This is a genomic window from Streptomyces sp. NC-S4 (assembly GCF_054353315.1).
Window position 1 is genome coordinate 3,952,418 of record NZ_CM135937.1, and the last position, 107,515, is coordinate 4,059,932.

Annotated in this window: 117 protein-coding genes, 1 tRNA gene, 1 pseudogene and 1 riboswitch (2 of these 120 cut by a window edge); of the genes and pseudogenes, 56 read left to right on the forward strand and 63 right to left on the reverse strand. The window is 71.7% G+C overall.

Features of this window, described 5'->3' with window-relative positions:
* Window positions 1–179, reverse strand: the start of a protein-coding gene (locus tag ACXNSR_RS17345) for a helix-turn-helix domain-containing protein (RefSeq protein ID WP_458642906.1). 724 nt of this gene lie to the left of the window's left edge; only the first 179 of its 903 coding nucleotides appear in the window; it begins with the start codon at window positions 177–179; the stop codon falls past the left edge of the window.
* Between the two features lie 565 nt (window positions 180–744).
* On the opposite strand from ACXNSR_RS17345, the gene ACXNSR_RS17350 reads away from it, so the two are divergent.
* A complete protein-coding gene (locus ACXNSR_RS17350; protein WP_458642907.1) occupies window positions 745–1,968 on the forward strand; it encodes a serine hydrolase domain-containing protein in 1,224 nt (407 codons plus the stop codon).
* On the opposite strand, the gene ACXNSR_RS17355 is transcribed toward ACXNSR_RS17350, so the two are convergent.
* Window positions 1,965–2,234 carry a DUF4031 domain-containing protein gene (locus tag ACXNSR_RS17355; RefSeq protein ID WP_458642908.1) on the reverse strand — a complete coding sequence of 90 codons (270 nt, stop codon included), beginning with the start codon at window positions 2,232–2,234 and terminating at the stop codon, window positions 1,965–1,967. The genes ACXNSR_RS17350 and ACXNSR_RS17355 overlap by 4 nt on opposite strands.
* Window positions 2,235–2,241: 7 nt before the next feature.
* The gene (locus tag ACXNSR_RS17360) at window positions 2,242–2,616 is read right to left on the reverse strand and encodes a hypothetical protein (RefSeq protein WP_397736934.1); all 375 of its coding nucleotides are present in this window, start codon (window positions 2,614–2,616) and stop codon (window positions 2,242–2,244) included.
* Between the two features lie 226 nt (window positions 2,617–2,842).
* Here ACXNSR_RS17360 and ACXNSR_RS17365 point away from each other — a divergent pair, with 226 nt between their 5' ends.
* The 3 genes from ACXNSR_RS17365 (at window position 2,843) to ACXNSR_RS17375 (ending at window position 6,260) form a co-directional block, all read left to right on the forward strand.
* On the forward strand, window positions 2,843–3,697 hold the full coding sequence (locus ACXNSR_RS17365) for a MurR/RpiR family transcriptional regulator (RefSeq protein ID WP_458642909.1): 855 nt from the start codon (window positions 2,843–2,845) through the stop codon (window positions 3,695–3,697).
* An 83-nt stretch (window positions 3,698–3,780) separates the two neighbouring features.
* Window positions 3,781–4,716, forward strand: a complete 936-nt coding sequence (murQ, locus tag ACXNSR_RS17370) for an N-acetylmuramic acid 6-phosphate etherase (RefSeq protein WP_458642910.1) — start codon at window positions 3,781–3,783, stop codon at window positions 4,714–4,716.
* Window positions 4,717–4,739: 23 nt separating this feature from the next.
* The gene (locus ACXNSR_RS17375; RefSeq protein ID WP_458642911.1) at window positions 4,740–6,260 is read left to right on the forward strand and encodes a PTS transporter subunit EIIC; all 1,521 of its coding nucleotides are present in this window, start codon (window positions 4,740–4,742) and stop codon (window positions 6,258–6,260) included.
* A 50-nt stretch (window positions 6,261–6,310) separates the two neighbouring features.
* On the opposite strand, the gene ACXNSR_RS17380 is transcribed toward ACXNSR_RS17375, so the two are convergent.
* Together ACXNSR_RS17380 and ACXNSR_RS17385 are read right to left on the reverse strand one after the other, a co-directional pair.
* Complete coding sequence (locus ACXNSR_RS17380) at window positions 6,311–7,810, reverse strand: CATRA conflict system CASPASE/TPR repeat-associated protein (protein WP_458642912.1); 1,500 nt, start codon at window positions 7,808–7,810, stop codon at window positions 6,311–6,313.
* The gene (locus ACXNSR_RS17385; protein ID WP_458642913.1) at window positions 7,807–8,130 is read right to left on the reverse strand and encodes a hypothetical protein; all 324 of its coding nucleotides are present in this window, start codon (window positions 8,128–8,130) and stop codon (window positions 7,807–7,809) included. The genes ACXNSR_RS17380 and ACXNSR_RS17385 overlap by 4 nt, the downstream gene beginning before the upstream one ends.
* Before the next feature lie 191 nt (window positions 8,131–8,321).
* Between ACXNSR_RS17385 and ACXNSR_RS17390 the strand changes: the two genes are divergently transcribed.
* The 3 genes from ACXNSR_RS17390 to ACXNSR_RS17400 all read left to right on the forward strand — a co-directional run bounded on the left by ACXNSR_RS17390 (window position 8,322) and on the right by ACXNSR_RS17400 (window position 12,502).
* Complete coding sequence (locus ACXNSR_RS17390) at window positions 8,322–11,348, forward strand: CHAT domain-containing protein (RefSeq protein WP_458642914.1); 3,027 nt, start codon at window positions 8,322–8,324, stop codon at window positions 11,346–11,348.
* A gap of 152 nt (window positions 11,349–11,500) precedes the next feature.
* Complete coding sequence (locus ACXNSR_RS17395; protein WP_458642915.1) at window positions 11,501–11,887, forward strand: hypothetical protein; 387 nt, start codon at window positions 11,501–11,503, stop codon at window positions 11,885–11,887.
* Between the two features lie 24 nt (window positions 11,888–11,911).
* Window positions 11,912–12,502, forward strand: coding sequence for a GNAT family N-acetyltransferase (locus ACXNSR_RS17400; RefSeq protein WP_458642916.1), 591 nt, complete (start codon window positions 11,912–11,914; stop codon window positions 12,500–12,502).
* 7 nt (window positions 12,503–12,509) lie between these two features.
* On the opposite strand, the gene ACXNSR_RS17405 is transcribed toward ACXNSR_RS17400, so the two are convergent.
* Complete coding sequence (locus tag ACXNSR_RS17405) at window positions 12,510–13,946, reverse strand: hypothetical protein (protein WP_458642917.1); 1,437 nt, start codon at window positions 13,944–13,946, stop codon at window positions 12,510–12,512.
* A 151-nt stretch (window positions 13,947–14,097) separates the two neighbouring features.
* Here ACXNSR_RS17405 and ACXNSR_RS17410 point away from each other — a divergent pair, with 151 nt between their 5' ends.
* Window positions 14,098–14,301, forward strand: a complete 204-nt coding sequence (locus ACXNSR_RS17410; protein ID WP_458642918.1) for a hypothetical protein — start codon at window positions 14,098–14,100, stop codon at window positions 14,299–14,301.
* A gap of 3 nt (window positions 14,302–14,304) precedes the next feature.
* Here the strand turns inward: ACXNSR_RS17410 and ACXNSR_RS17415 are convergent, their stop codons facing one another.
* Both ACXNSR_RS17415 and ACXNSR_RS17420 read right to left on the reverse strand, forming a co-directional pair.
* Window positions 14,305–14,949, reverse strand: coding sequence for a hypothetical protein (locus ACXNSR_RS17415; protein ID WP_458642919.1), 645 nt, complete (start codon window positions 14,947–14,949; stop codon window positions 14,305–14,307).
* Window positions 14,946–15,167 carry a hypothetical protein gene (locus ACXNSR_RS17420; RefSeq protein WP_458642920.1) on the reverse strand — a complete coding sequence of 74 codons (222 nt, stop codon included), beginning with the start codon at window positions 15,165–15,167 and terminating at the stop codon, window positions 14,946–14,948. Before ACXNSR_RS17420 ends, ACXNSR_RS17415 begins: the two co-directional genes overlap by 4 nt.
* Before the next feature lie 116 nt (window positions 15,168–15,283).
* Between ACXNSR_RS17420 and ACXNSR_RS17425 the strand changes: the two genes are divergently transcribed.
* Both ACXNSR_RS17425 and ACXNSR_RS17430 read left to right on the forward strand, forming a co-directional pair.
* Window positions 15,284–16,120 (forward strand): helix-turn-helix domain-containing protein, encoded by an 837-nt coding sequence (locus ACXNSR_RS17425; RefSeq protein ID WP_458642921.1) that lies wholly within the window; start codon window positions 15,284–15,286, stop codon window positions 16,118–16,120.
* Complete coding sequence (locus tag ACXNSR_RS17430) at window positions 16,104–16,301, forward strand: DUF397 domain-containing protein (RefSeq protein ID WP_458642922.1); 198 nt, start codon at window positions 16,104–16,106, stop codon at window positions 16,299–16,301. Before ACXNSR_RS17425 ends, ACXNSR_RS17430 begins: the two co-directional genes overlap by 17 nt.
* 4 nt (window positions 16,302–16,305) lie before the next feature.
* Here ACXNSR_RS17430 and ACXNSR_RS17435 read toward each other — a convergent pair whose 3' ends face one another.
* Entirely contained in the window at window positions 16,306–17,487 is a 1,182-nt protein-coding gene (locus tag ACXNSR_RS17435; RefSeq protein ID WP_458642923.1) for a S8 family peptidase, read from the reverse strand.
* Window positions 17,488–17,793: 306 nt separating this feature from the next.
* On the opposite strand from ACXNSR_RS17435, the gene ACXNSR_RS17440 reads away from it, so the two are divergent.
* A complete protein-coding gene (locus ACXNSR_RS17440) occupies window positions 17,794–18,192 on the forward strand; it encodes a hypothetical protein (RefSeq protein ID WP_458642924.1) in 399 nt (132 codons plus the stop codon).
* On the opposite strand, the gene ACXNSR_RS17445 is transcribed toward ACXNSR_RS17440, so the two are convergent.
* Window positions 18,173–19,366: a S8 family peptidase gene (locus ACXNSR_RS17445; RefSeq protein ID WP_458642925.1), complete on the reverse strand. Its 1,194-nt coding sequence runs from the start codon at window positions 19,364–19,366 to the stop codon at window positions 18,173–18,175. The genes ACXNSR_RS17440 and ACXNSR_RS17445 overlap by 20 nt on opposite strands.
* A gap of 371 nt (window positions 19,367–19,737) precedes the next feature.
* Between ACXNSR_RS17445 and ACXNSR_RS17450 the strand changes: the two genes are divergently transcribed.
* Window positions 19,738–20,124, forward strand: coding sequence for a protease inhibitor I9 family protein (locus tag ACXNSR_RS17450; RefSeq protein WP_458642926.1), 387 nt, complete (start codon window positions 19,738–19,740; stop codon window positions 20,122–20,124).
* Window positions 20,125–20,143: 19 nt separating this feature from the next.
* On the opposite strand, the gene ACXNSR_RS17455 is transcribed toward ACXNSR_RS17450, so the two are convergent.
* From ACXNSR_RS17455 to ACXNSR_RS17465, 3 genes are all read right to left on the reverse strand, one after another.
* Window positions 20,144–21,568 (reverse strand): outer membrane protein assembly factor BamB family protein, encoded by a 1,425-nt coding sequence (locus ACXNSR_RS17455; RefSeq protein ID WP_458642927.1) that lies wholly within the window; start codon window positions 21,566–21,568, stop codon window positions 20,144–20,146.
* 44 nt (window positions 21,569–21,612) lie between these two features.
* Window positions 21,613–22,353: an SDR family oxidoreductase gene (locus ACXNSR_RS17460; protein WP_458642928.1), complete on the reverse strand. Its 741-nt coding sequence runs from the start codon at window positions 22,351–22,353 to the stop codon at window positions 21,613–21,615.
* 77 nt (window positions 22,354–22,430) lie between these two features.
* Window positions 22,431–23,030, reverse strand: a complete 600-nt coding sequence (locus ACXNSR_RS17465; RefSeq protein ID WP_458642929.1) for a phosphoribosylanthranilate isomerase — start codon at window positions 23,028–23,030, stop codon at window positions 22,431–22,433.
* A gap of 247 nt (window positions 23,031–23,277) precedes the next feature.
* On the opposite strand from ACXNSR_RS17465, the gene ACXNSR_RS17470 reads away from it, so the two are divergent.
* Window positions 23,278–23,613, forward strand: coding sequence for a helix-turn-helix domain-containing protein (locus ACXNSR_RS17470; RefSeq protein WP_458642930.1), 336 nt, complete (start codon window positions 23,278–23,280; stop codon window positions 23,611–23,613).
* Window positions 23,614–23,708: 95 nt separating this feature from the next.
* Here the strand turns inward: ACXNSR_RS17470 and groL are convergent, their stop codons facing one another.
* The 4 genes from groL to thrC form a co-directional block, all read right to left on the reverse strand.
* Complete coding sequence (groL, locus tag ACXNSR_RS17475) at window positions 23,709–25,331, reverse strand: chaperonin GroEL (RefSeq protein ID WP_458642931.1); 1,623 nt, start codon at window positions 25,329–25,331, stop codon at window positions 23,709–23,711.
* 378 nt (window positions 25,332–25,709) lie between these two features.
* Entirely contained in the window at window positions 25,710–25,916 is a 207-nt protein-coding gene (locus tag ACXNSR_RS17480) for a cold-shock protein (protein WP_030009783.1), read from the reverse strand.
* 386 nt (window positions 25,917–26,302) lie between these two features.
* Entirely contained in the window at window positions 26,303–26,581 is a 279-nt protein-coding gene (locus ACXNSR_RS17485; protein ID WP_458642932.1) for a MoaD/ThiS family protein, read from the reverse strand.
* A gap of 36 nt (window positions 26,582–26,617) precedes the next feature.
* Entirely contained in the window at window positions 26,618–27,892 is a 1,275-nt protein-coding gene (thrC, locus tag ACXNSR_RS17490) for a threonine synthase (protein ID WP_458642933.1), read from the reverse strand.
* A 17-nt stretch (window positions 27,893–27,909) separates the two neighbouring features.
* A riboswitch (SAM riboswitch) is annotated at window positions 27,910–28,067 on the reverse strand.
* Window positions 28,068–28,252: 185 nt separating this feature from the next.
* Here thrC and ACXNSR_RS17495 point away from each other — a divergent pair.
* Both ACXNSR_RS17495 and ACXNSR_RS17500 read left to right on the forward strand, forming a co-directional pair.
* Window positions 28,253–29,203, forward strand: coding sequence for a glucosyl-3-phosphoglycerate synthase (locus tag ACXNSR_RS17495; RefSeq protein ID WP_458643331.1), 951 nt, complete (start codon window positions 28,253–28,255; stop codon window positions 29,201–29,203).
* A 46-nt stretch (window positions 29,204–29,249) separates the two neighbouring features.
* The gene (locus tag ACXNSR_RS17500) at window positions 29,250–30,680 is read left to right on the forward strand and encodes an alpha,alpha-trehalose-phosphate synthase (UDP-forming) (protein WP_458642934.1); all 1,431 of its coding nucleotides are present in this window, start codon (window positions 29,250–29,252) and stop codon (window positions 30,678–30,680) included.
* 134 nt (window positions 30,681–30,814) lie between these two features.
* Here ACXNSR_RS17500 and otsB read toward each other — a convergent pair whose 3' ends face one another.
* Genes otsB through ACXNSR_RS17515 form a run of 3 tightly spaced genes read right to left on the reverse strand, consistent with a single transcriptional unit; the run spans window position 30,815 to window position 33,285 of the window.
* Entirely contained in the window at window positions 30,815–31,663 is an 849-nt protein-coding gene (gene otsB, locus ACXNSR_RS17505) for a trehalose-phosphatase (protein WP_458642935.1), read from the reverse strand.
* A 39-nt stretch (window positions 31,664–31,702) separates the two neighbouring features.
* Window positions 31,703–31,939, reverse strand: a complete 237-nt coding sequence (locus ACXNSR_RS17510; RefSeq protein WP_030031449.1) for a DUF3263 domain-containing protein — start codon at window positions 31,937–31,939, stop codon at window positions 31,703–31,705.
* A gap of 47 nt (window positions 31,940–31,986) precedes the next feature.
* The gene (locus tag ACXNSR_RS17515) at window positions 31,987–33,285 is read right to left on the reverse strand and encodes an extracellular solute-binding protein (protein ID WP_458642936.1); all 1,299 of its coding nucleotides are present in this window, start codon (window positions 33,283–33,285) and stop codon (window positions 31,987–31,989) included.
* 176 nt (window positions 33,286–33,461) lie between these two features.
* Here ACXNSR_RS17515 and ACXNSR_RS17520 point away from each other — a divergent pair, with 176 nt between their 5' ends.
* The 4 genes from ACXNSR_RS17520 (at window position 33,462) to ACXNSR_RS17535 (ending at window position 37,204) form a co-directional block, all read left to right on the forward strand.
* Window positions 33,462–34,394, forward strand: coding sequence for an ROK family protein (locus tag ACXNSR_RS17520; protein ID WP_458643332.1), 933 nt, complete (start codon window positions 33,462–33,464; stop codon window positions 34,392–34,394).
* A complete protein-coding gene (nagA, locus tag ACXNSR_RS17525) occupies window positions 34,394–35,545 on the forward strand; it encodes an N-acetylglucosamine-6-phosphate deacetylase (protein WP_458642937.1) in 1,152 nt (383 codons plus the stop codon). The genes ACXNSR_RS17520 and nagA overlap by 1 nt, the downstream gene beginning before the upstream one ends.
* Window positions 35,546–35,657: 112 nt before the next feature.
* Window positions 35,658–36,578 (forward strand): 1-phosphofructokinase family hexose kinase, encoded by a 921-nt coding sequence (locus ACXNSR_RS17530; protein WP_458642938.1) that lies wholly within the window; start codon window positions 35,658–35,660, stop codon window positions 36,576–36,578.
* 161 nt (window positions 36,579–36,739) lie between these two features.
* On the forward strand, window positions 36,740–37,204 hold the full coding sequence (locus ACXNSR_RS17535) for a hypothetical protein (RefSeq protein ID WP_458642939.1): 465 nt from the start codon (window positions 36,740–36,742) through the stop codon (window positions 37,202–37,204).
* Window positions 37,205–37,305: 101 nt separating this feature from the next.
* Here the strand turns inward: ACXNSR_RS17535 and ACXNSR_RS17540 are convergent, their stop codons facing one another.
* Window positions 37,306–38,331, reverse strand: coding sequence for a CBM35 domain-containing protein (locus ACXNSR_RS17540; protein ID WP_458642940.1), 1,026 nt, complete (start codon window positions 38,329–38,331; stop codon window positions 37,306–37,308).
* A gap of 68 nt (window positions 38,332–38,399) precedes the next feature.
* Window positions 38,400–40,121, reverse strand: a complete 1,722-nt coding sequence (gene cdgB, locus ACXNSR_RS17545; protein ID WP_458642941.1) for a diguanylate cyclase CdgB — start codon at window positions 40,119–40,121, stop codon at window positions 38,400–38,402.
* Between the two features lie 302 nt (window positions 40,122–40,423).
* On the opposite strand from cdgB, the gene ACXNSR_RS17550 reads away from it, so the two are divergent.
* Window positions 40,424–40,993: a flavin reductase family protein gene (locus ACXNSR_RS17550; RefSeq protein ID WP_301369948.1), complete on the forward strand. Its 570-nt coding sequence runs from the start codon at window positions 40,424–40,426 to the stop codon at window positions 40,991–40,993.
* 17 nt (window positions 40,994–41,010) lie between these two features.
* On the opposite strand, the gene arfB is transcribed toward ACXNSR_RS17550, so the two are convergent.
* Window positions 41,011–41,436, reverse strand: a complete 426-nt coding sequence (arfB, locus tag ACXNSR_RS17555) for an alternative ribosome rescue aminoacyl-tRNA hydrolase ArfB (RefSeq protein ID WP_458642942.1) — start codon at window positions 41,434–41,436, stop codon at window positions 41,011–41,013.
* Window positions 41,437–41,700: 264 nt separating this feature from the next.
* On the opposite strand from arfB, the gene ACXNSR_RS17560 reads away from it, so the two are divergent.
* Both ACXNSR_RS17560 and ACXNSR_RS17565 read left to right on the forward strand, forming a co-directional pair.
* On the forward strand, window positions 41,701–42,276 hold the full coding sequence (locus ACXNSR_RS17560; RefSeq protein ID WP_458642943.1) for a TerD family protein: 576 nt from the start codon (window positions 41,701–41,703) through the stop codon (window positions 42,274–42,276).
* Between the two features lie 89 nt (window positions 42,277–42,365).
* Window positions 42,366–42,884, forward strand: a complete 519-nt coding sequence (locus ACXNSR_RS17565) for a GNAT family N-acetyltransferase (RefSeq protein WP_458642944.1) — start codon at window positions 42,366–42,368, stop codon at window positions 42,882–42,884.
* 12 nt (window positions 42,885–42,896) lie between these two features.
* On the opposite strand, the gene ACXNSR_RS17570 is transcribed toward ACXNSR_RS17565, so the two are convergent.
* Both ACXNSR_RS17570 and ACXNSR_RS17575 read right to left on the reverse strand, forming a co-directional pair.
* Window positions 42,897–44,321, reverse strand: coding sequence for a M1 family metallopeptidase (locus ACXNSR_RS17570; RefSeq protein ID WP_458642945.1), 1,425 nt, complete (start codon window positions 44,319–44,321; stop codon window positions 42,897–42,899).
* A 32-nt stretch (window positions 44,322–44,353) separates the two neighbouring features.
* Window positions 44,354–44,893 carry a GlcG/HbpS family heme-binding protein gene (locus ACXNSR_RS17575; protein WP_458642946.1) on the reverse strand — a complete coding sequence of 180 codons (540 nt, stop codon included), beginning with the start codon at window positions 44,891–44,893 and terminating at the stop codon, window positions 44,354–44,356.
* A gap of 302 nt (window positions 44,894–45,195) precedes the next feature.
* On the opposite strand from ACXNSR_RS17575, the gene ACXNSR_RS17580 reads away from it, so the two are divergent.
* The 3 genes from ACXNSR_RS17580 to ACXNSR_RS17590 are packed head-to-tail and all read left to right on the forward strand — an operon-like array spanning window position 45,196 to window position 47,521.
* Window positions 45,196–46,356 carry a sensor histidine kinase gene (locus ACXNSR_RS17580; RefSeq protein WP_458642947.1) on the forward strand — a complete coding sequence of 387 codons (1,161 nt, stop codon included), beginning with the start codon at window positions 45,196–45,198 and terminating at the stop codon, window positions 46,354–46,356.
* The gene (locus ACXNSR_RS17585) at window positions 46,353–46,973 is read left to right on the forward strand and encodes a response regulator (RefSeq protein ID WP_030009243.1); all 621 of its coding nucleotides are present in this window, start codon (window positions 46,353–46,355) and stop codon (window positions 46,971–46,973) included. Before ACXNSR_RS17580 ends, ACXNSR_RS17585 begins: the two co-directional genes overlap by 4 nt.
* A 44-nt stretch (window positions 46,974–47,017) precedes the next feature.
* Complete coding sequence (locus ACXNSR_RS17590) at window positions 47,018–47,521, forward strand: hypothetical protein (RefSeq protein ID WP_030009244.1); 504 nt, start codon at window positions 47,018–47,020, stop codon at window positions 47,519–47,521.
* Between the two features lie 34 nt (window positions 47,522–47,555).
* Here ACXNSR_RS17590 and ACXNSR_RS17595 read toward each other — a convergent pair whose 3' ends face one another.
* Both ACXNSR_RS17595 and ACXNSR_RS17600 read right to left on the reverse strand, forming a co-directional pair.
* Window positions 47,556–48,623: a glycoside hydrolase family 26 protein gene (locus tag ACXNSR_RS17595; RefSeq protein WP_458642948.1), complete on the reverse strand. Its 1,068-nt coding sequence runs from the start codon at window positions 48,621–48,623 to the stop codon at window positions 47,556–47,558.
* A gap of 196 nt (window positions 48,624–48,819) precedes the next feature.
* On the reverse strand, window positions 48,820–49,494 hold the full coding sequence (locus tag ACXNSR_RS17600) for a pentapeptide repeat-containing protein (protein ID WP_458642949.1): 675 nt from the start codon (window positions 49,492–49,494) through the stop codon (window positions 48,820–48,822).
* Between the two features lie 95 nt (window positions 49,495–49,589).
* Between ACXNSR_RS17600 and ACXNSR_RS17605 the strand changes: the two genes are divergently transcribed.
* A complete protein-coding gene (locus ACXNSR_RS17605; RefSeq protein ID WP_458643333.1) occupies window positions 49,590–50,582 on the forward strand; it encodes a zinc-binding dehydrogenase in 993 nt (330 codons plus the stop codon).
* Between the two features lie 4 nt (window positions 50,583–50,586).
* On the opposite strand, the gene ACXNSR_RS17610 is transcribed toward ACXNSR_RS17605, so the two are convergent.
* A complete protein-coding gene (locus ACXNSR_RS17610) occupies window positions 50,587–51,477 on the reverse strand; it encodes an aminoglycoside phosphotransferase family protein (RefSeq protein ID WP_458642950.1) in 891 nt (296 codons plus the stop codon).
* Between the two features lie 578 nt (window positions 51,478–52,055).
* Here ACXNSR_RS17610 and ACXNSR_RS17615 point away from each other — a divergent pair.
* From ACXNSR_RS17615 to ACXNSR_RS17625, 3 genes are all read left to right on the forward strand, one after another.
* Window positions 52,056–53,441 (forward strand): NAD(P)/FAD-dependent oxidoreductase, encoded by a 1,386-nt coding sequence (locus ACXNSR_RS17615; RefSeq protein WP_458642951.1) that lies wholly within the window; start codon window positions 52,056–52,058, stop codon window positions 53,439–53,441.
* Window positions 53,442–53,948: 507 nt separating this feature from the next.
* Window positions 53,949–54,782, forward strand: a complete 834-nt coding sequence (locus ACXNSR_RS17620; protein ID WP_458642952.1) for a hypothetical protein — start codon at window positions 53,949–53,951, stop codon at window positions 54,780–54,782.
* An 18-nt stretch (window positions 54,783–54,800) separates the two neighbouring features.
* Window positions 54,801–55,985: a helix-turn-helix domain-containing protein gene (locus ACXNSR_RS17625; RefSeq protein ID WP_458642953.1), complete on the forward strand. Its 1,185-nt coding sequence runs from the start codon at window positions 54,801–54,803 to the stop codon at window positions 55,983–55,985.
* An 88-nt stretch (window positions 55,986–56,073) separates the two neighbouring features.
* On the opposite strand, the gene ACXNSR_RS17630 is transcribed toward ACXNSR_RS17625, so the two are convergent.
* A complete protein-coding gene (locus tag ACXNSR_RS17630; protein ID WP_458642954.1) occupies window positions 56,074–56,643 on the reverse strand; it encodes an AAA family ATPase in 570 nt (189 codons plus the stop codon).
* Window positions 56,640–57,398: a GntR family transcriptional regulator gene (locus tag ACXNSR_RS17635; RefSeq protein ID WP_458642955.1), complete on the reverse strand. Its 759-nt coding sequence runs from the start codon at window positions 57,396–57,398 to the stop codon at window positions 56,640–56,642. The genes ACXNSR_RS17630 and ACXNSR_RS17635 overlap by 4 nt, the downstream gene beginning before the upstream one ends.
* A gap of 468 nt (window positions 57,399–57,866) precedes the next feature.
* Between ACXNSR_RS17635 and ACXNSR_RS17640 the strand changes: the two genes are divergently transcribed.
* The 13 genes from ACXNSR_RS17640 to ACXNSR_RS17700 all read left to right on the forward strand — a co-directional run bounded on the left by ACXNSR_RS17640 (window position 57,867) and on the right by ACXNSR_RS17700 (window position 68,445).
* Complete coding sequence (locus ACXNSR_RS17640) at window positions 57,867–58,139, forward strand: DUF6284 family protein (RefSeq protein WP_458642956.1); 273 nt, start codon at window positions 57,867–57,869, stop codon at window positions 58,137–58,139.
* Window positions 58,136–58,480 (forward strand): hypothetical protein, encoded by a 345-nt coding sequence (locus ACXNSR_RS17645; RefSeq protein WP_458642957.1) that lies wholly within the window; start codon window positions 58,136–58,138, stop codon window positions 58,478–58,480. The genes ACXNSR_RS17640 and ACXNSR_RS17645 overlap by 4 nt, the downstream gene beginning before the upstream one ends.
* A complete protein-coding gene (locus ACXNSR_RS17650) occupies window positions 58,477–59,472 on the forward strand; it encodes a DUF2637 domain-containing protein (RefSeq protein WP_458642958.1) in 996 nt (331 codons plus the stop codon). The genes ACXNSR_RS17645 and ACXNSR_RS17650 overlap by 4 nt, the downstream gene beginning before the upstream one ends.
* The gene (locus ACXNSR_RS17655; protein WP_458642959.1) at window positions 59,469–59,822 is read left to right on the forward strand and encodes an RRQRL motif-containing zinc-binding protein; all 354 of its coding nucleotides are present in this window, start codon (window positions 59,469–59,471) and stop codon (window positions 59,820–59,822) included. The genes ACXNSR_RS17650 and ACXNSR_RS17655 overlap by 4 nt, the downstream gene beginning before the upstream one ends.
* 12 nt (window positions 59,823–59,834) lie before the next feature.
* Window positions 59,835–60,356 carry a hypothetical protein gene (locus tag ACXNSR_RS17660; protein ID WP_458642960.1) on the forward strand — a complete coding sequence of 174 codons (522 nt, stop codon included), beginning with the start codon at window positions 59,835–59,837 and terminating at the stop codon, window positions 60,354–60,356.
* The gene (gene traA, locus ACXNSR_RS17665) at window positions 60,356–60,994 is read left to right on the forward strand and encodes a plasmid transfer protein TraA (protein ID WP_458642961.1); all 639 of its coding nucleotides are present in this window, start codon (window positions 60,356–60,358) and stop codon (window positions 60,992–60,994) included. The genes ACXNSR_RS17660 and traA overlap by 1 nt, the downstream gene beginning before the upstream one ends.
* 29 nt (window positions 60,995–61,023) lie before the next feature.
* Window positions 61,024–63,093 carry a plasmid transfer protein TraB gene (gene traB / locus ACXNSR_RS17670; protein ID WP_458642962.1) on the forward strand — a complete coding sequence of 690 codons (2,070 nt, stop codon included), beginning with the start codon at window positions 61,024–61,026 and terminating at the stop codon, window positions 63,091–63,093.
* A gap of 199 nt (window positions 63,094–63,292) precedes the next feature.
* Entirely contained in the window at window positions 63,293–63,781 is a 489-nt protein-coding gene (locus tag ACXNSR_RS17675; RefSeq protein ID WP_458642963.1) for a hypothetical protein, read from the forward strand.
* A 14-nt stretch (window positions 63,782–63,795) separates the two neighbouring features.
* Window positions 63,796–63,945, forward strand: coding sequence for a hypothetical protein (locus ACXNSR_RS17680; protein ID WP_458642964.1), 150 nt, complete (start codon window positions 63,796–63,798; stop codon window positions 63,943–63,945).
* A gap of 95 nt (window positions 63,946–64,040) precedes the next feature.
* Window positions 64,041–64,973, forward strand: coding sequence for a bifunctional DNA primase/polymerase (locus tag ACXNSR_RS17685; protein ID WP_458642965.1), 933 nt, complete (start codon window positions 64,041–64,043; stop codon window positions 64,971–64,973).
* 349 nt (window positions 64,974–65,322) lie between these two features.
* Window positions 65,323–66,573 carry a DUF3631 domain-containing protein gene (locus ACXNSR_RS17690; protein WP_458642966.1) on the forward strand — a complete coding sequence of 417 codons (1,251 nt, stop codon included), beginning with the start codon at window positions 65,323–65,325 and terminating at the stop codon, window positions 66,571–66,573.
* Between the two features lie 174 nt (window positions 66,574–66,747).
* Entirely contained in the window at window positions 66,748–66,948 is a 201-nt protein-coding gene (locus ACXNSR_RS17695) for a helix-turn-helix domain-containing protein (protein ID WP_458642967.1), read from the forward strand.
* A gap of 75 nt (window positions 66,949–67,023) precedes the next feature.
* Window positions 67,024–68,445, forward strand: a complete 1,422-nt coding sequence (locus ACXNSR_RS17700; RefSeq protein WP_458642968.1) for a tyrosine-type recombinase/integrase — start codon at window positions 67,024–67,026, stop codon at window positions 68,443–68,445.
* 44 nt (window positions 68,446–68,489) lie between these two features.
* On the opposite strand, the gene ACXNSR_RS17705 is transcribed toward ACXNSR_RS17700, so the two are convergent.
* Both ACXNSR_RS17705 and ACXNSR_RS17710 read right to left on the reverse strand, forming a co-directional pair.
* A tRNA-Thr gene (locus tag ACXNSR_RS17705) sits at window positions 68,490–68,567 on the reverse strand.
* A 113-nt stretch (window positions 68,568–68,680) separates the two neighbouring features.
* A complete protein-coding gene (locus tag ACXNSR_RS17710) occupies window positions 68,681–69,361 on the reverse strand; it encodes a hypothetical protein (RefSeq protein ID WP_458642969.1) in 681 nt (226 codons plus the stop codon).
* 184 nt (window positions 69,362–69,545) lie between these two features.
* Between ACXNSR_RS17710 and ACXNSR_RS17715 the strand changes: the two genes are divergently transcribed.
* The 3 genes from ACXNSR_RS17715 (at window position 69,546) to ACXNSR_RS17725 (ending at window position 72,056) form a co-directional block, all read left to right on the forward strand.
* Entirely contained in the window at window positions 69,546–70,634 is a 1,089-nt protein-coding gene (locus ACXNSR_RS17715; RefSeq protein WP_458642970.1) for an ABC transporter ATP-binding protein, read from the forward strand.
* Between the two features lie 212 nt (window positions 70,635–70,846).
* Window positions 70,847–71,260, forward strand: coding sequence for a hypothetical protein (locus tag ACXNSR_RS17720; protein ID WP_458642971.1), 414 nt, complete (start codon window positions 70,847–70,849; stop codon window positions 71,258–71,260).
* A gap of 28 nt (window positions 71,261–71,288) precedes the next feature.
* Window positions 71,289–72,056 (forward strand): nucleotidyltransferase family protein, encoded by a 768-nt coding sequence (locus ACXNSR_RS17725; protein ID WP_458642972.1) that lies wholly within the window; start codon window positions 71,289–71,291, stop codon window positions 72,054–72,056.
* A 131-nt stretch (window positions 72,057–72,187) separates the two neighbouring features.
* On the opposite strand, the gene ACXNSR_RS17730 is transcribed toward ACXNSR_RS17725, so the two are convergent.
* From ACXNSR_RS17730 to ACXNSR_RS17755, 6 genes are all read right to left on the reverse strand, one after another.
* Window positions 72,188–73,732 carry a DoxX family membrane protein gene (locus tag ACXNSR_RS17730; RefSeq protein ID WP_458642973.1) on the reverse strand — a complete coding sequence of 515 codons (1,545 nt, stop codon included), beginning with the start codon at window positions 73,730–73,732 and terminating at the stop codon, window positions 72,188–72,190.
* A 133-nt stretch (window positions 73,733–73,865) separates the two neighbouring features.
* Window positions 73,866–74,837, reverse strand: coding sequence for a 23S rRNA (guanosine(2251)-2'-O)-methyltransferase RlmB (gene rlmB, locus ACXNSR_RS17735; RefSeq protein WP_458642974.1), 972 nt, complete (start codon window positions 74,835–74,837; stop codon window positions 73,866–73,868).
* 95 nt (window positions 74,838–74,932) lie between these two features.
* Window positions 74,933–76,339, reverse strand: a complete 1,407-nt coding sequence (gene cysS, locus ACXNSR_RS17740) for a cysteine--tRNA ligase (RefSeq protein ID WP_458642975.1) — start codon at window positions 76,337–76,339, stop codon at window positions 74,933–74,935.
* A gap of 94 nt (window positions 76,340–76,433) precedes the next feature.
* Window positions 76,434–76,976 (reverse strand): 2-C-methyl-D-erythritol 2,4-cyclodiphosphate synthase, encoded by a 543-nt coding sequence (gene ispF / locus ACXNSR_RS17745; RefSeq protein ID WP_458642976.1) that lies wholly within the window; start codon window positions 76,974–76,976, stop codon window positions 76,434–76,436.
* A complete protein-coding gene (gene ispD / locus ACXNSR_RS17750) occupies window positions 76,963–77,709 on the reverse strand; it encodes a 2-C-methyl-D-erythritol 4-phosphate cytidylyltransferase (protein ID WP_458642977.1) in 747 nt (248 codons plus the stop codon). The genes ispF and ispD overlap by 14 nt, the downstream gene beginning before the upstream one ends.
* 290 nt (window positions 77,710–77,999) lie before the next feature.
* Entirely contained in the window at window positions 78,000–78,482 is a 483-nt protein-coding gene (locus ACXNSR_RS17755; RefSeq protein WP_003953493.1) for a CarD family transcriptional regulator, read from the reverse strand.
* 588 nt (window positions 78,483–79,070) lie between these two features.
* On the opposite strand from ACXNSR_RS17755, the gene ACXNSR_RS17760 reads away from it, so the two are divergent.
* Window positions 79,071–79,763, forward strand: coding sequence for a DUF461 domain-containing protein (locus ACXNSR_RS17760; RefSeq protein ID WP_458642978.1), 693 nt, complete (start codon window positions 79,071–79,073; stop codon window positions 79,761–79,763).
* A 275-nt stretch (window positions 79,764–80,038) separates the two neighbouring features.
* On the opposite strand, the gene ACXNSR_RS17765 is transcribed toward ACXNSR_RS17760, so the two are convergent.
* Window positions 80,039–80,719 (reverse strand): response regulator transcription factor, encoded by a 681-nt coding sequence (locus ACXNSR_RS17765; protein WP_030009598.1) that lies wholly within the window; start codon window positions 80,717–80,719, stop codon window positions 80,039–80,041.
* Between the two features lie 41 nt (window positions 80,720–80,760).
* Window positions 80,761–81,960 carry a sensor histidine kinase gene (locus ACXNSR_RS17770; protein WP_189734913.1) on the reverse strand — a complete coding sequence of 400 codons (1,200 nt, stop codon included), beginning with the start codon at window positions 81,958–81,960 and terminating at the stop codon, window positions 80,761–80,763.
* Between the two features lie 217 nt (window positions 81,961–82,177).
* Here ACXNSR_RS17770 and phoU point away from each other — a divergent pair, with 217 nt between their 5' ends.
* Both phoU and ACXNSR_RS17780 read left to right on the forward strand, forming a co-directional pair.
* A complete protein-coding gene (gene phoU, locus ACXNSR_RS17775) occupies window positions 82,178–82,855 on the forward strand; it encodes a phosphate signaling complex protein PhoU (protein ID WP_030009600.1) in 678 nt (225 codons plus the stop codon).
* 179 nt (window positions 82,856–83,034) lie between these two features.
* Window positions 83,035–83,184: a hypothetical protein gene (locus ACXNSR_RS17780; RefSeq protein WP_189734911.1), complete on the forward strand. Its 150-nt coding sequence runs from the start codon at window positions 83,035–83,037 to the stop codon at window positions 83,182–83,184.
* 81 nt (window positions 83,185–83,265) lie between these two features.
* On the opposite strand, the gene ACXNSR_RS17785 is transcribed toward ACXNSR_RS17780, so the two are convergent.
* The gene (locus tag ACXNSR_RS17785) at window positions 83,266–83,823 is read right to left on the reverse strand and encodes a TetR/AcrR family transcriptional regulator (protein ID WP_458642979.1); all 558 of its coding nucleotides are present in this window, start codon (window positions 83,821–83,823) and stop codon (window positions 83,266–83,268) included.
* Window positions 83,824–83,920: 97 nt separating this feature from the next.
* Between ACXNSR_RS17785 and ACXNSR_RS17790 the strand changes: the two genes are divergently transcribed.
* Together ACXNSR_RS17790 and ACXNSR_RS17795 are read left to right on the forward strand one after the other, a co-directional pair.
* Window positions 83,921–84,514 (forward strand): DUF2867 domain-containing protein, encoded by a 594-nt coding sequence (locus ACXNSR_RS17790; RefSeq protein WP_458642980.1) that lies wholly within the window; start codon window positions 83,921–83,923, stop codon window positions 84,512–84,514.
* Window positions 84,515–84,686: 172 nt separating this feature from the next.
* The gene (locus ACXNSR_RS17795) at window positions 84,687–84,827 is read left to right on the forward strand and encodes a hypothetical protein (protein WP_458642981.1); all 141 of its coding nucleotides are present in this window, start codon (window positions 84,687–84,689) and stop codon (window positions 84,825–84,827) included.
* Between the two features lie 91 nt (window positions 84,828–84,918).
* On the opposite strand, the gene ACXNSR_RS17800 is transcribed toward ACXNSR_RS17795, so the two are convergent.
* Complete coding sequence (locus tag ACXNSR_RS17800) at window positions 84,919–85,680, reverse strand: phosphoglyceromutase (protein WP_327384598.1); 762 nt, start codon at window positions 85,678–85,680, stop codon at window positions 84,919–84,921.
* Between the two features lie 153 nt (window positions 85,681–85,833).
* Between ACXNSR_RS17800 and ACXNSR_RS17805 the strand changes: the two genes are divergently transcribed.
* Window positions 85,834–87,159 (forward strand): MDR family MFS transporter, encoded by a 1,326-nt coding sequence (locus ACXNSR_RS17805; RefSeq protein ID WP_458642982.1) that lies wholly within the window; start codon window positions 85,834–85,836, stop codon window positions 87,157–87,159.
* Between the two features lie 218 nt (window positions 87,160–87,377).
* Here ACXNSR_RS17805 and ACXNSR_RS17810 read toward each other — a convergent pair whose 3' ends face one another.
* The 3 genes from ACXNSR_RS17810 to mshA all read right to left on the reverse strand — a co-directional run bounded on the left by ACXNSR_RS17810 (window position 87,378) and on the right by mshA (window position 90,175).
* Window positions 87,378–88,214, reverse strand: coding sequence for a DUF4396 domain-containing protein (locus tag ACXNSR_RS17810; protein WP_458642983.1), 837 nt, complete (start codon window positions 88,212–88,214; stop codon window positions 87,378–87,380).
* A 73-nt stretch (window positions 88,215–88,287) separates the two neighbouring features.
* On the reverse strand, window positions 88,288–88,812 hold the full coding sequence (locus tag ACXNSR_RS17815; RefSeq protein ID WP_458642984.1) for a type III secretion system chaperone family protein: 525 nt from the start codon (window positions 88,810–88,812) through the stop codon (window positions 88,288–88,290).
* Window positions 88,805–90,175, reverse strand: coding sequence for a D-inositol-3-phosphate glycosyltransferase (gene mshA, locus ACXNSR_RS17820; RefSeq protein WP_458642985.1), 1,371 nt, complete (start codon window positions 90,173–90,175; stop codon window positions 88,805–88,807). Before mshA ends, ACXNSR_RS17815 begins: the two co-directional genes overlap by 8 nt.
* Window positions 90,176–90,405: 230 nt before the next feature.
* Between mshA and ACXNSR_RS17825 the strand changes: the two genes are divergently transcribed.
* The 3 genes from ACXNSR_RS17825 (at window position 90,406) to ACXNSR_RS17835 (ending at window position 94,339) form a co-directional block, all read left to right on the forward strand.
* Complete coding sequence (locus ACXNSR_RS17825; protein WP_189734895.1) at window positions 90,406–91,227, forward strand: class I SAM-dependent methyltransferase; 822 nt, start codon at window positions 90,406–90,408, stop codon at window positions 91,225–91,227.
* Between the two features lie 262 nt (window positions 91,228–91,489).
* On the forward strand, window positions 91,490–92,539 hold the full coding sequence (locus ACXNSR_RS17830) for a C40 family peptidase (protein WP_458642986.1): 1,050 nt from the start codon (window positions 91,490–91,492) through the stop codon (window positions 92,537–92,539).
* Between the two features lie 465 nt (window positions 92,540–93,004).
* Window positions 93,005–94,339 carry a PP2C family protein-serine/threonine phosphatase gene (locus tag ACXNSR_RS17835; protein ID WP_458642987.1) on the forward strand — a complete coding sequence of 445 codons (1,335 nt, stop codon included), beginning with the start codon at window positions 93,005–93,007 and terminating at the stop codon, window positions 94,337–94,339.
* 43 nt (window positions 94,340–94,382) lie between these two features.
* Here the strand turns inward: ACXNSR_RS17835 and ACXNSR_RS17840 are convergent, their stop codons facing one another.
* The 3 genes from ACXNSR_RS17840 to ACXNSR_RS17850 form a co-directional block, all read right to left on the reverse strand.
* Complete coding sequence (locus ACXNSR_RS17840; protein WP_189734889.1) at window positions 94,383–94,721, reverse strand: DUF2516 family protein; 339 nt, start codon at window positions 94,719–94,721, stop codon at window positions 94,383–94,385.
* Window positions 94,722–94,862: 141 nt separating this feature from the next.
* Window positions 94,863–95,402: a hypothetical protein gene (locus tag ACXNSR_RS17845; protein WP_458642988.1), complete on the reverse strand. Its 540-nt coding sequence runs from the start codon at window positions 95,400–95,402 to the stop codon at window positions 94,863–94,865.
* A 23-nt stretch (window positions 95,403–95,425) separates the two neighbouring features.
* Window positions 95,426–95,809, reverse strand: coding sequence for a helix-turn-helix domain-containing protein (locus ACXNSR_RS17850; RefSeq protein WP_037717984.1), 384 nt, complete (start codon window positions 95,807–95,809; stop codon window positions 95,426–95,428).
* Window positions 95,810–95,886: 77 nt separating this feature from the next.
* Here ACXNSR_RS17850 and ACXNSR_RS17855 point away from each other — a divergent pair.
* Window positions 95,887–96,360 (forward strand): annotated as a pseudogene (locus ACXNSR_RS17855) (NUDIX domain-containing protein); the annotation flags it as partial.
* On the opposite strand, the gene ACXNSR_RS17860 reads toward ACXNSR_RS17855, so the two are convergent.
* The 4 genes from ACXNSR_RS17860 to ACXNSR_RS17875 form a co-directional block, all read right to left on the reverse strand.
* Window positions 96,354–96,950 carry a hypothetical protein gene (locus tag ACXNSR_RS17860; protein ID WP_458642989.1) on the reverse strand — a complete coding sequence of 199 codons (597 nt, stop codon included), beginning with the start codon at window positions 96,948–96,950 and terminating at the stop codon, window positions 96,354–96,356. The pseudogene ACXNSR_RS17855 and the gene ACXNSR_RS17860 sit on opposite strands and share 7 nt — an antisense overlap.
* A gap of 26 nt (window positions 96,951–96,976) precedes the next feature.
* Window positions 96,977–97,738: a putative protein N(5)-glutamine methyltransferase gene (locus ACXNSR_RS17865; protein WP_458642990.1), complete on the reverse strand. Its 762-nt coding sequence runs from the start codon at window positions 97,736–97,738 to the stop codon at window positions 96,977–96,979.
* Window positions 97,739–97,803: 65 nt separating this feature from the next.
* On the reverse strand, window positions 97,804–99,048 hold the full coding sequence (locus ACXNSR_RS17870; protein WP_458642991.1) for a GNAT family N-acetyltransferase: 1,245 nt from the start codon (window positions 99,046–99,048) through the stop codon (window positions 97,804–97,806).
* A 58-nt stretch (window positions 99,049–99,106) separates the two neighbouring features.
* Window positions 99,107–99,682: an RsiG family protein gene (locus ACXNSR_RS17875; RefSeq protein ID WP_458642992.1), complete on the reverse strand. Its 576-nt coding sequence runs from the start codon at window positions 99,680–99,682 to the stop codon at window positions 99,107–99,109.
* Between the two features lie 135 nt (window positions 99,683–99,817).
* Between ACXNSR_RS17875 and dtd the strand changes: the two genes are divergently transcribed.
* Window positions 99,818–100,243: a D-aminoacyl-tRNA deacylase gene (dtd, locus tag ACXNSR_RS17880; protein ID WP_030011201.1), complete on the forward strand. Its 426-nt coding sequence runs from the start codon at window positions 99,818–99,820 to the stop codon at window positions 100,241–100,243.
* Window positions 100,244–100,258: 15 nt separating this feature from the next.
* Here dtd and ygfZ read toward each other — a convergent pair whose 3' ends face one another.
* The 11 genes from ygfZ to ACXNSR_RS17935 all read right to left on the reverse strand — a co-directional run.
* Entirely contained in the window at window positions 100,259–101,233 is a 975-nt protein-coding gene (gene ygfZ / locus ACXNSR_RS17885) for a CAF17-like 4Fe-4S cluster assembly/insertion protein YgfZ (RefSeq protein WP_458642993.1), read from the reverse strand.
* Window positions 101,234–101,254: 21 nt separating this feature from the next.
* Window positions 101,255–101,710, reverse strand: coding sequence for a Fur family transcriptional regulator (locus tag ACXNSR_RS17890; protein ID WP_458642994.1), 456 nt, complete (start codon window positions 101,708–101,710; stop codon window positions 101,255–101,257).
* Window positions 101,711–101,803: 93 nt separating this feature from the next.
* Window positions 101,804–102,376, reverse strand: a complete 573-nt coding sequence (locus ACXNSR_RS17895) for a heme-binding beta-barrel domain-containing protein (protein WP_030011198.1) — start codon at window positions 102,374–102,376, stop codon at window positions 101,804–101,806.
* A 281-nt stretch (window positions 102,377–102,657) separates the two neighbouring features.
* On the reverse strand, window positions 102,658–103,611 hold the full coding sequence (locus tag ACXNSR_RS17900; RefSeq protein ID WP_458642995.1) for a hypothetical protein: 954 nt from the start codon (window positions 103,609–103,611) through the stop codon (window positions 102,658–102,660).
* Window positions 103,608–104,462 carry a hypothetical protein gene (locus ACXNSR_RS17905; RefSeq protein WP_458642996.1) on the reverse strand — a complete coding sequence of 285 codons (855 nt, stop codon included), beginning with the start codon at window positions 104,460–104,462 and terminating at the stop codon, window positions 103,608–103,610. Before ACXNSR_RS17905 ends, ACXNSR_RS17900 begins: the two co-directional genes overlap by 4 nt.
* Window positions 104,459–105,250 (reverse strand): hypothetical protein, encoded by a 792-nt coding sequence (locus tag ACXNSR_RS17910; RefSeq protein WP_458642997.1) that lies wholly within the window; start codon window positions 105,248–105,250, stop codon window positions 104,459–104,461. Before ACXNSR_RS17910 ends, ACXNSR_RS17905 begins: the two co-directional genes overlap by 4 nt.
* 112 nt (window positions 105,251–105,362) lie before the next feature.
* Window positions 105,363–105,626 carry a DUF3099 domain-containing protein gene (locus tag ACXNSR_RS17915; RefSeq protein WP_030011782.1) on the reverse strand — a complete coding sequence of 88 codons (264 nt, stop codon included), beginning with the start codon at window positions 105,624–105,626 and terminating at the stop codon, window positions 105,363–105,365.
* Window positions 105,627–105,761: 135 nt separating this feature from the next.
* A complete protein-coding gene (locus tag ACXNSR_RS17920; RefSeq protein ID WP_030011783.1) occupies window positions 105,762–106,052 on the reverse strand; it encodes a DUF1416 domain-containing protein in 291 nt (96 codons plus the stop codon).
* Window positions 106,053–106,114: 62 nt separating this feature from the next.
* On the reverse strand, window positions 106,115–106,960 hold the full coding sequence (locus tag ACXNSR_RS17925; protein WP_189734873.1) for a sulfurtransferase: 846 nt from the start codon (window positions 106,958–106,960) through the stop codon (window positions 106,115–106,117).
* Window positions 106,961–107,136: 176 nt separating this feature from the next.
* Window positions 107,137–107,226, reverse strand: a complete 90-nt coding sequence (locus tag ACXNSR_RS17930) for an Ms5788A family Cys-rich leader peptide (RefSeq protein WP_350875872.1) — start codon at window positions 107,224–107,226, stop codon at window positions 107,137–107,139.
* 155 nt (window positions 107,227–107,381) lie between these two features.
* On the reverse strand, window positions 107,382–107,515 hold the 3' portion of the coding sequence (locus ACXNSR_RS17935; RefSeq protein WP_458642998.1) for an LmeA family phospholipid-binding protein. The gene runs 583 nt beyond the window's last position; only the last 134 of its 717 coding nucleotides appear in the window; its start codon lies off the right edge, out of view — the gene reads right to left on this strand; it ends in the stop codon at window positions 107,382–107,384.

Sequence of the window (107,515 nt, forward strand, 5' to 3'; positions counted from 1 at the left end):
GACAGCTCGGCGTGCTGGGCGAGGTGGTTGCCGATCACCGTGAAGCGGGCGGTGTGGCGGGTGTTGTCGTGGATGACGCCGCCGGACCGGGTGCGGGCACGGGTTCGCCGGGAGGGGTGGTTTTCCCCGTCGTTGCGGGACTGGGCGTGCGGGCGCGCGCTACTGTTCTGGGTATCCATCAGGAAGGCGTCTACTTCCTCGGTGGTCAGGCCCCCGCACTGGGATTGCAGTCCCGGCGGGGGCCGACGTATGTCAGCGGTGATGTGGTGCGTCGCGCTGAGCGTAGATCAGGCAACCCTCCCCGAAGCCAGCCAAGTTGGCATTTTTCACCCAGGCGAGTGAGCGTGCCTCCATGGGCGGGAGGGGGTGGGGTTGGGTGTGGTGCTTTCTCTCCCGTGTTTTGGATCCTGGGATCGTCCCTGCCACCGGAGTCCCACCGGGCGGACGCCGGTGCCCGAGCGATTTCCGCAGGTCGGGCGGTGCGGCCCGATGGCCGCGGCCGGTACGGGCAGCAGGACTGCCGGGCCCGGCCCGGCCCCAGCGGCCCCGCCCTCCCGGTGGGCGGCGACTACGGCCCCCCGCCGGTCGACGTCCGGGTCCAGCTCCCCGCCCGGCCGGCGAGCGGCCGGCCCCCGGCACCGGTCCCCGGCCCGGTCGCCGCCCCGGACCCGGGTTCCTACGATGGGAAAGTCCGCTCGGGGAGCAGCTGACCGCTCGGGGACGTGCCGTCAGAGGTGATCCTCCATGGGCCGGTACCGCACGCCCACCGTCTTGGCCGCCGCCTCCCTGCTGCTCACCGCGCTCTGCGCGGGCCAGGCCCCGGCGGCCGCCCCGCCCGGCCGGGTCGACATCGACCCGGTGACCGCCGAGCAGCTCGACGACGCGATCACCGCGGCCGTGCGCAAGGCCGGCATCCCCGGGGTGGGCGTCGGCGTGTGGATCGACGGCGAAGACCCCTACGTGCGCGCCTTCGGCACCTCCGACAAGGCCACCGGTGCCCCCATCAAAACCGACATGCACACCCGCATCGGCAGCGTCACCAAGACCTTCACCGTCACCGCGGTCCTCCGGCTCGTCGACGAGGGGAAGGTACGGCTCGACGCGCCGATCTCGACGTACCTCGACGGCGTGCCCGGCGGCGACAGGATCACCGTCCGGCAGCTCGCCGACATGCGCAGCGGCCTCTACAACTACACCGAGGACCCGCGCCTGCTGGCCGCCTACAAGGCCGACCCGCACCGCGCCTGGACCCCGCAGGAGCTGCTGGACACCGCCTTCCGGCATCCCGCGAACTTCCCGCCGGGCACGCGCTGGGAGTACTCCAACACCAACACCGTCGTGCTCGGCCTGCTCGTCGAGAAGGCCGGCGGGCAGCCCCTGCACACCTACCTGCAGCAGCACGTCCTCGAACCGGCCGGCCTGGACGCGACCTCGCTGCCGACCGGCGCGGAGATCGCCTCCCCGTACGTGCACGGCTACACGGACTTCACCCCGAACGGCGCCACCGTGGACGCCTCCACCTGGAACCCGTCCTGGGCCTGGGCGGCCGGCGCGATGATCTCCACCATGGACGACCTGCACTCCTGGGTCCCGACCCTGGTCACCGGCAAACTTCCCGACGGCGACCGCCTGCTGGAGCCCGCCACCCAGGCCCAGCGGGTGCGCATGCTGCCCACCGGACACCCCGACATCGGCTACGGGCTCGGCATCGCCGAGCTCGACGGCTGGATCGGCCACAACGGCGAGCTGCCCGGCTACGAGACGATCGCCGTCCGGCTCCCGCAGGCCCGCGCCACCATGGTGATCGTGGTGAACACCGACGTCGACGGGAAGTTCAGCAACCTGAGCTCCCTCATCGCCAACACGGTCACGAAGATCGTGACCCCGGACCACGTCTGGGAGCTCCCGCCGGCGGCCCAGCCCAACACCGTCCCGGAGCCGACCCCGGCCCCGACGCCGAGCTCCTAGAGCGCCGGCCGGCCCTTCGGGCGGCGCAGGCCGGCCTCGGTGAGGCGGCGCACGAGTTCCTTGCTGCCGATCTCCACCGCGCCGGCGCCGACCGCGTCCGCGTACCGGTACGAGGGCACGTCGTAGTGGTCCCGCTCGAAGGCGCGCGGCGGGCAGCCGATGGCCGCCGCGAAGGCGTGCAGCTCCTCGTACGAAACGTCGCTGACCAGGTGCGACCACATGCGGCCGTGACCCGGCCAGGTCGGCGGGTCGATGTAGACGGTCACGTGCGGCTCACCGGCGGCCGAGGACCGGGCCCAGGCCGCCGATCGCGGCCACCTTCACACCCGCCTCCGAGCACACCCAGTGCGGGTCGGGTCCCAGCTCCGGCTCCACGTCCAGCGCGTGCGGGTCCCCGTGGTTGCAGACCGGGCACAGCGGCCATCGTCCGTACTTCTCCAGCAGCGCGTCCTTCACGTCCTGGGCGACGAGTCCGGCGAGGTAGTCGACACCCTCCGGCCACTGCTCCACCCACCACCGGCGGTGCGTGACCGAGTCCTCGACGAGGGAGACGACATCGGCATCGGCGACCTCGCCGGCGGCGAGGTCGGCGAGAACGAGGGCGCGGGCGACGTGCAGCGCCTGCTCCAGGGGGGTCGCGTGGTCCATGCGCCCATTGTGGACCCGCGAGGGCCCGGCGATGAAGGCCCTCTTTCCGCAGGCCCAATGGCGTATTGACCGGACCTTGCCCTGAAAATAAATTTCAGGAGTGAGACAGAACGCGAAGGAAACCGCCAGCCGACCGTCCGCACCCGCCGCAGGTCCCGGCGAAAGCCCCGCCCCGGCTCCCCCGCCCCACGCCCTCCGGGCCAGGATCCGCAGCCTCGGCCCCTCCATGACCCGCTCCGTGCAGGCCGTCGCCGACGCCGTCGCCGCCGACCCCGCCGCCTGCTCCCGGCTCACCGTCTCCGCCCTAGCCGAACGCACCGGCACCAGCGAGGCCACCGTCGTCCGCACCGCCCGCCTCCTGGGCTACCCCGGCTACCGCGACCTGCGCCTCGCGCTCGCCGCGCTCGCCGCCCAGCAGGAGTCCGGCGCCGCCCCCGCCGTCACCGTCGACATAGCCGTCGACGACCCGCTCGCGGACGTCGTCGCCAAGCTGGCCCACGAGGAGGCGCAGACCCTCACCGACACCGCCGCCGCCCTCGACCTCACCCAGCTCGCCGCCGCCGTCACCGCGCTCGCCACCGCCCGCCGCATCGACATCTACGGCATCGGCGCCTCCGCCCTCGTCGGCCAGGACCTCGCCCAGAAGCTGCTGCGCATCGGCCTCCTCGCCCACGCCCACAGCGACCCCCACCTGGCCGTCACGGGCGCCGTCCAGCTCCGCCCCGGCGACGTCGCCGTCGCGATCACCCACTCCGGCACCACCGGCGACGTGATCGAACCGCTGCGCGTCGCCTTCGAGCGCGGAGCCACCACCCTCGCCCTCACCGGCCGCCCCAACAGCCCCGTCACCCACTGCGCCGACCTCGTCCTGGCCACCTCCGCCGCCCGCGAGACCCAGCTGCGCCCGGCCGCCATGTCCAGCCGGACCAGTCAGCTGCTCGTCGTCGACTGCCTCTTCGTCGGCGTCGCCCAGCAGACCTACGAGACCGCCGCCCCCGCCCTCGCCGCCTCCTACGAAGCCCTCACCCACCGCCACGACGGCAAACCCGGCGCCGCCCGGTCCAGCCCCTCCGGCGATTGAGGAGCGGGGCCGGGGCGGAGCCCCGATCTTACGCCTCAGCCCGCGCACCACCCGCCACCCCACCGTCCACCGGAGAGCGCCCGATGACCGCGTACCGAGAACTCCGCGCACAGCTCGACACCCTCACCACCGAGGCCTTCCGCCCGGACCTCGCCGAGATCGACCGGCTGTCCACCCTCGACATCGCCCGGACCATGAACGCCGAGGACGCCACCGTCCCGGCCGCCGTCGCCGCCCAGCTCCCGCGGATCGCCGCCGCCGTCGACGCCATCGCCGATCGGATGGCCCGGGGCGGGCGGCTGGTCTACGCGGGTGCCGGCACCGCCGGCCGGATGGGCGTCCTGGACGCCAGCGAGTGCCCGCCCACCTTCAACACCGACCCGGCCGACGTCGTCGGCCTGATCGCGGGCGGCCCGTCCGCCATGGTCAAGGCCGTCGAAGGCGCCGAGGACTCGAAGGAACTGGCCGCCGAGGACCTCGCCGCTCTGGGGATCGGGCCGCTCGACACGGTCGTCGGCATCTCCGCCTCCGGCCGCACCCCGTACGCGATCGGCGCCGTCGAGTCCGCCCGTACCCGCGGCGCACTCACCGTCGGGCTGTCCTGCAACGCCGGATCCGCCCTCGCCGCCGCCGCCGACCACGGCATCGAGGTCGTCGTCGGACCCGAACTCCTCACCGGATCCACCCGTCTGAAGGCCGGCACCGCGCAGAAGCTCGTCCTCAACCTCATCTCGACCATCACGATGATCCGTCTCGGCAAGACGTACGGGAACCTGATGGTCGACATGCGCTCGACGAACGAGAAGCTGCGCGCCCGCGCCCGCCGCATCGTGGCGCTGGCCACCGGCGCGCCCGACGCGGAGATCGAGGCCGCCCTGACCGCCACCGGCGGCGAGGTGAAGAACGCCGTACTCGTCGTCCTCGGCGGGGTCGACGGCCCGACGGCCGCCGAGCTGCTCGCCGCCTCGCAGGGCCATCTGCGCGCCGCCCTCGAACTCGCCCCCGCCCACACCCGCTGACCCCCGAGCCAAGGCGATCCCACATGTCCACCGACAAGAACCGCGCCACCGCTGCCGCGATCCTTCCGCTGGTCGGCGGCCCGGACAACATCACCTCGATCGCGCACTGCATGACCCGCCTGCGCATCTCGCTGCGCGACCGCTCGCTGGTCCAGGACGAGGCCCTGCGGGCCCTGCCCGCGGTGCTCGGCGTGGTCGAGGACGACACCTACCAGATCGTGCTGGGCCCGGGCGCCGTCGCCCGCGTGACGCCCGAGTTCGAGGCGCTCGTGGAAGAGGCCCGCTCGGCAGCCCCCGCCCCGGCCGCCCCGGCCGCCGCACCCACGACTCCCGCCCGCCCGGTCTCCGCGGACGACCTCGCCGCACAGGGCGCCGCACTGAAGGCGGCTCAGAAGGCCCGCAACGCCACCCCCTTCAAGCTCTTCCTGCGCCGGATCGCGAACATCTTCGTCCCGCTGATCCCGGCACTGATCGGCTGCGGCGTCATTGCCGGCCTCAACGGCCTGCTGACGAACCTCGGCTGGGTGCCCGCCGTCGTACCCGCCCTCGCCGCGATCGCCTCCGGCTTCATGTCCCTGATCGCGGTCTTCGTCGGCCACAACACGGCCAAGGAGTTCGGCGGTACGCCGATCCTCGGCGGCGCGGTCGCCGCGATCATCGTCTTCCCCGGCGTCGCGAAGATCGACGCCTTCGGCCTGGAGCTGAGGCCCGGCCAGGGCGGCGTCCTCGGCGCGCTCGCCGCCGCCCTCCTCGCCGTGTACGTGGAGAAGTGGTGCCGCCGGTGGGTACCGCAGACCCTGGACGTCCTCGTCACCCCCACCCTCACCGTGCTGATCTCGGGTCTCGTGACCATCTTCGGCCTGATGTACCTCGCCGGTGAGGCCTCCGCCGCCATCGGCACCTTCGCCAACCGGCTCCTGGACACGGGCGGCGCCTTCGCGGGCCTGGTCCTGGGCGGCCTCTTCCTCCCCCTCGTGATGCTCGGCCTGCACCAGGCCCTGATCCCCATCCACACCACCCTCATCGAGCAGGACGGCTACACCGTCCTGCTGCCCATCCTCGCCATGGCGGGCGCGGGCCAGGTCGGCGCGGCCATCGCCGTCTACTACCGCCTCCCGCGCAACGGCTCGCTCCGCGCCACCATCAGGTCCGCACTCCCGGCCGGCTTCCTGGGCGTCGGCGAACCGCTGATCTACGGCGTCTCCCTGCCGCTCGGCCGCCCCTTCGTCACCGCCTGCATCGGCGGCGCGGCCGGCGGCGCCTTCGTCGGCCTCTTCCACCAACTGGGCGTCGCCTTCGGCTCCACCGCCATCGGCCCCTCGGGCTGGGCCCTCTTCCCGCTGCTCGACGGCCGCGCCGGCGCGGGCATCACCCTCGCGATCTACGCGGGCGGCCTGCTCGTCGGCTACCTCGTGGGCTTCACCGCCACCTACTTCTTCGGCTTCACCCGCCAGATGCTGACCGACCTCGACACCGGCCCGGACCAGGCCCCGGACACCGCGACGGCCACCGGCACACCCCCGAAGGAACGGATCCCCGCCTAGGACGTCTCGACCGTGGTCGCCCCCCTCCGGTCCCGGCCCGGTCCCGCGCGTCAGGTGCGGCGGCGGAAGGCCGCCGCGCGGACGGCCGCCGTGACCGCGGCGAGGACCGCTGCGATCACCTGGGTGGGGAGGGGCCGGTCGAGCCACCAGGCCGCCGACGACGCCAGCAGCCAGCCCGCGCACGCCCCGGACACCGCGAAGAGCAGCAGGTCGAAGCCCCGCCCGAACGACCTCAGCAACAGGGCCTCCTGGCGCGGCTGGGCGAGCCACGGCAGGATCAGTGCCAGCGACGCGAGGAAGGCGATCAGGCCCGGCTGCACCGGCTTCGGCATGGGGACCTTGTAGCCCAGGCTCTGGATCGCGGCGAGGGCCAGCAGCAGGGAACCCAGGACCGAGGTCTGACTGAGCGTCAACCTGTCGCGCCGCGCCTGCACCAGCCGATCCGCCGCCGCCGACCCGCGCCGCGCCACGTCCTCGGCACGCCGGTCGGCCAGTGCCAGCGACTCGGAGACGGTTCGGATCTGGGCTCGTGCCCACCGCACCAGCCTCAGCTCCGGTGCCACGAGCCCGGAGTTCTCCTCACCCAGCAGATGCAGGGTCTCCTCGGCCCCCGAGAGGTCCAGCTCACGTCGGTGCAGGCGCCGGGTCGTGGTCGCCGCCTCTTCGCGTACCGCCTCCAGCGCGCCGAGTGCGCCCTCCAGGTCCAGCAGCCGGGCCCCCGGGGCGCCCCCCGCCGCCACGGTCCCGGTCGCCCCCACCTCCTCGGCCGCCCGGCCCACCCGCTCCGCGAGTTCCCACAGCGCGGGTCCCTCGGCGCGCAGTTCCGCGCACTGGTGCCGGATCCGCGCGGCCACCAGCAGGTGAACCGTCGCCGGGGGCGCGCCGGCCCGGGTGCCCTGCCAGGACCACCTGCTCAGTTCGTCCGCGTCCTCCTCGGCGGACACCGTCAGCAGCCGGCGGTGTTCGTCCGTCCAGCCGGAGGGGACCGGCAGCTCCCACACCCGGACCCCTCCCACGGCGACGGCCGGTCCCTCCGGCCCGGGGGCCGGCACCGCCGGGGCCAGTCGGCCGGCGAGCACCTCCGGGGCGAGCGCGGCCACCGTGGCCGGCAGTTCCGCGAGCAACTGCTCGGCACTGCCCAACAGACCCGGTACCGCCGGCCCGGGGCGCCCCGCGGCGCCCCACCAGCGGGCGGCGAGCCCCGCCCAGTCGTGGCGGTCGTCGTTGGGCGCGAGCAGCACCGAGACGACGACCATGTCATGGACGGCGGAAACCACGAGCATCTCGTACGCCCCGCCCCCCGACCGCTGCACCGCCGCCAGCACCCGCGGCCGTGGCTCCACCCGGCCGGATCCGCCCCGATCCTGCGGGGGAAGCCGGTCGGGCCAGGCGCCCACCGCGTCCACCATTCCCAGCGACCGGGCCGCCTCCCACCATCTCCTCAGCATGACCCCGGCCGGGGTGCCCGCGGCCAGGGCCGCGTCGGTCAGGAACAGCCGGGCCACGAGCGCCTGCCGCAGCGGCACCGGATACGGGCCGGGACCGCTCACGGCGTCGCGGGCGGGTTCGGCGGCGGGGGAGGGCTGGCCACCGCTTCGTCCAGCCGGGCCAGCACGATCAGCACCTCCTCCTTGCCCACGGACTCCGACTCGGGAGGCATCTCACCCTTCGCAAGGACCGGTCCGGCCAGGGCGACCCGGCGCTGGGCCTTGGTGAAGGCCTCGGAATCCCCGGCCCACCAGGCGTCCTCCATGTCCCGCAGTGCGTCCCGTAGGCGAGCGAGATCGGGGACGCCGTCCAGATTCCACTTGGTCCTGATCCTGTCCAACAGCTGCGAGGCCTGGCCCCATTGCTCGGTCGATATGGTCACTCATCCTCCAACGTGCGTGTACTGGACGTAGATTCGGCATATTCACGGAAGCTCACGGATACGTTCACCCAGGCAACGCGGGGATGCCTACCCGGGCACCGTCCGGGCAACCCCGCGCAGCTCCGGCGCGCACATCCGGCGTGCTCGACCAGCGGCACGGCGACACACCGGCGGGGGCCTTCATGTCACAGGTGGACGTTTTACTGGACCGCGCCCGGGCGCTCTACACGCTGTACGTGCGCGACGGGGCCCCCGAGACGTTCCGGCAGGCGCGGTTCGCCGCCTTCGCCGCCGAGGGAGCCACCCGGTTCAGCGGCGTCCCCTCACAGCTCGCCGAGGCCCAGTGGCTGTACGGGCACGTCTGCCTGATCGGCGCCCAACGCGGCCACGCGGGCGCGGACGCCCTGGCCAAGGCCGAGCAGCGGCTCCGCGAGGTCGTCGAGGGGGCCGCCACCCCGGCGCCCCTGCGATCGACCGGGGTGGACGCGCTCGCGAGCGTGCTGCTCGACCGCCACAAGGAAACGGGGGACGTCGCGTACCTGCGCGACATGCGGGCGATGATCACCCGTGCGCTGGGCACCCTGCCGGAGGGAGCGGATGCCGACCGCTTCATGTTCCAGGTCCACCTCGGCGTCGCCGAAACCGCCCTGGCCTGGAGCACGGACGACGCCGCGCTCGCCGTCGGCGCCGCACGGCGGCTGCACGAGGCCCTGGCCCTGGCGCCCGTGGGATCCGCGGAGTTCACGGCGATCGCCGCCCAGGCCGCGAACGCGGCGAGCGTCGCCGCGCAGCTGCGGGGGCTGGCTCCCGGTGAGCGGGAAGCCATCGACACGCTCGTCTCGGAGGCCCGCACGGCGGTGGCGGCCGCGGAGCGGCTCGACCCCGGCGACACCCTTGACGTCCTCGCGCCGGGAGCCCCCTACCTCCACCTCTCCAATGCGCTCTGCCTGCGCTTCGACGCCCACCGGGACCGCGAGGACCTGGCCGAGGCGGAACTCCAGGTCGATCGCGCCCTGACCCTGGTGCCGGAGGGCAACACCGCGCGGCCGTTGTACCTGATGGCCCGGGGCAGTGTGGCCGTACGCCGCTACCTCAGCGTCGACGGACAGGCCGAGGACCGGTGGGAGACTGGAGCGCACCTCGACCGGGCCGCCGCCGACCTCCTGGAAGCGGAACGACTGCTGCCTGCTTCCGCCCCCGACCGTCCGCAGTACCTCGGGAACCTCGTCCGCGTGCTCCAGCTGCGCTACCAGCACGACCTGCTGCGCACGGACGACCTGCGCGAGGCGATCCGCTGGGCGGAAGAGGCGGTGGCAAAGTCCGGGGGGACGGCCACCGCCGCGGTCCCCCTGCTGAACCTCTGCGTCGTCCGCGTGCTGGCCTACCAGCAGTCCTTCCACCCGTTCACCAGGGCCGTGAGCCCCTCGCAGACCGCGCTCGCCGACGCCGAGGGGAGCATTGCGCGCGCCCTGCGCGAGCTGCCCGCCAGTCATCCGGCCGTTGCCAACGCCCACATGATCCGCGGCCAGTTGTTCGAGGAGGTGTTCCGGCGCACGTCGTGCGAGGCCGATCTCGACACCGCGCTGGACGCGTACGCCGTCGCCGCCCGGCACCCCGGAGGCTCGCTGCTGATCCGGGGCACTGCGGCGGAGTCGGGTGGCCTCCTGGCCCACCGCCACGGTCGCAGTGGGACGGCGACCGTCCTGCTTTCTCTGGCGGTGGAGCTGTTGGAGGCCATGACCGAGCCGACGCTGCTCGGCTGGCACAGCCGGGCCGACCACGTCGAGCAGTTCGGCGGCCTGGCCGGCCAGGCATGTGCCGCGTACCTCCAGGCCGGGCGGCCCGAGGAGGCCCTCGCCGTCCTCGACCGGGGCCGGAACCTGTTGCTCGCCCCGGTGTGGGGTCTCGCCTCACGCGCAGCGGCGCTTCCCGAGAAGGACCTACGGCTGTACCGGGAGGCCGTGTGGTCCTCCTTCCGCGCCGATCAGGCGGCCGAGGCCGAGCAGGTGACCCTCGCTCCCCGGCCGCTGGATCCACCACCGTCCCCCGGACCGTCTCGCGTACGGCCCGCCGACCCGGCCGCCACCGGCTCCGGGGCGTACACGGACGCCCGGGAGCACCGGCGGGCGGCGGGCCGGATCCTGGCCGCGCACGGATCCCGGCTCGCACCCGCGGACGTGGACGTCAAGGCCCTGTCGTCCCAGCTCGGCGACAGCGCCGTCGTCGCCCTCAACGTCACCACGCTGCGCGCCGACGCGCTGATCGTCACCTCGGGGGGTGTCGAGGCCCTGTCCCTGCCGCGGCTGATGCCCGAAGACGTCGAGACGTACGCCGCACGCCTGCAAGTGGCGACCGACGCCCGCGACGAGGAGTCACTGGACGAACTGGACGAGATCACCCGTTGGCTCTGGGACGACCTCGCCGCGCCCGTGCTGGAACGACTGGCTCCACTGGGGCCAGCCCGTGTGCGGTGGGTGCCCTCCGGGCCGCTGTGCCTGCTGCCGCTGCACGCCGCCGGACATCACGGGGCGGCCCCGGGCGCGGGTACGACGCCCGACACGGTCCTGGACCGGGTCGTCTCCTCGTACTCGGCGACCCTGCGCACGCTGGCCCGGGACCTGGCCCGGCCCACCGAACCGGTGGGGCCCGCCCTGCTCGTGGCTCCGGGCAGCTCGGGCGAGATGGGACCGGTGTCCGTCCCGGCACCTCTGTTCGACGGGCCGCAGGCACTGCGCCTGCCCGAGACGGAAGCCGTGGCCGACGCGGTGCTGGCGGCGCTGCCGGGCCGGGCAGTGGTGCACTTCGCCTGCCACGGCACGAGCGACGCCTCGAATCCGGTGACGAGCGCGTTGCACCTCGCCGGGGGCGACTGGCTGCCGTTCGTCTCGGTGGCGCGCACCGACCTCAGCTCGGCGCGGCTGGCGTTCCTCGCCGCCTGCGAGAGCGCATTGTCCGGGGACCGGTTCGCCGACGAGGCCCTCAACATGGCCTCCGCCTTCCAACTCGCCGGGTTCCCGCACGTCATCGGGACCCTGTGGAAGGTGTACGGGGACGCCACGGACTCCGTCGCCCGTACCGTGTACGCGGAGATCGCCGGCGGCGCCTCCCCCGCGCTCGCCCTCCACCGCGCGGTACTCGAACTGCGCGCCGCGCAAGCGGACTCGGGTGCGGACCTCGGTCCACTCGCCTGGGGCCCCTTCCTCCACCTCGGCGTCTGACAGGCTGAAGGGACGCACTGGCATGCGAGCCGACACCCACGTGCCCGCGCAGTTCCGCCGCTGGACGGCGACCGCGGGCGCAATCACCCTGGCCCTGGTCCTCTTCGCGGGCCCGCAGGACGGCGGGGCCGACCGCCCCGCATGCTGTGCGGATGCTGCTCCCCGCCGAAGCCGTCGCCGCCACGACCCGCATCGACGTCGTACGCATCACCGCCGGTCCCGAGCGGCACGGCGACCCGATGACCGGGCCCGTCGTGGGCCACTGGGAGGGTCCCGCCGTCACTGAGGCGCTCGCGGCCGTACGGAAGATCCCCGCCGCCGACCTCACACTGTGCGGGTTCGCCCCCGGCTGGGGCCTCCGCGCGTACGCCGACCCGGCCGGGCCGCCCCTGTACGAAGCGGCGTTCTGCTACGGCTGCGACACGGCCTGGCTCTGGGGCCCCCGGGTCCCGGAGCCGCTGCACCGCCAGACCTTCGCCTCGGACTCCCCCTACGCGCTGTTCCTGCGCATGCGCATGCGCGCCGCGGGCCCGGCGTGATGCGGGCACGGGCATGATGCGGGGATGATCGACTCCATACCTCCCGTGGTCCCCGCCGGCCGTATGCGCGCCCTCCCGCAGCCCGATTTCGAGCTGCCGGGCGGCATGCTGCTGCGCCCCTGGGCGGCCCATGACGTCCCCGCCCTCGTCGAGTCCTGCCTCGACCCGGACATCCGGCACTGGAACCGGCCCGCCCTCCTCACCCCCGCCGAGGCCGAGGAGCGGATCGCCCGCTGGCACGCCCGCTGGCAGGACGAGGAGGCCGCGATCTGGGCCGTCGCCCCTGCTGGTGGAGCCCCGGCCGTCGGGCTCATCGGCATCGGCGACCTCGACCTCGCGGGCGGCAGCGGCGAGATCCTCTACTGGCTGCTGCCCGCCGGGCGCGGCCGCGGGGTCATGGTGGCGGCCACGGACCGCGTCACCCGCTGGGCGTTCGAGGACCTCGGCCTCCACCGCATCCGGATCACCCACTCCGTGGCGAACCCGGCCTCCTGCGCCATCGCGACGAGGGCCGGCTACCCCCTGGAGGGCACCATGCGCGGCGCCCTCCTGCACGCGGACGGCTGGCACGACGAGCACTTGCACGCCCGCCTGCGCACCGACGCCCCGGCGTGAGCACGGGTTACATCGCCGGGGGCTGGGGCTTGGGCGGGGTCGGCGTCGGCGTCGGGGTCTCGGTCTTTCCGGTGGCGCCGGCCTTTTCCAGCAGCTCCGGGTAGGGCGTCTGCGCCATGGAGCCCCGGACCTGCGAGAGGCCATAGCGTTCGATGGCCCGCTGGTCCAGCGGCGGTTTCTGGGGATCGAACCGGAAACGCTTGTCGGGCGGGGAGACGTCCACGATGACCGTGGGCGCCTTTCCGCCCAGCCGCCATACCGTCACGCACTGCGGGCCGCGGGTCACGTTCAGGATTTCACTGCTGTTCGTGATCCCCGTCCGGAACTTGTACTGGGGATTGGGCGGGTCCCCGTCCTTCAAGGAGTCCTTGAGCGTCTTCCCCGTCAATCTGGTGTTCTCGTAGTTCCCGGTCATCTTCATTCTGTCTTTCCTGATCACGTACACCTCGCTCTGAGCGGTGATCGCCTCGTACTTGCGGGGTTCGGGATCCTTCACCTCGATGACCGCGTCCTGCGCGACCTCTTCCCCCGGGTTCAGCACATGACCGTCCGGCGCGACGAACTCTCCGTCGTAGATCAGTTCGGATCGTGAAGTCTTGTCGACGGGCGTGCTCTTCGCGGGCTCACCGCGGATCCAGTAGGTGCTGCCCAGGACGTAGACGGGCACCTGACCGGCGTTCCGTACGTACAGATGGACCGTCACGTACATCTTTGCCGCCCCCTTGTCCACGTTCGGTTCCTTGAACTCGGCCCCGGTCTGGATCAACGGCGTCGTCACGTAGGGGACGTAGACCTGCGCGTACGCCAGGTTGGCGCCCGCCAGGAGGGTGGAGATGATCACCCCGATCGCGATGTTCTTGGGGATGCGGAGCCCCTTCCACGCCCGGCTCTTGAACAGTTCGATCAGGACGACCGACGCCCAGACGACGAGGGCTATCCCGATGACGGTGTAGGTGGTGAAACGTTCACCGATCTGCAGGAGGAGGACGGAGATGCCGCAGAAGAGGGCGATCACCACCCCGAACAGAACCGCCACTCCCGAATAGCGCCACCGCCGCGTTTCCCAGAAGTCGACGGCGGCCGCGGCGGCGATCAGCTCCATCACGGCCACCACCAGAATGGTGAGTCCCGCGATGCGTCCGCCGTAGGTCAGGGCATTACCGCTGTCCGCTGTGCCGATCCGGAAGAGCGGATACGAGGTCGCGAGGAGGCCCACGACCACGAAGAACCCGGTGGTTCGCCGCAGCCCCGCCCGGTCCGGCCAGACGGTGGCGTCCCCGCCGAGCCACTGGATGGGATGTCCGTCCTCCACGCCTTCACGGCTCAGGAGCCTCTTGAGCTCATTGTCGGACCAGACCCCGCCCACCGACCTGCCGTCGATCAGAACTTCCCGCAAGCCGAGGTCATCCGGCGCTCCCACGGTCACTTCACGTGCGTTCGCCATAACTCCAGCCTGCGCCGTGACCGCACGCCGCGCTTCTCGTGCGCCCCTTTGTGCGCCCCCCAATGCGCCCCCCATGGGCGTGCAAGTGCCACACCACGGAGGGAGGGTGGTGGTGGACGTACCGGTGTCACTCGATCCCGGAGGAACTCTCATGCGCACCCGAATCCTCACGTTCGCCGCCACCCTCGTACTGGTCGCTCTCGGCGCCGCGGTCCCCGTCGCACAGGCCGCCGCACCGGCCATCCCCGGTCCGACGTGCACGGCCGCCGGCGGGGCGGTGGAGTACGACTCCAACACCGGCCAGTGGACCTGCAAGGGCGGCGAACACGACGGCGAACTCATCACCGAGAGCTGAGACTCAGCAGGCCGCGGTGCGCAGGAACCGCACCAGGTCCTCGATCTCGTAGCCGAGCTTCGGCCCGCGTTCGGCGGCCATCAGCAGCAGCTGGCCCACGATCTCCGCGCCCCAGCCGTCCGTACCGTCCTGCGACCACTCCCACAGCTTCTCGATGCCGAGGTCGGACATGAGCAGCCCGTGCTCCGTCCGGACCTCCCGGCAGGTCTCGGCGACGGCATCCAGCAGCCGCGCGCCGGGCCGCTCGCAGCGCAGCCCGAAGTACCCGCCGAAGTACTCGACCACGCACCCCTTCGGCGGCCGCGCCTCGATGCGCTCGTAGCTCGGCGCCTCCGCCACCGGGCAGTGGATCAGGGTGAACCGATGCCACCCCGGCGGCGGAGGCGGCTTGGGGCGCCACGCGGTCAGCCCGAAGGCCTCCTGCACCAGCGCCGTCGCCTCGTCCGCCGTGGCGGCCGCCCGCGCCTCCCGCCGCTCACCGTCGTCCCCGACGGCCGTCCAGAGCGTGCCGTCCTCGTCGTTCTGCACCCGCACGGACAGTCCCATGCCTCCCCGCCTCCACGCGCCGCCGACCAGGGCCGTCTCCAGCCCCCGCAGCTTCCAGCCGAGTTCGAAGGCGAAGTTCACCGCCTCCACGGACTCGCTCACGCGCCCGCCGCCCGCTCGTGCAGGACGGCGGCCAGCCGGAGCGCGGTGTCCAGGTTGCAGCGGCCGAGGTCGACCAGCGGCAGGCCGTACGTACCGGCGGCGGAGACCCGGTCCACGTCCAGCGAGGGGAACAGCACCCCGACCCCGGCGAGCGAATCCCGCAGCTGCTGGACGGCCTCCTCGGCCGCCCGCACGCGCTCCTGTGGGGAGAGCACCATGACATGTCACCTTTCTACTCTGAGTATCCAACTTCTTCACACAGAGTGGCGACGCGCTCACTAGCCTTTCAAGTGAGGGCCCCTCAACAACCGGACATGTTGCTCAGGGAGTTGCCATGCCACGAAAGAACCTCGACCCCTCCTCCTCACCCCGCGCCCTCCTGGGTGCGGAGCTGCGCGTGGCGCGCGAACGCGCGGGCATGAGCCAGGCCGAACTCGGCGAACGGCTCTTCGTCAGCGGGTCGTTCATCGGCCAGCTCGAGTCGGGCACGCGCCGCATGCACCTGGAGTTCGCCCGCCAGATCGACGAGATCCTCGGCACCGACGGCTTCTTCGTCCGCAACTGCGAGGCGCTGGCCAAGTCGAAGTACCCGAACCATTTCGCGGAGGCTGCAGAGGCAGAAGCGGAAGCGAAGACCATCCGGGAGTACGCGCCCCTGGCACTGCCCGGGATGCTCCAGACCAAGGCCTACGCCCGAGCCGTCTTCATCGCCTATCAGCCGACAGCCACTGAGGAGGTCATCTCCGAACTGGTCCAGAACCGGCTGGACCGCGCCGGTGTCCTCAGCGATCCAACAACCCCGCTGTTCTGGTGCGTACTCGACGAATCGGCCCTTCGGCGAGTCGTCGGCAGCCGTGCGGTGATGGCTGAAGTCCTGCGCCACATCGCGGCCCTGATCCGCTCACGCCGGATCTTCGTACAGGTAATGCCGTTCAGCGCCGGAGCCCATTCGTCCATGGGCGGCACCCTGAAGCTGATGACCTTCGAGAACGCTGCTCCGCTCGCGTATGTCCAGGGCAACGCCATAGGCGTACTTCTGGACGATCCGGCAACCGTGGCACGCCATTCGTTGACCTACGATCTCCTCACAGCCAGTGCGCTGTCACCCAACGCATCGCTGGCTTTGATCGAGTCCGTGGCGGAGGATTACGAACATGACCAGCACGCCTGAGTACGACCTGTCGGCAACCACGTGGCACAAGTCCAGCTACAGCGACGGCACTGGCGGCGACTGCCTCGAAGTGGCCGACGGCCACCCCGACCTCGTCCCCGTGAGGGACTCAAAGCAGCCCGAAGGCCCGCACGTGGTGTTCCACGCGCAGGCCTGGGCCCGGTTCGTCGGGTCGCTCTGAGGGATCAGAGACCGTCGGTGAACAGCAGCTTGTTCGGGCTGTCCGCGCTGAGGTTCTGGACGATGTCCTTCGTGGACACCTCGTCCAGGAAGTCCGTCACCTCCGCCGGCAGCGCGTTCGGGTGCTCCGACTTGTAGAGCGCGGCCACACCGGTGACGTGCGGCGCGGCCATGGACGTACCGTCCAGGGCCACGCTGCCGCCGCCCAGACGCGCCGAGATGATGTCCTTGCCGGGGGCGTAAATGTCCAGGCAGGTGCCCCAGTTCGAGAAGTCGGTCTCCTCGTCGAAGCGGTTCGTCGCGCCAACCGTGACGACACGCTCGGCGGACGCGGGCGAGACCCGGCAGGCGTCGATGTTGTCGTTGCCCGCCGCGATGACCGGCAGCACGCCCCGGTCGGACACGGCGGTCGCGGCCGCGTTGACCGCTGCGAGCCGGCCGCCGCCCAGCGAGGCGTTCAGGACGGCCGGCTGCCGGATGTTGTTGGCCACCCAGTCGAAGCCCGCGATGATGCCCGCCCAGGAACCCCGGTTGTCACAGCCGAGGACCCGGACGCTGACCAGGGTCACCTTGCGCGCCACGCCGAAGGTCGTCCCGCCGACCGTGCCCGCGACGTGCGTGCCGTGGCCGTTGCAGTCCCCGCCGTTGAGGCCGCCCCCGATCGCGTCGAAGCCCGGCTGTGCACGGCCTTCGAAGTCGGGGTGCCGGTAGTCGATGCCGCTGTCGACGATGTACGCCGTCACGCCCTGCCCGCTGCGGTTGGCGCTGAAGTTGCCGTCCAGCGGCAGGAACCGCTGGTCGATGCGGTCCAGGCCCCAGGAGTTGGACGGCGACTTGGTCCCGACCCCCTTCACGGGGGTCGGCGGCACGGTCACCGTCGCGTCCTGCGTCACGGACGTCACACCGGCCGCACCGCGGACGGACTTCAGCTGCTCCGCCGTGAGGGCCGCCGCGAAGCCGTTGATCGTCTTGGTGTAGGTGAACTTCGCCGTCAGGCCCAGTCGCTTCGCGAACGCCGCCGGGGCGACCTTCTTGTCGAGGGTGACGATGTAGCTGCCCGGGATGGCGTTCGCGGACGTGAGGAGCGGCGCCGGGGTCGGCTCCGGGGCCGCGGCGGAGGCCGTACCGGCGGCGACGGGGGTGACGGTGAGCAGAACGGCAGTGGCCAGACGTGCGAGCAGACGCATGGAAGGAGCTCCCCTGACGGGCTTGGAAGGTCGGCGTGGAGGAACCGCCCCCGCGATCCGGTGTCCTCCGCGGGTGCGGCCCCCCTTTGCATCGGGCAGCGCCTCGGCGCGGCTTGAACCGGCGCCGCCACCTGGCCGATCGTCCGCCCGCCGCCTCGACGTGCCGTCCCGCGCCCGCTGCAGAAAGGGTTCGCCGCTTGTGTCGCCCAGGCTCCGGCCGACTGCGCCCCGCCACCGGAAACCCGTACGGGATTCACCCGTATGTCCGGCCCCCACATAGGGTCACCGTGCGGGGAGACTGGGGTCATGCAGCTCCCCGCCGAAGTCGTCACCGGTACCGCGCTCATCGAGGTGGTACGGATATCCGCCCTCCCGGCCGAGGAGGGCGCCCCGTACCCGGGCAGGCCGGTCGCCCACTGGTCGGGGGACGAGGTGGCCGAAGCCCTGGGGCTCATCGCCGCCCTGCCGGGCAGCGGACAGCACCGTTGCGGCTTCGCGCCCGGATGGAGCGTGCGCGCCTACGACGACTGCCTCGAACCGGTCCTGATGGAGGCCGCGTTCTGCTTCGGCTGCCACGAGGTGCGCCTGCACGGACCGGCCGTTCCGCCCGCCCTCGCCAAGCAGTTCTTCGACGCGGACGCCCCGCAGGCCGCGGCCCTCCTCGCCCGCTTCCGCGCGGCCGGGGTCACAGACCGCCGAGGTTGAGCAGCTGGTTCGGGGTGCCCGCGCTGACGCCGGTCAGGACGTCCTTCGTGGAGCGGTCCTGGAGGAACGCGACGACGGCCTCCGGACCCGCCGTCGGGTTCTTGGCCTTGTAGAGGGCCGCGACACCGGTCACGTGCGGGGCGGCCATCGAGGTGCCGCTCAGGGAGACGCTGCCGCCGCCGAGCTGGGCGGAGACGATGGCCTCGCCCGGGGCGTAGAGGGAGACGCACTCGCCGTGGTTGGAGAAGTAGGTCTCCTCGTCGTACTGGTTGGCCGCCGCCACCGTGAACGCCTTCGGCGCGGAGGCCGGGGAGACCAGGCAGGCGTCCTTGGCGGAGTTGCCCGCCGCGATGACCGGCAGCACTCCGGCGTCGGTGACCGCGTTCGCGGCGTTGTTCAGCGCCTCCGACCTGTCCCCGCCCAGGGAGGCGTTCAGGACCGCCGGCTGCTTGGCGTTCTTGGCCACCCAGTCCAGGCCCGCGATGATCCCGGAGAAGGTGCCCGTGCCGTCGCAGCCGAGGACACGGACGCTGACCAGGTTCGCCTTGCGCGCCACTCCGTACGTCTGGCCCGCGACCGTGCCCGCGACGTGCGTGCCGTGGCCGTTGCAGTCCTGGCCGTCGCGGCCGTCGTCGACGGCGTCGAAGCCGAAGGCGGCGCGGGTGGCGTCCGGCCCGCCGAACTCGGTGTGCTGGTAGTCGATGCCGGTGTCCATGATGTAGGCGGTCACACCGGCGCCGCTGCCCGCGACGGTGAAGTTGTTGTCGAGCGGCAGCTTCTCCTGGTCGATCCGGTCCAGGCCCCACGAGTTCGACGGGGCGCGGGAGCCGGGCGCGGTGCTCCGCCGCGGGACGGACCGGACCTTCGCGTCCTCCTCCACCGACTTCACCCCCGGACTGCTGCGTACGGCCGTCAGCTGGAGCGGGGTCAGCGGGACGGCGAAGCCGTTCAGCGCGGAGGTGTAGACGAACGAGGGCTCCAGGCCCAGTTTCTGCGCGGCCCCGACGGCGTCCACCCCCTTCTCCAGCGTCACGATGTACTTGCCGGGCACCGGGTCGGCAGCGGTCTTCAGCGGTGCCGGGGTCGGTTCCGGGGCCGCGGCGGAGGCCGTACCGGCGGCGACCGGGGGGACGGTGAGGAGGACGGCGGCGGCCAGGCGGGCGAGCAGGCGCATGGAAGGAGCTCCCTGACGGGGTCGGCGGGAAGGCATGGGGGGAGCCGCCCCCACGGCACCGGGTGCTCCTGCGGGGGCGGCCCCTCTCAGCTCCATCGCTGCCACCTCCGTGCGGCTCGTACCACCGGCTCACCTGGTTGACCGTCCGGCATCCGCGCCGACGCGCCCGGGCGCGCGCACCGCGCGGAAGGGGCTGTCCCGCCGTGCCGCACCGGTCGTGCCCCTACCGGACGGCCGGTGGCCCGCCCCGCAGGATCACCCGTACGGCCCGCCCCCACATCAGGGGGCGCACGGCCGGTGCGCCGCCGCGTGCTCCCGCCACACCCGGGGGCGTCTTTGACCGGCCCCGCCGCCCGTGATGGCCTCGGGGCATGCGCATCCGCCTGAGCCGAGCCCTGCCCCTGGCCGCGGCCGTCGCCGTGCTGGCCGCCCTGGCCGCCGTCGCCGCCCGGCCCGCCGCCGCGGCCACCGCCGCCGACGCGCCGGAACCCGTACCGCACACGGCCCCGGCCGACCACGCCCCGTACATCGTCACCGTGCGGGGGGACGTCGACCCGGCAGAGGTGGCCGAGCGGGTCGGCGCCACCCCGGTGCACATCTACCGCACCGTCCTGCACGGCTTCTCCGCCCGGCTGAGCCCCGAGCAGGCCGAGGCCCTCCGGGAGATGCCGGACGTCGAGTCCGTCGAGGAGGACAGCCGGGCCAGTGGCGACGACTCCTTCGGCCACGGCGGGGGGTGGGGGTTCCCGGGCGTGTGACGTGCGGCCGCGCCGACCGTCACCAGCCGAAGACCGGAGCGGTGTCGAAGACCGGCGGCAGCAGGCCCTTGCGGTCCAGATTGACGAAGGCGTACGAGCCGGGCGGGCCGGGGTAGAACGCGAACCGCTCGCCCAGCGGCAGGTCGCGCAGGACCGTCGGCCGCGCCCGGCGCACGCCGTCGGCCAGACCGCGGTGGGTGAGGTACGTCCACCAGGGGCCGGAGGTCACCACGCCGACCCGGCCCCGGCCGGTCGGGGCCAGCCCGCGGACCTCCTCGCCGTCGGCGCCCGCGTGCCACAGGCGCCGGCCGTCGGTGAGGGAGTAGGCGGACACGCCGGTGCGCTCGCCCTGCTTCACCGCGGTGACCAGCGTGTCCCCGGTCAGCACCGGGGGCGGCTCGGACAGCAGGTCCCCGTCCGGACCCGAGGCGGGTACGGAGCCGCGCACGCGGCCCGTGTCGTCGAGCAGGAGCACCGCGTCGATGCCCCTTTCCGCGGTCTCCGTGACGCGCAGGACCGGCGGGACGGCGGACAGCACCCGCACCTCGCGCAGCCGGCTCGCCGTCGGCAGCGCGGTCTGCCAGGCGCGGGTTCCCGTACGGGCGTCGACGGCCGTGATCCGGGCGCTGTCGCCGCACTCCTCCACGTACAGGGCGTGCCGCTCCGAACCGTCGACCGCCTTCACCGTGCAGTCCGCCGGGACCGGAACCCGCCAGAGCTCCTGGCCGCCGCGCAGGTCGAGGCCGGTCACCGTGTCCCGGTCCGCCACGACGGCGCTCGTCCCCGCCGCGGCCACCAGGGCCCGGCCGGTGTCCCGGGTCCACCGGACCCGGCCCTCGGCCAGGTCCACGGCGACGACCTGCGAGCCGCACGCCCCCACGCTCTCCCCGTACGCGAGGAGGCCGGTGCCCGACGGGCTCGTCCGGCTGAGCGCGCACAGCGGCGTGCGCTCCGGGGCGGGCAGCCGCCAGCCCCTGCGGCCCTCCCCGTCGTAGGCGACGAGGCCGTCGGTGCGGGCCCGTACGAGCATTCCGGGCGCGGGCGCCCAGACGCCGACCGGGGCCGCCGCCGGATGCACCGGCGCCTGCCACCCGGACAGGTCCAGCTGCGGGCCGCGGATCTGCTCGAAGCCCAGCCAGCCGGGCGCCAGCGCGGCCGTCGCCACGCAGGCGGCGATCACCCGGACGCGCACCGGGGCGCGGCCGTGGCCGCGCCTCCCCGGTATGCGCCACAGCAGCCACGCGGCGGCGGCGCACAGCGGGGCGAGGAGCGCGAGGGCGGTCGTGCCGCGCGGGCAGCTGTCGATCCCGCAGATGCGGCCGGGCCCGCTGGTGAGCACCAGCTTCACCAGGAGGACCAGGTACAGGGCCGCCACCGCCGCGAACGCGGCGGCGGCGGCCCGCGCGACGTGTCCCATGAGCCGTACGGGCCGCGGTCGTTCCATGTCCATGATCCCCCTCGGCCGCAGCCTAACCGGGGGCCTTCGGCTCAGAGCGCGGAGCCTCCGGTGGCGTCGACCACGCGCCCGGTCACCCAGCGCGCGGCGTCGGAGGCGAGGAAGCCGACGACGTCCGCGATGTCGTCGGGGCGGCCGACCCGGCCGAGCGCGGAGAGGGAGGCGGCGTGCGCCTCGGCCTCGGCGTTGCCGCGCAGCCAGCCGGCGTTGACGTCGGTGTCGACGATGCCGGGGGCGACCGAGTTCACGGTGATCCCGCGCGCGCCGAGGGCCTTGGCGAGGTTCAAGGTCAGGGTGTCGAGCGCCCCCTTGGTGGCCCCGTAGGCGAGGATCTCGGGCATCGCGATGCGGGCGGCGCCGCTGGAGATGTTGACGATGCGGCCTCCGTCGCGCAGCCGCCCGAGGGCCTCCTGGACGACGAAGAACGGTGCCCGGACGTTCACCGCGAAGACCCGGTCGAAGTCCTCCTCGGTGATCTCGCCCAGCGGAATGGGCAGTCCGATGCCCGCGTTGTTGACGATGATGTCGACCCCGCCCAGCCCCAGTTCGTCGTACGCCGCCCAGAGCGCGGCGGCGGAGCCGGAGCTGCCGAGCTCGGCCCGGAGGGCGAAGGCCCGGCCGCCGTCCTTCGCGATCCGCTCGACGGTCTCGCGGGCGGCCTCCGCGTCGCTCGCGTACGTGAGCACGACCGTGACGCCGTCGGCGGCGAGCCGCTCGGCGATGGCCCGCCCGATGCCCCTGCTGCCGCCCGTGACCAGCGCGTTCTTGCTCATGACGAATCCCCCTAATTTCCTTAACGATCACTACAGAATGAACGTAGCACGACTTCCGTAACGGTCGCTACAAAAAACTAGGCGCGGGCCGCCGCGATGAAGGCCCGGATCAGCGCGGGGTCCTTCACGCCGCGCTCCCGCTCCACCCCGCTGGACACGTCCACGCCCCACGCCCCGGTGGCCGCGAGCGCCTCCCGCACGTTGCCCGGGTTCAGCCCGCCGGCGAGCAGCCAGCGCCCCTCGGGCGCGGTGAAGTCCGCCGCGCCCCAGTTCCACGGCTTGCCGGAACCCGGGTCGGGCGCGTCCAGCAGCAGCAGGTCCTCGCCGTACTCACCACAGCGCTCCACACGCTCGGCGGTGGCCCGCAGCAGGGTCCGGCCCTCGGCGCGCAGCGCCGCGAAGTCCCCGGGCCCCTCCTCGCCGTGCAGCTGCACGCCCCGCACACCGCTCTCCTCGGCGAACCGGCGCACCTCCGCCACGGCCTGACCCCGGAACACCCCGACGGTGAGCACGCCCTCCGGCACCCGAGCGGCGAGCTCCCGCGCGGTGGCGGCGTCCACGGTCCGCGGACTCCCGGGCGCGAAGACGAACCCGACGGCGTCCGCCCCGGCGGCCACGGCCACGTCGACGTCCTGCGCGGTCCTGAGCCCGCAGATCTTGACGAAGAGATCGCTCATGCGACCAGTCAACCAAACCCGCCGCACCCACGGGTGGCACGTCCCACAAGCCGGGCACGGCCGCCCCGCCGTCGCCAGCCTGGGACGAGGCACGCACCCACGGCACAACAGCCGCCCGGCTCCTGAACACCGTCGAGGAGATGGACACGCCGAAAGGCTTCAAGGCCGGTCTCCGCGAGCCGCTGCACGTCCCGGAGCCGTTCGGCTTCGACGTCGACGCCACCGGCCCGGACGGAAGGAGCCCGTCGTGAACCACACCCGCTGGAAGCTGACCCGTGAGAAGACAGCCGCACAGGGGTATGCCGAGTCGGCCGAGGTGCGGGCGGAACGAGCCGAGATCCGGCTGGCCATGGCCTTCGCCAAGGCCGTCTACGAGCGGCGCAAGGCGCTGGGTCTGTCCCAGGCCCAGTTGGCCGAGCGGGCCGGGCTCACGCAGGCGAAGGCCTCCCGGGTGGAAGGCGCCGACGCGGTGCCCACGCTGCCACTGCTGCGCCGCCTCGCACACGCCTTGGACGCGGGTCTGACCATCGCCCTCGACGAGGACCGCGAAGAGGTCACCTTCACCGCTCACCCCGCCGCCTGAGGGCTCGGCCGGGAAACGCCCGAGGGCGGCACCCCCGTGGGGGTGCCGCCCTCGTTCGAGAACAGCCGATCAACCGTGGCCGGAGCCGGGGTCGATCAGAAGTCCATGTCACCGCCCGGCATGCCGCCGCCCGCGGGGGCACCGGCCTTCTCGGGCTTGTCGGCGATGACGGCCTCGGTCGTCAGGAACAGCGCGGCGATCGACGCGGCGTTCTGCAGCGCGGAGCGCGTGACCTTCGCCGGGTCGATGATGCCCTCGGCGATCATGTCGACGTACTCGCCGGACGCGGCGTTCAGGCCGTGACCGATCGGCAGGTTGCGCACCTTCTCGACGACGACGCCACCCTCGAGACCACCGTTGACGGCGATCTGCTTGAGCGGGGCCTCCAGGGCGAGCTTCACGGCGTTGGCGCCGGTCGCCTCGTCACCCTCGAGCTCCAGCTTCTCGAAGACCGCGGAGGCCTGCAGCAGGGCCACGCCACCACCGGCGACGATGCCCTCCTCGACGGCCGCCTTCGCGTTGCGAACGGCGTCCTCGATGCGGTGCTTGCGCTCCTTGAGCTCGACCTCGGTCGCGGCACCGGCCTTGATGACGGCCACGCCGCCGGCCAGCTTCGCGAGGCGCTCCTGGAGCTTCTCGCGGTCGTAGTCCGAGTCGGAGTTCTCGATCTCGGCACGGATCTGGTTCACGCGACCGGCGACCTGGTCGCTGTCACCGGCACCGTCGACGATGGTGGTCTCGTCCTTGGTGATGACGACCTTGCGGGCGCGGCCGAGCAGGTCGAGACCGGCGTTCTCCAGCTTGAGGCCGACCTCCTCGGAGATGACCGTGCCGCCCGTGAGGATGGCGATGTCACCGAGCATGGCCTTGCGGCGGTCACCGAAGCCCGGGGCCTTGACGGCGACGGACTTGAAGGTGCCACGGATCTTGTTGACGACCAGGGTGGAGAGCGCCTCGCCCTCGACGTCCTCGGCGATGATCAGCAGCGGCTTGCCGGACTGCATGACCTTCTCCAGGAGCGGCAGCAGGTCCTTGACCGAGCCGATCTTGGAGTTGACGATCAGGATGTACGGGTCGTCGAGAGCCGACTCCATACGCTCCATGTCGGTGGCGAAGTACGCCGAGATGTAGCCCTTGTCGAAGCGCATGCCCTCGGTGAGCTCCAGCTCCAGACCGAAGGTCTGGGACTCCTCGACGGTGATGACGCCTTCCTTGCCGACCTTGTCCATGGCCTCGGCGATGAGCTCGCCGATCTGGGTGTCGGCGGCGGAGATGGAGGCCGTGGAAGCGATCTGCTCCTTGGTCTCGACATCCTTCGCCTGGGCGAGCAGGGCGGCGGAGACGGCCTCGACGGCCTTCTCGATACCGCGCTTGAGGGCCATCGGGTTGGCACCGGCGGCCACGTTGCGCAGACCCTCGCGGACGAGCGCCTGGGCCAGGACGGTGGCGGTGGTCGTACCGTCGCCGGCGACGTCGTCCGTCTTCTTGGCGACTTCCTTGACCAGCTCGGCGCCGATCTTCTCGTACGGGTCCTCGAGCTCGATCTCCTTGGCGATGGAGACACCATCGTTGGTGATCGTGGGGGCGCCCCACTTCTTCTCAAGGACGACGTTGCGACCCTTGGGGCCAAGGGTGACCTTGACGGCGTCGGCGAGCTGGTTCATCCCACGCTCGAGGCCGCGGCGGGCCTCCTCGTCGAACGCAATGATCTTGGCCATCTGAAGTGGTCCTCCCGGACAGCGGTGGATTGCTCCTGGACCGCGCCCGCGCCCGCGACGGACGGCCTGCGTGCCCGGCGGTTCCTTCCCGCCGGACCCTGCGGGCCTCACCGACCCGGTCCTCGTTCAGTAGCACTCTCAACCGGAGAGTGCTAACGCCAATGATTAGCACTCGACCCCCGAGAGTGCAAGCGGCTTCGAAGAAGCCCCAAAGAGGGGTGGCGGTCGGGTGACGGGTGGGCGCAAGCGGCTTGAGGTGTTGCCCTGCTACTACCGGGCACACCACGAGGGGCCCCATCCCGTGTCCAGGATGTGGGCCCCTCGTGGTGTTCCAGGTCTTCGCTGAAGACTGTGCGTCGGTGGTCGATCGCTCCAGGACTAGCCGAGTGCGAGCTTGACCATGTCCGCCTGCGGACCCTTCTGGCCCTGCGAGATCTCGAACTCGACCCGCTGACCCTCTTCAAGGGTGCGGTACCCGTCCATCTGGATGGCGCTGTAGTGGACGAACACATCCGCACCACCGTCGACCGCGATGAAGCCGTAGCCCTTCTCCGCGTTGAACCACTTGACGGTGCCCTGAGCCATGCCTAACTCCCCTATTACTGGCCCTTGCGCAGGAACGCACTTCACGATCCCGGGTCAGAACTTGCGTCGGAACGCGTCGACCGAGGCTGAATGTATCTGCGCGGATGCGGTCTGCAACAGGTCATTCCGATGAGAATTCTGGACACCGAGAAACGTTGAAATAGAGTGAAAAGTTGCCATACTCCAGGGCAACTCGGGCCTGACATATCTCGCCAAAGCCCCATACCGCACCCGCACATTGGCCCGATGTCGACCCTCAGGCGGCCCGTTCATATGCGGCGGGCAAAAACAGCGGAGGGGACTTCCCCAACCCTACCGTGCCCAATCAAGCAGAATTGCCCCCTCCGCTTTTGCGGAGGGGGCAATTTCGGTTTAGGTCCGGATGCTCAGCAACCGCCGGCGACGGCCGGGATGATCGAGACGCCGGCGCCGTCCGGCGTCGCCGCCTGCAGCCCGCCCTCGAAACGCACGTCGTCGTCGTTCACGTAGACGTTCACGAAGCGGCGCAGCTTGCCCTGGTCGTCCAGGACGCGCGCGGCGATGCCCGGGTGGTTCTGCTCCAGGGACGCGATGACCTCGGCGAGGGTCGCGCCTTCGGCCGGGACCTCGGCGACGCCGCCGGTGTAGGTGCGCAGGATGGTGGGGATGCGGACGTTGACGCTCATGGCGCTACTGCCTTTCCGGGTGCAGGAGGAAGAGGATCAGGCGAGGCCGGCGGCGCGGAACGCGTCCAGGCTCGGACGGATGGTGGCGGTCTGCCCGCTGTCCGCGGCCACCGCCTCCAGGGTCTTGAGGCCGTCACCGGTGTTGAGGACGACGGTGGTCAGCGTCGGGTCGAGCTGCCCGCCCTCGATGAGCTTCTTCGTCACGCCGACGGTCACGCCGCCCGCGGTCTCGGCGAAGATGCCCTCGGTCTGCGCGAGGATCTTGATGGCCTCGACGACCTGCTCGTCGGTGACGTCCTCGACGAAGCCGCCGGTGCGGCGGGCGATGTCCAGGACGTACGGGCCGTCCGCCGGGTTGCCGATGGCGAGGGACTTGGCGATGGTGTTCGGCTTCTGCGGGCGGACCACGTCGTGCCCGGCCTTGAAGGCGGTGGACACCGGGGAGCAGCCCTCGGCCTGGGCGCCGAAGATCTTGTACGGCTTGTCCTCGACGAGGCCGAGCTTGATGAGCTCCTGCAGACCCTTGTCGATCTTCGTCAGCTGCGAGCCGGACGCGATCGGGATCACGATCTGGTCGGGCAGCTGCCAGCCGAGCTGCTCGCAGATCTCGTAGGCGAGCGTCTTGGAGCCCTCGCCGTAGTAAGGACGCAGGTTCACGTTGACGAAGCCCCAGCCCTCGCCCAGCGGGTCGCCGATGAGCTCGGAACAGAAGCGGTTGACGTCGTCGTAGTTGCCCTCGATGCCGACCAGGTCGCCGCCGTACACACCGGCCATGACGACCTTGCCCTGCTCCAGGTCGTGCGGGATGAACACGCAGGAGCGGAAGCCGGCCCGGGCGGCCGCGGCGCCGACGGCGCCGGCCAGGTTGCCGGTCGAGGAGCAGGACAGGGTGGTGAAGCCGAAGGCGCGGGCGGCCTCGACGGCGATGGCCACGACGCGGTCCTTGAAGGAGTGCGTCGGGTTGCCGGAGTCGTCCTTGACGTAGAGCTTGCCGGTGATGCCCAGTTCCTTGGCCAGGTTGGCCGCGTCCACGAGCTTGGTGAAGCCGGGGTTCAGGCTGGGCTTGGACGCCACGTCGGCGGGGACGGGCAGCAGCGGCGCGTAGCGCCAGATGTTGTTGGGGCCGGCCTCGATCGCGGCGCGCAGGGCCTCGGGGTCGCCGGTCGGCAGGTCGTAGGCGACTTCCAGCGGTCCGAAGCACTCGGCGCACGCGAAGATGGGGCCGAGCTCGAAGCGGGTACCGCACTCGCGACAGGAAAGGCCGTTGGCAGGTCCGAGATCAACAGAGGTGGCGACAGTCTGTGCAGCCATGATGGCGAGGCCCTTTCTCCTCATCTTCCCCATGGCGCACTTCGCCATGAGACGGAATTGGCACCTTCCCTAGCCGGGGACCTCGCTGACGAGCGCTGACGCGCGATCGCGAGAACCGACTGGAGGGTTGCCGGGGCTTCAACGGGCCGTGTCCCTCTGCCCCTCTGGATGAGCGGTATGGCACCGGCACACGCGCTCTGTGGCGCGCCGGTGCGTTTGTGCGCGGGGACCCCCGGCATGCGGTGGTCCTTCGCGTTGTTCAAGACTGTAACCGAAGGCCCGCGCGGTTGAGACAGGCGTCCGAACCGCGAGATGGATCACATAAGGGCGAATATCGCCGACACGCAGGGAGTGCTGAGGGTGCTGGAAGAGGTGGAGCGATGGCTGGCCGACCGCTCCTGGTCCGCCGCCGACCGACCGCTCGACCAGCTGCTCGACCGGAAACGGGCGGCCGGGACCACGGTCAGCGTGGTGCTGCCCGCACTGGACGAGGAGGCGACGGTCGGCGCGATCGTCGAAGTCATCCGGCGTGAGCTGATCGAGGGACTGCCGGTCCCCCTGGTGGACGAGCTGGTCGTCATCGACTCGGGCTCCGCCGACCGGACCGCGGAAACCGCGGCGAAGGCCGGGGCCCGGGTGGTGCACCGCGACGAGATCCTGCCCCGCGTCCCGGCACTGCCCGGCAAGGGCGAGGTGCTGTGGCGCTCGCTGCTGGCCACCGACGGGGACATCGTCTGCTTCGTCGACGCCGACCTGCGGGACTTCTCCGCCGCCTTCGTCTCCGGCATCGTCGGACCGCTGCTGACCGACCCCGACGTGCAGTTCGTCAAGGCCATGTACGACCGGCCGCTGGGGGACGCCCCGGGCCAGGGCGGCCGGGTCACCGAGCTGGTCGCCCGCCCGCTCCTCAACCTCCACTGGCCGCAGCTGGCCGGCTTCGTGCAGCCGCTGGGCGGCGAGTACGCCGTACGCCGCTCCCTGCTGGAGCGGCTGCCGTTCCCCGTCGGCTACGGCGTCGAGCTGGGCCTGCTGGTCGACGCGCTGCACACGGTCGGGCTGGACGCACTGGCACAGGTGGACGTGGGCGTACGGGTCCACCGCCACCAGGACGGGCAGGCGCTGGGCCGGATGGCCGCGGCGATCTACCGCACCGCGCAGGTACGGCTGTCGCGCGGGCACCTCGTACGGCCCGAGCTCACGCAGTTCGAGCGCGGGCCGGAGGGTTTCCGGCCCCGGACGTACCCGGTGGACACCGAGGAGCGGCCGCCGATGGCGGGCATCGAGGAGTACGCGCTGCGTCGCGTGGCGTGAGCGAACGTACGGTTTGAGCGGGTGCGGGCCGGGCTAGGTTGGCGGCATGGCTTCCCAGGTGCTCGTCGCCGCGAACCGCGGCCCCCTCTCCTACGCCGTCGCCGAGGACGGGACGCTCAGCGCCCGGCGCGGCGGGGGCGGTCTCGTCTCCGGACTCTCCACGGCCCTCGCCGAGCAGCCGGAGGCGCTGTGGATCTGCGCGGCGCTGTCGGACGCGGACCGGGAGGCGGTCCGCCGGGGCGTGTCCGAGCCGGGCGTCCGGATGCTGGATATCGATCCCACGATGTATGACGACGCGTACAACGGAATCGCCAATTCTGTGCTGTGGTTCACACATCACCACCTGTACGACATCCCGCGCGAACCGGTCTTCGACACCGGTTTCCGCCGGCGGTGGGAGTCGTACGAGCGCTACAACCAGGCCTTCGCCGAGGCCCTGGCCGAGGAGGCCGGACAGGGCGCGCGGGTGCTGGTCCAGGACTACCACCTGGCCCTGGTGCCCGGACTGCTGCGGACGCTCCGTCCCGACCTGCGGATCGCGCACTTCACGCACACCCCGTGGGCCGCGCCCGGCTATCTCGCCATGCTGCCCGACACGGTCCGCGAGACCCTGCTGTGGGGCATGCTCGGCGCGGACGTGCTCGGCTTCCACACCGAGGCCTGGGCGGCCGAGTTCCTCGGATCGGCGCGGCTCGACGACGCGTGGGGGCGCTCCGAGGTGCGCGACGGCGCGGTGGTGGAGCACCGGCGGTACACGGTGTGGCCGACCCGCACCACGCACGTGCGCGCGTACCCGCTGGGCGTGGACGGGGACGAACTGCGGGCGCTGGCGCACCGGCCGGAGGTGAACGCCAAGCTGGCGGAGCTGCGGGCGGAGGTCGACGGCCTGCGCACGATCGTCCGTGTGGACCGCACGGAGCTGTCGAAGAACATCCTGCGCGGCCTGTGGGCCTACCGGGAGCTGCTGACCACGCGCCCGCAGTGGCGTGGCCGGGTGGTCCACCTGGCGTCGGCGTACCCGTCGCGGCAGGACCTGACGGGGTACCGGGACTACACGCAGTCGGTGAAGGACCTGGCGGCGGAGATCAACGCGGAGTTCGGCACGGAGGACTGGCAGCCGGTGCTGGTGTCGGTGAAGGACGACTTCGAGCGCTCGCTGGCGGCGTACCGGCTGGCGGACGTGGCGCTGGTGAACCCGGTGCGGGACGGGATGAACCTCGTGGCGAAGGAGATCCCGGTGGTGTCGGAGGCGGGGTGCGTGCTGGTGCTGTCCACCGGGGCGGGGGCGTACGAGGAGCTCCGCCAGGACGCGCTGACGGTGAACCCGTACGACGTGACGCAGACGGCGGACGCGCTGCACGCGGCGCTGGCCATGCCGGCCGCCGAGCGCACGGAGCGCACCAAACGCCTCGCCGCTGCCGCGACGACCCTCCCCCCGACGGCCTGGTTCGAGGCCCAGCTCGCGGCCCTGGCCTGACCTCGTCCGCCTGCGGCACCGCTGCTGGGGCTCTGCCCCAGACCCCGCTCCTCAATCGCCGGAGGGGCTGGAAAATCCAGCCCCGCCGGCGATCGAGGCGCGGGGGTTCGGGGCAGAGCCCCAGCAGTCGGCGGTCAGGTGCGGATGGCCTCGGCCAGGGCGGCCAGGAAGGCGGCGACCGGGCCCGGGCCCGGGAGGACCAGGTCGGCCCGGGCGGCCAGCTCCGGCACCTCCGCGGAGCCGCTGCACACCAGCAGCCCCGGCAGGCCGTCGGCCCGGCCCTTCTCGACCGCCGAGAACGCCGCCAGGTCGCCCAGGTCGTCGCCCGCGTACAGCACCGCCTCCGCGTCCCGCTCCGCCAGGAACTCGGTCAGGGCGACGCCCTTGTCCATGCCGGGCGGCCTCAGCTCCAGCACCGCCCGCCCCGGCTCGACCATCAGCCCGTGCCGAGCCGCCAGCTCCGCCAGCGGCTCCCGCAGTGCCGCGAACGCCGCCGCCGGGTCCTCCGCCCGGCGGGTGTGCACGGCCAGGGCCCGGCCCTTCTCCTCGATCCAGGTACCGCGCCAGGCCCCGATGGAGTCCAGGAACCCCGGCAGCTCCGCCCGGACCGCCGCCACGCCGGGGTGCTCGGCGGGCGCGTGGACGATGCCGGTGACGGCGTCCCACCGTTCGGCTCCGTAGTGGCCGAGGACGACCATGTGCTGGAGGCCCGGGACTCCGGCGAAGCCTCCGTATCGGACGGCGACACCGGCCGGCCGGCCGGTGATCACCGCCACCGAGTCGACCTCGGGTGCGAGTGCGGACAGGGCCGGGACGGCTCCGGGGTGGGCTCGGGCCTGGTCCGGGTCCGGGACGATGTCGGCGAGGGTGCCGTCGAAGTCCAGGGCGACCACGGACCGGCGGGGTACGCGGAGCAGGGCTTCGAGTCCCTCGCGTCCGGCTGCGGTGACGGGCATCGGCAGGTCGTGCGGATGACTCCCCATACGCACGACCCTAACGGCCGGGCGGTGCCACGGCTACGGCTATCGCCGGGCTCGCTGGGCCTCGCGGATCCTGCGCAGCCGGTTGACCGTGCCCGGGGCGTGGGCCAGGGCCCGCGGGTCGTCCATCAGTGCGTTGAGCAACTGGTAGTAGCGGACGGGGGTCATCCCCAGCCCTTCCCGGATGGCCCGTTCCTTGGCTCCGGGCCCGGGCCAGGTGCGTCCCTCGTACGCGAGCACCGCGGCCTCCGTGGCCGTCAGCTGCCCCTCGTCCGTCATACCGCCAGATTAACGCCGCGCTCTGACACCTGGCCCGCCGCCACCGGTCAGCGCGGGTCCGACGCCCGGGCGGCCGTGGCGATCTGCTCCAGCACCTTCGCGGGCTGTCCGCCCGGCTGGACGGTCTTGCCGATGTTCTGCTTGATGTCCTCGCTGACGCCCGCCCAGGACTTCTTGCCGACCGGGTACAGCCGGGAGTTCGGCAGGGCCGTCAGGAAGGGCTTCAGCTGCGCGGCCGAGCCGCCCGTGGCGGCCTGCTTGGCCTGGTAGCCGCTGGTGGTGGCGGGCAGCAGGTCGTACTTCTCGGTGAAGGCCGTCACGTTCTTCGGCTGGTACAGGAAGTCCAGGAACTTGCCGGACTCCTGGCGGTGGCCGTTCTTGAAGGCCATGATCCAGTCCGCGACGCCCATCGCGGGCTGGTCACTGCCGTCGGAGGTGGGCAGCGGCACCATGCCGAACTTCACGCCCTTGGCGGCGGCCTGCTTGAGCAGGGTCGGGTGCCCGTTGAGCATGCCGACCTCGCCCTTGGTGAAGCCGTCGAAGGCGGCCTGGCGGTCCAGCTTGCCGGGCTCCACGGGGCCGGTCAGCCCCTGGCCGACCATCTTGTCCCGCAGGAACTCCAGCGCCTTGACGTTGGGGGCGGAGTCGATCGCGTAGGACTCCTCGTTGTCGGTGTAGCCGCCACCGCCCGCGAGCATCCACATCATCGTCTCGGCCTGTGCCTCCTCGCGGCCCAGCGGGACCGCGAAGGGAGTGGGCACGTTCGCGGCCTTGAGCTTCTTGGCGGCGGCTTCGAGGTCCGCCCAGTTCTTCGGCTGCCAGCCCTTGGCGTCCTTGCCGATCACACCGGCGTCCGCGAGGAGCTTCTCGTTGTAGAAGAGCAGCCGGGTGCTGGAGACGAAGGGCATGCCGTACTGGACCTGCTTGACCTTGCCGGCGTCGGCGAGCGGGCCGAGGAAGTCGGCCTCGGTCTTCACGGAGAGCAGCTCTTCCGCCGAGTACAGCTTGCCGGCGGCCGCGTAGTCGGAGTAGGCGCCGATCTGGGCTATGTCGGGGGCCTTGCCGGCCTTGACCATCTCGGCGACCTTGGCGTCGACCTCGGACCAGGAGTAGACGCTGACCTCGACCTTGGTGCCCGGGTTGGCCTTCTCGAAGCCCGTGGCGAGGTCCTTCCAGTACGCCTCGGAGGAGTTCTGCGGATTGTCCCCGTAATCGGCCGCCACGACCCGCAGGGTCACCTCGTTGTCTCCGGTGAGCCCGTCGAGGGCTCCGCAGCCCGTCAGCGTCACGGCAGTCAGGCACAGCACGGCGCCGGACGCGGCCAGGCTCAGGTAACGGCCCTTCACAGTTCTCCATCCACCCCTTCTTGTACGTACGATCCACGTAAGGTCTACACCACTTTGGCGGCTCGTCCACATCGGGCTCCCGACCTGTGCCCCGAATTTGTATGGCCGCTCAACAATCTCCCCCATTGGACTAGACCTTTCCCCGCCGAGCACGCGAGACTGTCTCTGTGAAACCCGTGAAACACGTCATCGCCCTCGATGTGGGCGGCACCGGGATGAAGGCCGCCCTCGTCGCCGACGACGGCACCCTGCTCCATGAAGCACGCCGGGCCACCGGCCGCGAGCGGGGCCCCGACGCCGTCGTCGAGACGATCCAGGAGTTCGCCGCCGAGCTGCTCGACACCGGCCGGGAACGCTTCGGACGGCCCGCCTCGGCGGCCGGCGTCGCCGTCCCGGGCATCGTCGACGCCGAGCACGGGATCGCCGTCTACGCGGCGAACCTGGGCTGGCGCGACGTACCGATGCGCGCCCTGCTCAGCAGCCGCCTCGGCGGCATCCCCGTGGCCCTCGGCCACGACGTGCGCACGGGTGGACTCGCCGAGGGGCGCATCGGCGCCGGCCGGGGCGCCGACCGCTTCCTCTTCGTCCCGCTCGGCACCGGCATCGCCGGAGCCATCGGCATCGCCGGCCGCATCGAGGCCGGCGCCCACGGCTACGCGGGCGAGATCGGGCACATCGTGGTGCGCCCGGGCGGCCCCGCCTGCGGCTGCGGCCAGCACGGCTGCCTGGAGACCCTCGCCTCCGCCGCGGCCGTCAGCCGCGCCTGGGCGGCCGCCTCCGGCGACCCGGAGGCCGACGCCGCGGACTGCGCCGAGGCCGTCGCGTCCGGGGACGCACGCGCCCGGGAGGTCTGGCTGGCCGCCGTCGGCGCCCTCGCCGACGGACTGGTCACCGCCATCACCCTGCTGGACCCGCGCACGCTGATCATCGGCGGCGGGCTGGCGGAGGCCGGGGAGACCTTGTTCACCCCACTACGGACGGCCGTGGAGGAGCGCGTGACGTTCCAGCGGCTCCCCCACATCGTTCCGGCTGCCCTCGGGGACACCGCCGGATGCCTGGGCGCAGGGCTGCTCGCCTGGGACCTACTCGCCACGGAGGTACCTGCCTGATGTCCGGAAGCGCGCACAGCACTGTTCTTTCGGGCGCCAGGGTGGTGCTGCCCACCGGAACGGTGGCGAACGGCAGGGTCATCGTCGACGGCGACCGCATCGCCGGCAGCGCCCACGAGGGTGCCCGGAACGTCGACCTGAGCGGGCACTGGATCGTCCCCGGCTTCGTCGACATCCACAACCACGGCGGCGGCGGCGCCTCGTTCACCTCCGGCACCGCCGAGGACGTCCTCAAGGGCGTGCGCACCCACCGCGAGCACGGCACCACCACCCTCGTCGCCTCCACCGTCACCGGGGACCTCGACGAACTGGCCCGCCGCGCCGGGCTGCTCGCCGAGCTGACCCAAGCGGGCGAGATCGCCGGCATCCACTTCGAGGGGCCGTTCATCAACCCCTGCCGCAAGGGCGCCCACAAGGAGGACCTGCTCCGCGACCCCGACCCGGCCGAGGTCCGCAAGCTGATCGACGCCGCGCACGGCGCCGCCCGCATGTTCACCCTCGCCACCGAGCTGCCGGGCGGCCTGGACTCCGTACGGCTGCTCGCCGAACACGGGGTCGTCGCGGCGATCGGCCACACGGACGCCACGTACGAGCAGACGCGCGCCGCCATCGACGCGGGCGCGACCGTGGCCACCCACCTCTTCAACGCGATGCCGCCCCTCGCCCACCGCGAACCCGGCCCGATCGCCGCCCTGCTGGAGGACGAGCGGATCACCGTCGAGCTCATCAACGACGGCACCCACCTGCACCCGGCGGCCCTGGAACTGGCCTTCCACCACGCGGGCGCCCACCGCGTCGCGCTGATCACCGACGCGATGGACGCGGCCGGCTTCGGCGACGGGACCTACCACCTCGGCCCGCTGGAGGTCGAGGTCAAGCACGGCGTGGCACGGCTGGTGGAGGGCGGCTCCATCGCCGGCTCGACACTGACCCTGGACACCGCCTTCAAGCGCTCGGTGACCCTCGACAAGCTGCCGGTGGAGTCCGTGGTCCAGGCGATCTCCGCCAACCCGGCCAAACTGATCGGCCTGTACGACGAGATCGGCTCGCTGGAGCCCGGCAAGTACGCGGACCTCGTCGTGCTGGACGCCGCGTTCGACATCAAGGGAGTCATGCGCCGCGGCGAATGGATCGTCAGCCCGGCCTCCTGACCGCCGATCTGACGGCCGGGCGGCCGCACGGAGGGAAAACGGTCGGCCCCGGGACTGGGCCGACCGCCCTGTGTTTGGCATGATCCCGGCAGCATCAGACCCGGGAGTGCCGATGATCCTTACCGTGACGCTCAACACCGCGCTCGACGTCACGTACCGAGTGCCGCGGCTGCTCCCGCACGCCGCGCACCGGGTCTCCACCGTCACCGAACGCCCCGGCGGCAAGGGGATCAACGTCGCGCACGTCCTGGCCGCCCTCGGCCACGAGGTGACCGCGACGGGCTTCGCCGGCGGGCCCGTCGGCTCCGTCGTACGGGGGCTGCTGGCGCGCTCGCCCGGCGTGGTCGACGCCCTGGTGCCCTGCGCGGGCAACACCCGCCGCACGGTCGCCGTCGCCGACGCGGCCTCCGGCGACACCACGCAGTTCAACGAGCCGGGCCCGCAGATCACCGCCGGCGAGTGGTCGCGGTTCCTGGCCCGCTACGAGGACCTCGTACGCGGCGCCCGCGCCGTGGCCCTGTGCGGCAGCCTCCCGCCGGGCGTGCCGGTGGGCGCCTACGCGCTGCTCGTCCGGTCGGCCCGCGCGGCCGGGGTGCCCGTGCTGCTCGACACCAGCGGCGAGGCCCTGCGCCGAGGGGTGGCCGCCCGCCCGGAGATCATCAAGCCGAACGCCGCCGAACTGGCCGAGCTCACCGGATCCCGCGACCCGGTCCCCGCCACCCGCGACGCCCGCCGCCGGGGCGCCCGCGCGGTGGTCACCTCCCTCGGCCCGGCGGGCCTGCTGGCCGCCACCGCCGAGGGCTGCTGGCAGGCCGCCCCGCCGCGCCGGCTGTCCGGCAACCCGACCGGAGCCGGCGACTCCGCGGTCGCCGGGCTGCTGTCCGCGCTGGCGGAGGGCCTGGACTGGCCGGAACGCCTCACCCGTGCGGTCGCCCTCTCGGCGGCCACCGTCCTCGCCCCGGCGGCGGGGGAGTTCGACCCCGGCGTCTACGAGGAGTTGCGGCAGGGCGTGAGCGTCACCGCCGGCGGCTGACGATCCAGCAGTTTTTGCTGACCCTTCCTCAAAATGTCGCGCACGCAACACCTTTGAGAGCACGTTCATGGCGAGCGACCCGTTTTCGGCCAACTAGGATCACGATTCCGTCGATCATGATCACGGACGCTTTTGATCCACGAAAACGCAAGGTAAAGCACATGAACCGACTTTCCCGCAGGGCGCTCGCCATCATCACCGGAGTCGTGGCCATCGCCGGCCTCGCCGCGGTCCCCGCACAGGCCCAGACGATCAACAGCGGCTCCTGCGGCGCCGGGTACCGCCAGCAGGACGCCTACCCGCTCGGCGACAACGAGGGAGCCTCCGGAGCCGGCGTCGTCTTCCTGTACTACAACAGCTCCAACGGCACGAACTGCGCGATCGTGCGCCGCGACTCCCGGTTCAAGGTCACCGACGGCATGGGCGTCTCGCTGAAGGACTCCGCCGGCAACAGCGTCGCCGACGGGCAGCGCTCCTACACCCAGTTCGCGGGCCCCGTCTACCTCAAGGCGCCGGGCCGGTGCGTCCAGGTCTGGGGCATGGTCACGGGCATCTGGCTGAGGGAGAACTCCAGCTACCTGGAGAAGGAGCACGACGGTGGCAGCGGCTGGGTCCACTGCGGCTAGAAGTCCGGTGAACGCGCGAGTCCGGCTCCCCCGCGCATGCGGTGGAGCCGGACTCGTTCAGGGCGTCGGTGGAGCGACGGACCGGGCGAAACCCCTGGGGATCAGAAGTTCTCCAGCCACAGCTGGTCGATGTTGACGTTGCAGCTGTTGCCGGTCTCGCACGACAGCTTGATCGTGTTGGCGCCCTTCTCGAGGTTCACCTGGCCCCAGGTCGTCTGCCAGCCCTTCTCCCAGTCGCCCTTGGGCGACTTGGCGAAGTTGCGCATGCTGATCGGCGCCTCGTTGGCCTTGCCGTTGACGGTCAGCGTGCCGTTGGCGTCCTCACCCGGAATGCCGAACCGGACGTAGAACTTGTACTTCCCGGCCTTCGGAACGTCCAGCGTCCAGGTCACCGCCGCACCGACCCGGTTGAATCCACCGACGTACTGGCCACCCGTGCTCTTCGCCCCCGGCACCGTGGACTCCAGGCCCGCACCGCCCGTGATGGACATGCCCGCACCGGCCGCCTCGCCCTTCGGCAGCGGGGCCTGCGAGGCCTTCGTGCTGCTGGGGGCCGGGCTGGCCGGGTTCTGGGGGGCCGCCGACTGCTGGCCGGCGCTCGCGGTGGGCTCCTGCTGGTCCTTGTCCTTGCCCTTGTCGCCGAACTGCAGCGCCGCGACGATGCCGACCACGACCACGGCGACCACCGCGACGGCCGCGATCAGCAGACCGCGGCGGCTGGAGCCACCGCCGGCGCCACGACCGCCGCCGTGACCGCCTCCGTGACCGCCCGGCTGCGGGACCGTCTGCGTCTGCTGCGCCGGAACGCCGTAGCCGCCCGCCTGGAGGGCTTCCGGGGACTGGTACTGGGCCTGGTAACCCGGGCCCTGCTGCTGCGGGACGGGTCCGCGCTGGCCGCCGTTCCTGCGGTCGCCGACCGTACGCACCTGGTGGTGCGAGGTGCGGGGGACGCCGGGCTGGGGACCGTGGTGACCGCCGGCCGACGCTCCGGGATAGCCGTATCCACCGCCCGACGTGGGCGGGGTGGCTCCGGCCGCCTGGCCATCCTCGTAGAGGTAGCCGAACGGATCGTCGTCCTCGGGCTTGTTCGCCCCACCGTGCGGGCCGTTGTTCGCGGGCGTCGTCATCGCAGGTCACTCCTTTCGACCCCCGGGAGCCTACCCCGAACACGTGCACCCACGAGCGGCAGACCGCCTCAGCCGGCCCTGCGATGAGCCTTCGACCGGGACCTTTTCTCGATGTACATCCGCTGGTCGGCGGAGCGCAGCACCTCGTCGGCGGACATCCCGCAGCTGGCCCAGCCGATGCCGAAACTGGCTCCCACGCGCACCGCGCGGCCGTCCACCCGGATCGGCGGGATGATGGCGTTGCGCAGCCGGACCGCGAGATCGGCGGCGTCGGCGGCGCCCAGGCCGTCGGCCAGGACGACGAATTCATCACCACCCAGCCGGGCGACGGTGTCACCGTCCCTGACACCGGTCGTCAGCCGCCGCGCCACCTCGATCAGGACCGCGTCGCCCGTGTGGTGCCCGAACCGGTCGTTGATCGACTTGAAGCCGTCCAGATCGCAGAAGAGGACGGCGAGCCCCTTCGTCCCGTCGTCGATGTCGGTCGCGGGCGCCACCGTGTGCACGTGGTGGTCGTACGGACCGTCCGACGGGCCGGGCGGCGCCCCGGGGAAATCGAAGGGGTCGGCCCCGGTGAACCGGTCGGGGCCGTCGGCGTGAAACCCGTGCTCACCGGCACCACCCGCCTCCGCTCCCACCGGGTGCCCGTCGTATCCGTCGCGCCCCTCGAAGGCCGCGTCCAGGGCCTCGATCGCGCTGGCCCGTACGGACTGTGGCCTGCGGCACAGCCGGGCGCCGAGCCGGGCCCGCAGCTCGGCGCTGTTGGGCAGGCCGGTCAGCGAGTCGTGGCTGGCGCGGTGGGCGAGCTGGAGCTCGTGCCGCTTGCGCTCCTCGATGTCCTCGACGTGAGTGAGCAGGAAGCGGGGTCCGTCGGCGGCGTCGGCGACGACGGAGTTGCGCAGCGAGACCCATACGTACGTGCCGTCGCGGCGGCCCAGGCGCAGCTCGGCGCGGCCGCCCTCGGCGGAGGTGCGCAGCAGGGTGCCGATGTCCTCGGGGTGGACCAGGTCGGAGAAGGAGTAGCGGCGCAGGACGGAGGCGGGCCGGCCGAGCAGCCGGCACAGCGCGTCGTTGGTCCGCAGCAGCCGGCCGTGCTGGTCGCCGCCCATCTCGGCGATCGCCATGCCGCTGGGCGCGTACTCGAAGGCCTGGCGGAACGACTCCTCACTGGCCCGCAGCGCCTGCTGCTCGCGCTCCAGCCGCACCAGGGCGCGCTGCATGTTCGCCCGGAGCCGGGCGTTGCTGATCGCAATCGCCGCCTGGAAGGCGTACATCTGGAGCGCCTCGCGGCCCCAGGCGCCGGGCCGTCGGCCGTTGCGCGGTCTGTCCACCGAAATGACACCCAGAAGTTCCCCGCCGGACGCGTACATGGGTGCGTAGAGCCGGTCCTCGGGGTGCCACTCGTCCTCGAACCGCGGATCGGGGCCGTCGGTGTGCCACTGGGGGACGTCGTCCTCCATGAGGACCCAGCCCTCGGTGTGCGGGATGAACCGGAGCCCGTCCCAGTTCTCACCCATCGTCAAGCGGCGTTCCCAGGAGGCGCGGGAGCCGACGCGACCGGTGATGAGGGCCTCCGCGGCAGGATCTCCGGCGAAGGCGGCGACGACGAGATCACCGTCCGGGCGAACGAGGTTGACACAGGCGAGTTCGTAGCCGAGCCCCACGACGATGCCGTCCACGACGGTCTGCAGAGTGTCCGCCAGGCTCCGGGCCGTATTGAGCTCGGCCACCACCCGGTGCAGCTGCCGCAGGGTCGCAAGACGGACGTACGGCTCCGACTCGGTCTCCATTGCTCGCTCTCCCCGAGACCTCGACAGCAACTCCAGGTTTGTCATCGGCGTTTCGTTGCGGTGTCCCGTCCACTGAATCACAGTGAGCTGTGCGGCAGGTACACAGGGTCAACAAATCTTGCCCTCTGTGACTCAAGTCACATCAGGTGAATATCGGTGCGCAGCGGGCCCGCGCACGACTGGGAGCGCTCCCTCACATTCCGGAGAGCAAACGATACGCCCGGGCCTAGGCCAAGGGGCGGGGGCGCGACTCGGACCAGGGCCCGATGTGCGGCGCGGAAGGGCGAGATTAGCGTTTCGGCGTGCTGAAGACGACCCCCGTACCCGCCCCGTCCCACGGAACCCCCCATGCTGAGGGAGTGAGCAATGACGAGTTCCGGGCCGCGATGTCCCGGCTGGCGGCGGGCGTGTGCCTGATCACCGCGCACGAACCCCCGCTGACGGCGGACGGCCCGCGCGGCGAGGACGTCGGCATGACGGCCACCGCGTTCATGTCCGTGTCCCTGGACCCGCCGCTGGTCCTGGTGAGCCTGCGCGAGGGCTCCCGGATGGACGACCTCCTGGCGGAACAGCCCCTGTGGGCGGTGTCGGTCCTCGCCGACCACCAGCTCCAGGTGGCGGGCCGCTTCGCGATGAAGGGCCGCATCAGCGACCGGCTGCTCTTCGCCGACCTGCCGTACGTACGCGGCGAGGCCTCCGGCGCACCCCTGCTGAGCGGCGCCCTGGCCACCCTGGAATGCCGTACGGAGAACCGCGTCGAGGCGGGCGACCACACCCTGGTCGTCGGCCGGGTCCTCACCGCCGGCCTGCCCTCCCCCGACGGGCAGCCGCTGACGTACTTCCGCGGCCGCTACCGGCACCTGGGGTCGTAAGACGGGCACGGGCGGGGCTACCAGTCCCGGCCCGTGCGGCCGCGCTTGGTCTCGGCCCGTGCCTTCTTCTCGCGCAGCCGGCGCTCGTTGATCCCGCGCGGGATCTTCGTCGGCCGGCGCTGCTTCGGCGGCGGCGCCGTCGCCTCGGCCAGCAGCGAGGCCAGCCGGACCAGCGCCATCTCCCGGTTGCGCAGCTGCGAGCGGTGCTCGGAGGCCCGTACGGTCACCACCCCGTCCACCAGCTTCGCCGCCAGCCGCTCCAGCGCCCGCGCCTTCCACACCTCGGGCAGCGCCTTGGTGGCCGCCAGGTCGAACAGCAGCTCCACGCGCGAGTCCGAGGTGTTCACGTGCTGACCGCCCGGCCCCGAGGAACGCGAGAACCGCCAGGCGAGCTCCCCCTCGGGAAGCACGACGGAACCGCGGATGACATAAGGACCAGACATGCCCCTATGATCCGCCCCCGGCACGGCCGCCGTCACCCGTATTTACCGCCCTCCTCCGCCCTGCCTGCGCCCTGCCTGCGCCCTCCTCCGCCCTGCCTGCGCCCTGCCTGCGCCCTCCTGCGCCCTCTCCGCGATCGGCTCCCGAAGATCCGCCGTCACGGACAATTCACGACGGGAACCCGACCGGCCTCTCGTCGCGTTATAGGGGGCAGCGGTAGTTTGACCGCCTGTACGTGCATGTTGGATGAGGAAAGGGACATTCCCATGGCTGTCAGCCTGTCCAAGGGCGGCAACGTCTCGCTCTCGAAGGAGGCCCCGGGCCTCGCCGCCGTCACGGTCGGCCTCGGCTGGGACGTCCGTACGACGACCGGTGTCGACTTCGACCTCGACGCCTCGGCCATCGCCGTGAACGCGATGGGCAAGGTCGTCTCCGACGGCCACTTCGTCTTCTTCAACAACAAGTCCACCCCGGACCAGACCATCGTCCACACCGGCGACAACCGCACCGGCGAGGGCGCGGGCGACGACGAGGCCATCAACGTCAACCTCGCCGGCCTCCCGGCCGACGTGGACAAGATCGTCTTCCCGGTCTCCATCTACGACGCCGAGGCCCGCAGCCAGAACTTCGGCCAGGTCCGCAACGCGTACATCCGCGTCGTGAACCAGGCCGGCGGCGCCGAGATCGCCCGCTACGACCTCTCCGAGGACGCGGCGACCGAGACCGCCATGGTCTTCGGCGAGCTCTACCGCAACGGCGCCGAGTGGAAGTTCCGCGCCGTCGGCCAGGGTTACGCCTCCGGCCTCACCGGCATCGCGCAGGACTTCGGCGTCAACGTCTAGGACCGCCCCGTCCGGCAGCCGCCGGACACCGGCACCGGCGAAACCCCCTCCCAGCCGTCCGGGGAGGGGGCTTCGCTACCGTTCGACGGGTGATCCTGCAACCGCTCGTCCCCGTCGACGGCGCCCTTCCCGGCCCGGTGCTCACCGAGATCGCCGCCCTCTACTCGACGAACCACGCGTTCTTCGAACTCAGCGGAGACTTCCCCGACCCGGACCGCATCACGGTCGAACAGGTCGCCGCCGCGCTCGCCGCCGAACTCGCCCACGACAGCGCCGAGGTGCTCCTCGCCCGCTCCGCCGGACGCCTCGTCGGGCTGGCCGCCACCCTCGCGCAGGCCCCCGCCGCCGACGACCCCGACCCGTGGATCGGCCTGCTCCTCATCGACGCCACCGCACACCGCGAGGGATACGGCCGCGCCGTGGCCACCCTGGTCGAGGACCGCTTCCGCGCCGCCGGACGCACGGGCGTACGGATCGCCGTACTGGACAACAACCCCGGGGCCCTCGCCTTCTGGCAGTCCCAGGGGTACGTCACCCTGCGCAAGGCCAAGGACCGCGAGCTGGGCCGCGACTGCACCGTGCTGCGCAAGCCGCTCGAAACCCCGTAGCGGACCGGGCCGCTACCTGGGCCCTTGCTTCGGCCGGTCCTTCCCGTACAGCCACACGTCCCAGACCTTCTTCAGGTCCCGCCCCGTCCTCTCCTCGGCGTAGGCGGTGAAATCGGCCGTGCTCGCGTTCCCGTGGCGGTGGTCGGCGGCCCAACCGCGCACCAGGGCGAAGAACTTCTCGTCGCCCACCTCCTGCCGGATCCGGTGCAGCACCATCGCACCGCGGTAGTACACGGGGGCCGCCGTGATCTCCTCGGGCCCGGGCGGAGAGGCCGGCGGGAAGGCGTACCAGTCGACACCGGCGTCCCTGTCCACGTCCGTGTCCCCGGACAGGAACGCCTCGAAGTGCTGCTGCGCCGACGGCCCGCCGTGGTCCTCGGCCCACAGCCACTCGGCATAGGTCGCGAAACCCTCGTTGAGCCAGATGTCCTTCCAGGACTTCGGCGACACCGAATTGCCGAACCACTGGTGCGCGAGCTCGTGCACGACGAGCTCCGCGTCCTTCGGCGCACCGGAGTAGACGGGCCGGCCCTGGGTCTCCAGCGCGTAGGTGAGGGTCCCGGCGGGCACCACGATCGCACCCGCCGTCGCGAAGGGATACGGACCGAACCGGCCGGCGCTCCAGTCCACCATCTCCGGCAGCCGCGCGAGCGGACCGGTGTCCGCCGCCTCCTCCCCGGGCGCCACGACGCTGTAGAGGCCGGTCCCCGTGGGCGTCCGCCCGGTCGTCACCCGGTACCGCCCGACGGCGGCGGTCGCCAGATAGCTCGCCATCGGCTCCGGACTGTGCCACGCGAACACGGTCCGCCCGTCCGCGTCCTCGGTACGGGAGCGCAACTCGCCGTTCGACACCGCCTCGTAGCCCCGCGGAACGGTGATGGTGATGTCGTAGGCGGCCTTGTCCGCGGGGTGGTGGTTGCCGGGGAACCAGGTCATCGAACCGACCGGCTCGCCGACGGCGACCGCGCCGTCGTCCGTGGCGATCCAGCCCTCCTTGGCGCCGTCCGGATCCGTGAGGGCCTTCGGCTTCCCGCTGTAGTCGACCCGCGTACGGAAGACCTCGCCCTTCTCCAGGTCCTCGGCGGGGCGCACGGTCAGCTCGGTACCGGTCCGGTTGTACCGGGCCCCCGCGCCCTGGACGGTCACGCCCTCGACCTGCAGACCGCTGAAATCCAGATTGAAGGAGCTGAGGGCCTGCTCGGCGCGGGCCGTGATCACGGCCGTGCCGCGCAGCTGCCCGTCGGCGGGGTCGTAGTCCAGGTCCAGCGCGTAGTGGTCGACCTGGTAGCCGCCGTTACCGGCCCGGGGGAAATACGGATCGCGCAGCCCCGACGCACCCGGCCGCCCCTGCACCGTCTCCCCCGTACACCCCGTGGTGAGGGCGAGCAGGGCGGCGACGGCAGGGGCGGCGAGGCGGGAGAGAGCACGGAGTTCCACGTACTCGATCCTAGGCGGGCGGGCTCCGCGGGCTACTTGCCGAGAGCGTCCACGCCCGCCTTGGCGAACTTCTCGTCCAGGTCACCGCTCGGGGCGCCGGCCACACCGACACCGGCGACGGGCGCGCCGTTGGCCTGGACCGGGGTGCCGCCACCGAGGAAGAGGGTGCCCGGGATGTCCTTCAGGTTCGGGGTCTGGGCGAGGCGGCCCACGAGCACCGAGGTCGGGGCGTTCCAGGACACCGCGGTGAAGGCCTTGCGCTGCGCCGACTCGTAGGACTGCGGGCCCGCGCCGTCGCCACGCAGGGTGACGATGGTGTTGCCGTTGCGGTCGACGACCGCGACCGTCACCTTCTGGTTCTCGGACTCGGCGGCCTTCAGCGCGGCCTGGGCGGCGCGGGTCGCGGCGTCGACGGTGAGGTGCGTCGTCGTGGTGAAGTTCTTGTCGGAGGGCCCGTCCTTCTTCGAGGAGACCGAGGCGGGGGTCGCGCTGGCGCTCACGGCACCGAAGGCTCCGGCGCCCAGGGCGATGGCGAGGGCGGTACCGGTGAGAACGCGGGTGCGGGTGTTCATCTCTGCTCCTGAGAACGGTGGCACGGTGGCACGGGATCGGCATCGGGTCGCTCCGGGCCGGTCGGACCGGCTCCTTCACTGCTCCAAGCCTCGGCCCGCAGACCCCCGCACCCCGTCCCCGTACCGGCTCGCCCCACCCACCGCACCGGATGACCCCGGGGTCATCCGATCGGCCGATGCGGCCCGCCTCCGGCAAGGAAAGACTCAGCCCCGCCGGCGTTTGAGGCTCGGGGTGCGGGGCGGAGCCCCGGAGCGGCGCCGCAGCCGACAATGGACGCATGCCCCCGACCTAGGAGCACCCCGTGCACCCCGCCGGCAAGCCGGACACCCGAACACTCGCCACGGTCGCCCACACCGCGTTCTTCCTCCTCCTCGGCGCCTCCCTGGTCCGCTTCCTCCTCCGCCACCCCGGCGAACCCCGCACCCCGTGGATCCTCGCCCTCAGCATCACCCTGGCCCTGCTCTACGTACTCGGCCCCGCCCTCGGCGCCGCCCCCACCGCCCGACGGCTGCTGTGGCTCGGCCTGGTCGTCACCACGTGGATGGTCCTGGTCGTCCTCGCGCCGAGCTTCGCCTGGTGCGCCGTGCCGCTGTTCTTCACCGCCCTGCGCACCCTCCCGCCCCGCGCCGCCATCGTCCTCGTGGCCCTCCTCACCGGCTTCGTGGTGATCGCCCAGCTCCAGCTGGCCAAGTCCTTCGACCCCAACCTCCTCCTGGCCCCGCCCGCCGTCGCCGCCCTCGCCACCGCCGTCTTCGTCCACATGGAACGCCAGGCCCAGGCCCAGCGCACCCTGATCGACGACCTGATCCGCACCCGCCGCGAGCTGGCCGCCACCGAACGCCGCGAAGGCACCCTCGCCGAACGGCAACGGCTGTCCATGGAGATCCACGACACCCTCGCCCAGAACCTCTCCAGCCAGCAGATGCTGCTCCAGGCCGCCGACCGCACCTGGGACACCGACCCGGCCACCGCCCGCGCGCACGTCCGTACCGCCACCGGCATCGCCGCACACGGCCTCGCCGAAGCCCGCAGGCTCGTCCACGACCTGGCCCCGCCCGAGCTCGCCGACGGCGCCGGCCTCACCGAAGCCCTGCGCTCCCTCGACGCCGGCCCGGACATCGAGGTCCGCTTCCACCTCGAAGGCACCCCGGCCCCGCTCCCCGACCGCGTCCAGTCCGCCCTCCTGCGCATAGCCCAGGGCGCGCTCGCCAACGTCCGCGAGCACTCCGGTGCCCGTACGGCCGCCCTCACCCTGAGCTTCCTGGGCGACCAGGTCGTCCTGGACGTCGCCGACGACGGCCAGGGCTTCACCGACCCCCGCACCGACGCCGACGGGCGCGGCCACGGCCTTCCCGCCATGCGGGCCCGCGTCCGCCAGCTCGGCGGCACCCTGACGATCGAATCCACGCCGGGCGAGGGCACCGTCCTCTCCGCTGCCATCCCCCTGGAGCCGGCCCCATGACCACGATCCTCCTCTGCGACGACCACGTGGTGGTCCGCGCCGGACTCCTGGCCCTGCTCGGAAGCGAGCCCGACATCGAGGTCCTCGGCGAGGCGGGCAGCGGCGAGGAGGCCGTCGCCCTCGCCGCGAAGCTCCACCCCGACGTGGTCCTCATGGACCTCCAGCTGGGCGAGGGCATCGACGGCGTCGAGGCCACCCGCCGCATCACGGCCCTCCCCCGGCCCCCGCACGTCCTGGTCCTCACCACCTACGACACCGACGCGGACATCACCCGTGCGATCGGCGCCGGCGCCACCGGCTACCTCCTCAAGGCCGAACGCCCGGAAGAACTCTTCGCCGCCATCCACTCCGCCGCCCAGGGCCGCACCACCCTGTCCGCGCCGGTGGCCAGCCGGGTCATGGCCCACATGCGCGGCACCCGCCCCACCCTGACCGACCGCGAACTCGACATCCTCGGCCAGCTGGCCCGGGGCCTGGGCAACCGCGACATCGCCCGCGCCCTGTTCATCAGCGAGGCCACCGTCAAGACCCACCTGGGCCGCATCTACGACAAACTCGGCGTCGACACCCGCGCCGGCGCGGTCTCCGTGGCCAAGGAACAGCGGCTCCTGCCCTGACACCGGAGGTGACCGCCCCCGGCACCCGTGACACCATCGGCTACGTGCTCGACATCGGCTACTCCCTCTCCCGGCGCTTCCCGGACCCCCCGCAGACCGACTACCGCTCCGCGGACGTCCACGCCCTGCGGCACGACCTGTTCTGCGGGGACGTCTACCTCGCCGACACCAACGCGGACCGGGAAGTGTCCACAGCCTGGGGATGGGTGCCCGTACTGGACTTCGCCTGGGCGCTGTGCGACATCGTCGAACAGCTCGACAAGGACCCCCGCGGCAACCGCTCCGCCAACCGGCAGTTCGCCGAACTCGACTTCACCGAGTCCACGGACCGCATGCTCTTCGAGCGCCGCTTCGGCTGGGTCGACGTCGAGGCCGACTGGATGCCCGCCGAGGAAGCCCCGCTGACCTTCAGCCACCGCCTGCTGCGCCGCGAGGCCCGCGACTTCCTGCACGACCTCATCGCGGACCTGATCGACATGCACGACGGCCTCGCCGACAACCCGGCCATCTGGACCCTCCAGGCCCGCTTCCCCCGCGTCCCGGCGTAGACCGCCCCCGCGGGCGGCCCGCTCACTGGGACGGTCAGCGCCGCGCCGAGCCAGTCGGCGGCCCTATCGGCCCCGTCGGCCCCGTCGGCCCCGTCGGCCCGGCGGACAGGAACTCCCGGAACACCTGGGTGGAGCGCGGGTTCTGCCCGCACTGCCACACGCCGTGCGGGCAGTAGTCGGTGATGCTGTGGTAGAGCGGCTCGTGCGCGACGAACCAGGCCAGCATGCCCCGCATGTACGCGGGATTGTCGCCGTGCCGGAACAGCCCCCATTCCGGGTACGAGATCCGCTTGCCGTGCGCCTTCGCGAAATCGACCTGCTGCTGGAGCCCGTACGGCTGGGTGACCTGCTCCTCGAAGGTCCGGCCGGGCTCCTGGTCGTAGGAATCCATACCGATGACGTCGACCACGTCGTCACCGGGATAGCAGCTGGTCCAGGCGATCGCGTCACCCCCGCGGTTGGGGGCGTAGTCGAAGCGGAACCGCTGCCCCTCCACCGACCGCATGGCGGCCACGATCCGCCGCCAGTACGTTTTCCAGTTCTCCGGGTCGGGACGGCACCGGTGGGTGTAGTTGAAGCCGTTCATCTCCCAGCCGAGCACGATCACCGTGTCCGGCACCCCCAGGTCGACCAGACGCCTCGCCAGCCGCTGGAAGTGGTGGTCGTTCGCCCCCTGGGCACCGGAGCGGATCAGCTCCGCGACCCGGTCGTCGGCAACACCGGCCTCGTTGCGCTCCTGCATGGGCACGTTCAGCACGAACAGCCGATCGGCCTTCTCCTTGCGCCACCGCGCCCAGGTGTCCAGCGAATTCGGTGCCCCCTCGATGTTGAACCAGGTGTCGCCGGGCAGATACGTATGCCCCGCGCGCAGCTCGGCACCGCCGAGCCAGCGCGAGAGTTCCGCCATCCGCTCGACGCCGAGCGAGTCATAGTGGAGATAGGCGCCCACGGCGACCCCGGTGGCCTGGGCGCCCTCCGTCCGCGCGCTGCCCCCGGCCCCCTGCCGCGGCGGCGGGCTCCCGAAGAAGCCGCCCACGACGAGCAGGCCGACGGCGGCCGTACTGGCACAGGCACCTGCTATCCAGCGGCTCCGACGGGACATGCCACCTCCACGGACCTCGCGCACCGATGTGTCTGCCTGCGACGTTAGGCAGCTGCCCGACACACCGCCCGTCCAGGCATCCGAACGCTCGCCCATTCGCCGCAACCACCGCCCGGCACACGACTCCAGCCCCGCCGGCGTTCGAGGCGCGGGGCAGCGCCCCGGCAACGGCGCCGCACCCGACCCACGGGCCCGCCTACGGAACCACCCGCACCCCCAGCTGGGAAGCGAGCGCCGGGGCCAGGTCGAACAGCTGCGCCGGGCTGATCACCGCCCCGGCCAGCGCCTCCACCCCCCGCGCGATCTCCAGCACGGACGCCTCCCGCAGATCCACGTCCGTCATCCGCACCCCGCTGAAATCCACCCCCCGCAGCGCGCAGTCCCGGAACTCCACCCTCTCCAGCACCGCCCCCGCGAAGTCCGGCTCCACCAGCACGCACCCCTCGAAGACCACGTCCGTCAGGCGCGCCTTCCGCAGGTTCAGATAGTCGATCTTTCCCCCGCGGACCACCACCCGCTCCAGCACCGCACCGTGCAACTGCACCCCGCCCAGGCGTGCGTCCACCACCTCCACGTCCCGCAGCGAGGCCCCCGACAGGTCCGTCCCCACTCCCCGGACCCCCTCCAGCAACGAATCCAGGACCCGCGCCTTCGCCAGCCCCGCCTCGTCCAGCGCACACCGCCGCACCGCGCAGTCCATGAACCGGGACCCGATCCCCTCCTGCCCCGCCAGGTCGAGATCCGCGAACTCCAGCCCGTCGTAGTCCCCGTCCGGCTCCAGCCCGCCCCCCTCCCACACCGTCAGCTCCGGCAGCCTCAGCTCCGGCCGCCGCGCCGCCCTGACCGTCTGCTGCTGCCCTTTGCGTGCCATGCCCCCATCGTGGACCACCCCACTGACAACAACCGCCAACAGCCGCCCTTGACCTCAACTCCACTTGAGGTAGCACCCTGATCGCCATGACCACCATGCGAGCCATCCGCCTCCACGCCTTCGGCCCCGCCGAGAACCTCTCCTACGAGCACACCGACACCCCCGTCCCCGCCCGCGGCCAGGTCCGCATCGCCGTCGCCGCCGCCGGCGTCCACCTCCTCGACACCAGCCTCCGCCAAGGCATCCAGGGCCCGCCCGCCCCGCTCCCCGAGCTCCCCACCGTCCCCGGCCGCGAGGTCGCCGGCACCGTCGACGCCCTCGGCCCCGGCACCGACCCCGCCTGGCTCGGCCGCACCGTCGTCGTCCACCTCGGCTTCGCCCCCGGCGGCTACGCCCAGTACGCCGTCGCCGACGCCGACCGCCTGCACCCCGTACCGCCCGGCCTCGACCCCGCCGAAGCCGTCGCCATGATCGGCACCGGCCGCACCACCCTCGGGATCCTGCAGTTCGCCGACCTCGGCCCGGACTCGGTCGCCCTGATCCCCGCCGCCGCCGGCGGCATCGGCACCCTCCTCGTCCAGTACGCGGTCAACGCCGGCGCCACCGTCATCGCCCTCGCCGGCGGCCCCGCCAAAACCGCCCGGGCCGCGGCGAACGGCGCCCACCTCGCCCTCGACTACACCGACCCCACCTGGCCCGACGCCGTACGCGCCCACCACCCCGGCGGCGCCACCGTCCTCTTCGACTCCGTCGGCGGCGAAACCGCCCGCACCGCCCTCGGCCTCCTCGCCCCCGGCGCCCGGCACCTCGTCTTCGGCTGGTCCGGCGGCCCCCTCCACCTCACCGACGCCGAACGCGCCGACCTCGACGCCCGCGCCATCACCACCCGGAGCGTCCTCGGCCCCGTCATGCTCCAGCAGGTCGGCGCCCCCGACCCCCTGCGCGTCCTGGAAACCCGCGCCCTCGCCGAAGCCGCCGCGGGCCGCCTGCGCCCCGCCCTGACCCGCTACCCGCTCGCCGAGGCCGCAGCCGCCCACCACGACCTCGAAACCCGCGCCACCACCGGCAAGGTCGTCCTGGAACCCTGACCCGTCACCTCCCCAGAAGCACCTCCGCCACCGTCAACTGATCTTCGTCCAGCCGCACTTCCCCGTCCTCGACGTCCCACAGGCAGTTCTGGAGCACCCGCCCCAGCGTCCAGGCCCGCGCCCGCTCCCGGTCCAGCCCCGCCACCTCCGCCAACAGGTCGAACCGCCACCGCACGTCCCCGGCCCGGAAGTTGTTGATGATCGCCGGCATCAGATCGAAACCCGGATCGCCCGCCAAGGGCTTCGGGTCGATCGCCAGCCACGGCTCCCGGCCACCCGCCAGCACGTTCTCGTAGTGCAGGTCCCAGTGCAGCAGCCGGTCCCCCGGCTCCCCCACGACCTCCGCCACCGCCGCCGCGCAGTCCTTCAGCACCCGCCTGTCCCGCGCCTCCGCCAACTGCCCCAGCGCCCGCGGCACCTCCTCCAGCATCCCGGCGGCCATCCCACCGAGCCCGCGCATCCCCGCCGGTGCCGGCACCGCCGTCAGCCGCGCCACCAACTCCCCGACCACCACCACCGCCCGCCGCGCGTCCTCACGCGCCAGCGCCGCCAGATCCCGCCCCTCGTCCAGCCGCTCCAGCAACAGGGTCCCGGTATCCACGTCGTGCTCCAGCAGCCGTACGCAGCCCTGCCCGTCCCACGCGCGCAGCGCGACCGGCTCCCCCACGCTCTCCTCGTCCACCGCCACCAGCTTCAGCACGGCCCCACTCCCGTCGGCCCGCTCCACCGGCAGCACCAGCGCCGTCACCCCGTGCATCACCGGCCCGGTCCGCCGCAGCCCCCACTCCTCCAGAAACCGCGCTGCCCGCCCGGGCAACGCGGCAATGAACTCCCGCCCGGCGTCCCCGTTGAACCCGACCTGCGCCTCGATCAACCCATCCGGAATCTCCACCATCTTCGGACCGTATCCCCGCGGGGTGCCTTGCGGGGTGCCCTGCGGGCGGCTCGGCGGTTGGGAGTGCGGGCGGCCCCCGCGGGGGCTGCGCCTCAAACGCCGGCGGGGCTTGAAGGGGTGGGGCGGGGCCCCGCACGAGGATCTCCTCGGCTCGGCGCCCGCGGCCCTGTCTCGGCCAGACGGCCATGGTCGCGCCTCGTCCTGCGGGGACCCTCCTGCGTGTCCCCGCCCCACGGCAGAGCTTCGACAGCGACGGCCCACCGCCTTCCCCGTGGGCATGCGGCTGAGGGGTGGGGGGACGGGGCGGGGTGTCCCCGCAGGACGAGCGCGCACCACCGAGCACAGCCGGGACATGCCGAACCGTGCGAGCCGAGGAGACACCCCGCCCCGGCACCCCGCCCCGACACCCGCCGACAAGCCCGCCACAACCAGCCCCGCCGGCGATTGAGGCGCGGGGTCCGGGGCAGAGCCCCGGCACACGGCCCGCGGGGCAACCCGCAGACCGCCGCCCCCACACCCCCCAACCACGACACCGCGTCCCTGGACACCCCTCCGGAACGAGGTGTACCAACTCCCCCATGACGATCAACGGCGGCATTTCCTTCTGGTACGCGTCCGAGCGGAACGGCACCCCGCCCACCCCACCCCGCGCCCCCCTCACCACCGACACCACGGCCGACGTCGTCATCGTCGGCGGCGGCTACACCGGCCTGTGGACCGCCTACTACCTCAAGCGCGCCGCCCCCGACCTCCGCATCACCGTCCTGGAACAGAAGTTCTGCGGCTACGGCGCCTCCGGCCGCAACGGCGGCTGGCTCTACAACGGCATCGCCGGCCGCGACCGCTACGCCGCCCTGCACGGCCGCCCGGCCGCCCGCCGCCTCCAGCAGGCCATGAACGAGACCGTCACCGAGGTCATCGACGTCGCCGCCAAGGAGGGCATCGACGCCGACATCCACCGCGGCGGCGTCCTCGAAGTCGCCCGCACCCCCGCCCAACTCAGCCGCCTGAAGGCCTTCCACGCCCACGAGGTCGCCTTCGGCGAGACCGACCGCGAACTCCACGACGCCACCGCCACCCGCGCCCGCATCGACATCGCCGACGCCGTCGGCTCCAGCTGGAGCCCCCACGGCGCCCGCATCCACCCCCTGAAGCTGGTCAAGGGCCTGGCCGCCGCCGTCGAAGCCCTCGGGGTGGTCATCCACGAGTCCACACCCGTCACCGAGATCGCCCCGCGCCGGGCCGTCACCCCGTACGGCACGGTCCGCGCCCCCTACGTTCTGCGCTGCACCGAGGGGTTCACCGCCGCCCTCAAGGGCCAGAAGCGCTCATGGCTCCCCATGAACTCCTCGATGATCGTGACGGCCCCTCTCCCCGCCGAGACCTGGTCCCGACTGGGCTGGTCGGACAGCACGCTCCTCGGCGACATGGCCCACGCCTACATGTACGCCCAGCGCACCGCCGACGACCGCATCGCGATCGGCGGCCGCGGGGTGCCGTACCGCTTCGGCTCCCGCACCGACAACGACGGCCGCACCCAGCCGGCCACCGTCTCCGCCCTGACCACCCTCCTGACCTCCTTCTTCCCGGAGCTCGCGGGTACGGAGATCACCCATGCCTGGTCGGGCGTGCTCGGCGTGCCCCGCGACTGGTGCGCCACCGTCACCCTGGACCGCACCTCGGGCCTGGGCTGGGCGGGCGGCTACGTGGGCTCGGGCGTCGCCACCGCCAACCTCGCGGCCCGCACCCTGCGCGATCTGGTCCTCGGCGAATCCACCGAGCTGACCACCCTGCCCTGGGTGGACCACCGCGTCCGCCGCTGGGAGCCGGAACCCTTCCGCTGGCTCGGCGTCCAGGCCCTCTACGCCGCCTACCGCGAGGCGGACCGCCACGAGACCGCCACCCACCGCCCGACGACGACCCCCCTGGCCCGCCTGGCCGACCGCATCTCGGGCCGCCACTGACCGCGGCCCGACGGGAACGCGAGAACCCCGGCTCGGGGATCCGAGCCGGGGTTCCGGTGGGGCCCCCTGTCGGATTCGAACCGACGACCTACGCATTACAAGTTGTCCGATCACGATCCACGGCCGCCCGTAGTCGATCGGGCGACGCCTTCCGTCGCTGCTCAGCCCAACTCTCATACGGGTGCGGACACTGGCGCACGACCGCAGATTCTGGCTCAACTGAGCCCGGAAACGAGACCCTCGCGCCCCGAGAGGCAGCCCTCGATTCCCTCCGCAAGTCCAGGCCCGATGGCTTGGAGAAGCTCTGCTCCGGCCGCTGCCGGACGGTGCAGCCAACCTGCCGCAGAGCCTCGACGCCTCGGCCGGAGACAAGTACTGGCGGAGCGCACGGTGGGACGTTAGGTTGAGCTTCAATCGCTCACATGTTCGGTTCACTGTAGAGCGCCATCACCGATCCCTGGTTTATTTTCACGCGCATGTTACTGATATGGGGTAGAGTCATGAGGCATGAGCGAACAGCAGGATGCGCTTGATGACCTTGAGTCCAATGGTGTTCTTGCGGCCCTTTCATGGGCTGACAGGTCTGCCTACCGGCGCACCATGGACGACTTCGACCCCGACACGGGTCACGATCAGGGCTGGGTTGGCTCTACCGCTCACCGGCTCTTGGTTGACCGACTGCACCGCGTTTTCGCCACAGGCAAGCACGGTGTGGACTCACCTGAATCCGCCTTCGCCGGCCTGGACCTGCTTGCCGCTGGGCTGGCCCCCGGCGAGCATCGCAAAATGCCACTCATCACCCCAGGTGTGGTGGTGTGGTCCCCCCTCAACCAGTCTCCGGGCTGGCGGTGCGGGGATTGGCGCTTTCTACTCACGTCGTTCGTCTACGGCGAAAGCAACCGCATCCCTTGGCCACAGAAGAGCCCCACCAAACAGCGCGCAGCGTCGCAAGGGCGGCCGCGCGGATGGCTGGACCCCAACCCCACCCTCTTCGACGAGGAGCCCGAGTCCGTTGCTGCCGCTGTCGCCGCAATGAGGGAACAGAACGCGGAACTCAACGCGACAACGCTCATCGTCGCCCACAGCATTGAGCGGGAGCTCGACATTCGGGAACTCTACTTGGGGCGCTCCCGGCTCAATCGGGGCGGTGGAGATGCCTGGTACTGGAAGCATGATCTACTTGCTGCCGACCCGGGAACCCCCACTGCCGAACCGACTCCCATGTCTCCCAGCCCGCTCCCTGGCGTCTCCGACGTTCAGGATGCACCCGTTCGCCTTCGCCGCCAGCCGTCGGAAGGGAACGGCGAGCACCGTCAGGCGCAGGGAGAGATCAACAAGTAATGAAACGAGTGGATGGTCATGAATTCCGCACGCCGCACAGAGGTGCAGGTTGGTGACGCCTCTCGCCTATTCGACGGCCGACGGTTGACGCTTGCGAGGCAACTAATCGGCCTGAGGAAGAACGCTCTTGCGGTAAAGATCGACAAGAGCCCAACCGCTGTCGCGGCGTATGAAAACAACATGAAACGCCCTGCTCCCGCTACAGTCGCGCAGCTCTGCCTGACACTTGGAGTGGATCCCGGCTTCTTCCTTCCTGGCCCTAACCAGTCAACATCCAGCGACTCTGTTCCCCATTTTCGGTCGCTGCGTTCGACGACACAATTGGCGCGTGATCAAGCATTCGCCTACGGCGTGATTTCCGGGGATGTGGGGGCAGCCCTCGAACGGCACGTCGAGTTCCCTGAGCCAGACCTTCCGCAGCTAAGCGTCGACGTGGAAGATGAGACCAGCGACCTTCCGGAGGAGGCGGCCCGCCTCCTCCGGAAGCACTGGAACATCGGCTCAGGGCCGGTAGGCCACCTAGTTCGTTTGGCAGAGAACCATGGCGTCGTGGTCGTTTTCAGCCCTGCGCAGACTGCCGCCGTGGACGCGTATTCCTTCAATGACGGATACAGGCCCACGGTAGTACTGAACCCGACCAAAGAGGATTATTATCGCCAGCGCTTCGACGTGGCTCACGAAATTGGGCATCTCGTGATGCATGTAGATGCCGAGCCAGGAAGCAAGGTGGTTGAAAATCAGGCCCACCGCTTTGCAGCCGAACTCCTCCTCCCGGAAGAAGAACTGCGTGACCTCCTCCCAAATAAGGCAGATTGGAGAATTCTCGCCAAGCTCAAGGAGAGCTACGGCGTAAGCCTTCAAGCGCTGCTGTACCGATCAAGGGCTCTCGGCGTCATGAGTGACGTGACCTACCGAAATGCGGTCGCCTACTTGTCTTCCAAGGGTTGGCGTCGCCGAGAACCAGGAGAAATGCCTGCCGTTGAACAACCATCCCTCTACCCGAAGGCCGTAGAGATCCTTTCGAGCGTGGGGATGGACGAACTATCCTTGGCGAAGGAGTCGCGGGTGACTCCCGGAATTTTCCGAACGGTCACAGCCAGGTCTCCCGTGCGTGAGGATCTGTTCCTAGAGGTGCGAGAAATCGATACCCAAGAAGGAGTTATTCCTCTATTTCGGAACAAGACTGGCGAGCCCGGGACTTAAGCCCCGGGCTTGACCAATTGCCAGAGGTTCATAAGCAAGTCCAGGTCGGAAGAGTCCCCGACCTGGACTTGCGCCTTGCACATCAGCCTCAGCGAAAGCCGTGCAGAGCGCCGATCACGGTTGCGGGATCGCCGTCATACCGCACGTGCGGCTCGTTGACCTCAGGAGGGAAAAACCGGGTGCGGTAGCGCTGGAGGTCGCTCTCGGAGAAGTAGATCGCATTCGGATCGTTCGCGTGGAACTCGTTGCGCCTGCTGATCCGGGTCCACAACTCGGCATGCCCCACCGCGAGATAGACGAGGAGAGGGGTTGCCCCCGCGTCGATGGCGATCGAGCGCCACTTCGCTCGCTCCTCCGGCGTCCAGAAGCCGTGATCGACCACCACGTCGTGACCGGCTTTCAGGTGCTCCCTCAGCTCGACGGCCACGTCTTCGAGGACGGGGCGCTCGAGGGTCGGAAAGACGCCTCGCGGAAAGTCCACCCCGTAGACGCCGTGCCGGCGGAACATCTCCTCGTCCGGGCACAGGCGCACAAAGCCGCGGTCGGTGAGGGCCCGGGACAGGGTGGTCTTGCCGGAGCCGGGGAGCCCCACCATGAGGACGCAGATCGGCGGATGGGGCAGCGCGAGGCTCTCCTGCGTCTCGTCCGCGCCACTCATGCAACGACCTCGGATTCCGTCCGCCATGTCCGGCCGGGGCCACCGAGGTCTACGCCGTACTCCACGACGTTGCCCTCGCTATCGACGAACTTCGCGGTCATGACGACCACAGGGTCCGAAGGCGTGTCGTCGGGATCCAGCTCCAGGAGTTCCGCGAATTCAGGGGTCAGGCGGGAAGCGGAGGCCGTGTCGATGCGGTGGCTGATCGGGTGTCCGGTCGCCTCCGAGATGAGCTGCAGCGAGGTGCCCCCGGTCAGCCGCTCGCTCATCGCCAGCTGCGGGATCAGCTGGGCATAGCGAGCGGGAATCCACGACGTGCTGTGCGCGACGATGCCGTGCCGGTCCCGGTAGACGCGGCTACGGCGGACCACTTCGGAGCCGGGCTGAACATCCAGAGCCTGCGCCACATCCGCGGGCGCCGGCACCACACCAGCCTGGTGCGAGTCGGAGCGCTCTCCGTCTCCCCAGCTGGATCCTGTACGGCGTCCACGATCCTGTCGCTGAGAACCAGAGGACATGGGGGAAGGCGGGTCCAAGACCTCGGTGCCGATGCCGTGGATACCCCGAATGAGTCCGTCATTGCGGAGCTTGCGCAGCGCCTTCTCGACTGTGGCCGTGCTGACCCGCCACTCCTCCGAGAGGTTCTTGATGCTCGGCATGAGGGTCCCCGGCTGCAGCTCACCGGACGCGATCAGCTCGGCGTAGTGGGCAGCAATCCTCGCGTAAGGCGCCCGATTGTCGGCCTGACCTGCCATGTCGTTCGCTCCTCGTCGTGACATCCCTGAGGTTCCCTAGCTTACTGCTTGACACCGCAGGGAACCCTAGGGAACCTTAGGGGCGTACTCACCCGACGGTCTGACCGGCCAGGGAGTGCGGGACCTCGGCGTGCCTGTGTCAAGGCCGGCCGAGGTCAAGGGGCCCGGGACAGAGCGGGCCGAGGGTCCCGGGTCCCTGGTCAACCGGAGGGCAAGACCGAAAGGTCACCGTCTCGCACGCCTGCAACGGGAGCGCGCTCCCGAAGGCGAGACGCCTGAATCACCAACTTCCGCAGTCACACGGCTGCGGCTGGTTGCCTCCTCCGCCTGTCCCCCGCTTCGGCGGTGTACGGGCGGGGTTGAGGGGAGCCGGAGTTCTTCCTGCTTCACCCGCATTGCAGTGCAGCCCCCGGCGTTGCCGCGCCGGGGGCTGCTGAGTCCCGTTCCTCTGTAGAAGGAGCAAGACCCGTGAAGTCCATCGCTGCACTTCAGGACCTCGTTACCCCATGGTCCGACGGTCTGGAGCCGTCGGACTCGGAGCTGGACGCGATCGCGTGGGAGATGCCGCTGATCCTGGCGGAGGTCGACCTGCTCGACGCGGAGATCGCCGTGCTGGACCGGGCGCCGTCCGAGCTGGACGAGCAGCGGATCCGCCGGGCCCGCCGGCGGATGCTCGCCGTCCGCCGGGACCTGACCAACCAGGCCGCCGCCGCAGCGGGCATGCCGGGCGGTGCCGCATGACCACACCGGCGATGCCCCTCTCGGCCATGGCCGCGCCGCTGATGGCGCTGCGCATCTTCGAGGACCGCTACCGGCACCTTCCGGCACCATGCGTGTCGATCTCGACGGTTTACCCGAACGTGCTGGAGCTCGCCTTCCACGACGACCTCGACGGGTTCGAGACGTGGTGTGCGGCTCTGGGGATCCCGTCCCGGAACGTGTCGCACGGTGTTCAGTCCGGTGGCCTCACCCGCGTCCTGAAGGCCGAGACCAGCTACTCCGGCGGAATCGTGAAGCTGACCGGCTACGCCACGGTCTCCATCGCCGACGGGGAGCGTTCACGGGTGGAGGGCGTGTCGTGAACCGTGTTCAGATCCGTTCATCCGAGCGGGCTCTCTCGGTCGGGACGTGGCTGATCGTGGGCGGCTCGATGCTCTACTCCGTCCTCACGGTCACACCGCTCATGGCCGCGCACACGCCGGCCGCATGGCGGTGGACGGCCCCGATCCTGCCGCTCGTCGTGGATGCGGCGGTGGTGATCGTGGTCCGCCTGGACTCCGTTCTGGCCCGTCTGGGCGGGCACGGCGGGGCCTGGCCGGTGGCGCTGCGGTGGATGACCGGCACCATGACCCTCGCCCTCAACGTAGGCGTATCCGCGCTGGCTGGGGACCTGGTCGGGGTCGCCGTGCACTCGGTCGCCCCGCTCCTCCTGATCGTCACCGCGGAGGCAGGGCTCGCCTACCGACGGGCCCTGACCGCCGCCGTCCTGGCCGTGGAAGCCCACAAGCGGGCCGAGCAGGACGCCCGGGAACGGGCAGCGGCGGAGCGGGAGGAGAACCGGCTCCGGGCCGCTCGTGAACAGCGCGAGCACGAGGTGGCCATCGCCCGTGAACAGCGTGAACATGAGGCCCGTCTGGCGCGTGAGGAAGCGGACCGGCAGGACCGGGTCCGGCGCGAGGAAGCAGAGCGGGCCGAGGCTGTCGAGCGGGCCGAGCGGGACGCTCGTGAACGCACTGAACGCGAGCGTGAACAGGCCGAGGCCGAGCGTGAACGCCTGGAGCGTCAGGCCGTCCAGCAGCGCGAACTGGAGGCCAAGGAGCGGGCCGAGCGTGAGCGCCGTGAACGGGTCCGTGAACAGGAGCGGCTGGAGCGTGAACGCGCCGCCCTCCTCGCAGCTGGCCCACCTGCGGCCAAGTTGCCGGAGGGGCAGGCCCGCGCCACCGTGGCCGCCGCGTTCGCGGCCGGGGTCCCGGTCCGCGTGGCCGCGGAACTGTCCGGCTGGTCCGTCGGCTGGGCCTCCGCCCGCTACCAGGAACACCGCGACGCCGCCGCTACTCCGGCCCTCGGCCGATGAGCACCCTGCCCGTATACCGGTGGCGTCTCGCTCCCGACGGGCTGGCCACCCGCCGACAGCTCCGCTCCCTGGGGCTGCGGCCGGGCGGCCAGGACGTCGCTGCCCAGCTGGAGCGGCCCCGTCGGCGGCGGGGCCCGCTGGTCGCCTACCTCTACCGGATCGACCTCGCCAAGCCCGTCCGGCCGATGACCCCGAACCGGTGGGCGGCCCTCGCCAAGGCCGGCGCGGCCCGTCGGCGGTGCCCGGTCTGCCTCGATCACCTCCCGTATGTGATCCCGGCCTCGCTCGGCATGTGCGTGGCCTGCCACGACTTCCCTGAACAGCGCGCCGCCCGGACCCTCTCGGCCTGAAGGAGTTCTGCTGTGTCTCGCCGTACCCGCACACACACCGCGAAGGGCGACGCGCCCACCGTCCGCATTCCCCGTCAGCGCGGCCGCCGTCAGGGGCCGCAGGTGATCGTGGTCGTCTCCGAGGAGCCGACCCTGACCCAGCGGGCCACCGCGGCGGCGGGCCGGTGGGTGTGGAAGCACCGCCGCACCTGGGCCCCGACCGGCCTCGCACTCCTGCTGCTGCCCGTCACGGGCATCGTTCACCTGATCACGCCGTGGGCCGCGCTCGTCGCGGCCCCGGCCGCAGCCGTCCCGCTGATCGTCCTGGGCTGGAAGGCCAAGGGCCGCCCCGTCGGGACGCCCGCCGCTCGTGCCCGCCGGATTGCTCTGGCGGTCCTCGCGCTGGCCTCGCTGGCCTGGTTCGCCCTGGCCTTGTGGTTCGGGCCGGCCGAGCCGGTCCTGATGGGCCTGTGGTCGCTGATCACCCTCGACGCGCAGATCACGTGGCTGTTCGCCCGCCTGCGCACCACCCTCACTGCTAAGGGGACCCGCTGATGTCCAACAACACCTGGATGCCCAACAACGGCACCCCCGGCCCCCGCCGTCCCCAGAACGGCAGCGGCCAGCAGCAGGGCGGATGGCAGCAGGGGCCGTGGCAGCAGCCCGGCCCGGCCAGCGCTCCCGGCGGTCAGGGCGGTTCGAGCCGGTCGCGGACGACGAACCGCAGCAAGTCGCGTGAGTACCACTTCCACATCAGCGACCCCGGCGTCCAGAGCGGCGGGGGCTACGGTCCGCGCAACGGCCGCGGCCAGCAGGGCGGACAGGGGCAGGGTCAGCGGGGCGGGCGGATGTACTCGCCTTTGGGTGACCCGGAGTTCTTCTCCAACGTGGACATCCGCAACTACTGCGAGGGCGGCCGCGGGCTGTTCCTGCAGATGTCGTTCGAGCTGGCCAACGCCGCCGAAGTGCTCAACGCCGTCCTGAAAGAGATCCCCGACCCCGAGGGCCGCCCCTTCGGCTCCCGGGCCCGGGCGCGGAGGGTGTCGCGGCGGATGAAGAAGGCCGCCGAAGACGCCCTCGGCACCGCAAAGAACCTTGCCGCCACCTATGCCGCGTTCCAGCGGGAGTTCGACCCCCAGCTGGCCCAGAACCGCCGGCCCCGCCAGGGCCGCCGTTTCGACTTCAACGGATAGCCGACACCGACCTGTAGGGAGGTCAGAACATGCCCCGAACCACCACGACCGACGACATGCGGCAGGAGTACGACCCCCATGGCGAGGGCGGCGGGATCGGCGAGTACCTGCTCCACCGCGCCAAGCCCCACCTGCCGCCGTGGCTCGCCGGGGCCGGTACGGGCCTGGCCTCCCTGCCCGCCCACTACTTCTGGTCCGGCGAGCCCGGCGTCACCGCCGGCCTCACCCTCGCCTCCGTCGCCCTCACCGGCCTGACCTGGTGGGCGGGCAAGTCGACCACCCAGCAGCGGCGCCTGCACTCCGCCGTCACCGTCGCCGCCGCATCCACCTGGTTCACCGCGGCGGCGATCGCAGGGCCCGGGGCGGGGCCGCTGGGGGAGCTGTACTTCATCGGCGCCCCCGCCCTCGCCCTGTCGTGGAACATCCGCCAGATCCTCCGCAAGAACGTCGAAGGCACCACTACCGGCGCGGACGGAGGCTTCCTGGAGAAGGTCGGCCTGGCCAAGACCCAGGTCCTCCGCACGGAGGTCGGCCCGAACAAGGCCTCCTTCGACCTCCAGCTTCCCCGCGGCGAGCTCACCCCAGACGACGTCTCCAGGAACATCACCCGCATCGCGGGCGCCCTAGACGTGCCGAAGACGGCGATCCGGATCCAGGAGAACCCCGACTCGGCGTCCAGGGTGATGCTGACCGTGGTCCCGCTGGACCTGCTGAAGAACACCGTCCCCTGCCCCGGCCCCTCCCACCCGGGCGGCTCCATCGCCGACCCGGTCCACGTCGGGATCTACGAGGACGGCACTCCGGCCGTCATCTACTTCCCCGGCGACCCCGAAGCAGCCCGCAACGCAGCGCACTTCCTGGTCATGGGGATGCCCGGCTCCGGCAAGTCCGAGGGCGGCCTCACCGCCCTCGCCGAAGTCGTCACCCGGCACGACGTAACCGTATGGGCGTCCGACCCCGCGAAGGCAGAGCAAACGCTCGGCCCGCTCCTGCCTGCGATCGACTGGGCCGCCCTCGACATGCCCTCCACCAAATCCATGATCAAAGCCCTCACCGCCGTCATCCCCGCGAGGACGGCATGGCTGGCGAAGTACGGCTACAAGCAGTGGGTCCCCGCCTGCGCCAAGACCCAGGCCGACGGCTCCCCCGGCATGCCCTACCTCCTGGCCTGGTTCGAAGAAGCCGCGAAGACGATCCGTGAGACCGACGACGACGTGTTCACCGGTATCGCCCAGGAAGCCCGCTCTGCCGGCATCTCCCTCGTCATCTCCATGCAACGCGCCTCCGGCAACCAGGTCTCCACCGACACCCGAGCCGCGTTCGGATCCTCCTGGGTCCACGGAGTCCGCAGCGAGGGCGACGCCCGCTTCGCCCTCGACGACGAGATCCTCGACGCGGGCGCGGCACCGCACGTGTGGAAGGACAAGAAGCCCGGCTACTCCTACCTCGTCGCCAACGGCGTCCCCGACGACCGATGGGCCACCCCCATGCGGGACTACCTCTCCAGCGTCGACTACCTCAACTGGGTCGTCCTCACCTTCCACGGCACCCGCGCCGCCATCGACCCCGTCACCGCCGGAGCGGCCGCCCGCTCCGCCGACCGGGCCTTCACCGGCCGCACCCGCTACCCGATGCCCGGCACCACCGACCAGCCGGAGACCACCATGCCCAACGGCTACAGCCCCGACGAGGACGAGGAGAACGGCTACTACCCCGGCGAGGACGACTACGACCAGCGGCCGCCGGGCGGGTTCGGCGAGGAGGACGACTACGAGGAGGGGGAGTTCATCGACGCGGAGCAGGAACTCCCCGAAGTCGAGCAGGTCGTCGAGTTCGCGGCCCGGCCGCCGGCCGACGAACCGCGTCCGAAGATCAGCACTGCAGAGGCCCGCGCGGCGATGGAGGAAGTCCTCGAAGAGTTCGAGGACGAGGGCCGGGACGTGGTCGGCCCGGCGGACTTCATGGCCTACTGCGACCGCTACGGCCGCGGCCGTTCCTGGGTCTCCGGACAGGTCGCCCAGTTCGTCATGGCCGGCCGCCTCGCCGAGACCAGCGAGGTCGGCCGCTACCGGATCGTCCCGTACCAGCAGGCGGCCTGACGCGTCAGACGCGTCTGACACCCCTGCCAGGCCAGCAGCCCCAATACACAGGTCATACGTGCGCGCGAGGGGTGTCAGACGGGTGTCTGACGCGTCAGACACCCCCACCAGACACCCGCCCTGACGCCCCAGACACCCCGCTCAGACGGGGCCCCAGCTGCCCCGGCTCGGGCCCTGCCGGTCTTCCCTGGAGTCCGCCATGCCCTACGAATCCGCCCAGCAGGCCGTCCCGGCGCCGCTCCGGTACAGGGACGCGATCCTCTACCCGCCGGCCGTCCCCGAACCGCGGATGCTGCCCGCCGAGATACCGCCCGGCGTCCAATACGTCACCCTCCCCAACGGCACCCGCACCCTCGCCTACACGCACCCGGACGTGGCCACGGTGTTACCGCCGGCCGTGCAACCTGTCCCCGCGTGGGCCAAGACCACAGCCCTCCTCGCCCCGACCGTCGGTGGAGGCATCGGGGCGGCAGGAATCGGAATCTCCTACGCCGCCCCCGGACTCCTCGCCATGGCCGAAGCCCTCTGGGCCCTCGTCGCCCTCATCGCCGCCGGCACCGCCCTCCCCCTGATCCTCCGCACCGGCCGCAGCCGCGCGCACCGCGGCGGGCCGGTGCAGCACGTCACCCAGCACGTCACCGCCACCGGCCTCTTCGGTCGTGCCACCGGAACCATCAACCACCGCTAACCAAGGAGCACCACATGGAAGACGACTCCGCCTTCGAGGTGGTCACCGTCGAACTCGACTGGGGCGACCTGGACGAGCCCTACCGGCGGGACATCACCCGCCGACAACTCGGCCAGCTCCTCCTGAACTTCGACGACATGGCCGACACCACGGCCACCCAGTAGCCCCCCGCACACAGCGAAGGCGGCCCCCTCTCACGCCAATGAAGCGGGGCCGCCCTCATCCACAACCCATCAACAGACCTGTGGAGGTCACCAGCATGACCCAACTCACCGACATTCGGCGAGACCACAACGGCGACCGGAGGTTACTCCTGGACGCCGCCCTGGCGATGGCCGGCCGAGGCTGGCCGGTCTTCCCGCTCCGGCCCGGCTCGAAGGCCCCGGCCCTGCACCGCCAGGACCGCTGCCCCCTCACCGGTGTCTGCGGCGGTGGGCATGTGAAGTGGGAGCAGCGCGCCACTACCGACCGGGCCGTCATCGTCCGGTGCTGGAGTCACAAGCCGTACAACATCGGATTGGCCACCGGCCCCGCCGGGCTGATCGTGGTCGACCTCGATATGCCCAAGCCAGACAGCAGTCAGGACGCGCCTGGCGGCACGGACAACCTGTTGGCGCTCTGCGAGCGCGCCGGGCAGACCGTCCCGGCGACCGGTACCGTGCGGACTCCCTCCGGCGGGACGCATCTGTACTTCACCGCCCCCGACGGTGTTCGGCTCGGGAACACTGCGGGCAAGCTCGCCCCGCTCGTCGACACCCGGGCCCACGGCGGATACGTCGTTGCCCCCGGCAGCACCACAACGGCCGGTGTCTACCAGGTCACGGACCCGTCCCCCGTCGTCGAACTCCCCACCTGGCTCCTAACCCTCCTCCAGCCCCCGGCTCCGCGCCCGCTGCCCCTGCGAATGCCGGGAGCGGTCCACGGCGGCGGCAGTGCGGCCCGGGCCGCACTCGACGCCGAGTGTGACGCCGTCCGGCAGGCGCCCGCGAAGCAGGCGAACAACACACTCAACCGCAGCGCCTTCAAGGTGGGGCGCTTCGTGGCATGGGGCGACCTCCCCCGCGAGGAGGTCGAGGAGGCCTTCCAAGCGGCGGGGGAGACCCGCGGACTCACCGTGGGCGAGTGCCGCGCCACGATCCGCTCCGCCCTCGACAGCTCCGCCCGCACGGTCCGCGCCCGGGAGACAGCATGAGCGCCCACCCCCATCCCCCCTTGGAAGGCCCCACCCCCAGCCCTACCGGACTCAGCCCCGCCGAACCGGCCCCCGCCCCCGACGGCAGTGGTGCGCCGAGGGTCGTCGCCGAAGGCGTCCCTTCATCTGTTCGCCCTGACCCGCACGCCGACGACGGACGCCGGCCGATGGCCTGGCTCCACATCAATGCCCCCGGACGCGGCGTCACCCCGTCAGTCCGGTCGTGGTGCCAGTGCGGCCGAGACATCTTCGCCGCAGGGCAGCGCCGTGCGCTCGCTCTGATCGACGACCACACCGAGCACCGCACTCTCTGCCCGCTGCTCGTATCCCAGGAAGGGAAGGCCGCCTGATGAGCGACCACAAGCCCCAGGCCGCACCCATCGACGGGGCCACCCTGCTCGACGAGGTGGAGGCCTTCCACCGGCGCTTCAATGTCTTCCCCCGGGAGGCGGCCTACGTCGCAGTCGCTCTGTGGGACGCGCACGCCCATCTGATCGATGCGTTCGACGGGACCGCCCGTATCGCGTTCCTGTCACCGGAGCCGGGGTCGGGAAAGTCCCGGGCGCTGGAGATCATCGAGACGCTGACCCCGCGCGCCGCGACCACGGTCAACGCGTCCCCGAACGCGCTTTTCCGGCTGGTCGACGCTCCCGAAGGGCCTCCGACGCTGCTCTTCGACGAGATCGACACCGTGTTCGGCCCCAAGGCCGGGGACAACGAAGCCGTGCGCGGGTTCCTGAACTCCGGCTACCGCCGCGGTGGGAACTCCCTGCGCTGCGTCGGCGAGGGCGCCAACCAGACCGCGGGCTGGTTCTCCTCATTCTGCGCGGTCGCCATGGCCGGCCTCGGCTCCCTGCCCGACACGATCCTCACCCGCTCCGTCATCATCCGCATGCGCAAGCGCGCCCCGAACGAGACCTGCGAGCCCTACCGCCGCCGCACCCACGAGAAGCAGGGCCACGCCCTGCGCGACCGCCTCGCCCGGTGGGCCGACACCGTCCGCGACCAGGTCTCCGACGCCTGGCCCGAGATGCCCGACGGCGTCACCGACCGACCCGCCGACGTGTGGGAGCCCCTCCTCGCCGTCGCGGACGCCGCCGGCGGGGCCTGGCCCGAGCGGGCCCGCGCCGCCTGCGTGGAACTGATCAACGCCGCGCACGACAGCGAGGAGGCATCCCTGGGGATCCGGCTGCTGACCGACCTGAGGGACAAGGTGTTCTGCGGAGCCGACCGCATGCCCACCGCCGTGATCCTCGAATGCCTCCTCGCCCTGGACGACTCCCCGTGGGCCGACCTCGACGACAGGCCGATCACCTCCCGGACCCTGGCCAAGATGCTCGGCCAGTACGTCACCCCGGCGAACAAGCCCATCAAGCCCCGCACCTTCCGCCTGCCCTCCGGAACGCCCAAGGGCTACTTCGCCGAAGACCTCTCCGACGCCTGGACCCGCTACTGCCCCTCGCCCCCGCTCAGGTCCGCAACATCCAAAACATCCGCAACATCACAGGTCACAGGGGGTGAATCCGTTGCGGATACCCCCACCGACATCCGCAACACGCCCCCGGAAACCGCCACACTCCCGCTCCACATCGCCGGCTGACCAGCACAGCCCTCCGGGCGCCGCCGCACCAACGTGTGGCGGCGCCCATCCGCAACAAATCCGCGATCCGCAACAAACCCAAGCCTCTGACCAGGCATGTTGCGGTGTTGCGGCTGTTGCGGATCCCCAGAGGCCGGGAACGGCCCGCACTCGATCACCAAGGAGATATGAGCAGTGACCACCGCCGCACAGTCCTCCTCCCCCGTCCTCTGCACCGTGAAGGACGCCGTCGTACTGCTCCGGCTCGGCCGCTCCACCATCTACGAGCTGATGGCCTCCGGCGAGCTGCCCTTCATCAAGCTCGGCCGGGCACGTCGCATCAAGCGGGCCGACATCGACACGTTCGTCGCCCAGCTCCCGCCGCAGTCCATCTGATCTCAGCCCCGTCCACAGGCGGCCCCGGGAGCTTCCCGGGGCCGCCTTCCGCATGCAGGGAACATCGAGGAGCCCATGAGCACCCGTAAGCCGAACATGGAGTCGTCCATCTACCTGGGCAGCGACGGGTGGTGGCACGGCCGCGTCACCATGGGCGTGAAGCCCGACGGCGGACCCGACCGCCGGCACCGCCGGGCCAGGACCGAGGCCGGCGTCACGAAGAAGGTCCGCGAGCTGGAGAAGCTGCGCGACGAGGGCCGGGCGACGAAGGCCGGGCGGAAGCCGACCGTCGCGGAGTGGATGGACACCTACCTGTCGACCATCGCGAGCCTGAAGCTGAAGCCGCGGTCCCTGGACGACTACTGGTCCAAGACCCGCAACGACATCGTTCCGGGCATCGGCAAGCACCGGCTCGACAAGCTCGCCCCCGAGCACCTGGAGGTGATGTACGCGGGCATGCTGGAGGAGGGGCACGCCGCCTCGCACGTGCTGAAGGTGCACCGGATCCTCTCCCGGGCGCTGAAGATCGCCCACCGCCGCAGGCTCATCAACGAGAACGTCGCCACCCTCGTGGACCCCCCGTCCGTGGACGAGACGGAGGCGAACCCGTTCTCGCGGGACGAATCGAGGGCCTTCCTGGCCGCCGCCGCGCAGCGCCCGACGTTCATGCGGTGGGCGATCGGGGTCGGCATGGGCTTCCGGCAGGGCGAGGCCCTGGGCCTGCGCTGGTCGTACGTTGACACGGAGCACGGGCTGTTCCATCCCGCCTGGCAGCTCCAGCGGCTCACCTGGAAGCACGGGTGCCGGGACGCTCGCACCTGCGGAGCCCGGCTCCATCGGTTCGAGCCGTGCCCGCCCGAGTGCCCGACGCACAAGAACTACGTCCGCGGCTGTCCGGCGCCGTGCCCGAAGACCTGCCGCCGACACGCGAGCGCCTGCCCCGAGCGAAAGGGCGGAGGCCTGGCCTTCACCCGGCCCAAAACGAAGAAGAGCCAGAACCCCGTGCCGATCCCGCCACCATTCCTCCCCTATCTCCTGGAGCACAGGGAGAGGCAGGAAGAGCAGCGGCGGCGGGCCGGGGAACTGTGGGAGGAGTGCGACGCCGTATTTACCCGCGAGGACGGCCGGCCTTTGGATCCCCGGGCCGACTGGGCGGAATTCAAGGAGCTGCTCGCCGAGGCCGGGATCAGCGACCGGCGCCAGCACGATGGGAGCCGTCACACGGCGGGGACGATCCTGAACGAGCTGGGGGTGGACATGCCCACCATCATGGAGATCCTCCGGCACACCCAGATCAGTCAGACGCGCCGGTACGTGAAGGGGCGCTCCGAGCTGTCCCGCGAGGCGATGCGGCGGATGGGCGAGGCCTTCATGCCGGGCCCCGCGCCCGGCCGCGCGGCGACTCCCGAACCTGGCCCCGGACCCCTGTCTGAGACCAGAACTGAGACAGAGAGCACCCGCGCGGCACGGGCCCGGCGCCGCCGCAAGATTCGCTGAAACGAGAGATCCCAGCTCAGAACAGATCTGGGCTGGGATCTCGGTGGGGCCCCCTGTCGGATTCGAACCGACGACCTACGCATTACAAGTGCGTTGCTCTGGCCGGACTGAGCTAAGGAGGCACGGCATGCCCGCCGTGTACTGCGTGCGAAGCCGCCATCACTCTACACAGCACGCGATTCCCCGGGCCATCGCATTGAACCCGCCCGAGTGGATACCGACACGCGCGTTCCGCTCAGCCCCGGGCCGGGTATCCGGCCGCCTCCGCGGTCTCCACCACGGCGGACGGTTCCGCCTCCGGGTTCAGTGTCTTGACCAGCGCGTCCGTGAGGGGGCGCAGGGCGAACACGTGGCGGACCGCCTCGAGGTCGACGTCCCGCTGGTAGTAGCCCTCGGCGAAGTCCACGTACGCCTCGGGGGTTCCGGCCGCCAGGACCCGGAAGAGGAAGCCCGTGCCGTCGCCGTCGCCCTCGGGGATCTCCACCGGCCCGGCCCGCCACGCGGTGTCGGAGGTCTCCCGCCAGAACACCACGGTGGCCACCGGCACGTCGTCGTCGCAGAAGGCCGGCTCCGCGAGCAGCGGCCGGAAGACCTCCGGCAGGGTGTCCACGAGGCCGGGCCACAGGGCCATGTCGTCGTTCGTGTAGGGACTCATCCAGGACTCGTGGTCGAAGCCCAGGCCGAAGACCCCGTCGGGCGTGAAGAGGATCGTGTACTCGTCGCCGGCGCCGTTGGTCATCAGCGCGGCCTCGACGCCCGGACCCCATGCGGGGTCGTAGTCGAAGTAGCTGCCGCCCCGGCGGCCCATCACGGCGTCCAGGGCCGCCAGCGCCCTGCAGCGGTCGCGCAGGACCGGGACGCCGGGGAGGACCCGGATCAGTTCGTGCACGTCGCACGGACGGGGTGTCGCGTTCATGGACGTCATCCAAGCAGGAGGGTCCGACAGATCGCACAGACTTCGATGTCACGTCCGTGCGCTGCTGACAGGAGCCGTCCGGGCGGGTAGCGTCGGGCGGAAGTCCACTTCGGTGGACTAGACCCATTCTTCCTTCCACTCGGATCGTCCGGCACGTTCCTGCCGGTAGAAGGGATTCATCACCATGGCTTCTGTCACTTTCGACAAGGCGACCCGGCTGTACCCCGGCGGCGACAAGCCCGCCGTCGACCAGCTCGAGCTGGAGATCCAGGACGGCGAGTTCCTCGTCCTCGTCGGCCCGTCCGGCTGCGGCAAGTCCACCTCGCTGCGCATGCTGGCCGGCCTGGAGGACGTCAACGGCGGCGCCATCCGCATCGGTGACCGCGACGTCACGCACCTGCCGCCCAAGGACCGGGACATCGCGATGGTGTTCCAGAACTACGCGCTCTACCCGCACATGACCGTCGCCGACAACATGGGCTTCGCGCTCAAGATCGCCGGTGAGGACAAGGCCACCATCCGCAAGAAGGTGGAGGACGCGGCGAAGATGCTCGACCTCACCCAGTACCTCGACCGGAAGCCGAAGGCGCTCTCCGGCGGTCAGCGCCAGCGCGTCGCCATGGGCCGCGCCATCGTGCGCAAGCCGCAGGTGTTCCTCATGGACGAGCCCCTGTCGAACCTCGACGCCAAGCTCCGCGTCTCGACGCGCACGCAGATCGCCGCCCTCCAGCGCGACCTCGGCATCACCACGGTCTACGTCACCCACGACCAGGTCGAGGCCATGACGATGGGCGACCGCGTGGCCGTCCTGAAGGACGGGCTGCTGCAGCAGGTCGACACCCCGCGCAACATGTACGACCGCCCCGCGAACCTCTTCGTCGCCGGCTTCATCGGCTCGCCGGCCATGAACCTCGTCGAGGTCCCGATCACCGACGGCGGCGTGAAGTTCGGCGACAGCGTCGTCCCGGTGTCCCGCGAGGCGCTGTCCGCGGCGGCCGACGCGGGTGACCGCACCGTCACGGTCGGCGTCCGCCCGGAGCACTTCGACCTCGCCGAGACCGGCGGTCTGACCATGGTCGTGAACGTCGTCGAGGAACTCGGCGCCGACGGCTACGTCTACGGCTCCACCACCTCCGCCGGGGGCTCCCAGGACCTCGTGGTCCGCGTGGGCGGCCGCCAGGTCCCGGAGAAGGGCTCCAGCCTGCACGTGGTGCCGCGCGCGGACGAGATCCACGTCTTCTCGACCTCCTCCGGCGAGCGGCTGTCCGCCTAGAAGTTCCGGCAGGTTCCGCAGTCGTTGGAGGGGCGTCCCGTCAAGGGGCGCCCCTTCGGCGTCCGTTGCCCCGCGCCGGGCTCGCGAAACTCCGGCAGACCGGGCCATTCGGCCCCAACCGTCAACCCGTAATTCGAAAAACCACGTCGAACCATCCCCCGACAGGGTGACTAAATGTCTCCAAATCTTCACCGAGCGCTACTCTCGCCCTCGTGACCCACTCTGCCCGCCGTATCGGCCGTTCCCTCGCCCTGGTCCTGCCCGTCGTCCTGGTCCTGTCCGGGACCCTCGCGGTCACCATGGTCCCGTGGGCGGACACTTCGTCCTCCCAGGTCCTGACCGCCTCCGCCGAGGACGTCTCCGTCCCCGCGAAGCCGCGTGCCGCGCACGAGGTGTTGCGCGACCAGCTCGTCGGCGAGCTGCAGCAGGGCGGGCGGCCGGACGACGTCCTGACCCACCTCCAGCAGGAGGTGGACCGGCGGCCGTCGCTCGCCGAGCACTGCGTGGGGATCGCGCGGGCCGTGGGCCGGGCCGCCGTGGACGCGTACGGCCCGACGAAGGCCCAGTCGTTCGCCCGGCCCGTCTGCGACACCTCGTACGCCTCCGGCGTCGCTTCCATGGGCTGACGCACGCCACCTCCCTACGCTGGCCGTCATGACCGACGACCGCCGATCCGCTCCGCCCGCTCCCTCCGCAGCCGCGTTCCCCGCCGCCCCCACCCAGGCCGTCGTCCTGGCGGGCGGCCAGGGTTCGCGGCTGCGTCCGTACACGGACGACCGTCCGAAGCCGATGGTCGAGATCCCGGGGACGGGGGTGCCGATCATCGGGCACCAACTGGCCTGGCTGGCCTCCGAGGGGGTCACGGACGCCGTGGTCTCCTGCGGGCACCTGGCCGGGGTGCTCCAGGAGTGGCTCGCCGGGGCCCGGTTGCCGCTGCGCGTGACCACGGTGGTCGAGGAGGAGCCGCTGGGGCGCGGCGGCGGTCTCAAGTACGCCGCCCGGCATCTCCCGCATCCCGACGGGGCCTGGTACGCGACCAACGGCGACATCTGGACCCGGTTCTCGCTCCGGGAGATGGCCGCCTTCCACGCGGAGCGGGACGCGGTGGCCACGCTCGCGCTGGCGCGGCCGCGGATCCCGTGGGGGGTCGTGGAGACCAACGAGTTCGGGCAGGTGCTGGACTTCATCGAGGCCCCGCCCTCGCCCTATCCGGTCAACGCCGGCGTGTACGTCTTCAGTGCCGAATTCGCCGCGCTGCTCCCGGACTTGGGGGATCACGAGCGTACGACGTTCCCGCGCCTGGCCCGTGAGCGGCGCCTCGCGGGCTTCCCGCTGCCGCAGGGGGCCTACTGGCGGGCGATCGACACCGCGAAGGACCTCACCGAGGCCGCGCGGGAGTTGGCGGCGCAGAAGGCCGTCTGAGCCCTTCGCGGGCCGATCGGTACCCGGGCGCCCGGTACGTACGCGGCTCCGCGCGCCCGGTACTCGTCGGCGCACGCGCGGGGGCCCGGCACGCTCGCGCGTGCCGGGCCCCGGTTCTCCCCGTGCCGGTGTCAGCCGATGAGGCCGCCGATCAGGCCCGGCTGCTTCGGGGCCGGAGCCCCGCCGCCCGTGCTGCTGCCCGCGGAGGAGGACGGCTGCCTGGGGGCGGAGGACTGCCGGGGGGTGCTGCGCGGGGTCTGCTGCTTGCCGGTGGTGCCGCGCGTCGCGGCGGGGGACTCGGAGCGGGTCCCCGAGGTGCCCTTGGAGGGGGTGCCGGACGCGGTCTTCCCCGACTTGGCGGCCGGCTCGGTCGCGCTCGCCGAGGGCGAGGCGGACTTGGCCGGCGCCTTCGTGGGCTGCTGCTGCACGGGCGGCCGGCTGGCGGGCGCCTGCGGCAGCGGCCGGCCGGGCAGGTAGTTGCTGGGGGCCTCGCCCGGCCCGGGGACGGTGACGACGGTGGAGGAGCGGACGGCGCCGCCGAGGAGCGAGCCGACGAGCAGGGTGAGCCCGCACACGACGGTGGCCATGACGGCCCCGCGGCGCAGTACGCGCCGCCGCAGCCGCCAGATCTCGGAGCGCGGGCCGAGGGTGCGCCAGGCCTCGCCGGCGAGGCGGCCGTCGAGGGAGTAGACCGGGGCGCCGGCGATGATCAGCGGGCTCCAGGCGGCGAGGTAGATGATGTCGGGCGCGTCGTAGGCCGGGACGGTCTTCCAGCTCACCGTCATCAGCAGTGCGGCGGACAGCAGCGCCCCGAAGCAGGCGGCGAACCGCTGCCACAGGCCGAACACGGTGAGCACGCCCACGATGACCTGGAGGAAGGCCACGCTCAGGCCCGCGCCCACCGGGTGCGCGAGCGCGAAGTCGCGCAGCGGCTCGGCGAGGGCCCAGGGGGTGAGCGTGTGCAGCCAGGTGACCATGGAGCCGCGTTCGCCGCCGTCGAAGTAGACGGGGTCGCAGAGCTTGCCCATGCCGGCGTAGATGGAGATGAAGCCGAGGAAGACGCGCAGCGGGAGCAGCACGACGCCGAGGTTCATCCGGCGGCCGGGGTAGTAGGAGGCCTGGCCGCGGGTGTCGGGGCCGGCCCGGCGGGGTTCGGCCCCGGGGCCGTGGCCGTGGCCGGCGCCGGAGCCGGGCGGCTCCTGCTGGTACGGCAGGTCGCGCACGGCGGCCAGCGGGCGGGTCTCGGTGGGGTCCCCGTAGCTGCGCTGGCCGATGACGGTCGGCGTGGCGAGGGTGTCGCCGGCGAGGTCGTGGGCCAGGTCGACGCGGGGGATGACCTGGGTGGCGCCGCCGTCGTACTCGTCGTGTCCGCGGCCGGCCTCGCGGACGGCCTGCAGCAGGCCGCCCATGGCGGCGGCGTCGCCGGCGTCGGACTTGCCGCTCCAGACCACGGGGGCCCGGCGGCGGGTGGCCCCGGCGGCGGCGACCACGGCGCCACCCAGAACGGGTGCGCGGCCGGGGGCCTTCGCGGGCTTGGAACGCGCGCTCGGGCTCGGTGCGAGCCGCACGCGGAAGCTGGCGTGGTTGACGATGACCTGTGCGGGGTCGCACGGCACCTTGACCATGCTCAGCGCGGGCTGGTCGTCGAACCCTGACGTTCTGGTGTCCACACTCATCTAACCGAGTGATCAGTGTTTAGGACACTGCCTTGACGCCAGGGATGTGTCCGAGACCCGTCAAGATCAAGCCACCCCGCCCGAATCGGACGGGGTGACACGCTCACGGGTCATGTTCCGTGAGCCGAATGGATCAGACGCGGCCGCGGGTGGCGCGGCGGCGGGCCGCCTCGTAGAGGACGACGCCGGCGGCGACGCCCGCGTTGAGGGACTCGGCGCCACCCGGCATCGGGATGCGGACGAGGTAGTCGCAGTTCTCGCCGACGAGGCGGCCGAGGCCCTTGCCCTCGGAGCCGACGACGATGACGACCGGGCCGCCGAGCACCTCCAGGTCCTGCACCTCGTGCGTGCCCTCGGCGGCGAGGCCGACGACGGTGATGCCGGCCTTCTTGTAGTCCTGGAGGGCGCGGGTCAGGTTGGTGACGCGCGAGACCGGGGTGCGGGCGGCGGTGCCGGCCGAGGTCTTCCAGGCGCCGGCGGTCATGCCGGCGGCGCGGCGCTCGGGGATGACCACGCCGTGGCCGCCGAAGGCGGAGACGGAGCGGACGATCGCGCCGAGGTTGCGCGGGTCGGTGACGCCGTCGAGGGCGACGATGAGCGGGTCGTCGCCGCTGTCGTAGGCGGCGTCGGTGAGGTCCTCGGGGTGCGCGTACTCGTACGGCGGGACCTGGAGGACCAGGCCCTGGTGGTTGAGCCCGTTGGTCATGCGGTCGAGCTCGGGGCGCGGGGCTTCCATCAGGTTGATGTTGCCGCGCTCGCCGGCGAGCTGGAGGGCCTCGCGCACGCGCTCGTCGTTGTCGATGAACTGCTGGACGTAGAGGGTCGTGGCGGGGACGCCGTCGCGCAGCGCCTCGAAGACCGGGTTGCGGCCGACGACCATCTCGCTGGTGCCCTTGGGGCCGCCGCGGCGCGGCGCGGGGCGGCGCTTGGCGGCCTGGCGGGCCATGGCGTTGGCGATGCGGTTCGCCTTGTGCTTCTTGCGGTCCTCGGCCTTGGGCGTGGGGCCCTTGCCTTCCAGGCCCTTGCGCCGCTGGCCACCGCTGCCGACCGTGGCGCCCTTCTTGTTGGACGTGCGGCGGTTCCTGCGCTGGCTGTTCCCGGCCATGACCTCTACCTGTTTTCGTTGGTGCTGCGATATGTACGTATGAAGAGTGTGCCGCCCGGAGCCCCGGGCAGCACACCAGGCTCAGCTGCCCGGGCTCAGCGGGCGCCGAGCGTCCAGCGCGGACCCGTGGGGCTGTCCTCGATGACCAGCCCGGACTGCTGGAGCTGGTCGCGGATCGCGTCGGCGGTCGCCCAGTCCTTGCGGCCCCGGGCGGACTCGCGCTGCTCCAGGACGAGCCGTACGAGGGTGTCCACGGCGCCGTGGAGCTCCTCGCCGCGGTCGGAGCCGTTCCCGCCGTCCCAGTGGGGGTCGAGCGGGTCCAGGCCGAGGACGCCCAGCATGGCGCGCACCTCGGACAGGCGCGCGATGGCCGCGTCCTTGTCGTCGGCGGCGAGCGCGCTGTTGCCCTGGCGGACGGTGGTGTGGACGATCGCGAGCGCCTGAGGGACGCCCAGGTCGTCGTCCATGGCCTCGGCGAAGGCGGGCGGGACCTCGGGCGCCGCCTCGACGGGACCGCCGGCCTTCTCCATGACGCGCTGGTAGAAGCCCTCGATCCGGGCGAAGGCCGACTCGGCCTCGCGCAGGGCCTCCTCGCTGTACTCGATCATCGACCGGTAGTGCGGGGTGCCGAGGTAGTAGCGCAGGACGATCGGGCGCCACTGCTTGACCATCTCGGAGACGAGGACGGAGTTGCCCAGCGACTTGGACATCTTCTCGCCGGACATGGTGACCCAGGCGTTGTGGACCCAGTACTTGGCGAACTCGTCGCCGAAGGCCTGGGCCTGGGCGATCTCGTTCTCGTGGTGCGGGAAGATCAGGTCGAGCCCGCCGCCGTGGATGTCGAAGGCCTGGCCGAGGTACTTGTGCGCCATCGCGGAGCACTCCAGGTGCCAGCCGGGACGGCCGCGGCCCCACGGGGTCTCCCAGGAGGGCTCGCCGGGCTTGGCGGACTTCCACATGGCGAAGTCGCGCGGGTCGCGCTTGCCGGTCTCGCCGGTGCTCTCCGGCTGGCGGATGTTGTCGAGCTCCTGGCGGGAGAGCGAGAGGTAACCGGGGAAGGACTTCACGTCGAAGTAGACGTTGCCCTCGGACTCGTACGCGTGGCCGCGCTCGATGAGCCCGCGCATCATCTCGATCATCTCCGGGACGTGCCCGGTGGCGCGCGGCTCGTAGGTCGGCCGCAGGCAGCCGAGCGCGTCGTAGCCGGAGTTGAAGGCCAGTTCGTTCTCGTAGCCGATGGCCCACCAGGGGCGGCCCTGCTCGGCCGCCTTGCTGATGATCTTGTCGTCGATGTCGGTGACGTTGCGGATGAAGGTCACGTCGTAGCCGCGGTAGGCGAACCAGCGGCGCATGACGTCGAAGTTCAGGTACGAGCGGATGTGCCCGATGTGCGGGGCGGCCTGCACCGTGGCGCCGCACAGGTAGATCGAGACACAGCCCGGGGTGAGCGGGGTGAAGTCGCGGATCTGCCGGGCGCTGGTGTCGTACAGGCGAATAGTCACGGCATCCAGGGTAGTGGGCCTGTAGCAGTGCCCCGCGACCCTTTCGGGACCCGGGGCACCTTTGTTGCCGAAGATGTACGGCCGCTACGGGGTATCAGGCCCGGTTCGTCCGGTACACGAGGGCCGTGGCGATCGCGGCGAGCCCCTCGGCCCGGCCGGTCAGCCCCAGCCCGTCGGTGGTGGTGCCGGACACGGAGACGGGGGCGCCGGCGGCGGCCGCGAGCGCCTTCTGCGCTTCTTCGCGCCGCTTGCCGATCTTCGGGCGTACGCCGATCACCTGGATGGCGATGTTCCCGATCTCGAAGCCCTCGGCGCGGACGATACGGGCCGCCTCCGCCAGGAGGGTGACCCCGGCGGCGCCGGACCACTCGGGGCGGGAGGTGCCGAAGTGCGCTCCGAGGTCGCCGACGCCGGCGGCGGAGAAGAGCGCGTCGCAGGCGGCGTGGGCGGCGACGTCACCGTCGGAGTGCCCGGCGAGGCCGTCCTCGCCCTCCCAGAGCAGGCCGGCGCACCACAGCTCGCGGCCGGTCTCGAAGGCGTGCACGTCGGTGCCGATGCCGACGAGCGGGATCAGCGGGGCGGTGTGCGCGGTGTGTGCGGTGTGTGCGGTGCGGGTGGTCGGCTCAGTAGCCATCATTGGCCCTCCTGCGGGCGAGTACGGCCTCTGCGAGGACCAGGTCGAGCGGGCGGGTGACCTTGAAGGCCTCTTCGTGGCCCGGGATCACCACGACGGTTTCACCGAGCCGTTCCACCATTCCGGCGTCGTCGGTGGCGCCCTCGCCGTCGACGGCGATCGCGGCGTGCGCCCGCAGCAGGGTGGCGAGGTCGAAGCCCTGCGGGGTCTGGACGGCGCGCAGCCGGGCCCGCTCGGGCGTGCCGAGGACCGGCTCCGCCTCGCCGGGCTTGCCGGGCTCGACCTCCTTGACCGTGTCGGCCAGGGGCAGCGCGGGCACCACGGCGGGCGCTCCGTCGCGCACGGCCTCGATGACCGAGTCCACGGTGTCCACGGGGACGAGCGGGCGGGCCGCGTCGTGGATGAGTACGGAGGTGACGTCCGCGGGCAGCGCGTCCAGGCCGGCCCGGACGGACTCCTGGCGGGTGTCCCCGCCGGGGACGACCAGCAGCTCGGTGCGCTCGGGCAGCGCGTGCTCGCCCAGCATCAGGCGCACTTCGGCGGCCTCGGCGGGCGGGGCCACGACCACCACCAGGGAGACCGCCCGGGAGCGGGCCATCGCGCGGACGGCGTGGATGAGCATCGGGGTGCCGCCGAGGGCCCGCAGGGCCTTGGGGGCACCGGGACCGAGGCGTACCCCCCGGCCGGCGGCCGGGATCACCGCGGCGGTGCGGTGGGGACGCGTTACGTCAGACATCAGTAGCTCCGAGCCAGGTTTGTGACTTCGGCCGACATGGGTATGGCCTCAAAGGTGCCGGGTGCGACGCCTCTCGCCCCTTCCGTGGACGACCGGTCGAGCGGGCTGCCCGGACCCGGCACGCCATCGCGATGGCGGCGTTGGGGCAGTGGCGGTGGCGGTGGGGCAATGAGCAAAAGATTCGGATACAGACATGCCGCAGCGCCCGGCAACAGGCCTCTCGTGGAGGAGAGACCTTGTCATCGGGCACCGCGGCAAGCTGCGCACCACATGGCGCACGGGCACTCGCGTCAGGACGCGAGCACCTCGTCGAGGAGGGCCTCGGCCTTGTCCTCGTTCGTGTTCTCAGCGAGCGCGAGCTCGCTCACCAGAATCTGGCGTGCCTTCGCGAGCATGCGCTTCTCGCCCGCGGAAAGTCCGCGCTCACGCTCACGACGCCACAGGTCACGCACCACTTCGGCGACCTTGATGACATCGCCAGAAGCGAGCTTCTCCAGATTTGCCTTGTAGCGCCGGGACCAGTTCGTCGGCTCTTCTGCATACGGTGCACGAAGCACCTCGAAGACCCGGTCCAGCCCGTCCTGGCCGACTACGTCGCGAACGCCGACGAACTCCGCATTGTCCGCAGGCACACGAACCGTCAGGTCGCCCTGGGCGACCTTGAGCACCAAGTAGGTCTTGTCCACGCCTTTGATCTGACGAGTCTCAATGGCCTCGATCAGCGCGGCCCCGTGATGGGGATAGACCACGGTGTCGCCAACCTTGAACGTCATGTGACAGGTACCCCTTCCGTGGCTATCCAGGGTAACACGAGAACTGACTGTTATGAATGGCGTTTTCGCAGGTCAGGGCACATCTCGGGGCTTGACAACAGCGACACGAACGTGCTGCGGAGGGCTTCCGGAAGGGGGTATTCGCAGGTCGGGGGCGCTACGCGGACCAGCCGAAAGGGCCACGCTACACCTGCCCGGCACCCCCATCAGTGTGACGTACGTCCCGTTTTGCCGGGTTCCGAGTCGGGAAACCGAACTACTCCGTCCGACTGGCGGCCGCCCCACCGGGCGGGTTCCGGCCCAATCCCGAATTGATCACTCAGTGGTGTTCGAGGGAATCCGGAAATTGATCAACAGGGGTCCGGCGCACGATATGCGGGCGCCACAAGATCGGCGCGGTGAACGGCACCGCGGAATGCAAGATCGCGGGGCGCTCCCAGGGCGGGGGCTGCGCTGCGGAGGGTCGGGTGCGGGGGCGGGGCGGCGGCTCGGTAACCTAAGCGCGCTGACACACCCTTAGAGCGGCTTTACCTCGGCCGTTCCGAGCGTCCACCCGCCCTTCCGTTCGTCCAAGGAGATGCCGCCGCCGTGAGCCGCAGCCTTCGACGCGGCGCCCTCGCCGCCACCGCCGTCGTGTTCTCGATCGCCTCGCTGGCCGCATGCGGTGCGGGCAACGACGCGCAGACCCTCCAGATCAAGCCGGACAACGCCGCCGCCTCCAAGGGCCAGATCGAGGTCCAGAACGCGCTGGTGATCACCCAGGGCCAGAAGGGCGAGAAGGGCCCCGCGGTCGTCTCCGCGACGGTCTTCAACAACGGCACCAAGGCGGAGACCCTTGACGGCATCACCCTCCCGGGTGGCAAGGGCAAGGTCACGCTGAAGCCGGCCGAAGGCTCCGGCAAGGTCACCGTGCCGGCCCTCGGCTACGTGGTGATCGGCGGCAAGGGCAACGCCTCGGCCGTGATCGAGGACGGCGCCGCGACCGTCCGGGACGGCGAAGTGCAGAACGTCTCCTTCCAGCTGAGCAGCACGGGCGGCATCGAGCTGGAGGCCTTCGTGGTCCCGGCCACCGGCCCGTACGCGCCGTTCGGCCCGACCGCGCCCGCCGCCCCGTCCGCCGCCCCCTCGGGCGCGCCGTCGGGCTCCCCCTCGGGTTCCCCGTCCGGCTCCCCGTCGGCCGGTGCCACCGGTGCGGCCGCGGGCGCCACCCCGTCCGGCTCCGCCTCGGGCAGCGCCACCGGTACGCCGTCGGGTTCCCCGTCGCACAGCGCCGGCCACTGACGCGGGCCGCGTGCACATACGGGAAGGGCCCCCATCCGCATCGGCGGATGGGGGCCCTTCCCGTTGACGTCCGGCGTGTCGGGCGCGTCCGGCCGGCCTACGGCTCGAACTCGTAGCCCGGGCCACGGACCGTGACCAGGTAGCGCGGCGCGCCCGGGTCCGGCTCGAACCCCGTTCCGCGTGCGCCCCTCGCACGGCGAGGCCCGGGGGCCTCACCGGCTTCGGGACGCTGCGCCGGCTTCCGGCCGGCCTCGGACCGCGCGTACTCCGTCGGCCTACGGCTCGAACTTGTAGCCCAGGCCACGGACCGTGACCAGGTAGCGCGGCGCGCCCGGGTCCGGCTCGATCTTGGCTCGCAGGCGCTTGACGTGGACGTCCAGCGTCTTGGTGTCGCCTACGTAGTCGGCCCCCCAGACCCGGTCGATGAGCTGCATCCGGGTCAGTACGCGGCCCGCGTTGCGCAGCAGCATCTCCAGCAGGTCGAACTCCTTCAGCGGGAGGTCCACCTTGCCGCCGGAGACGGTGACCACGTGGCGGTCGACGTCCATCCGTACGGGGCCGGCCTCCAGGGCCGCCGGGGTGACCTCCTCCGGCTCGCCGCGGCGGCGCAGGACCGCGCGGATGCGGGCGACCAGCTCGCGGGAGGAGAAGGGCTTCGTGACGTAGTCATCTGCTCCTATCTCCAGCCCGACGACCTTGTCGATCTCGCTGTCCTTGGCGGTCACCATGATCACGGGGACGTTGGAGCGGCCGCGCAGCTGCCGGCAGACCTCCGTGCCGGGCAGGCCGGGCAGCATGAGGTCGAGGAGGACGAGGTCGGCGCCGTTGCGCTCGAACTCGTCGAGCCCGTCGGGCCCGGTCGCGGCGATGGCGACCTCGAAGCCCTCCTTGCGGAGCATGTAGGACAGGGCGTCGCTGAAGGATTCCTCATCCTCGACGACGAGCACTCGGGTCACGGAAGGACCTCCGGGGCAGGAATGGCTGGAGCGGTTCTGGGTCAGGCGGGGGTCGGGTGGGTGCGGGGGGCCGCCGCCGGGGCCGGGGCGGCTGCTTCGGGGAGTCGCAGGGTGAACGTGGAACCCTGGCCCTCCGAGCTCCATACCGACACCTCCCCGCCGTGCGAGGCGGCCACGTGCTTCACGATCGCAAGGCCGAGGCCCGTTCCTCCCGTGGCTCGGGAGCGGGCCGGGTCCACGCGGTAGAAGCGCTCGAAGATGCGCTCGCGGTCCTTTTCCGGGATGCCGATGCCCTGGTCGGTCACGGCGATCTCGATCAAGTCTCCCCCAGGTGCCGTCACCCTGCGTCCGGCGATGCCGACGCGGGTGCGGGCGGGGCTGTAGTTGACGGCGTTCTCGACCAGGTTTCCGAGGGCGGCCGCGAGCTGTCCGCGGTTGCCCCATACGCGCAGGTCGGCGGTGCCGCCCGCGGCCATGGTGATCTGCTTCGAGGACGCCGTGTGGCGGCAGCGGTCTATGGCCTCGGCGACCAGCGTGTCCACGCGTACGGGCTCGGCGTCCTCCAGCGGGTCGTCGTTCTGCACCCGGGAGAGGTCGATGAGCTCCTGCACGAGGTTGATCAGCCGGGTGGACTCGATCTGCATGCGGCCCGCGAAGCGGCTGACCGCCTCGGGGTCGTCCGCGGCGTCCATGACGGCCTCGGACAGCAGCGAGATCGCTCCGACCGGGGTCTTCAGCTCGTGGGACACGTTGGCCACGAAGTCGCGGCGCACGGCCTCGATGCGGCGGGCCTCGGTGAGGTCCTCGACCAGGAGGAGCACCAGGCGGGAGCCGAGCGGGGCGACGCGCGCCGAGACGGCGAGGGCCTCTCCCCGGCCGGTGCCTCGCCGGGGCAGGTCCAGTTCCACCTGGCGTATCTCCCCGTCGCGGCGGGTGTCGCGGGCCATGTGGAGCATCGGCTCGACGGCGAGCTTGCCGCCGCGGACCAGGCCGAGGGCGTACGCCGCCGAGCTGGCCTTGACCACCGCGTCGCCCTCGTCCAGGACGACCGCCGAGGAGCGCAGCACGGAGAGGACGGTGTCCACGCCGGGCGGCAGCACCGCGTTGAGGTCGGGGCGGATGGAGCTCCGGGTGGGGCGGGCCTGGTCGCGCTCGCTCCAGCGGAACGCCAGCATCGCGATCACACCGGTGCAAAGACCGGCGATCGCTGCAGCTGCGGCGACCGCCGCGTTCACGTCCATGGATCCAGGTTAAGCAGGCACGACGACACTTCCACAGCCGTTCGGGTGGCACCTCGAACAGTCGTCGCCCAGAGTTCACCCTGGCGACGGGGTTGATTCACTTGTGGTGCCGGAGTCGGACGCGTTTGCGGCTCACCGTGTCAACGTGGGGCCGCTGGCCGCCCCGGCCCGCCCACGGGCAGTACCGCAGTAGTAGGTCGAGAGAGGGACACGAGACATGCGCGACGCGTACCACGAGGAACTGGACTCGATCGGAGAAGGCCTGGTCGAGATGGCCCGGCTCGTCGGCTCCGCGATCGGGCGGGCCACGACGTCCATGCTCGACGCCGACCTGAAGCTCGCCGAGAGCGTCATCGCCGCCGACCAGAAGGTGGACGACCTCCAGCACGACCTGGAGGCCCGCGCCATCGCCCTGCTGGCCCGCCAGCAGCCGGTCGCCACCGACCTGCGCATCGTCGTGACCTCCCTGCGGATGAGCGCCGACCTGGAGCGCAGCGGTGACCTCGCCCAGCACGTGGCGAAGCTCGCCCGGCTGCGCTTCCCGGACCGGGCCGTGCCGCGGGACCTGCACGCCACCATCCTGGAGATGGGGCAGCTGGCGCAGCGCCTGATGGCGAAGGCCGCCGAGGTGATCATCACGAAGGACGTCGACCTCGCCCTCCAGCTGGAGCAGGACGACGACGAGATGGACCAGCTGCACCGCACGCTGTTCCAGCACCTGATGGACGACCGCTGGAAGCACGGCATCGAGACGGCCGTGGACGTGACCCTGCTGGGCCGCTACTACGAGCGCTTCGCGGACCACGCGGTGTCGGTGGCCAAGCGCGTGGTCTACCTGGTGACGGGCGAGCACGCGGACGACCTCCAGCAGCCGACCCAGGTCGAGGGCGTCTGACACCGGCCGCGGAAGCGCTGGGTCCGGACGGCGCGTCCGGCCGGGGTGTCCGGACCGCGGGCCGACCGAGCCCCAATGCGCCGTTGACGCGCCGGTACCGCTGGGCATGAATGAGGGCGAGGGCGGTCGTCGTACGAAGTCCCGTATGCCACGGGGCACCGCCTCTGCGAGGAGGAACCATGCCCGATTCCCCCGTTCCCATCACCCCCGAGCAGGAGCAGGCGCCGAAGCCGGAGCCGCTGCGGCTACCGCTGCTCGCGGCCTGCGGGTGCGGCTCCGGCTGCGGCTGCGGATGCCAGTCCGGTGCCCCCTGCCAGTGCGGCGGCTGAGCGCCTCCGCCCGGCTCCACGCGCACGACGGGCCCCGTCCGAGTTCCTTTGGACGGGGCCCTTCGCGTGCGCGGCCGGCGCCTATCTCAGGAGCCAGTTCCGGGTCAGCTCCATGACCTCCGCGCGCGTGCGGGCACCGTGGTCGACGTGGATGAAGTGCTCGCCGATCCGCAGCGAGTAGGCCAGCAGGCAGCGGACCTCGACGTCGTCCTCGTCGGTGCAGATCTCGCGGAACAGCGAACGCAGGTATTCCATGCGCCGGTTGTCGGTACGCCGCAGCCGCCGCGCGACGTCCTCGTCGCGCCGGGCCCAGTCGCGGATCGCGAGGTCGGCCGTTGTGCCCCGGACCGGCCCGTCGGCCGTCGAGGCGATCGCGAACAGCCGCTCCAGCCTGGCCCGCGCGTCTCCCCCGCCGCTCTCGACCTGCTCGATCACGGCCTGGGCCACCTCGTGCTCCCAGGTGTCGAGCATTTCGGTGAGCAGCGCGCCCCGGCTGCCGAAGTACCCGTAGAAGCCGCCCTTGCTGACGCCGAGCGCCTGCGCCAGCGCCTCGACCCGGACCGCCTCGGGGCCGCCGGCGGCGAGCGCCCTCAGCCCCTCCTCGATCCACTTTCCGCGCGGCGTGCGGGTCGCGCCCATGCTGTGCTCCTCCTCACACGGCCACTGATCTATACGGTCCCGTATAGATCAGTGCTAGCCTCGATGTATACGGCATCGTATAGATAGGGGCCGACCGATGAGACTCCCCAAGACCGCGCACACCTCCCGCCCGTGGCGGGTCCACGAGATCGCCGGCGACTTCCGGGTCGAGGACGTGTGGGCACTGCCGACCCCGGGCGGGCCCGACGACCTCGCCCGCCTGGTCCACCAGATCGCGGGCGGCACGGGGGATCCCGTCCCCTCCCCCGTGGCACGCGCGCTCTTCGCGCTCCGGTGGAAGCTCGGCAGTCTGCTGGGCTGGGACGACCCCGACGGCGGCGTCGGCACCCGGGTCCCGACCCTGCGCGACCGCCTGCCGGCCGACCTCCGCGGGGGCGAGCGGGGCCCCGACCTCCGGTCGGCCCCGTTCACCTCGGTCTTCCTGACCCACGACGAGTGGGTGGCCGAGAGCGCCAACCGGACCATGCACGGGCTGCTGCACATCGGCTGGGTCCCGGACGGCGCGGGCGGCCACACCGGCCGGCTGACCGTCCTGGTGAAACCGAACGGCCGCCTCGGCGCCCTCTACATGCTGGGCATCAAGCCCTTCCGGTACCTCGGGGTCTACCCGGCGCTGCTGCGCTCGATCGGCCGCGAATGGCGCGAGAACACCCCCACGGCCACCCCCTGAACCACCCCGCCGGCCGGGGGAGGCGGATCGTCGGGGCGGCCGACGCCACCCGCCGACGGCCGGTGCGACGTTTCAGAACATGACGAGTGCCGAACGGACGACGAAGGCGATCCGGAGCGCCCGGTGGCAGTCATGGCCGCGCTGGGTGGCCCGGGCGACGCCGCTGTGAGCCGTGTCGATGCGGCGCGGCGACTTCCGCTCCGCGGGCGACGCGCTGCTGGTCGGCTGGATCGGGATGGCCGCCTTCGCCGTCTACGGGATCGCCCTGACCGTCGCGGCCCGCTCGTACTGGCTGCGCACACGCCCCGTCTGACCGGCGGGCGGCAAGGCCCTGGGTGGGCCCGGGGCATGAGAACGCCTCCCGTCCGCGCCGTACGCGCGGGCGGGAGGCATGATCACAAAGGTTACTTCTTCTTGCCCTGGTTCTTGACGGCCTCGATGGCAGCGGCCGCGGCGGCCGGGTCGAGGTAGGTGCCGCCCGGGTTCAGGGGCTTGAAGTCGGCGTCCAGTTCGTAGACGAGCGGGATGCCGGTCGGGATGTTCAGGCCCGTGATGTCGGCGTCGGAGATGCCGTCGAGGTGCTTGACCAGACCGCGCAGGGAGTTGCCGTGCGCGGCGACCAGGACCGTGCGGCCCGCCAGCAGGTCCGGGACGATGCCGTCGTACCAGTACGGCAGCATGCGCTCGACGACGTCCTTGAGGCACTCCGTGCGCGGGCGCAGCTCGTTCGGGATCGACGCGTAGCGCGGGTCCGCGGACTGCGAGAACTCCGTGCCGTCCTCCAGGACCGGCGGCGGGGTGTCGTACGAGCGGCGCCACAGCATGAACTGCTCCTCGCCGAACTCGGCGAGGGTCTGCGCCTTGTCCTTGCCCTGGAGCGCACCGTAGTGGCGCTCGTTCAGGCGCCAGGAGCGGTGCACCGGGATCCAGTGACGGTCGGCGGCCTCCAGCGCGAGCTGCGCCGTGCGGATGGCGCGCTTCTGGAGGGAGGTGTGCAGCACGTCGGGCAGCAGGCCGGCGTCCTTGAGCAGCTCACCGCCCCGGACCGCCTCCTTCTCGCCCTTCTCGGTGAGGTTGACGTCCACCCAGCCGGTGAACAGGTTCTTCGCGTTCCAGTCGCTCTCGCCGTGGCGGAGGAGGATCAGCTTGTACGGTGCGTCGGCCATGCGTACGAGCCTAGTGGACGCCCGGGCGCGCTCGCGCGCGGTGCGGGGTCCGGCCGGATTGACGGTCCGGGTCAATTGACTGGCGCCCCGGACCCGCCCCCTCGTAATGTGCAGCTCGCCAGAGCGACGCTTACACCCTCGGGGGGATTCCGCATGTCCGCTGCCAGTCTGAGACGGGCCGCCCGGGAAAGCGTCTCGGGTCTGCCCCGGGCCTTCTGGTGGCTCTGGACGAGCACCCTGGTGAACCGGCTGGGGGCCTTCGTCGCCACCTTCATGGCCCTGTACCTGACCCTGGACCGGGGCTACTCGGCCTCCTTCGCGGGACTCGTGGTGGCGCTCCACGGACTCGGCGGTGTCGTCTCCTCCCTCGTCGCGGGCGTGATGACCGACCGCCTCGGGCGCCGGCCCACGCTGCTGGCGGCCCAGACGTCGACCGCCTTCTCGGTGGCGCTGCTCGGTTTCATGGAGCACCCGGCGGCCATCGCGGCCGTGGCCCTGCTGGTCGGTATGACCTCGAACGCCTCCCGGCCGGCGGTCGCGGCGATGATGGCGGACATCGTCCGCCCCGAGGACCGCGTACGGGCCTTCGCGCTCAACTACTGGGCCATCAACCTCGGCTTCGCCGTCAGCGCGACGGCGGCGGGGCTGGTCGCGCAGTACAGCTACCTGGCCGGCTTCCTCGGAGAGGCGGCGCTGACGCTGGTCTGCGCGGTGCTGGTCTTCGTCAAGCTGCCCGAGTCGCGGCCGGAGCGGCCCGCCCGGTCGGTGGACGCCCCGGCCGCCGCCGGTGAGGAGCCCGCGATCGGGCTCGGGACGGTGCTGCGGGACGGGCGGTTCATGGGCGTGGTCGGGCTGTCGTTCCTGATCTCGCTGATCTTCACGCAGGGCTCGGTGGGCCTGCCGGTCGCGATGGGCTCCGCGGGCTTCTCGCCCAGGGACTACGGGCTGGTCATCGCGGTGAACGGGCTGCTGATCGTGCTGCTGCAGATCCCGGTCACGGCGTTCATCGAGCGGCGCGACCCGCAGAAGCTGCTGGTGGTCTCGGCGCTGCTGGCCGGGTACGGGTTCGCACTGACGGCCTTCGCCGGGCCGGTGTGGGCGTACGCGCTGACGGTGTGCGTGTGGACGCTGGCGGAGATCGTGAACTCGCCGACCCAGATGAGCCTGGTCGTGCAGCTCTCGCCGGTCCACGGGCGCGGCCGCTACCAGGGTGTCTACAACCTGTCCTGGGCGGTGGCCGCGCTGGTGGCGCCGCTGATGGCGGGCTTCCTGATCGACCGGTTCGGGGCCGACTGGCTGTGGGGGGCCACCGGCGTCCTCGGCACGGTCGCGGCGGCCGGCTACTGGCTGCTGATGCGGGGTCTCTCCGAGGGCGACCGGGGTGCGGCCCCGGCAGCGGCCGGGACCACCACCGCCCCGACGGACGAGGCGCCCCCCGGGTCCCCCGCTCCGGCCGCGGACCGCGTACCGGCGAGCTGACCCGACAGGCCCGGAGCCGGCCGGCCGCAGGCCACGGGCCAAAGGCCGCGCCGGAGCAACCCGGGGCGGCGGGGCCGCAGACCGGGGCAGGCCTCAGGCCGGGGGCGGCCGTGCTCAGGCCGGCGGGAGGCAGGCCTGGCCGAGGCCGGTCCGGTGCGGTCCGCGGGCCCGGACCCGGCGGGCTGACCCGGACACAGGCCAGCCGCGGGCCGGGCGGGTCAGGTCAGGTGACCGAAGATCGCGGCCAGCAGGACCCCGGCCGCCAGGAAGAGGACCGTCAGCACCGCCATGGCCGTCTTCTGCTCCGCCGTCACCTCCGCCTCCGGCATGACCATGCCGGAGGCACCCGCGTGGGCGGCGGCGGCCGGGAGCGGCTCGCCGCCCTCGCCCAGCGCCCGTACCGTCCCCATCCCGTGCTTGAGGTGGTTGGCGACCAGCCACACGTTGACCGGGTACGCGAAGGCCAGCCCGGCCAGCACCGCCAGTGAGAACACCGCCCAGAAGCGCACGTCGCCGACGTCCCGCGCCCCCGGCACCTGGCTGCGCACGATCACGTTCACCGCGACCATGGCGCCCATCACGCAGTTCATCGAGAGCCACTCCGCGTACACCGTCGAGCGGACGGCCCGCACGTAGCTGCCGCCGAGCATGTCGCGCATGAACAGGGCCTGGAAGACCAGCAGCCCGAAGCCGAAGCCCACCGCGTACTCGAACAGGGCGTCGGCCCACGGCGGGAGGCCGAGCAGCGAGGCGACGACGGCCGCGACCATGATGCCGGTCGCGTCGCCGGCCACGCAGTGGATGGTCGAGCCGAGCGCCTGCTTCCACAGCGGCGCCACGAACCGCTCGTGGGTCCCCGGCCGCGGCTCCTTGCAGGACAGCACGTAGAGCGCGGCGCCCACCGGGCCGATGTAGAGGGTCACCAGCACCCAGCCCCACTTCATCACCGTGAGCTCGGGGTTCTTGGTGAACGCGTCGTGGGCGACGTAGCCGGCGGACAGGAGCGCCAGGGCGAACCAGGCGTACATGAGTGCTTCGGCTGTGGTCCCGCTCATCCCGCCACGGTGCGGGCGGACGGCACCGGCCGGGCGGGCCGACACGCCCTCCCGCGCCGTTCGGTGCGGTGCGTCAGCCGATCGGAGTGCCGCCGGGCCCGGCGTCCGGTTCGCCCTGCGGGCGCGTCAGGTGCTTGAACGCGTCGAGGTTGAAGGTCGGCTCGCCGCGCGAGACCCGCCACTCGTACTCGCGCCGGATCGCGCTCGCGAAGCCCAGCTCCAGCAGCGTGTTGAAGGAGCCGTCCGCGGCCTCCAGGACCGTGCCGAGCAGCCGGTCCAGCTCCTCCGGGTCGACGACCGACAGCGGGAGCCGGGCCGTCAGGTAGATGTCGCCGAGGCGGTCCACCGCGTACGCCATGCCGTACAGCTTGAGGTTGCGCTCCAGCAGCCAGCGGTGGACGCCCGCCTCGTTCTCGTCGGGGTGCCGGATCACGAAGGCGTTGACCGACAGCGAGTGCCGGCCGACCTTCAGCGAGCAGGTGGTGCTCAGCTTGCGGGTGCCGGGGAGCTGGACGACGTAGGACCCCGGCTCGGGGCTCTCCCAGCTCAGCTCCGCGGCGGCGAGCGCGCTCTCGATGATCTCGGCGGTGTCAGCCATGGTGGGAGCGTACGCGACGGCGATGATCATGCATGGCGGCGGTGTAGACGTCGGCCGTGCCGCTCGCCGCGGTGTCCCAGCCGAAGAACTGCGCGTGCCGTGCGGCCTGGGCGCCCATCCGGTCCGCGAGCGCCGGCTCGTCCACGAAGCGCCGCAGCTCGCGCGCGTAGTCCACCGGGTCGTGCCCGGGTACGAGGATCCCCGTGACCCCGTCGTTGACGGCGACGGGCAGCCCGCCGACCTCGGCGGCGAGCACCGGCGTGCCCGCGGCCTGCGCCTCTATGGCGACGAGTCCGAAGGACTCGCTGTAGGAGGGCATGACCAGCACGGACGCCGCCCGGAACCAGTCCGCGAGGCCGTCCTGGGCGACCGGCGGGTGGAAGTGCACGAGGTCGGCGATGCCGAGCTTCGCGGCGAGCTTGTGCAGGCCTTCCGGCTTGGCGAGGCCGCTGCCGCTGGGCCCGCCGACGACGGGCACGAAGAGGCGGCGGCGCAGCGAGGGGTCCTGGTCGACCATGACTGCGACGGCGCGCAGCAGGATGTCGGGGGCCTTCAGCGGCTGGATCCGCCCGGCGAAGAGGGGGATGACGGCGTCCCGCGGGAGGCCGAGGCGGGCGCGGGCCGCGGCGCGGCCGTCGCCGACGGTGAACCGGTCGAGGTTCACGCCGGGGTGGACGACGGCCACCTTGGCGGGGTCGGCCTCGTAGTGCCGGACGAGCTCGTCGGCCTCCTCGGCGGTGTTCGCGATGAGCCGGTCGGCGGCGGCCACGATCTGCGTCTCCCCTATGACGCGGGCGGCGGGCTCGGGCGTGTCCCCCTCGGCCAGCGCCGCGTTCTTGACCTTCGCCATGGTGTGCATGGCGTGCACGAGCGGGACGCCCCAGCGCTGCGCGGCGAGCCAGCCGACGTGGCCGGAGAGCCAGTAGTGGGAGTGGACGAGGTCGTAGTAGCCGGGGCGGTGGCCGGCCCAGGCCTGCATGACGCCGTGGGTGAAGGCGCACAGCTGGGCCGGGAGCTCCTCCTTGGCGAGGCCTTCGTAGGGGCCCGCGTCCACGTGCCGGACGAGGACTCCGGGGGCCAGGTCGACCACGGGGGGCAGCCCGCCGGTGGTGGCCCGGGTGAAGATCTCGACCTCGATGTTGATCGCGGCGAGCCGCTTGGCCAGCTCGACGATGTAGACGTTCATGCCGCCCGCGTCGCCGGTGCCGGGCTGGTGCAGCGGCGAGGTGTGCACGCTGAGCATGGCCACGCGGCGCGGCTTGCGGTGGTGGCCGACGGCCGGAAGGCGCAGGCGGGGTGGCTCGTGGCGGGTGGCACGGGCGGCGGCGAGGCGGCCACTGAGGCGGGACACGTACTGGCTCAAAGGACCAGTCCTCTCGGCTCGGACGGCGCACGCACGACGCTCGGACGGCATGACGGACCGCATGCCGGACGGCATGACGGCGAGGGCGCGGAAGACGCCCTGCAAGGAGTGCAACCCGGATGGCCGTCCCGCGCATTCCGGGGTGTCCGGTTTTCCTGCGGGTTTCCTCGTCCTCAGTGCTGCGCGGCGGGATTTTCATGGTGCGCGGGCCCTCCGCTTACCCTCGGCTCATGGCCTCCCGCAGTACCCCGCCCTCCAGCCGCGCGCCCGGCCGCCCCGTGGGCTCGGTGACGCGCGGGACGACCAATCCGAACCGGTTGCGCCGGATGGACCGCTGGATCGCGGCCACGCACGGGGCCGCACTGCGGCGCGCGGAGGCGCCGGTCGCTGTCGACCTGGGGTACGGGGCCGCGCCCTGGACGGCGGTCGAGCTGCTGGCGCGGCTGCGGGACGCGGCGCCGCGGGTACGGGTGGTCGGCATCGAGATCGAGCCGGCGCGGGTGGCGGGTGCGAAGCCGTACGAGCGGGAGGGGCTGAGCTTCCGGCACGGCGGTTTCGAGGTGCCGCTGGACGGCGGGGCCCGCCCTGCACTGATCCGCGCGGCGAACGTATTGCGCCAGTACGACGAGGAGCAGGTCGCCGAGGTCTGGGCGCGGCTGTGCGGGCGGCTGGCTCCGGACGGGCTGCTGGTGGAGGGGACCTGCGACGAGATCGGGCGGCGGCACGTGTGGGTGGCGCTGGGCCCGGAGGGGGCGCGCACGGTGACGTTCGCGACCCGGCTGGGCTCGCTGGAGCGCCCCTCCGACCTTGCGGAACGGCTGCCGAAGGCGCTGATCCACCGGAACGTGCCGGGCGAGCCGGTGCACGCGTTCCTGCGGGACTTCGACCGGGCGTGGGCGGCGGCGGCCCCGTACGCCTCGTACGGGGCGCGGCAGCGCTGGATCCGGACGGCGCGGGCGCTGGCCGGCGACTGGCCGCTGGTGGACGGGCCTCGGCGGTGGCGGCAGGGGGAACTGACCCTGCCCTGGGAGGCGTTGCGCCCGGTGGGGTGAACGCGGTCCGCGGGGGAACCGGGGGCGGGGGCGTTCCGTTGAACCGTGCGGGGTTGGGGGTGGGGTCCGTTGGGGCGGACAAGATCGGATCGCCGTCCACAAGGGTGTTGGAATTCATCGACTCGTGGCACCATCCCGATGGCAGTGAGAAGTTACTGATGAATAGTCAGATCTGAGACCGGATCTGACCGGGGTGCCTGGGGGGACCATGGGAGCCGCAAGGCGACGGCGAGGCGCAAGTTCTCTCGTACTGCTGTGCACGATGGCGATACTGACGGCGCCGGGCCTCGCGACGGGCATGGCGTACGCGGCTCCGGCCGCCCCGGTGGCCCCCGCCTCTCCCGCGGCCCCGGCCGCGCCCCTCCCCGAGCCGGGCGGCAAGTCCCTGGAGCAGGTCCGCAAGGAGATCGAGGAGCTGTACCGGCAGGCGGGCACCGCCACGGACGCCTACAACCTCGCCGAGGCCGAGACCAAGGCCCAGTCGGACAAGATCGTCGAGATCGCCAAGCTCGTCGTCGCCGGCAAGGAGCGGATCACCGCCCTGAAGAACCGGGCGGGCGCCGCCGCCCGCGCCCAGTACCGCACGGGCGGAATGCCGCCGGGCGCGCAGCTGGCGCTGAGCGACGACCCGAACCACTACCTCGACGGGGCGGGCCGGCTGCGCGAGGCCGAGAAGGCCACCTCGGGCATGCTCTCCGAACTGGACCGGACCCAGGCCGACTTGCAGCGCTACGCCGAGGAGGCGAGCCTGCGCTGGGCCACCCTGGAGGCCAACCGGGTCAAGTCGGAGGAGGCCAAGAAGCAGATCGAGGAGAAGATCAAGGCGGCGGAGGAGCTGGAGAGCAAGCTGGAGGCCGAGGAGAAGGCCCGGCTGATCCAGCTGGAGCAGGAAGCCCAGTACAGGGCGCAGACGGCGTGGCTGTCGTCGGGCGCGATGAAGGACGTCAACGGCGCGGCCACGGACGCGGGCAAGCGGGCCGTGCAGTTCGCCACCGCGCAGATCGGCAAGCCGTACAAATGGGGCGCCGTGGGCCCGTCGTCGTTCGACTGCTCCGGGCTGACCTCCCAGGCCTGGCTGGCGGCGGGCCGGGGCATCCCGCGCACCTCGCAGGAACAGCTGCGGCTGCTGCCGAAGGTCGCGCTGAAGGACATGCGCCCGGGCGACCTGATCATCTACTTCGACGACGCGACCCATGTCGGCATGTACGTCGGCGACGGTGCGATGGTCCACGCCCCGCGCCCCGGCCGGAACATCACGCTGGCGGGCGCGGGCTCGATGCCGATCAAGGCAGTGGTCCGCCCCGACGCGTAGCCCCTGCGGGGTCGCTCGGCGGGCGGGTCCGGGGCTCCGGCGGTGCCGGGGCACGCGGCCCGGGCACGGTCGCTCGGCGCGGCGACAGCGGCTGCGGCTGCGGGCCCGGCCTGCGGCTGTGGGCTCGGCCTGCGGCTGCGGCTGCGGCTGCGGCTGCGGCGAGACCGTGCGGGCCGGCGGCGAACGAGCCCCGCCTGCGGTGCGGGGATCCGGGCCCGCCGTCGGAGCGGACCGGAGCGACGGATCGTGTGACGCAGGCAACCCGGCGGGGTCCGGAAACGTCTCGCTCAACGGGACGGAACCCGGCCCCACCGTGACCTTTGTCATCCAGTGAGCCGATTTTCCCCCGCGATAACCGCATATGACGGAGGCCCTCACCAAGAACGGCATTCCGTTCGCCGGGCCGGGACCGCTAGGGTCTGCCGGACGAGCGCACCCTCGGGGGGAGGGAAGGAACCGGAGACGATGCCCGTACCCGTACCGCGGCAGAGGGACATCCCGGCCACGGAGAGCGGTCAGGCCGTTCTGTACACCGCCGCCCCGGCCACAGCCGCCACGGGCGTCGCGCAGGCGACCCCTCAAGTGGTCGCGCCGACGGCCCCTCACACCACCCCGCTGACCCTCCTGGTCATCGAGGACGACCCGGCCGGCGGCCTCACCGTCCCCGAGATCCTCGACGCGGACGGCCACCGCATCCGCGTCCGAACCGCCCGCAACCTCACCGAGGCCGAACGGCTGCTCACGCCCGACGTGCACTGCATCCTGCTCGACCTGTCCCTTCCGGAGGCCGGCGCCCGCACCCCGGGGGCAACCGCCACCGCCGTGGACGAGCTGGTCGCCCTCCGCCAGGTGCTGCGCATCGCGCCACGCCACGCCGTCCTCGTCCTCACCGGCGAGGACGAGGCCGAGCGCGCTGCCGAGGCCGTCCGGGTCGGCGCCCAGGACTTCCTCTTCCGGGACGAGCTGGACGGCCGGCTGCTGAGCCGCGCCATCCGCTACGCCGTGGAGAGAAAGCGGGCGGACATCGCCCAGTACAAGCTCGCAGAATCGAAACTGCGCGCCCAGGAGAACGCCCGCCTGGAACGCGGCCTGCTCCCCACTCCCCTGCTGGAGGGCTCCGACCTCCGCTTCGCCGCCCGCTACCGCCCCGGCCGCAGCCGGGCCCTGCTCGGCGGCGACTTCTACGACACCGTCCGCACCCCCGACGGCACCGTCCACGCGATGATCGGCGACGTGTGCGGCCACGGCCCCGACGAGGCCGCGCTCGGCGTCGAGCTCCGCATCGCCTGGCGCGCCTTGACCCTGGCCGGCCTGTGCGGCGACGACCTGCTGTCCACCCTCCAGGAGGTTCTGGAGGTCGAGCGGCCGTGCGAGGAGATATTCGCGACGCTGTGCACGGTCGACATAGCCCCGGACGGCCGCCGCGCCGGTCTGTGCCTGGCCGGCCACCCGGCACCGCTGATCTCCCGCCCGGGCCGCCGCGCGCGGCTGCTCCCGTACGAGAACAGCGGTCCGGCCCTCGGGCTGCTGCCCCGGGCCCGCTGGCCTCGCCGCCAGGTGGAGCTCGGCGGCACCTGGAGCCTGATGCTCTACACCGACGGCCTGATCGAGGGCCACATCGGCGAGGGCAAGGAACGTCTGGGCCAGGACGGCATGGTCGACATGATCAACCGCCATCTGGACCGCGGGCTGAGCGGTGAGGGGCTGCTGGAGGCCTCCGTCACCGAGGCCCGCCGGCTCAACGGCGGTGAACTGACCGACGACGTGGCCGTGGTCCTGCTCTCCCGCGCCGAAGGCTAGGCCGTCCCTTCCGGATCTTGCCGGGCGAGACGGCCCAGGGCGGCTACCGTCCGCCGTTGTAGGGCCCGTACGGCCCGTCGCTGCTGCTGCCGCCGCGACGGCCGCCACCGCCCGAGACCTGCTTGAGGGCCGGGCGCACGTCGACGAAGAAGACGATGGTCGCGACGAGACCGGCGATCTGCAGGAACAGCATGCCCAGGAAGAAGTCCACGGCCACGGTGACGCCGAGGATGACCAGCCAGAAGGTCTTGCTCTGCTTGTCGGCCGCCCGGTACGCGTCCTCCCGCGCCACCAGGGCGAACACGAAGGCCACGACGGCGAGCACCAGCATGACGAGCCCGAGGAACGGGATGACGCCTCGATCGAACCCTTCCATCAACATCGCTTCGACCGCCTTCTCAGCTTCTGCTTCGCACTTCCGATGCCGCCCGACTCCACGCTACCGGCACAGGCCCCTCCATGAACCACAACGGGCCGGGCACCTGAAGGGTGCCCGGCCCGCCGTCGCTCATGCGGCCGTGCTTCAGCTCGCGTCGCCCGCCGTGACCGCGGCCTTCTTGGCCGGGCTCTTGCGCGCGGTGGTCTTCTTCGCGGCGGGCTTCTCCTCGCCGTCGGCCTCGGCCACCGGCTCGGCCGCCACCGGCTCCGCCTCGGGCTCGACGGCCACGGCGATGTCGACGATCTCGGCGGAGACCTCGCCCCGCCAGGTCCGCACGGCCTGCTCGCCGTGCACGGCGACCTTGTCGTAGGTCTCCTTGGCGCGCACCGCGTACTCGGCGGCCACGCCGACACCGCGAAGCGCCAGGTCCTGGGCGGTCTCCCCGAGCTTCTTCGGGTCGATCGCGCCGAGCACCTCGGCGAACTTGGCGGTGACCGCCTCCTGCACAGCCTTCGGGTCCGTGTTCTTCACGGCCTCGATGCGCGCGGGAGCCTCGGCGCGCAGCTGCTCGATCAGGTCGGGCACCTTCTTGGCCTGCTGCACGGCCAGGTCGGCGGTGCCGGCGGCGAAGTAGAGGGGAGTGGGGTCGGTGAGGGTCTTCTTCAGGTCATCGGCGATGGCCATGTGCTGGTCCTCCCGGATCAACTTCAGTTCGGCTTCGACGGCATCTCGTCGGTGGGCACATCGAGCGCGTTCTCCTTGCGGAACGACTCGTAGATCTGGAGCAGCACCTGCTTCTGCCGCTCGTTGATGGAGGGGTCGGCGAGTATGACGGCCCGCGTCTCGACCTCGTCCGGGTCCCGCTCGTCCAGGATCCCGGCCTGCACGTACAGCGTCTCCGCGGAGATCCGCAGCGCCTTGGCGAGCTGCTGCAGGATGTCCGCGCTCGGCTTGCGCAGCCCACGCTCGATCTGGCTCAGGTACGGATTCGACACCCCCGCCTGCTCGGCCAGCTGCCGCAGCGAAAGCTGGGCCTGCCGCCGCTGCTCACGGAGGTATTCGCCGAGATTTCCGACGTTGAGCGATGCCATGCTCAGATCCTGCCCGACCTTGCTAACTATTGCAAGCGACCTGCTTGCAGCATCTCCCACTCGGCGGCGGGCGGGCTGTGACCCGCAGATGGATCCGGACGCCGGAGGCTGAGCGGCAGGCCGTCCGGGAGGGTTTGCTGCACCGGGTCGCCGTGACGGTGTGCCGTGACGAGCGTGGGCGGATCCTCGTCCACCGGCGGTCGGAGCGGCTGCCGCGCTATCCCGGGCTCTACGAGGTCGTCGTCGGTGGCGCCGTGCACGCCGGCGAGTCCTACGAACGGGCCGCCGCGCGGGAGCTGGCCGAAGAGCTGGGCGTTCGGGTGCTGCCGCGCCTGCTGTTCACGTTCGTCAACCGCGGCGGTCTGAGCCCCCACTGGCTCGGCGTGCACACAGCTGTGGTGCCGGACACCGTGACCGCCGATCCCGACGAGGTCGCCTGGCACGGCCGGCTGACCGAGCCGGAGCTGCGGTCGACCCTGCTGGAGTGGCCCTTCACCCCCGACAGCCACGAAGCCTTCAGCCGGTATCTCGCGTTCCGGACCGCTCAGTCGTCGTCGAACTGGAGCTCCGGACGGGTCCAGAGGGTGAGGTCGCTGCTGGTGGCGACCGCCAGGGTCAGGCCGGAGGGGGAGAAACCGGCCGCGCGGAGTTCCGAGTACTCGGAGTGGAAGACGTGCCACCACGAGCCTCCCTCCGGACCTCTGTGGGCACCGCCGTCGGCGGACAGGACGACGCGGTCGTGGGGCCACTCGGGGCTGACCACGTCCAGGGTCCAGCCGTCCGGTGTGGTGCGGTGCAGGCCGCCGCCGAAGAGCCCGGCGATGCGCACCGGGGCGCCCGCGACCGGGCCGAGCCCGGGGCAGGTGAGGTCCGGGTGGGCGTCCGGGGTGCTCGTGTCGGGGTCGGGGTACCGGTCGCGGGCGATCTTCTCGCCGGTGACCGCGTCGAAGAGTCCGTGGCCGTCGCTGGACACGACCATGACGAGGTCGTGTCCGGTGCCGGGATGGACGGCGAAGCCGATGCCGAGCAGCCCCCCGATGGGCGTCCGGCGGTCCAGCACCGGCTGCCACGGCTCCGGGGCCGGCCGGACGGGGGCGGCCAGGTACCGCTCGCGCACCTTCTGCTGGTACTCCGTGATCAACGCATCTCCTCCGTCGACGGGCCGCGTCAGGCCGTGCCGATGACCACCGTCGCGTACAGCTCCTCCGAGGTCACCGCCCGGACCGCGAAGCCCGCCGACGTCAGGGCCGAGGCCGTCGACGGGGACTGGCGGGCGCTCGTCTCGATCAGCAGGTGGCCGCCCGGGGCCAGCCAGGGCAGCGCCCCCGCCGCCACCCGGCGGTGGACGTCCAGGCCGTCGGCCCCGCCGTCCAGCGAGACCAGCGGCTCGTGGTCCCGTGCCTCCGACGGCATGAGGACGATCTCCTCCGTCGGCACGTACGGGGCGTTGACCACCAGCACGTCCACCCGGCCGCGCAGCGAGGACGGGAGCGCCGCGTACAGGTCGCCCTCCCACACCCGGCCGCCGTACGGGGCCACGTTGCGCCGCGCGTACACCAGCGCCGCCGGGTCGATGTCCGCCGCGTGCAGCTCCACGCCGCCCGGCAGCCCCGCGGCCACCGCCGCGCCCAGGGCGCCGACCCCGCAGCACAGGTCCAGTACCACCGCGCCGGGGCGGGCCAGTGCCACCGCCTCCTGCACCAGGAACTCGGTGCGCCGGCGCGGTACGAAGGCCCCCGCGCCGACCTCCATGCGCAGGCCGCAGAACTCCGCCCAGCCGACGACGTGTTCCAGCGGTTCGCCGCCCACCCGGCGGGCCAGCAGCTCCGCCAGGTGGTCCGCGTCGGTGGCGGCCCCGGTCAGGAGCTCCGCCTCCTCCTCCGCGAAGACGCAGCCCGCGGCGCGCAGGGATTCCACAAGTGATGTCACAGAGATTCGGTCCTCAGTACTTGGTGCTTGGTGCTCGGTGCTCGGTACGCGGTCGCCCCGGGCGGTCAGAAGATGTCCGGGCACCACGGCCGGCGCGCGGTGCGGAACACCGCGTCCGCGAGTGCGGCCGCCCCCGGGCGTTCCTCCGTGACCCGCCCCAGCGCGGCCAGCCGCACCGCCGACGCGTCCCCCAGGTACAGGGATCCCAGCTCGGCCACGTCCAGCCGCAGGTCCGCCGCCGCCTCGGTCCGCTCGCACACGCCGGTGCCCGCGTCCAGCCGGTAGCGGCCGGCCGCCGGCCCCGTCCCGTCCGTGACCTCCAGGACGAGCACCCCGGGCACCTCGTACGTCCGCGCGCCCAGCGCCCGTACGACGTCCAGCACCCGCACCCACATGAAGTCCGCGGTGGAGACGACCCGGGCCGAGCGCGGGTCGGGCAGCAGCTGCGGGAGGAGGTCGTCGGGGGCCCGGTAGCCGGTGCGGACCTTCAGCACCCAGTCGATCGAGCACAGGAACTGCCACAGCGCCCGCTCCGCCTGCGGGGTGACCGCCAGCAGGTCGCTGACCTGCACGGTGTTCTGCGGAAGCTTCGCGTCCGTCCAATGGTCGTCGGCACCGTAGACGGCGAGGCCGGCCACTTCCCCCTCCGCCGTCCGGTACACGGCGTAGAACTTCTCCTGATAGGGCCGGTACGACCACTGCTCCAGGCCGGTCTGCAGACTCCACCAGCGCTCGTCCCGGTCCACGGCCCCGGGGGTCCGCGCCCGCAGCCGCTCGTGCAGCCCGGGCCCCACCCGCCGCAGCTCCTCGACGTCCACCAGCTCGATCCGCCCGCCGTCCACGGGCGCCGACAGGCGCCGGTCCAGCCCGGTGCGCGCCACGTCGACCTCCCACTCCACGAGAGAGGTGGCGGGCCCGAACCCGTACCGCCCGTAGATCGGGTACTCGGCGGCGATCAGCGTCGCGAGCGCATCGCCGCGCGCCTTCGCCGCGGCGAACTCGGCGACCATCATCCGGGTCAGCAGACCCTGCCGGCGGTGGGTGGGCAGCACGCCCACGTTGGAGATCGCGGTGGCGCGGACGGCCGCCCCGCCCGGCACGGTCAGCTGCTGCGGGAAGGAGCGCAGGGCGGCCACGCAGCGACCGCTGTCGGCGTCGAACGCCCCCTGCATCCGGGAGAAGTCGCTGTACTTGGCGCGCAGGGCTATGTCGGCCTCGGCCACCCGGTGGGGCGTCAGGAAACCGGTGTGCACGGCGCGCACCCAGTCGGGGAGTTCGGATTCGGCGATCGGCCGGACGTCAGCACTCATAGCCGCCCACGCTAATCGCCCGGCCGCCGTCGGTCGTCCGAATTTCCGCGCCGGTCCGCTACGCCAGCAGGTCGTCCACCTGCGCCTCTCCCTCCCGGTAGCGCCGGGTGATCTCCGTACTGCAGTCGTCCACCGTGCGCTGCAGCTGCTGGCGGCGCCGCGAGACCTGCTGCTCGTAGCGCACCAGCCGCCCCAGCCCGTCGTGCAGTTCACCGTCCGTGCGGGCGCTCAGGTCCGACAGCTCCACGTCGGCCAGCATCTCCGCGGCCAGCAGGCGGTACTCCTCGCTGTGCGGGGTGCCGAGCGTGACGTGCCGCGCGGACGCGCTGCGGCTGGAAGGGGCGTCGGCGAGGATCACCGAGAGCCGGTCCACCACCGGCGCCTCGGGGTCCGTCCGCCGGGCCAGCTCCGCCCGCAGGATGTCGATGCGGCCCTGGAGCAGTCTGCGCACGTAGCTCAGATCGGCCTCGTCGCGCTGCGCGTCACGGCGCAGCGCGCGCAGCTCCGGCAGCCCGAGTGCGGTGGTGGGGCTCGGCGGCCCCTGGATCTCCGCCGTGCGCTGCGCGGGCGGTCGTACCGCGGCAGCTGCGACGGAAGCGGGTGATGCAGGTACGGAGGTACCAGATGTATTCATACGAACGGGTCCGTCCCCTCGACCGGTGCGGCCACCCGCACCGCCTGTGTGCATCGTGCCACTCCCCGTGGCCCGGGTGCAGTCCCACTCCACCCGATCGGCCCCGGACGGGTGCAAGCCTGGTACACAGGTGGTATGCGAGCAGTGGTGCAGAGGGTGGACGGCGCGAGCGTCGTCGTGGGCGGCGAGACCGTCGGCGAGATCGTCGGCGAGGGGTTGTGCGTGCTGGTGGGGGTGACCCACGACGACACCCCGGAGAAGGCGGAGCTGCTGGCCCGCAAACTGTGGTCCGTACGGATCCTGGAGGGCGAGAAGTCCTGCAGCGACAACGGCGCACCGCTGCTGGTGATCTCCCAGTTCACGCTCTACGGCGACGCCCGCAAGGGCCGCCGCCCCACCTGGAACGCGGCCGCCCCCGGCCCGGTGGCCGAGCCGCTGGTCGACGAGGTCGTGGCACAGCTGCGCGCGCTGGGTGCGACGGTGGAGACGGGCCGGTTCGGCGCGGACATGCGGGTCTCGCTGACCAATCACGGCCCGTTCACCATCGTCATCGACATCTGACGGAGGCGGGGGCGGTCAGGGCGCTACGACGACCTCCTGCGCGGCGGCCGTCTTCCCCGCCAGCAGCGGTGCGTCCACCGGCACGTTCCGCTTGACCAGCGCGAGCGCGATCGGGCCCAGCTCGTGGTGGCGGACGGCCGTGGTCACGAAGCCCAGCTGACGGCCCTCCTCCCCGTCCGAGGCGAGCCGCACCGGGGTGCCGTGGGCCGGGAGCAGCACCTCCGAGCCGTCCAGGTGCAGGAAGACCAGGCGGCGCGGGGGCTTCCCCAGGTTGTGGACGCGGGCGACCGTCTCCTGACCGCGGTAGCAGCCCTTCTGCAGGTGCACGGCGGTACCGATCCAGCCCAGCTCGTGCGGGATGGTCCGGTGGTCGGTCTCCTGGCCGAGCCGCGGCCGGTGCGCCTCGACGCGCAGGGCCTCGTACGCGAGCAGGCCCACGGCCGGGCCGTGCGCGGCGGCGAAGGACTCCAGCTCGCCGCGCGGCAGGAAGACGTCCCGGCCGTACGCGGTCTCCCGGACGATGTGCTCCTTGTCCCGCGTGACCTCGGCGATGGAGCCGGCCGGCAGGTGCACGACCGCGAACTCCTCGGTGCGGTCGGCCACTTCGACGCGGTAGAAGAACTTCATGGACTCCAGGTAGGCGATCAGCTCGCCCTGGGTGCCCGGCTCCACGTGCGCCCACGTGGTCTCGCCGTCGTCGACGAGGTAGAGCGCGTGCTCGATGTGCCCGTTCGCGGAGAGGATCAGCGCCTCGGTGGCCTGCCAGGCCGGCAGCTCGGTGAGGTGCTGGGTGAGCAGCAGGTGCAGCCAGCTCAGGCGCTCCGGCCCGCTGACGGTGACGACTCCGCGGTGCGAGAGGTCGACGAAGCCGCGCCCCTCCGCGAGGGCGCGCTGTTCGCCGTACAGCTCGCCGTAGTGGGCGGCGACGCCCTCGTCACGGCCTTCGGCCGGTACGGCGCCGGGGAGATGGAGCAAGGGGCTGCTGGTCATGGGACCAAGCGTACGACCCTGCTACGACTGAGCGGCACGCTGCTTGGCAGCGCACTCGCGGCACAGACCGAAGATCGCGAAGTGCTTCATGTCGGTCTCGAAGCCGAAGGCGGTACGGAGCTTCGCCGTGAACTCGGCGGCGATGTCCACGTCCGCCTCGATGACCTCGCCGCAGTCCCGGCAGACCAGGTGGATGTGGTGGTGCCGGTCGGCGAGGTGGTAGGTGGGGGCCCCGTGCCCGAGGTGGGCGTGCGAGACCAGCTTGAGCTCCTCCAGGAGCTCCAGGGTGCGGTAGACAGTGGAGATGTTGACCCCGGAGGCGGTCTTGCGCACCTCGGCGAGGATCTCGTCCGGGGTGGCGTGCTCCAGGGCGTCGACCGCTTCGAGCACGAGCTGGCGCTGCGGCGTCAGGCGGTATCCGCGCTGCCGCAGGTCGCTCTTCCAGTCAGAGCTTTCGGTGTCCACGCCGCTCCCCACCCGGCCAGTGTATGCGCGCGAAGGGGACCGCGGGCGATCCCGCGGTCCCCTTTCGCACGGCCTTTCGTACAGCCTTGCGTACAGCCGGTGGGCTCAGCGGAAGAAGGCGATGCCGTCGTCCGGCATGTCCGGGAGGTTGCGCGCCATCTCGGCGACCTCCTCGGGCGTGACGACCTTCTTCAGCTGGGCCGACATGTACGGGCGCAGCTCGACGTCCGGGGTGGCCTTCTCGCCGACCCACATGAGGTCGCTCTTCACGTAGCCGTAGAGCCGCTTGCCGCCGCTGTACGGGCCGGAGGCCGCGGTGCGGGCGACCGCGTCGGTGACCAGGTCGATCTGGGGCTTCTGGTCGGCGAGCTCGCCGTACCAGACCTCGACGACGCCCTGGTCACGGACCATGACGATCTCGACCTTGCGGTCCTTGTCGATGCGCCAGTAGCCCGACTCGGACTCCAGCGGGCGCACCTTCTTGCCCTCGGCGTCGAGGACCCAGGTGTGGGAGGTGTACTCCAGGAAGTCCCGGCCGTCGTGGCTGAAGACGACCTCCTGGCCGAAGTTGCACTTCTCCTCACCGGGGAAGTCGAAGACGCCCGCGCCCTCCCAGTTGCCGAGGAGGAAGGCGAGGGGGACGAGGCCCGGGTTCAGGTCGGACGGGATCTGGATCATGAATGGCTGCTCAGGCGATCTGTCGGAGGGGTTCCGGGGCGGTCTGCTGGGCGGATGCTCAGCGCTGACCCTGGTACAGCTTCTTGACGGCCAGGCCGGTGAAGGCCATGACGCCGACGCAGACCAGGACCAGCAGGGAGGTGAAGACTGCCTCAAGCACGGGGTGCTCCTCGGAATTCGTTCGGGGGGTACGGGCCGGTTCCCAAGCCTACTGGGCCGGGGCCGGGCGCACCGTGCGAGGTGGCCCGTAGCCCCGGTCCGGCCGGGAACCGGCCCTGCGGTCAGCTCAGCAGCTGGCTCTGCAGGATCACGGTCTGGTGGAACGGAACGGGAGCCACCTCTCCCTTGCGGGTCTGGATGACCATGCCGAGGACGTCACCCGTCCGGAGGCACCCGATCTTGCTCTGTTCCTCCCCGAGGAGGGGCTTCAGCTCCTGGTACACGCTGAGCTCGGTACCGTCGAAGTTGGCCGCCCCCGGGAAGTCCAGCGTGGTGCTGTTCATCTGGGTGTTCTTGGCCTTGCTCCACACGTCGTCCAGGTCGAGGGCCGAGACCCCGTTCAGCCGCATGTTGCTGTCGCAGCCCTTGAACGCGTCCACGAAGCCCGAGGAATGGAAACGCAGCAGGTACACGTGCGTCCGCGTGCCGTCCGCCGTCGTCCAGCCCCGACCGGTGATCTGCCGCAGCCCGTCCCATTCGAGGGACTGCTTCAGCTTCGGGCGCTCCTCGGGCGTGTACTCCTCCAGGAAGGCGTCGACCGGCACCGTCCCGTCCTTGTCCGCCTTGACCGTGTCGTCCGCCTTGGAGCCCACGGGCGCGGGCAGCAGCAGGCCGGTGAGCGGCGCGTAGTGCGTCCCGTCCTTGTTGTCCGGGCCCTGGGGCAGCGGGGCACCGGCGGGCAGCGCGGGCTGGGACAGCGTGGGGAACGTCCAGCGGCCGTCGTCCTCGGTGGACAGGCCGGGGATGTCGGTGCGCTCGGGCACCGTGATCCCGTACGCGACCCCCGCGCCGACGGTGGCGAAGACGACGACGGCGGCGGTCCAGCGCAGGGCGGCGAACAGGCGTCGCCGGTCCTTGGGCGGGGCCGGCACGGCCTCGGCCGCCCCGGCGGTCGCCGCGGTCGCGTCGGTGGGCTCCGCGACCGTGTCGGTGGGCGTGGGCTCCGGGGCGGTCGCGGTCGCGGTCGCGGCCTCGGGCTCGGGCCCGGTGGCCGCGGTGGTGGTCTGCTCGCTCACGCGGACTCTCCGGGGGACTTGATGTGGTCGAGTTGCTGCTTGAACAGGCTCGCGGCGTCCTTCACCACGAATCCCTCGCTGCCGTACATCCGGAAACTCACCATGACGTCTCCCTCGACGGCGAGGCAGTCGAGGGACTGGAGCTTCTCCTTCTTCTTGTCCTTGTCCTTCTCGACGACGACGGAGTTCACCGAGCACTTGGCCTGCGGGTGTCCGTCCACCTTCGGCGCCTCGCCGTCGGAACCGGAGAGCTCGATCAGCTTCCCGGCGAACTCGCCGAACTTGGCGAGCTGCTGCGGGTCGGCCTGCACGAGCTGGATCTCGGCGACCACACCGCCGCCGACGCCGTCCTTGCGCGAGTAGCTGCGCCCGGCCAGGCCCTTGAGCTTCAGGTCGCCGAGCACCTTGTCGCGCTCGCCGCGCTGGCTGCTGGACAGCCCCTTGCGGGCGTCCTTGAAGGTCTCCAGCGCCCGGTCGCCCGAGATGAAGTAGTAGTTGCCCTCTTTGTCGATGTCGGGGCCGGCCCAGTAGTCGTTGGGCATCGGCAGCAGCTTGCCCGTGAGTGCGTTCGGGGGCACGGACGGCACCGGGGCCTGCGTCCCGCTCGTCGTGTGGTCCTCGGCCAGCCAGTACCGCGTCGGCGAGGTCCGGTCGGCGCCGGAGAGCGCGACCGCCGCTCCGAGGCCGGCGCCGACGAGGACGACGACGCCCACGCCGGCCGCCACGAGCGTGACCACCTTGCGGTTCATCCTGCGCCGGGGCGCGGCGGCGGCCGGCGGCTCGGCCCAGGGTCCCGCCCCGGCGGCGTCGGTCACGTTCTGCTGCTCGCTCACGTTCTGCTGCTCGCTCACAGCCGCTCCATCTGTCGCTTGGCCAGGTCGGCCAGGGCGTTCTCGTCGACATCGCCGCGGTTGTTCACGTACATGATGGTCACCACGGTGTCGCCACGGCGGACGACGGCACGGCCACCGCGGATCGGCTCGTATCCCGGCTTCTCGTGCGCCTTCGAGTCGACCCACATGTGGCCGAACTCGTCGGGGACTCCCTGCACTTCCTTGCCCGCGTTGCCCGCGTACTCCTTCGTGGGCATGTAGTGCTCGATGCCCAGCTGGAAGTCCTCGGCCTCGTTGCGGTCGTGGAACTGGAGCAGGTAGATCTGGACGAAGTTCCGGTCGGACTCCGCCCATTCCACGGAGGCGATGCTCCGGGTCCGGTCGGTGATGAGGCCGCCGAGACCTCCGGAGACCTCCTTGTAGTACTCCGCGGCGAACAGGTCCAGGGGAAGTGCGCCCGAGAACTCGCTCTTCGCTCCGCCCGGGACATCCAGCAGCTTCTTCGCCAGCTCCTCGTCCGCCTTGTGCCAGCGGTTGGCGTTGATCGAGCGCTTGGTCGTCGCGTCGTTCATCGCCTGCGGCTTCGGCCCGGCCATCGTCTGCTGGGCCAGCGGCGGCAGCGGAGTGGGCTCGCGGTGGTACTGGACCGCGTAGCCGGTGATCGTCCCGGCGAGGACGCCGAGCGCCGCCGCGCCCGCGATCAGGAGAGCCGTGCGCCCCACCCGGCGGCGCGGGACCGAAGCGTCCGGCTCCGGCGCGCTCTCCCCCTCGTTCCGCGGCTCCGGGATGGTCTGTTCGTGTTCCAAAGGGGTCCCCCACAGACTGCAGGCGCGAGCTGGTTACCCGCGCGTACCCCTTGACCCACACCGCGACGGACCAGTTGTACGAGGAAAGATCACATTCTCGTCTCGGGAGGTTTCAGTCCTCGTGACGCCGCTTTCCGTCCAGTTCGTCCCACCACTCGTCGGACTTCGGATCGCCCGAGGGGTCGTCCCACCAGCGGTCGTCCGGGCCGCGCCGGTTGGCGATCATCGCGGCGACCGGCGGGATGACCATCGCGACCACGCACATGGCCACCGCCGCCTCCACGGACAGCAGGCGCACGAAGGTCCAGGCGGAGACGAAGAGGACCAGGCATCCGCCCATGAGCAGGAAGTAGGCGCGCCGGCGCCGGGCGTACATGCCTCCAGCGTAGATCCGGCACCCCCACGCGCAAGGGTGCGGACGGCACGAAGGGCCGCACCCCGTTCCAGTGGCGTCCAACCCCCGGGGGTGCGGCCCTTCGGCCGTTCGATCAGGCGATCACATGCGCGGTGCTCAGACCGCGATCGCCACGTCCGTCACACCGCCGGCCTCGGCGACGACCACGGCACGGTCCGCCTGGGCACCCGGGACGAGCGCCCGCAGCGTCCAGGAGCCGGTGGCGGCGTAGAAGCGGAACTGGCCGGTCGCCGAGGTCGGGACCTCCGCGGTGAACTCGCCGGTCGAGTCCAGCAGGCGGACGTAGCCGGAAACCGGCTCGCCGTCCTTGGTGATCTGACCCTGGATGGCGGTCTCACCGGGCTTCAGCGTCGCGAGGTCGGGCCCGCCGATCTGTGCTCCACACATGTTCTCTGTCCTGTCCTGGAGAGGTCGTACTACGAGGGCGTCGCGTGCCCGGTCGTCTGGATTTACTTGTTGGCGCCGAGCTCGATCGGCACGCCGACGAGCGAGCCGTACTCGGTCCACGAACCGTCGTAGTTCTTGACGTTCTCCTGGCCCAGGAGCTCGTGCAGCACGAACCACGTGAGCGCGGAGCGCTCACCGATGCGGCAGTAGGCGATGGTGTCCTTCGCCAGATCGACCTGCTCCGCCTGGTAGAGGGCGGTCAGCTCGTCGTCCGACTTGAAGGTGCCGTCGTCGTTGGCGTTCTTCGACCACGGGATGTTGCGGGCGCTCGGCACGTGGCCGGGGCGCTGCGACTGCTCCTGCGGGAGGTGGGCCGGGGCGAGCAGCTTGCCGGAGAACTCGTCGGGCGAACGGACGTCGACCAGGTTCAGGGAGCCGATCGCGGCCACGACGTCGTCGCGGAAGGCGCGGATGGAGGTGTCCTGGGCCTTGGCCTTGTACTCGGTGGCCGGGCGGTTCGGGACGTCCTTGCCGTCGACCAGGTCGCGGGAGTCGAGCTCCCACTTCTTGCGGCCGCCGTCGAGGAGCTTGACGTCCTGGTGGCCGTAGAGCTTGAAGTACCAGTAGGCGTAGGACGCGAACCAGTTGTTGTTGCCGCCGTAGAGGACGACGGTGTCGTCGTTGGAGATGCCCTTGGCGGAGAGGAGCTTCTCGAAGCCCTCCTGGTCCACGAAGTCGCGGCGGACCGGGTCCTGGAGGTCGCTCTTCCAGTCGATCCGGACGGCGTTGGTGATGTGGTTCTTGTCGTACGCGGACGTGTCCTCGTCCACCTCGACGATGACGACATTGGCGTCGTTCAGGTGGGCCTCGACCCAGTCGGCGTCTACGAGGACGTCGCTGCGGCTCATGGTGTTCTCCTCCGGGGCAGTGTGCGGCGGGGCTGTGCTGGTAACGCGTGCTGCGTGCCTGCGGGTGCGCTCGAGATCCTGCGCGGGGAGGCGTCAGGTGATCAGGAGGCTGGTGCGGTCACGCGGGAAGGGCCGTGGGGCCGTCGTCCGGTCGATGGAGCGGATGCGCTCACAGTTCACATGGATCGACAGAGCATGGCGGCGACGCGACACAGGTCTACTGCCCGTCGCTTCGTGAGGTCCGCCTGCTGATGCTTCATAGCCATGGATCGTAGGGACGAATCAGCCGCCCTGTCACCGGCGTGTCATATATCGAGACAGGATCGTCCGAATAGTGGGATGCGAGGGCCCCCGGCGACCCCCGCGCCGCCTCCGGGACCTGCCGTGCGGCCCGTCCTTCTGCGGATCGGACCGCACCGTCTCACGATCCGGCCACCACCACGTTCGTGCCGCCCAGCGTGAGGTGCACACCGGCCTCGTCCGAGGTCAGGGACGAGAGCTGGAGCCCGGCCGGCATGCCGCTGCCGAGGTCGCGGTCGAAGTCGGTCTTCTTGC

Excerpts from the sequence above, each read along its gene's own strand:
- ACXNSR_RS17350 (WP_458642907.1), top strand. The coding sequence starts at position 745 with ATGGGCCGGTACCGCACGCCCACCGTCTTGGCCGCCGCCTCCCTGCTG.
- ACXNSR_RS17360 (WP_397736934.1), bottom strand. The coding sequence starts at position 2,616 with ATGGACCACGCGACCCCCCTGGAGCAGGCGCTGCACGTCGCCCGCGCC.
- ACXNSR_RS17365 (WP_458642909.1), top strand. The coding sequence starts at position 2,843 with ATGACCCGCTCCGTGCAGGCCGTCGCCGACGCCGTCGCCGCCGACCCC.
- murQ (WP_458642910.1), top strand. The coding sequence starts at position 3,781 with ATGACCGCGTACCGAGAACTCCGCGCACAGCTCGACACCCTCACCACC.
- ACXNSR_RS17375 (WP_458642911.1), top strand. The coding sequence starts at position 4,740 with ATGTCCACCGACAAGAACCGCGCCACCGCTGCCGCGATCCTTCCGCTG.
- ACXNSR_RS17395 (WP_458642915.1), top strand. The coding sequence starts at position 11,501 with ATGCTGCTCCCCGCCGAAGCCGTCGCCGCCACGACCCGCATCGACGTC.
- ACXNSR_RS17400 (WP_458642916.1), top strand. The coding sequence starts at position 11,912 with ATGATCGACTCCATACCTCCCGTGGTCCCCGCCGGCCGTATGCGCGCC.
- ACXNSR_RS17405 (WP_458642917.1), bottom strand. The coding sequence starts at position 13,946 with ATGGCGAACGCACGTGAAGTGACCGTGGGAGCGCCGGATGACCTCGGC.
- ACXNSR_RS17410 (WP_458642918.1), top strand. The coding sequence starts at position 14,098 with ATGCGCACCCGAATCCTCACGTTCGCCGCCACCCTCGTACTGGTCGCT.
- ACXNSR_RS17420 (WP_458642920.1), bottom strand. The coding sequence starts at position 15,167 with ATGGTGCTCTCCCCACAGGAGCGCGTGCGGGCGGCCGAGGAGGCCGTC.
- ACXNSR_RS17425 (WP_458642921.1), top strand. The coding sequence starts at position 15,284 with ATGCCACGAAAGAACCTCGACCCCTCCTCCTCACCCCGCGCCCTCCTG.
- ACXNSR_RS17430 (WP_458642922.1), top strand. The coding sequence starts at position 16,104 with ATGACCAGCACGCCTGAGTACGACCTGTCGGCAACCACGTGGCACAAG.
- ACXNSR_RS17435 (WP_458642923.1), bottom strand. The coding sequence starts at position 17,487 with ATGCGTCTGCTCGCACGTCTGGCCACTGCCGTTCTGCTCACCGTCACC.
- ACXNSR_RS17440 (WP_458642924.1), top strand. The coding sequence starts at position 17,794 with ATGCAGCTCCCCGCCGAAGTCGTCACCGGTACCGCGCTCATCGAGGTG.
- ACXNSR_RS17445 (WP_458642925.1), bottom strand. The coding sequence starts at position 19,366 with ATGCGCCTGCTCGCCCGCCTGGCCGCCGCCGTCCTCCTCACCGTCCCC.
- ACXNSR_RS17450 (WP_458642926.1), top strand. The coding sequence starts at position 19,738 with ATGCGCATCCGCCTGAGCCGAGCCCTGCCCCTGGCCGCGGCCGTCGCC.
- ACXNSR_RS17455 (WP_458642927.1), bottom strand. The coding sequence starts at position 21,568 with ATGGAACGACCGCGGCCCGTACGGCTCATGGGACACGTCGCGCGGGCC.
- ACXNSR_RS17460 (WP_458642928.1), bottom strand. The coding sequence starts at position 22,353 with ATGAGCAAGAACGCGCTGGTCACGGGCGGCAGCAGGGGCATCGGGCGG.
- ACXNSR_RS17465 (WP_458642929.1), bottom strand. The coding sequence starts at position 23,030 with ATGAGCGATCTCTTCGTCAAGATCTGCGGGCTCAGGACCGCGCAGGAC.
- groL (WP_458642931.1), bottom strand. The coding sequence starts at position 25,331 with ATGGCCAAGATCATTGCGTTCGACGAGGAGGCCCGCCGCGGCCTCGAG.
- ACXNSR_RS17480 (WP_030009783.1), bottom strand. The coding sequence starts at position 25,916 with ATGGCTCAGGGCACCGTCAAGTGGTTCAACGCGGAGAAGGGCTACGGC.
- ACXNSR_RS17485 (WP_458642932.1), bottom strand. The coding sequence starts at position 26,581 with ATGAGCGTCAACGTCCGCATCCCCACCATCCTGCGCACCTACACCGGC.
- thrC (WP_458642933.1), bottom strand. The coding sequence starts at position 27,892 with ATGGCTGCACAGACTGTCGCCACCTCTGTTGATCTCGGACCTGCCAAC.
- ACXNSR_RS17500 (WP_458642934.1), top strand. The coding sequence starts at position 29,250 with ATGGCTTCCCAGGTGCTCGTCGCCGCGAACCGCGGCCCCCTCTCCTAC.
- otsB (WP_458642935.1), bottom strand. The coding sequence starts at position 31,663 with ATGGGGAGTCATCCGCACGACCTGCCGATGCCCGTCACCGCAGCCGGA.
- ACXNSR_RS17510 (WP_030031449.1), bottom strand. The coding sequence starts at position 31,939 with ATGACGGACGAGGGGCAGCTGACGGCCACGGAGGCCGCGGTGCTCGCG.
- nagA (WP_458642937.1), top strand. The coding sequence starts at position 34,394 with ATGTCCGGAAGCGCGCACAGCACTGTTCTTTCGGGCGCCAGGGTGGTG.
- ACXNSR_RS17530 (WP_458642938.1), top strand. The coding sequence starts at position 35,658 with ATGATCCTTACCGTGACGCTCAACACCGCGCTCGACGTCACGTACCGA.
- ACXNSR_RS17535 (WP_458642939.1), top strand. The coding sequence starts at position 36,740 with ATGAACCGACTTTCCCGCAGGGCGCTCGCCATCATCACCGGAGTCGTG.
- ACXNSR_RS17540 (WP_458642940.1), bottom strand. The coding sequence starts at position 38,331 with ATGACGACGCCCGCGAACAACGGCCCGCACGGTGGGGCGAACAAGCCC.
- cdgB (WP_458642941.1), bottom strand. The coding sequence starts at position 40,121 with ATGGAGACCGAGTCGGAGCCGTACGTCCGTCTTGCGACCCTGCGGCAG.
- arfB (WP_458642942.1), bottom strand. The coding sequence starts at position 41,436 with ATGTCTGGTCCTTATGTCATCCGCGGTTCCGTCGTGCTTCCCGAGGGG.
- ACXNSR_RS17560 (WP_458642943.1), top strand. The coding sequence starts at position 41,701 with ATGGCTGTCAGCCTGTCCAAGGGCGGCAACGTCTCGCTCTCGAAGGAG.
- ACXNSR_RS17575 (WP_458642946.1), bottom strand. The coding sequence starts at position 44,893 with ATGAACACCCGCACCCGCGTTCTCACCGGTACCGCCCTCGCCATCGCC.
- ACXNSR_RS17585 (WP_030009243.1), top strand. The coding sequence starts at position 46,353 with ATGACCACGATCCTCCTCTGCGACGACCACGTGGTGGTCCGCGCCGGA.
- ACXNSR_RS17595 (WP_458642948.1), bottom strand. The coding sequence starts at position 48,623 with ATGTCCCGTCGGAGCCGCTGGATAGCAGGTGCCTGTGCCAGTACGGCC.
- ACXNSR_RS17600 (WP_458642949.1), bottom strand. The coding sequence starts at position 49,494 with ATGGCACGCAAAGGGCAGCAGCAGACGGTCAGGGCGGCGCGGCGGCCG.
- ACXNSR_RS17605 (WP_458643333.1), top strand. The coding sequence starts at position 49,590 with ATGCGAGCCATCCGCCTCCACGCCTTCGGCCCCGCCGAGAACCTCTCC.
- ACXNSR_RS17610 (WP_458642950.1), bottom strand. The coding sequence starts at position 51,477 with ATGGTGGAGATTCCGGATGGGTTGATCGAGGCGCAGGTCGGGTTCAAC.
- ACXNSR_RS17615 (WP_458642951.1), top strand. The coding sequence starts at position 52,056 with ATGACGATCAACGGCGGCATTTCCTTCTGGTACGCGTCCGAGCGGAAC.
- ACXNSR_RS17620 (WP_458642952.1), top strand. The coding sequence starts at position 53,949 with ATGAGCGAACAGCAGGATGCGCTTGATGACCTTGAGTCCAATGGTGTT.
- ACXNSR_RS17625 (WP_458642953.1), top strand. The coding sequence starts at position 54,801 with ATGAATTCCGCACGCCGCACAGAGGTGCAGGTTGGTGACGCCTCTCGC.
- ACXNSR_RS17630 (WP_458642954.1), bottom strand. The coding sequence starts at position 56,643 with ATGAGTGGCGCGGACGAGACGCAGGAGAGCCTCGCGCTGCCCCATCCG.
- ACXNSR_RS17635 (WP_458642955.1), bottom strand. The coding sequence starts at position 57,398 with ATGGCAGGTCAGGCCGACAATCGGGCGCCTTACGCGAGGATTGCTGCC.
- ACXNSR_RS17645 (WP_458642957.1), top strand. The coding sequence starts at position 58,136 with ATGACCACACCGGCGATGCCCCTCTCGGCCATGGCCGCGCCGCTGATG.
- ACXNSR_RS17655 (WP_458642959.1), top strand. The coding sequence starts at position 59,469 with ATGAGCACCCTGCCCGTATACCGGTGGCGTCTCGCTCCCGACGGGCTG.
- traA (WP_458642961.1), top strand. The coding sequence starts at position 60,356 with ATGTCCAACAACACCTGGATGCCCAACAACGGCACCCCCGGCCCCCGC.
- traB (WP_458642962.1), top strand. The coding sequence starts at position 61,024 with ATGCCCCGAACCACCACGACCGACGACATGCGGCAGGAGTACGACCCC.
- ACXNSR_RS17675 (WP_458642963.1), top strand. The coding sequence starts at position 63,293 with ATGCCCTACGAATCCGCCCAGCAGGCCGTCCCGGCGCCGCTCCGGTAC.
- ACXNSR_RS17680 (WP_458642964.1), top strand. The coding sequence starts at position 63,796 with ATGGAAGACGACTCCGCCTTCGAGGTGGTCACCGTCGAACTCGACTGG.
- ACXNSR_RS17685 (WP_458642965.1), top strand. The coding sequence starts at position 64,041 with ATGACCCAACTCACCGACATTCGGCGAGACCACAACGGCGACCGGAGG.
- ACXNSR_RS17690 (WP_458642966.1), top strand. The coding sequence starts at position 65,323 with ATGAGCGACCACAAGCCCCAGGCCGCACCCATCGACGGGGCCACCCTG.
- ACXNSR_RS17700 (WP_458642968.1), top strand. The coding sequence starts at position 67,024 with ATGAGCACCCGTAAGCCGAACATGGAGTCGTCCATCTACCTGGGCAGC.
- ACXNSR_RS17710 (WP_458642969.1), bottom strand. The coding sequence starts at position 69,361 with ATGAACGCGACACCCCGTCCGTGCGACGTGCACGAACTGATCCGGGTC.
- ACXNSR_RS17715 (WP_458642970.1), top strand. The coding sequence starts at position 69,546 with ATGGCTTCTGTCACTTTCGACAAGGCGACCCGGCTGTACCCCGGCGGC.
- ACXNSR_RS17725 (WP_458642972.1), top strand. The coding sequence starts at position 71,289 with ATGACCGACGACCGCCGATCCGCTCCGCCCGCTCCCTCCGCAGCCGCG.
- ACXNSR_RS17730 (WP_458642973.1), bottom strand. The coding sequence starts at position 73,732 with ATGAGTGTGGACACCAGAACGTCAGGGTTCGACGACCAGCCCGCGCTG.
- rlmB (WP_458642974.1), bottom strand. The coding sequence starts at position 74,837 with ATGGCCGGGAACAGCCAGCGCAGGAACCGCCGCACGTCCAACAAGAAG.
- ispF (WP_458642976.1), bottom strand. The coding sequence starts at position 76,976 with ATGATGGCTACTGAGCCGACCACCCGCACCGCACACACCGCACACACC.
- ispD (WP_458642977.1), bottom strand. The coding sequence starts at position 77,709 with ATGTCTGACGTAACGCGTCCCCACCGCACCGCCGCGGTGATCCCGGCC.
- ACXNSR_RS17755 (WP_003953493.1), bottom strand. The coding sequence starts at position 78,482 with ATGACGTTCAAGGTTGGCGACACCGTGGTCTATCCCCATCACGGGGCC.
- ACXNSR_RS17770 (WP_189734913.1), bottom strand. The coding sequence starts at position 81,960 with ATGGACGTGAACGCGGCGGTCGCCGCAGCTGCAGCGATCGCCGGTCTT.
- phoU (WP_030009600.1), top strand. The coding sequence starts at position 82,178 with ATGCGCGACGCGTACCACGAGGAACTGGACTCGATCGGAGAAGGCCTG.
- ACXNSR_RS17780 (WP_189734911.1), top strand. The coding sequence starts at position 83,035 with ATGCCCGATTCCCCCGTTCCCATCACCCCCGAGCAGGAGCAGGCGCCG.
- ACXNSR_RS17785 (WP_458642979.1), bottom strand. The coding sequence starts at position 83,823 with ATGGGCGCGACCCGCACGCCGCGCGGAAAGTGGATCGAGGAGGGGCTG.
- ACXNSR_RS17790 (WP_458642980.1), top strand. The coding sequence starts at position 83,921 with ATGAGACTCCCCAAGACCGCGCACACCTCCCGCCCGTGGCGGGTCCAC.
- ACXNSR_RS17800 (WP_327384598.1), bottom strand. The coding sequence starts at position 85,680 with ATGGCCGACGCACCGTACAAGCTGATCCTCCTCCGCCACGGCGAGAGC.
- ACXNSR_RS17805 (WP_458642982.1), top strand. The coding sequence starts at position 85,834 with ATGTCCGCTGCCAGTCTGAGACGGGCCGCCCGGGAAAGCGTCTCGGGT.
- ACXNSR_RS17810 (WP_458642983.1), bottom strand. The coding sequence starts at position 88,214 with ATGAGCGGGACCACAGCCGAAGCACTCATGTACGCCTGGTTCGCCCTG.
- ACXNSR_RS17815 (WP_458642984.1), bottom strand. The coding sequence starts at position 88,812 with ATGGCTGACACCGCCGAGATCATCGAGAGCGCGCTCGCCGCCGCGGAG.
- ACXNSR_RS17825 (WP_189734895.1), top strand. The coding sequence starts at position 90,406 with ATGGCCTCCCGCAGTACCCCGCCCTCCAGCCGCGCGCCCGGCCGCCCC.
- ACXNSR_RS17830 (WP_458642986.1), top strand. The coding sequence starts at position 91,490 with ATGGCGATACTGACGGCGCCGGGCCTCGCGACGGGCATGGCGTACGCG.
- ACXNSR_RS17835 (WP_458642987.1), top strand. The coding sequence starts at position 93,005 with ATGCCCGTACCCGTACCGCGGCAGAGGGACATCCCGGCCACGGAGAGC.
- ACXNSR_RS17840 (WP_189734889.1), bottom strand. The coding sequence starts at position 94,721 with ATGTTGATGGAAGGGTTCGATCGAGGCGTCATCCCGTTCCTCGGGCTC.
- ACXNSR_RS17845 (WP_458642988.1), bottom strand. The coding sequence starts at position 95,402 with ATGGCCATCGCCGATGACCTGAAGAAGACCCTCACCGACCCCACTCCC.
- ACXNSR_RS17850 (WP_037717984.1), bottom strand. The coding sequence starts at position 95,809 with ATGGCATCGCTCAACGTCGGAAATCTCGGCGAATACCTCCGTGAGCAG.
- ACXNSR_RS17870 (WP_458642991.1), bottom strand. The coding sequence starts at position 99,048 with ATGAGTGCTGACGTCCGGCCGATCGCCGAATCCGAACTCCCCGACTGG.
- ACXNSR_RS17875 (WP_458642992.1), bottom strand. The coding sequence starts at position 99,682 with ATGAATACATCTGGTACCTCCGTACCTGCATCACCCGCTTCCGTCGCA.
- dtd (WP_030011201.1), top strand. The coding sequence starts at position 99,818 with ATGCGAGCAGTGGTGCAGAGGGTGGACGGCGCGAGCGTCGTCGTGGGC.
- ygfZ (WP_458642993.1), bottom strand. The coding sequence starts at position 101,233 with ATGACCAGCAGCCCCTTGCTCCATCTCCCCGGCGCCGTACCGGCCGAA.
- ACXNSR_RS17895 (WP_030011198.1), bottom strand. The coding sequence starts at position 102,376 with ATGATCCAGATCCCGTCCGACCTGAACCCGGGCCTCGTCCCCCTCGCC.
- ACXNSR_RS17915 (WP_030011782.1), bottom strand. The coding sequence starts at position 105,626 with ATGTACGCCCGGCGCCGGCGCGCCTACTTCCTGCTCATGGGCGGATGC.
- ACXNSR_RS17920 (WP_030011783.1), bottom strand. The coding sequence starts at position 106,052 with ATGTGTGGAGCACAGATCGGCGGGCCCGACCTCGCGACGCTGAAGCCC.
- ACXNSR_RS17925 (WP_189734873.1), bottom strand. The coding sequence starts at position 106,960 with ATGAGCCGCAGCGACGTCCTCGTAGACGCCGACTGGGTCGAGGCCCAC.
- ACXNSR_RS17930 (WP_350875872.1), bottom strand. The coding sequence starts at position 107,226 with ATGGCTATGAAGCATCAGCAGGCGGACCTCACGAAGCGACGGGCAGTA.